The sequence below is a fragment of the Bradyrhizobium sp. HKCCYLRH2060 genome (genome assembly GCF_051168135.1).
Taxonomy (GTDB): Bacteria; Pseudomonadota; Alphaproteobacteria; order Rhizobiales; family Xanthobacteraceae; genus Bradyrhizobium.
This window is the reverse complement of sequence record NZ_JBNPUK010000001.1, coordinates 55,838-171,180: the sequence shown is the minus strand read 5'-3', so window position 1 is coordinate 171,180 and position 115,343 is coordinate 55,838. Positions and strand designations below refer to the sequence as shown.

The following is a 115,343-nucleotide window of genomic DNA, read 5'->3' as shown; positions in this document are numbered from 1 at the left end:
CCGGCGATTCCGGGCAGATCGAGGAGTATCTGAAGATCTATCGCGGCGAAGGCATCCAGCACATCGCCTGCGGCGCCCGCGATATCTACTCGACCGTCGAGGGCCTGCGCGCCGCCGGCCTGCCGTTCATGCCGTCGCCGCCCGACACCTATTTCGAGCGCATCGACGCGCGTTTGCCCAAGCATGGCGAGGACCTCGCCCGGCTGCAGAGAAACGGCATCCTGATCGACGGCGAGGGCGTCGTTGCCGGCGGTCACACCAAGGTGCTGCTGCAGATCTTCTCGGCCAATGCCATCGGTCCGATCTTCTTCGAGTTCATCCAGCGCAAGGGCGACGACGGTTTTGGCGAAGGCAACTTCAAGGCGCTGTTCGAGTCGATCGAGGAGGACCAGATCCGCCGCGGCGTGCTCAAGGTCGAGGCGGCGGAGTAGGGCCGTTCATCGGTGTGTGTTGTTCTCGCTGATGCAGCCCAGACTTCCGCTGTAGCCCTGGATTGCTTCCGCCTTCTCTTCGAGCTTCGGCGGACAAGTCGTTGCGCACGCAATGACGGTGTGTGTGGGACGCACGCCTTCGCTCCACAGACAGTGTCGTCCCGGCGAACGCCGGGACCCATACCGCGTGATGTATCGGTCGGGCACAGTCATCGATAATTTTCGCCACACGACGGCCGGTGGCTATGGGTCCCGGCGTTCGCCGGGACGACACCGAGTTTGAGGCAGGGGCGTGGCCAACTCACTCAGATCGGAATAGTCGCGTAGCGCACCGTCGGCGCGACCGCAGCCGTCCGCTTAACGCCCAGCCTTCCAAGCATTCACCAGCGTCCCGATCTCCGTCACCTCCGGCTCACGGATGGTCGACGGCGTCCGTGAGAACCTTGGCGCTGGCGCGGGCTGCGTCACGCCGTGCCGCTGGACGAACACGCCGCGCGCGGCCATGTGGGCGTGCTTGGGCGCCTCCGACATCGTCAGCACCGGCGCGAAGCAGATGTCGGTGCCTTCCATGATCGCGCACCATTCCTCCCGCGTCTTGCTCTTGAACACGCTGACCAGCTTCTCCTTCAGCGCCGGCCATGCGCGCGGATCCATCTGTGCATCGAAGGCGGGATCGGAGAGATCGGCGTGCTGCCGCAGCAGCGCGTAGAACTGCGGCTCGATCGAGCCGATCGAGATGAAGTTGCCGCAGGCGCATTCGTAGACGCCGTAGAAGTGCGCGCCGCCATCGAGGAAGTTGCGCTCGCGCCCCTCGGTCCAGCGGCCCATCGCGGTGAGGTCGAAGAACATCGCGAGCAGCGAGGCCGCGCCGTCGCACATCGCGGTGTCCACCACTTGTCCCTTGCCGGACTTTGACGCTTCCAGCAGCGCGGCAAGCACACCGACGACGAGGTAGAGCGCGCCGCCGCCGAAGTCGCCGACCAAGTTGAGCGGCGGCACCGGGCGCTCCCGGGGTCCGATCGCGGCCAGCGCGCCGGTGATCGAGATATAGTTGATGTCGTGACCGGCCGCATGCGCCAGCGGTCCCTCCTGGCCCCAGCCGGTCATGCGGCCGTAGACCAGCTTCGGATTGCGCGCGAGCACCACGTCGGGGCCGAGGCCGAGCCGCTCCATCACGCCGGGCCGGAAGCCTTCGATCAGCGCGTCGGCACCGGCGAGCAGATCGAGCACCTCGGCGATGACCGACTTGTCCTTGAGATCGAGCTCGATCACCTTGCGACCGCGGCCGGCGACCGACTTCATCGTCTTGCGCGCGCCGACACGATCCAGCGTCACCACCTCCGCGCCCATGTCCGCCAGCAGCATGCAGGCGAACGGACCCGGTCCGATGCCGGCGAACTCGACGATGCGGAAGCCTGCGAGCGGTCCGGTGGCGCGGGTCTGGTTGTGAGGAGCGGTCTTGTCGAGCACGTCGTTGTGTCCTTGATTCACGCGTCTTTTCGGATCGCGTTCTGATCCGCAATTGTCCCGCGTGCATCAGGCCAACGCAAGCGCGCCGTATGCCGCAAAGCAAAACGGCGCGCATTGCTGCGCGCCGCATGGAATTTGTCGTGCCGTTGCGCGGAATGATCCGCGTTGCGAGGTCAGCCCGCGGCCTGAACCGCGCGCTGCGCCATCACCTTTACGAGATTGGCGCGGTAATCCGCCGAGCCGTGGATGTCGCTGAGCAGGCCACTCGCCGGGATGCTGACCCCGTCGATCGCCGACGCCGACCAGTTCGACTTCAAAGCCGCCTCGATCGCGGGCACGCGCATCACGCCGCTCTGCGACGCGCCGGTGGCCGCGACGCGGACGTCGCCGCCCTTGGTCTTGGTGACGAACACACCCGTGAGCGCAAAGCGCGACGCCGGGTGGCGCATCTTGGCGTAGCCGGCCTTCTCCGGCACCGGGAACGACACCTCGGTGATGATCTCGCCGTCCTCGAGCGCGGTGGTGAACAGGCCCTTGAAGAAATCATCCGCCGCGATCGACCGCTTGTTGGTCTTCACGGTGGCACCGAGCGAGACCAACGCCGCAGGGAAGTCGGCAGCCGGATCGTTGTTGGCGATCGAGCCGCCGATCGTGCCGCGGGAGCGCACCGCGGGATCGCCGAGCACCGAGGTGAGATGGGCGATGGCAGGGATCGCCTTCTTCACATCGGCATTGGTCATGATGTCGTAATAGGTGGTCGCGGCCTTGATGGTGAGCGTGTCGCCGGCCAACTGGATGCCGATCAGGTCCTTGATCTTGCCGATGTCGATGACATCGGACGGAGCAGCAAGGCGCTGCTTCATGACCGGGATCAAGGTGTGGCCGCCGGCAAGGAACTTGGCTTCGCTGCCCTTGCTGAACAGCGCCGCCGCCTCGTCGACCGAGGAGGCACGGTGATAAGTCGTCTGATACATGGTTGCTCCTCCGTTCGATCAGGCGTTGCCGTGGATCGCGTGCCAGACGCGGTCCGGCGTCGCCGGCATTTCCAGCTTGTTGTTCCCGATCGCATCCGTGATCGCGTTGATCACGGCGGCGGATGCGCCGATCGCGCCGGCCTCGCCGCAGCCCTTCACGCCGAGCGGATTGCCCGGGCACAGGGTCGTGGTGTGGCTGAGCTTGAAGGACGGCACGTCGTCGGCGCGCGGCATCGCGTAGTCCATGAAGGACGCCGTGACCGGCTGGCCGTTGCTATCGTAGATCGCGTGCTCGAGCAGCGCCTGGCCGATGCCCTGGACGAGACCGCCGTGGACCTGACCTTCGACGATCATCGGGTTGATGAGCCGGCCGAAATCGTCCGCCGCCACGAAGTTGACGAACGACGTCTTGCCGGTGGCCTCGTCGACCTCGAGCTCGCAGATATAGGTGCCGGCCGGGAAGGTGAAGTTGGTCGGATCGTAGAAGGCACTCTCCTTCAATCCGGGCTCCATGCCGTCCGGCAGGTTGTGCGCGGTGTAGGCGGCGAGGGCGACCATCGGCAGCGCGATCGACTTGTCGGTGCCGGTCACCTTGAACTCGCCGTTCTCGATGACGATGTCGCCTTCCGAAGCCTCCAGCGCATGCGCTGCGATCTTCTTGGCCTTGGCCTCGACCTTCTCCATCGCCTTGAGGATCGCGGTGAGGCCGACTGCGGCCGAGCGCGAGCCGTAGGTGCCCATGCCGAACTGCACCTTGTCGGTGTCGCCATGAACGATCGAGACCTGGCTGATCGGCACGCCCAGGCGCTCGGCGATGAGCTGGCAGAAGGTGGTCTCGTGGCCCTGGCCGTGGCTGTGCGAGCCTGTGAGCACCTCGATGGTGCCGACCGGGTTGACGCGGATCTCAGCCGATTCCCACAGACCGACGCCGGCGCCAAGGCTGCCGACTGCCTTCGACGGCGCGATGCCGCAGGCCTCGATGTAGCAGGAGAAGCCGATGCCACGCAGCTTGCCTTGCGCCTTGGCGGCCGCCTTGCGGCCTGCGAAGCCGGCATAGTCGATGGCCTTCAGCGCCGCGTCGAGCGAGGCGTTGAAGTCGCCGGTGTCGTAGGCCATGATCACCGGGGTCTGGTGCGGGAACTGGGTGATGAAGTTCTTGCGCCGCAGCTCGGCCGGATCGACCTTGAGCTGACGCGCCGCGGTCTCCATCAGCCGCTCCAGCAGATAGCTCGCCTCAGGGCGTCCGGCGCCGCGATAGGCGTCGACCGGCGTGGTGTTGGTGTAGACGCCCATCACCTCGGCATAGATCGCCGGGATGTTGTACTGGCCCGACAGCAGGGTCGCGTACAGATAGGTCGGCACCGAGGACGAGAACAGCGACATGTAGGCGCCGAAATTGGCGTGGGTCTTGACCCGCAGCCCCAGGATCTTGTTGTCGGCATCGAGCGCCATCTCCGCCTTGGAGATGTGGTCGCGGCCGTGCGCGTCGGTCAGGAACGCCTCGGTGCGGTCGCCGGTCCACTTCACCGGGCGGCCGACCTTCTTGGAGGCCCACAGCGCCACCATCTCCTCGGGATAGATGAAGATCTTGGAGCCGAAGCCGCCGCCGACGTCGGGCGCGATGACGCGCAGCTTGTGCTCCGGCGCGATGTTGTAGAACGCCGACAGCACCAGGCGGGCGACGTGCGGATTCTGCGACGTCGTGTAGAGCGTGAAGTGCTCCTCGGCGGCGTCGTAGTCGGCGATCGCCGCGCGCGGCTCCATCGCGTTGGGTGCGAGCCGGTTGTTGGTCAATTCCAGCGTGACGACGTTGGCGGCCTTGGCGAAGGCGGCGTTGACCGCTCCCTCGTCGCCAATATGCCAGTCATAGACGACGTTGCCGGGGGCCTCCGGGTGAAGCTGCGGCGCGCCGGGCTTCAGCGCGGAGGGCATGTCGGCCACTGCCGGCAGCTCTTCATATTCCACCACGACGGCTTCGGCCGCGTCACGGGCGAGGTTCTTGCTCTCGGCGATCACCACAGCGACGGCCTGGCCGACGAACCGCACGGTCTCCGGCGCCATCGCCGGCCATGCTCCCATCTTCATCGGCGAGCCGTCTTTCGAGGTGATGGCCCAGCCGCAGATCAGGTTGCCGACCTTGTCGTCGACGATCTGCCTGCCGGTCAGCACCGCGACCACGCCCGGCATCGCCTCGGCGGCCGAGGAGTCGATGCTCTTGACCTTGGCATGCGCGTGCGGGCTGCGGATGAAATGGGCAAAGGTCATGCCCACCAGTTTGACGTCGTCGACGTAGCGGCCCTTGCCGGTGATGAAACGCTTGTCCTCCTTGCGGACGACGCTGGCGCCAATGCCTTCCATACCCATGCGAATCTCTCCCCTACCGGAGTTCTATTGTCCCGCCGCGGCCATCGCGCGCTGCGGTCGTGGTCTCGGTATTGCGGTAAACGGCGGCTCTCGCCGGCCTCATTCGGCAGCTTGCGCGACCTTCATCCGTCCGGCAGCATCGAGCACGGCCCTGACGATGTTGTGATAGCCGGTGCAGCGGCAGATGTTGCCTTCCAGCTCCTCACGCACCGTGCTCTCGTCGAGCTCGCCTCCGTGGCGGTGCACAATATCGATGGCCGACATGATCATGCCCGGCGTGCAATAGCCGCATTGCAGGCCGTGATTGTCGCGGAAGGCGGCCTGCATCGGATGCAGCTCGTCGCCCTTGGCGATGCCTTCGATGGTGGTGACGTTGGCGCCGGCGGCCTGGCCGGCCAGCACGGTGCAGGATTTCACGGCACGGCCGTCGATATGGACGACGCAGGCGCCGCATTGGCTGGTGTCACAGCCGACATGGGTGCCGGTGAGATTGAGATGATCCCGCAGGAGGTGAACGAGCAGGGTGCGATCCTCGGCCTCGACCGAGACCGCCTTGCCGTTCACCGTCAGTTTGACTGTCGACACGAGTAACCTCCCGATGAATTTTTCTTATTCTGATTAGAAACAGCGCCCTCAGGACTTTGCAACTCGAATTTTCGTCTCTGATGTCATTGCGACGTCTTGCGCGCGGCCTCGGCGATTCGGTCGCATGTGGCCCGCCATGCGAGGCGGCACCGGCACAGGTGAGAGCGCAGGCCGTAGGCCGATGCTGCCCATTTACCGCCCCTTAGCCATTGTGACGTAGTTTTGATCACGCTCTGGTGCGTTGCCGCCGGGCGGGTTGGTTTGTGGCCAATATTAAAGAATGGCGTGTCGGGGGTGGGAATGTCTGCGCAGCTTGCGCCGCAGTCGCGGCGTGCCAATTTTCTGACCCTGCGATTTCGCGGCAAGATCGTCCTCGGCTTTGCCGTGGTGCTGGCCATCTCCGCCGTCAGCATCGGCTTCTCCTATCTGGGGTTCGAGCGGGTCGCCGCGGCGGTGGCGGCCTATCGCGGCAGCGTTGCGGAAGCCGACACTGCCCGCACCGTCGATCGCGAGCTGGTCTCGTACCAGGCGCTCGCCCGTTATTATGCCCTGACCGGCAAAGCCGAGGACGAGGCGGCGGCCACCGCTGCCCAGCAGGCGCTCCAGGCCGCGATCGACAAATCGATGGCCGCGACCGGCGCCGAGCGGCGTGCGCAGGTCGGCAAGCTGCAGGCGCAGTTTCAGGCCTTCGCCAAGACGTTCTCGAGCATCGTTGCCCTGACCCGCGAGAACGCCAAGCTGGCGACCGACCAGATCGGCATCATCGGCAACAAGATCCGCTTCAAGTTCGATGATCTGGCGGACACCGCCGCGCTCGCCGGCCTGCCGTCGGTGCAGACGACGGCCAAGGACCTCACCGGCCAGTACCTGACCGTGTCCGCGCTGGTCGGGACCTATATCGCCAAGCCGGATGCCAAGACCGCCGACGGCGCCATCGCGCGGACGCGCTTCCTGGAAACCTCGCTGGTGACGATCTATGCCAATGACGAGAAGATCACCCAGCGCGTCGCCGAGCTCGGCGACCTGATCAAGCAGTATCGCGCCGCCTTCATCAAGCTATCGGAGAACATGAAGGCGCTCGGCAAGCTCGAACAGGAAATGGGCCTCGTCGGGACCGAGATCATCGCGCTGTCGAACGGGCTGAAATCCGAAGTCGCCTCCGACCAGCAGCGCATCGAGGCCGCCGCCAACACCACCATCGCGGACATCGAGCGGCTGATCGCGATGCTGGCGATCGGCGGGCTGACGCTCGGCGCCGTGCTGGCGCTGATGCTCGGCAACGGCATTTCCAAGCCGATGATCACGATGTGCAAGGCGATGCGCGAGCTCGCCTCGGGCAATTTCGACGTCCGGCTGCCCGGCCTCGGGCGCAGCGACGAGATCGGCGAGATGGCGGCGGCGGTCGAGGAGTTCAAAGTGCAGGCGGTGGCCAAGGCCGAGCGCGACGCCGCGACGCAGGACGCCCAGAACAAGGCGGCGGGCGCCGCGCGGCGGGCCGAGCTCATCCGCTTCGCCGACGAGTTCGAGACCGCGGTCGGCTCGATCGTGTCCAACGTCTCGACCTCGGCCGAGCACCTCGAGCAGGCGGCCTCGACCCTGACGCGCACCGCCGAGACCACGCAGTCGCTGGCGAGCCGCGTCAGCGGCACCTCCGACCAGGCCACCGGCCGCATCCACTCGGTGGCGAGCGCGACCGACGAGCTGTCGGCCTCGGTCGACGAGATCGGCCGCCAGGTCCGCGAGTCCAGCCGCATCGCGGAATCCGCCGTGGCCCAGGCCGAGGAGACCGACGGGCGCATCGGCAAGCTGTCGCGCGCGGCGCAGGAGATCGGCGACGTCGTCAAGCTGATCACCGCGATCGCCGAGCAGACCAACCTGCTGGCGCTGAACGCCACCATCGAGGCGGCGCGCGCCGGCGATGCCGGCCGCGGCTTCGCCGTGGTGGCTTCCGAGGTCAAGTCGCTGGCGGAGCAGACCGCCAAGGCGACCGACGACATCTCCAACCACATCTCCGGCATGCAGGCGGCGACCCAGGAGTCGGTGACGGCGATCAAGCAGATCGGCGGCACCATCCGCCAGATCTCGACCATCGCCTCGTCGATCGCGACCGCGGTCGAGCAGCAGGGCGGCGCGACCCAGGAGATCGCGAGGAACGTGCAGAGCGTCGCTGCGGGCACGCAGGCCGCCGCCACCGACATCACCCAGGTCAATCGCGGCGCGACCCAGACCGGCGAAGCCTCGGAGGAGGTGCTGCGCTCGGCCCAGTCGCTGTCCTCGGAGAGCGCCCGCCTGCGCGCGGAGCTCAACCGCTTCATGACCAACATCCGCGCGGCGTAAATCGTCAGGACTTTTGCCGGTCGCACTCGATCGGCCGATGGTATGCCGAGGCCGCCGCCGCACATTCCGCTGTCGTCCCCGCGAACGCGGGGACCCATACGCCGCGGCAGTCGTGTCGCAGGTGGTATTGATCGCCTGCCCAATCGTGCATCCCGCGGTATGGGTCCCAGGTCTGCGCCCGCTGACGCTTCGCGTCAGCGGACTTGCCCGGGACGACAGCCAAGTGTGAGGCGGCATTTGGGGCTCGCCACGCGACCGTCTGACCCGGCCTGATTGGTGCCGAGAGTAGGTTCCCCACCCCGCTTGGGGGAACCCAGCGCTGGCCGAGACGTTGGGTCGCAGCGGCAGGGTTTCGCTGCCGCATTTGCTTCATCCTCTCGGTCGAGCATGCGGTGCGACCCGCGCCGTCGCATTGGGATTCCATGGCACCCCGACAGGCATCTTTTCCGCACCTCCGCGTCATCACGTCAGCGCCGCCATCCAGCGCGCCGCCGGACGACACGGCAGGCCAGGATCGCGTCATCGAAACCAACATCCCCGCCCGGCTCGACGACCTCCGCTGGAGCGCCTTCCACACCCGCGTCGTGCTCGCGCTCGGCATCACCTGGGTGCTCGACGGGCTCGAGGTGACGCTCGCCGGCGCCTTGTCGGGTGCGCTGAAGCAGAGCCCGGCGCTGCACTTCTCCAATCTCGACATCGGGCTTGCCAACAGCGCCTATCTCGCCGGCGCCGTGCTCGGCGCGCTCGGCTTCGGCTGGCTGACCGACCGCATCGGCCGCCGCAAGCTGTTCTTCATCACGCTCGCGCTCTATCTGTCCGCGACCGCCGCCACCGCCTTGTCGTGGAATGTCGCGACCTACGCGCTGTTTCGCTTCCTGACCGGCGCCGGCATCGGCGGCGAGTATACCGCGATCAACTCGACGATCCAGGAGCTGGTGCCGGCGCGCTATCGCGGCTGGACCGATCTCATGATCAACGGCAGCTTCTGGCTGGGCGCCGCGCTCGGCGCCGTCGGCGCCATCGTGCTGCTCGATCCTGATGTCACCGGCCCGGATGTCGGCTGGCGGCTGGCCTACGGCATCGGCGCCTGTCTCGGCCTGGTCGTGCTGATCATGCGGATGTGGATTCCGGAAAGTCCGCGCTGGCTGATGATCCATGGCCATCCGGACCAGGCGCACGACATCGTCGCCGCCATCGAGCGCGACGTCACCGGCCATGACCGCGAGGAGCGCGCCAAATCCCTGCCCAAGATTCGCCTTCGCATGCGCGATCACACGCCGCTCGCCGAGGTCGCGCATACGCTGTTCTCGGTCTATCGCCAGCGCTCGCTGGTCGGCTTGACGCTGATGATCGCGCAGGCGTTCTTCTACAACGCGATCTTCTTCACCTTCGCGCTGGTGCTGACCGATTTCTACGGCATCAAGTCCGATCACGTCGGCTGGTACATCCTGCCCTTCGCGGCCGGCAACGTGCTCGGGCCGCTGCTGCTCGGCCGCCTGTTCGACACGCTCGGCCGCCGCGCCATGATCACCTTCACCTACGGCGTCTCCGGCGTGCTGCTTGCGCTCACCGGCTATCTGTTCTCGATCGGCGTGCTGAGCGCCGCGACCCAGACCGCGGCCTGGATGGTGATCTTCTTCTTCGCGTCACCGGCGGCGAGCGCCGCCTATCTCACCGTTTCGGAGAATTTTCCGCTGGAAGTGCGCGCGCTCGCGATCGCGCTGTTCTACGCCATCGGTACCGGGATCGGCGGCGTCGCGGGACCCGCGCTGTTCGGCGCGCTGCTCGACAGCGGCGCGCGCGGCGCGGTGTTCGGCGGCTATCTGTTCGGTGCCGCGCTGATGCTGGTGGCGGCGCTCGTCGCCTGGCGCTATGCCATCGCGGCCGAGCGCAAATCGCTCGAGCAGGTGGCGCGCCCGCTCGCCGTCATGGAGTAGATGATGATGTCCGACAACTCCGATCTGATCAGGTCTCCGGCGTCCGAACCCGCCGAGATCGTTCCGGCGCCGGTGAGTCTCGTGCCGCATCTGCGCGAGGTGGCGATCCTGCTCGACATCGACGGCACCCTGCTCGATCTCGCGCCGACGCCGCGCGAGGTGTGGGTGCCGCCAGGTCTCGCCGAGGCACTGAACGCGTTGCTGCAACGAACCTCCGGCGCGCTGGCGCTGGTCTCGGGCCGCTCGCTCAACGACATCGATCTCATCTTCGCGCCGGAGGTCTACCCCGCCGTCGGCGGCCATGGCGCGGAGATGCGGCTCGGCGGCGGCGGCGAGGCGGATGCGATCAAGGCGCCGCCGCTGGACAAGGAGCTGAAGCGCAGGCTCGCCGCGATCGCCAAGCTCAGCCCCGGCATTCTGCTCGAGGACAAGGGGTACTCGCTGGCGCTGCATTATCGCCTCGCGCCGCAGGCGGAGAAAGCGATCTACGAGGAGGTGTCGCGCATCCGCGCCGAGTTGCCGGGGGCGCCGATCGAGGTGCTGCCCGGCAAGTGTGTGTGCGAGATCAAGCACGCCGGCTTCACCAAGGCGAGCGGCGTGCGCGAGCTGATGCGGCACGCGCCGTTCAAGGGACGCAAGCCGTTCTTCATCGGCGACGACGTCACCGACGAGACGGTGTTCGCGATCATGCCGGATTTCGCTGGCCTGTCGTTCTCGGTCGGCCGCCGCGCGCTCGGTGTCGACGGACATTTCGACGCACCGGACGACGTGCGCGCGTTCCTGGCGCGCCTCGCCGACGGCGGAACTAATTCGTCGACCTAGCAGTCCGCGCAGGGGTTCCGCATCGCCGCGTTATTAGTTCCATTCGCCATGCATTCGCATGTTGCATGCGTCGTTCTTGATTAGAAACGTTCTGACTTGATTGACGCTGTGATTACACCGCGCGAATGCCCGAATTTGGTTTCATTTGGTTGAAAGGGTGGCCTGGAACCATATTGATGAACAGCTGTTAACCGACATGACCAACAGGAGGGAGCTGTGAACCTCGTCGTGGTTTCGAATCGGGTGGCCCGTGGCAAAGCCAACGAGCCAATGACCGGCGGACTTGCGGCAGCATTGCTGCCCGTTGTGGAGAAATCGGGGGCAGTATGGGTGGGGTCTTCGGGACGTGTGCGTGACGGCGCGCAGACGGAACCGATTGCGGAGATCGAGCAGATCGGTGAAGGCGCGCTGGCGCTGCTCGATCTGCCAGCCGCGCATTACGCCGGCTACTACGAAGGCTTCGCCAATTCGGCGCTGTGGCCGGCGCTGCATTCGCGCAGCGATCTGATCAGCGTCTCGCATGATGATTATCGGTCCTATCGCGAGGTCAACGCCTTCGTGGCGCGCGCGCTGCTCCGATTCCAGAAGCCGGACACCTTGTTCTGGATCCAGGACTATCACTTCCTGTCGCTCGGCGCGGAGTTGCGCACGCTCGGTGTGAAGAGCCCGATCGGCTTCTTCCTGCACACGCCGTGGCCCGCGCGCTGCGTCATCGACAGCGTGCCGAATCACCGCGATCTCGTCACCGCGATGCTCGCCTATGATCTGATCGGCTTCCAGACCGAGGATGATCGGGAGAATTTCACCGCCTGCATCCGCACCGATCTCGGCCTTCAGGTGCGCGACGGCGTGGTCAGGTCGCTGCACGGCCGCACGCGTCTGGCCGTGTTCCCGATCGGCATCGACGCCGACAAGTTCGCGCAGCAGGCGGCGAAGGCGGTGGCGCATCCGGACGTGTCGCGGCTGCGCCGCAGCCTGAATGGCGAGAAGCTCGCCATCGGCGTCGACCGGCTCGACTACTCCAAGGGCCTCGTCAACCGCGTCAATGCCTTCGATCGCATGTGGACGATGCACCCGAGCCTGCTGCGTGCCGCGTCGCTGCTGCAGATCGCGACGCCTTCGCGCGAATCGATCGAGGCCTATGGCAATCTGCAGAGCGAAGTCGCGCGCCTCGTCAGCGAGGTCAACGGCCGCCACGGTGAGGTCGACTGGACGCCGATCCGCTACCTCAACAAGGGCTATGGCCAGGGTGTGCTGGCCGGACTCTATCGCAGCGCCCAGGTCGGCGTCGTCACGCCGCTGCACGACGGCATGAACCTGGTGGCGAAGGAGTATGTCGCCGCGCAGAGCCCGGTCGATCCGGGCGTGCTGGTGCTGTCGAAATTCGCCGGCGCCGCCAACGAGCTCGACGCGGCACTCCTGGTCAATCCGCATGACATCGATGGCATGGCCCGGACGATCGCGACGGCGTTGTCGATGCCGCTCAACGAGCGCCGCATGCGCTACGAGATCATGATGACGAAGCTGCGCCGCCATTCGATCCAGCAATGGTTTGCCGACTTCGTCGAAACCCTGCAGGACGGCGACGCCGCCGAGGTCGAGATCGAACCCCTGCCTGCTGCGCCGGCGGGGTTCCTGGCCGGCCGCATGCTGTCGCCCGGCGCGCGCTATCACTGACCGAGCGTTGCCTCTCGCCGCCCCAGGGCGGCGAGACTCAATGACAGTAGGACACGCCGTCGAGCACCGCGCAGCGCAGCTTGTTCGGCGAGCTCGGATTGTCCATCGGCACCATGCCCTTGCCCTGTCCGACGAACACGCCCGGCCCGACGACCACCGAGGCCTTGTTGCCGATGATGACGGACGGGTGTGGATTCAGGCTGGACCTGGTCCCGTCCGGCCACAGGATCGCGTCGCCCTGCCAGATCCCCTTGCGGCCGTCGTCGCAGGTCACGTCGACCCCCTGTTTGGTGCATTGATCGGCACGCGCCGCCCCGGCGGCGGCGAGGCTGAACGCCGCGGCCAGCAGGATGGCGAGACAGGCAGGGGAGGATGGCGGCATGGCGAGGTCCCTCATGGGCAGCCGGATCGAGGCCGCAAATCAGTGGTCGTGCCGTCCGCCCGGCCGGTTCACGGTGGGGCCGGCCGGGCGGGGGCGATGCCAGATCGAGCCCGCAACCAGGGCGGATTGATGATTTTTATCAGCGATTTGGGGGAAATTTGCCGCCGAGGCCCCCGCCCGGCTTGCAAAACGCCGCCGACCCCGCCAAGAGAGGGCCGCCGGAGAGATGGCCGAGTGGCTTAAGGCGCACGCTTGGAAAGCGTGTGTGCGGGAAACCGTACCGTGGGTTCGAATCCCACTCTCTCCGCCAGTAGATTGTTCTCCTCTATATCCGATTGTACGAATCGACAGCAAAAACAACGCTTTGCGTGATGAGGGCTGTGGCGGTCAGTGCCGCGATGTTACCCCTTGTCACCATGCAAACCGTAGCTTTGGCCGTAGGTTCGGAGGACGGATTTTCGCGAGGGAGAACGCATGGTCGGCAAGCTCAAGCCTCTCGACATCGAACGCGAAACTCGGCCTGGCAAGTACACTGACGGCGGCGGTCTCTACCTGATCGTCGGGAGCCCCACGTCGAAGAGCTGGAGCTACCGGTACTGGAAGGACGGCAAGCAGCGCTGGCTCGGCCTGGGCTCGCTCAAAGATGTCCCGCTCAAAGAGGCCCGGCTCGCTCGTGATGCGGCGCGCCTTCGCGTAAGGGGCGATCGCAGCATGCCGGGTGTCGACATCGTTCAGGAGAAGCGAGCGGCCCGCGAGGAAGCGAAATCCGTAGACGTCAAGGTCACCCGTCCCATCTTCTAGGAGTGTGCCGAAGCCTACATTCGCGAGAATTGGTCGGCCTGGAGCAAAAAGCACCGCAATCAATGGCCGTCGTCGCTCGAACGCTACGCTTATCCAACCATCGGAAAACTCACGATCCCGGAGATCAAGCCGAGCCACGTCTACGAATTGCTGCGGCCGATCTGGGTTGAGAAGCGAGAAACCGCCAATCGCGTCCGCGGGCGGATCGAAACCATCATCGCAAGAAACGTCGACGTTGACGACACGGATTTCCGGAATCCTGCAGGGCTCACCAAACAACTGCGCGAGAAACTACCGCGGCGGCCGAAGCGCGTTGTCCGTCATCACCCTGCATTGCCTTACGCCGAAGCTTCGCAGTTCGTGGCAGACTTGTCCGCGGCAGCCGGTATCGCGGCTTCAATGCTGAGCTTTCTGATATTCACCGCGTGCCGTACTAATGAGGTGGTAGACGCACGTTGGTGCGAGGTCGATGGGCCGTCATCGACCTGGAGAATCCCGGGCCAACGTATGAAGATGAACCAGGACCATGTCGTGCCGCTCTCGAAGCCAGCGCTCGCGATTCTCGATCGCATGCGTGATGGGGGCCGCAGTGAACTGATCTTTCCAAATCCGGGCGGCGGATCGTTTTCGGAGAACGCAATGCTCGCCGTACTCGATCGCCTCGGCTACAGTCACGTCACGGTACACGGCTTCCGCTCGACTTTCGCGACCTGGGCCGAAGAATGCACGGACTATCCAGACGGCGTGCGCGAGGCAGCACTTGCGCACAAGTACAAGTCCGAGACCGCGGCAGCCTACCAGCGCGGACAGAAGCTAGAGAAGCGTCGTGCCCTCATGAAAGATTGGGCGCAGTTTTTGACGCCGGCGAGCGTAATCGGCTTTCGTGAAGCTGGCTGATCGTTGAGTTACTTTTGAAGCCTGCGCAAAGCTTGCGTTTGGGACATTGAACCAGCGGGCCTACGCATTGGCGTCTGATTGTTCGCTGTAGCCGCCGAAAATGCACGCCATAGCTCGAACACTTTGCGGAAACTCCTTTCTTCGGCATGCTCAGGAATGTCCGGAAACGACAGGATGTTTCGCTCATGTCTACTGACTCGGTAGCGTTGGAAGGGCCGCTTGTTGCATCGCCAAACCAGACGATGAGAGCCATCCAGGTCTCGCGCAAGAAGCTGTATGAGCTCATCAACAACGGTGAGCTTGAGAGCTACACGGAAGGCAAGTCTCGCCGGATCACGATCAGATCAATCAACGAATATATTGACCGCCGGCTGGCCGCGGAAGCAGTTCGTCGCGGCCGCGCCGCCCCCAATAGCATCTAAGCATTTAGGTCTCTGAGTGCGGTGGGCGGCCATCTCTTGGCCGACTTGCTCCGGACTTTTCGGATGAAGCAAGATGCACGCATCGCAACGCCGGTCAGAGACGCGCAAAAGGCCCTCTCGCTCGCCGCTCGCATCGTTGCGAATGCGCCAGCCTCACCGTCTGCGCGACTTCAGGCGCTACAGGACATGGCCGATCATCTGCGTGAGTATGTGCAGAACGGCTGCCTCAGCCCCGCTACTGTTGTCGACAAGATCTTCGAAGTTGCGGAGTCAAATGGTCTTACTGGCGAAGCTGGCGGCGACAAGGAAGCCGCTGTCATGCAAATCGCGATGTCGGCGAATATGCCGCTCGAATTGCAACCGGAAGTGCGATCCGACCGCCGCTCCAGCGCTCAGCCTTCGCAGATCCCTCCGTTTCTTGAAACTAAGACCCCGGTCGACTGGAAGGATACGGAGCCGCTTGAGCAGCGCTGGCTGGCGGCCGCGCGGATCCCGCTCGGCGACCTCACGCTCTATTCGGGCAATGGTGGCGCTGGCAAGACCGAAACCGCGGTGCAGCTGCTGGTTTCGGTCGCCGCAGGACTCGGCGACTGGCTGGGTTGCGTGGTCGAGACTGGACCGGCACTGTTCCTCAGCTGTGAAGAGCCTGAGACCAATGTTCGCGACCGGATCGAGCGCATCTGCGACCACCGTCATATCGATCCGCATGCAATCGAGCATCTGCACCTGCATTTTCCTGACCTCGATGCGACCTGGCTTGCGACCACGGACCGGCTCGGCAAGGTCACGAAAACTGCACTTCTTTTGCAGATCGAAAGCTGGCTTTCTGGGCATCGGCCAATGCTCGTCGTCATCGATTCGATCGCCGCAGTGTTCGACGGCGAAGCCATCGCCCGACGACAAGTCCGCAGTTTTCTTGCGATACTTCGGAAGATCGCTCGCGACAATGCGACGGCGATTGTGCTACTCGACCACCCCTCGGTACGCGGTATGGCCGACGGTTCAGGAACGGCAAATTCTGTCGATTGGCGCAACTCGGTCCGCTCCATGTTGCACCTTTCGGACGCCGACAAAAACGATCCGGATATCCGAGAACTCGAGGTTAAGAAATCGAATTACGGCCGCGCTGGAGAGAAAGTCAGATTGCGATGGAACGGCCTGACTTTCGTTCCGGCGACGTCGGCCGAGAGTTCACCCTATCGCGCTGCTGCCGAACGCGAGGTCGATGAACTGTTCCTCAAATTGCTCGACAAGCGCATCGCCCAGGGCCGGCCCGTCCGGCCAAGCAGCGGCCGCGGCAGCGCGCCGTTCGAGCTGGCGGGCGATCCCGAGGCGAACGGAATATCGGCCGGCGCCCTTCGCGCTGCGATGGAGCGTTTGTTCACGTCGGGCAGGATCGTGAGCGTGGAAACGGGTCCGGCATCGAAGCGCCGCAAGCACATTGAAAGAGCGCCCCGATGACCTTCCATCGCCCCTTCGATCGGTCTTCCATTGCTTCCAACGCTCATCCGAACGCCCCTGCCAACGGTTATTCCATCGCCTGCCATCGGCCCTTCCATCACAGGTGTTCTATCCCCCCACACCCCTGCAGCGATGGAACGCGTTGCTCTGGTCAGGCTGCGCTCGCGTACACAGAGCTTCGATGCGAGTTGGAAATGAGCGACGAGATTCGCGGGCTCGTAGGCGAGGGGGCGAGAGTGACGGCGACGCCCGATGTAAGCGTCCGGCCGCTGCACATGCATCAGGTCTTGACATGAATAGCCAGCTGCTGGCTCCACGGCAGCAATTCGTCCAGGCGGTTGACGGGGTGTCCGTCGATCATCCGCTGCAGAATGTCTCGCAGATAGGCGTAGGGCTCGACGTCGTTCAGCTTGCATGTCGTGATGAGCGAGCTCACGACCGCCCAGCGATGTCCGCCACCATCGCCGCCGGCGAACAGGTGGTTCTTGCGGCCGAGCGTGACGGGACGGATGGCGCGCTCGACCGGATTGGTGTCGAGCTCGACGCGGCCGTCGTTCAGGAAGCGCGTCAGGCCATGCCAGCGCGAGAGCGCATAGCGGATCGCCTCGGCAAGCGTGCTGCGGCCGGAGACCAGGCGGAGCTGGGTATCGAGCCAGACGTTCAGAGCATCGACGATTGACTTGGCGAACGTCCTGCGTTCGGCCAGGCGATAAGCAGGCGATTGGCCGCGGATACGCGCCTCGATCGCATAGAGTTCGCCGATCCGGCGCAGGGCTTCTGTGGCCACGGGAGACGCCGTGGCTTCGGCCACATCGTAGAACTTGCATCGCGAATGGCTCCAACACGCTGCGAGCGTGGTGCCCTCCTTGTCGGCCAATTGCTCGAAGCCGGCATATCCGTCGACATGCAGGATGCCCTTGAAGGCGGCAAGATGTGCGACTGGTCGCTCGGCCTTGCGGTCGGGTGCGAACAGGTAGATGGCGGCAGGAGGTTCGGGTCCGCCCCACGGCCGTTGCTCGCGGGCGTACACCCAAAGCCGTCCCGTCTTGGTTCGTCCGCGGCCAGGATCAAGCACCGGGATCGGCGTGTCATCGGCAAAGAGACGGTTGGAGGCGAACACGTTCTTGCACAGCCGTTCGTGCAAGGCCTCGAGCCATCAGCATGCGCCGCCAACCCAGCCGGCGAGCGTCGAGCGGCAGAGATCGGCGCCATGACGGTCGAAGATCTGCGATTGCCGATAGAGCGGAAGATGATCGCAGTGTTTGCTGATCAACACGTGCGCGAGCAGCGTCGGCGTCGCCAGACCGCCAGCGATCACCGCCCGGGCGCACCGGCTTGCACGACCTTGTTGCAGGCTCGGCAGGCGTATTTGGGTCTGGTTGTGCGCACGACGAGAAGCTGAGCTGGTACCCAATCCAGCATCTCGCTGACGCTCTCGCCGATCAGATGGAGAGCGCCGGCACAGCAGCCACAGATCCGGTCTTGCAAGTCGAGCAGAACGTCCTCGCGTGGCAGATGATCGGGCAGCGGACGGCGTCGCGGCGGAGACTTGGCTTCCGGTGTACCTTCGGTTGCGCTTCCTCAACGCGGCCGATGTCGCTGTCGAGATCCTCCAGACCGAGCGCAAGCTGATCGGGATCGATGCGCTCGGAGCTGCGGCCCAACTGCATCCGCTGCAGCTGTCTGATGATGGACTTGAGACGCTCGATCTCGGTGTCGCGATGGTCGATTGCAGCAGCAATGTCGCGTACAAGGCGCTGCAGAAGCGCAGGATCGGGAGGGAGATTGGTGAGATCGAGCTGCATGTCCGATGGTACTCGAACCGGCTTCCTCGTAGAAGAATCGCAACTCAGTTCAGCACCGGTTTCTGCAGATCATCCTGCAATCGCCGGCTTCCATACGGGTTCCGGCGCGCGCCAGTCGATGCCTTCAATCAGCATCGCGAGCTGCGCCGGTGTCAGTGTGATCGATCCATCATAGCCCGCCGTCACTGGCCACACGAAGCAGCCCTGGTCGACGCGTTTCGTGAACAGACAAAGCCCGTTTCCGTCCCAGAACAGGACCTTCAGGATCGATGCCTTCTTGCCGCGGAAGGCAAACAGGTGACCGGAGAACGGATCCCTCTTCAGCGTGTCTTGCACCAGCATTGCAAGGCCGTCCATGCCCTTGCGCATGTCGTTGTAGCCAAGCGCCAGGTGCACCTTCACGCCTGCAGGGACGAACATCATCGCGCTTCATCTCCGCTTTCGATCTGCGGCCGCACCGCATCCGGATCGTTACCGGCGGGAGCGAAGACACGCCGTCCGTCAGCGAGGTCGACAGCCATCATGCCCTCTGGTGGACGCACGAGATCGCGCAAGGCGCGCGCGGCGGGCATGTCGTCGGGCAGCACAACACGGGCGAGCTTGGAGCGCTTCTTTTGCGCGATGCCGAACTGCGCGCGCCAGCGGAACAGCAACCCGGTGACGATCCCATGCTTGCGGGCGACAGCAGAGACTTTGGCGCCTGGTAGCTTGGTTTCCCTGGCGATCGCGAGCTTCTCCTCGTCGCTGAAGAAGCGGCGGGCCGGCATTTTGGGCGCCGCCGGATCGCCGACTTCGGCAGCTGTCAAGCGGCGTTCGGGCTGTGAGTTCCTAGCACTAGTGCTAACGGCCGGACGGGCGGAGGGATGAAGATGGGCGCGCCAGTCGATTGTGACCTCGCCGGCCGCCAATCGGTCGCGCCATTTGCGCAGCGAATGCGGCGACAGCTGCATCGCCGCGGCATAGGGAGCTCTATCCCGCTCCAGTTCAGCGCCTCGACATGCATCGACCAGAACGCCTGAGAAGCTCGATTGCGCACGTCCGCGGTGACTATGAACCTGCGCTGCTTCTGCTTTCGGAGCATCTTTTCTCGCTCGTCCCGGGCGCGCTCGCGGCGCAATTCCGTCTGATATTTCTTGAGCTTAAGCGCGGTCTCCTCGCCGGCAAGCCGCTTCAGCCAACGCCGCAACGTGTTCTCGGTCAGACGTTGTTGTTGGCAGTATTTGCGGATTCCGAGGCCGCTTCGACGCCATGCCTCGATGTGCAGCGACCACCATTCGCGTCGGGCTTTGTTCTCGAAATGTTTGGGTCCCACCGGAGAATCTCCACAGCAGCAGAGAGCCCGAAATGGAACGACAACACACGAGGGGGAAGGTGTGCAGGAACCGGACGGTTACATCCGGCCGATTAAAGCGGCAAGATAAAAGCGGCTCGCCGGTTGAACTCCAAGTCATTGACATGACTTGAGTTCAACCGTGCCGGTCGGCCGAGTCGCGTGCCGCGCTCAGTGCTTTCCTTACTGAAATCAATGTTGTTTTCGGCACCATTGCGAAATTCGCTGCTGTGAGGCGCCGCGCACGAGGCTCGTGCGAGCTGGAGTTTCGTATTTGCCCGGGCGCATTGGTCAGGGCGTAGCACGAGTGGCCTTGTCACCGCGTGTGCTGCGTGCCGCGAATGCGGCCGGCCCGGCGCTCCCTTGTCAGCCATCATGGGCTAGGCGCGGACACGTCCGATCTTCCCGAGGGGCCGGTCAGCAGTACGTGAGCTGCCGTTCGTCCAAGTGCGTGCCGTGACTGCGCAGGAGCATCGCAAGGCGCTACGTGCTTTCTTCGGCGCCCTTCTTCGTGCTCGCCGGCGTCACCTGCAATGGTGAGCCAATACGACCTTCGGAGTGGTGGTGACTACAGTGCGCTGCGTGGGAGGCTGGGGCAAAGTGAGCAGCATCATTTCCGGTCCAAGTCTCACCCGAGGTTTCGGCCGACACGATCGACTTCCCGGCATTTGTCCACAGTCTGATGCGCCAGAAGAGGGCGGCTCTCTCGACTTGCGTGCGACGTTATCGACGCGCTGGAATGCGGACGACCCGCAGATGCTTGTGGTGGCCCGCAGGTCGACGAAAGGGGAAGCGCCGCCTCCGCCTCCGCCTGTGCTCTCGCTCCGAGGAGTTCGTTGTGCAGGACGTCAAACCCGTATTCCGCGATGTCCACCTCACGAGCGTCCGCCGGCACCAGGGATGCCTTCCACAGCGAGGCGTGCTGCGCGGAATGCAGCTGACCCAAGAACCAGGCGCGATTGTAGACTTGGGTCATTCCCACGATGGTCGCCGAATCAGCCGACTGTGGCGTCGTTGCTGAGCTGACGGTCGGCACAATGAAGCTTTCTGTGAAAGAACTGCGACACTCCTTTCGGGATAGGCGCAAAACACGAGCACTACCCCTGGTAGTTAATTTGTTGCGCTTCAGATACAGTTCCGATTTCTGAATGCCAACGTGCGACAAAGCTTGTCGATTCTTGTCTGCTGCGCGCTATTGTCGCACCACTTGGGGTGGTGCTGGCAATGGACGCGGGGCAGAGGGATACGGGGCTTGACTGCCTGACATTGCTGCTGCGTTTTCATCAGATCGCTATCGATCCGGCGCAGATTGCACATCAGTTGGCGGGAGAGCCGGTCGGCGTGACCGAGATGCTTCGCTGCGCCAAGCAGCTGAAGCTGAAGGCGCGTGCGGTCAGGCGGACCTGGGACAGTCTCGTCAAGCTGCCGCTACCGGCCATCGCCGCGCGGTCGGATGGCTCATTCGTCATCCTCGGGCAGGTCACGGCCGAGGCGGCGCTGATCCAGGATCCTCTCGTGAACCGGCCGCAGAGCATCAAGCGCGCCGAGTTCGAGGCCAACTGGACGGGGACGGTGGTGCTGATGGCGCGCCGTGCCTCGCTGTCCGATCTGGCGCGGCGCTTCGACATCACCTGGTTTCTTCAGGCGATGCAGAAATATCGCCGGCTGCTCGGCGAGGTGCTGCTGGCGTCGTTCTTTCTGCAGCTGTTCGGCCTGGTCACCCCGCTGTTCTTCCAGGTCGTCACCGACAAGGTGTTGACGCATCGCGGCTACACCACGCTCGACGTGCTAGTGTTCGGCCTTGTGACCGTCACGATCTTCGAGACCGTGCTCGGCGGACTTCGCACTTACGTCTTCTCTCACACCACCAACCGCATCGACGTCGAACTCGGCGCGCGGCTGTTTCGGCATCTGGTGGCGCTGCCGATCGCCTATTTCGAGGCGCGACGCGCCGGCGATTCGGTGGCGCGGGTACGCGAGCTCGAGAACATCAGGAACTTCATCACCAGCTCGGCGCTGACCCTGGTGATCGATCTCGCCTTCACCTTCGTGTTCCTCGGCGTGATGTTCTACTACTCGCCGTTCCTCTCCTGGATCGTTGTCGGCTCGTTCCCGTTCTACATCGCGCTGTCGGCTGGCGTGACGCCGATCTTCAAGAAGCGGCTCGACCTCAAGTTCGATCGCGGCGCCGAGAACCAGGCCTTCCTGGTCGAGACCGTCACCGCGATCCAGACCCTGAAGGCGATGGCGATCGAGCCGCAGATGCAGCGGCGCTGGGAGGAGCAGCTCGCAGGTTACGTCGGCGCCAGCTTCGACGTGCTGTCGCTCGGCAATTGGGCGAGCCAGTCTGTGCAGTTCATCAGCAAGATCGTCACCGCGCTGACGCTGTATTTCGGCGCCCATCTGGTGATCGCAGGAGACTTGAGCGTCGGCGAGCTCATCGCCTTCAACATGCTGGCCGGACGGGTGGCGCAGCCGGTGCTGCGGCTGGCGCAGCTGTGGCAGGACTTTCACCAGGCGCGGCTGTCGGTCGCCCGCCTCGGCGACATCCTCAACACCACGCCGGAGCCCGCCTTCAATCCCAGCCGCGCCGCGCTGCCGCCGGTGCGCGGCGAGGTGGTGTTCGATCACGTCTCTTTCCGCTACCGCGTCGATGGCCCGCTGGCGCTGCACGATGTCAGCCTGAAGGTGCCGGTAGGCCAAGTGGTCGGCATCGTCGGCCCCTCCGGCTCCGGCAAGTCGACGCTGACCAAGCTGATCCAGCGGCTCTACGTGCCGGAGGCCGGCCGCATCCTGATCGACGGCGTCGATCTCACCGTCGCCGACGTCACCTGGCTGCGGCGGCAGATCGGCGCGGTGCTGCAGGAGAACGTGCTGTTCAACCGCTCGATCCGCGACAACATCGCGCTCGCCGATCCCGGCATGGCGGTGGAGCGGGTGATTCAGGCGGCCGAGCTCGCCGGCGCGCATGAGTTCATCCTCGGCCTGCCCGACGGCTACGACACCGTGGTCGGCGAGCGCGGCGCGAGCCTGTCCGGCGGCCAGCGCCAACGCATCGCGATCGCGCGTGCGCTGGTCACAAATCCGCGCATCCTCATCTTCGACGAGGCGACCTCGGCGCTCGATTATGAAAGTGAGAACATCATCCAGCGCAACATGCGCAAGATCTGCGCCGGCCGCACCGTCTTCATCATCGCACACCGGCTGTCGGCGGTGCGCAACGCCGACCGCATCATCACCATCGAGGGCGGCCGCCTGGTCGAGGACGGCACCCATGACGAGCTGATCAAGCGCGCCGGCCGCTACGCGACCCTGCACCAGATCCAGGCGGGGCTCCATGTCGTCGGCTGAGGCGCACAAGCAGGACAACGCGCCGATCTCGCTGGATGCGCACCGCAAGCGCCGCAATGATGCTCGCGAATTTCTCCCCGCCGCGTTGGAGATCGTCGAGACGCCGGCCTCGCCGGCGGGCCGCGCGATCGCCGGCAGCATCATGCTGTTCTTTGCCATCGCGATCGCCTGGTCGATCATGGGCCGTGTCGACATCATCGCCTCGGCGCAGGGCAAGATCGTGCCGACCGGCCGCACCAAGACGATCCAGCCGCTCGAAGCCGGCGTCGTCGCGGCGATCCATGTCCAGGACGGCGACAAGGTCCGTGCCGGCGATGTGCTGGTCGAGCTCGACCGCACCGTCACCGAGGCCGAACGTCGCCGCGTCGCACAGGGCCTGATGCAGGCGAGGCTCGATGTCACCCGACTCAGCGTGCTGCGCGATAGCTTTGCTGATCTCGCCGCGCTGCGGCCGCTCAACGTGCCCGAAGGCGCGGCGCCCACTGACGTCGCGCGCACCCGCGCCGCACTGCAGGCGCAGGCCGCCGAGCAACTGTCGAAGCTTGCCTCGAACCAGCAGCAGATCGCGCAGAAGCGCGCCGAGGCGCAGTCGGTCGAGGCCGCCATCGCCAAGATCGACGCCACCCTGCCTTTCCTGCAGGAGACCGCCGAGATCCGCCGCAACGCCAAGGAGATCCAGTACGGCAACCAGATCGCCTATATCGACGCGCAGTCGCGCCTGATCGACCAGCAAAACGAGCGCATCGTGCAGACGCGCCGTCTGGTCGAGATCGAGGCCGCGCGGCTGGCGCTGGAGCAACAGCTGGCGCAGACCCGCTCCGGGTTCGAGCGCCAAGTGCTGTCGGATCTTGCCGACGCCGAGAAGAAGGCCGAGGAGCTGACGCAGGACCTGGTTAAGGCAGAACGCAAGACGACCGAGCAGGTGCTGCGCGCCCCGATCGACGGCACGGTGCAGCAGCTCGCGCTGCACACCGTCGGCGGCGTCGTCACACCGGCGCAACAACTGATGCTCATCGTGCCCGCCGAAAGCCAGCTCGAGGCCGAAGCCATGATCTCCAACCGCGACATCGGCTTCGTCAATGTCGGCCAGGCGGCCGAAATCAAGATCGACACCTTCAACTTCACCCGCTACGGCCTTGTCCATGGCAAGGTGCTGAGCGTCTCGCAGGACTCCATCGTCCGCGAGAAACCGGCCGACAAGCAGAATGGCGGCAATACCGCCGGCGCGCTCACCGAGACCAGTGAGCCGGCTGGACAGGAGTTCATCTACTCGGCGCGGGTGTCGCTCGACGAGAAGCAGATGCAGGTCGAGGACAAGATGGTCGCGCTGGCGCCGGGCATGGCGGTGACGGTGGAGATCAAAACAGGGACGCGACGGATCATCGAATATGTGATGTCGCCACTGCTGCGCTACCGGCAAGAAAGCCTGCGGGAGCGATGACAATGCCACTCGCCCGCGCATGTAAATCGGATCGATTGTCGATCTTCCATCGGGATCTAACGCTTTTGCCAGCGCCCGAACGATTGTCACGACGTGCCGGACGTCGGTCGCCGGATCGCGATGTTGCCCCCACAGTCGCCTTGCAGGTATCCGAAGCGCTGCATCATAGGCGCATGCGCCCGAACTACCTCTTGAATCTGGGGAGGCGACAGGACCTTGGCCCATTGCCCGCTGGTGCCTTCGCGAAAAAAGCGCTCGGCCGCCGGAGGCTTCTCCCGGAAGCCCGACTCGTTCTCCTGGCGCTGCAGCTCGGCAAACGAGGATTTCTGGATCGCCGCATTCAGCTGCGCCTCCGTCGGCTTCAAACGCAGAAACCTCGCAAGCGCGCCGAAGGTCCGGACCGGCTGGGCCAACATGTCTTCGTAGCGCATGATGTGCACCGGCCGGCTGTAGATGCCGATCCAGCTCGCGACGTGCTGGCTCCACGATCCCATCGTCTCGTAGATGTGCTGAACCCGGTTCGGGCTCGTGAAATTCGGCGTGGCCATCTTGGCGATCGTCTCATCGATCGACTCGTTGGAGTGGTGAGCGAAGGAGATGGCGACGTCGAGAGGGTTGCGCACGACATAGACGGCTGCCAGCGTTGCATCGAGATTAATCGTGGGAACGCCGTAATCTTCGCCGACGCAGAGATGCGTCTTGGCAAGGAATGGGCCGGCGCAGTTCTGCGCCATCCAAGCCTGAGCTTTCGGGCGAGCTTCAGCAAGTTCGCGGTGACTCGCTTCTGTGAATGGTTTGTCGAGCACTGCTTCGAATTGCTTGGCGCCGAATTCCCACCAGGTCTGCTGGTGCAGCATATTGATATGATGGGGTGGTTGTTGCGGCGCAACTATTTCGCCGAGAAGATTATGCAGGAATGCTCTTATCCATGTGTTGCCAGACTTCGGGAACGAGGCGATCCATATGATATTTTGCGAGAACGCCACTCCGCTGTCCGAGCTGCAGTTATGTTCTGTCGTGGTTCGCCTCATGTATCGGAATTCCGCTCAAATGCCTCTGGGCACCTAATATCCGTTTCGCGCGCAATTTCACATACAGAATCTGCAAATGCTCGATAAGCTTAGGCGAGTGTCCGGCGGACACCAGAACGACTCCAAAGACCGCCAGTGCGCTCGCTTCAAGGCGGTGCAACTCGAATTAATCCCATCGCGGTCGAGGTACATCCCGACGATCTCTGAGTTCTGATCGGTCAGAGTGATCCGGGGGGGGCAATGTCTAATCAGAACGCGAGAATGGAAAGCGGAGTCGTGAGCTGGCGTTGGTACGAGAGACTGGTTCTGTTTTGTATGGGAGCTGCCGTGGGCGGATATCTATTTTGCTTCGTCTTGGCGGTAAAGCTAAACTCGTCTAGTCGGCCAGCTATTCCTCAACCAGAGCTAGGGTTCACGTACCTAATTAAGGTCAAGCATAGCAGAGATACCGTATACGTCACTTACTTCGAGTACGTGGCCAGCACCGATGGATATTTTGCGACTTTGGGCTTCGGATTCATCAGCGCTCTATGTGGTTACTTTCTGGGAATCAGCGACAAGTCTCGCAGTTATTCAGGGATGATTCAGGCATCCTGCGCCTGTGCGGTCTCACTAATACTCATCTACTTGGCTTGGCACGAGAAGTTTCTGCAGTGATCTAGCATTTGCGATTGTATTTGAGGTAGGGGCAAGGAGGAGCGAAATGGCTACCGAGAATGGTGATCTTGTATTGTCCGCTGACGGCCAGACGCTGTATAATCCAAACGGGACGCCTCAAGCCCCCATTACCGGCTTCCTGATAACCGCTTCGGGATCGATACCGTGGTTGCCGTGGCCATTTAATCAAATTGGCGGTTCAGTCACTATTACCTCTGACGGCGGCCTTTTTGTTGGCGGTGGTGGGGGTTGGAGCGCGACGCCCTTCTCGTTCGCTGCAGGATTCACTCATACTATTCCGCCCAGCGAGTTTGCCAACGAAGGCGGCTGGATGGCCGGCGCAGTTGTTGTCGTTGGCGGTAACATTCCGGAAAGTGGAGGTGGCTTTATCGGCATTGGCTCACCTCAGGCCGGAGGCGGCTACTCAGTTCCGCTTCATGGTGAGCCATTTCCAGTTGGATTTACGGAAGACGGAAATCCGATCCGTCTTATGACCGCGCCAACAGGTGAATATCAGATCAGAGTCGTAGACGATTTTGGAAAAGACATCCCACCCGGACCCGTCACTGACTTCAATGGAAATGTTTTCAGCATAGGTGCTGCAGGATTGCCTATCAAGACGGCGCCCGATGGCTCCGTTGAGACAGGGTTGATGCTAGATCGACAGCTGCTGTTTCATCCCGAGGTCGTCTGGTTTCCGAGCGATAGCTGGCAGGTTGGTGCTGTTGTTTCGTCCGGCCTTGTGCCCACTTACAACATTGGCGCGGCGATTCAGCAAGAAGCCGACAGAATTGACTCTATCAACCAATTAGCCGCTGCCACATGGCTGCGTCCGTCTTCCTTCGAGACAGACACGGGTCTATCGCTGTCGTCATCTGGTGAAGTTGGGAGTCCGGGAGGAGGTGGCGCATTTGGCGGAGCCGGTGCCAGTGGAAGCTGGGGATTTGACCGAAGCGCTTTCGGCGTTGCTGAGCAGTACATGTACGGCTCAAACGATGGTCTCGGTGCGATTGGTTACAATGGTGCCCTTGGTATCGCCAATCAGTATCTCATGGATCCAACTACTGCGGCCAGCCTGTTCAACTACGTTCAGCCGTATGGCGAAACCAATAGGACCGCAGACAGTGTTAACCGGTATGCAAATAATGTGGTCAGCGATGCCGACTTGGCTGATATTCCAAAGTTGCAAGGCAACGAGAAACTATCAGAATTCGCCGACAGCCAGCTCGAACAGGAGTTGCAAGGCGCAATAAACGATATCCAAAGCGTCAACGACGTAATCGCCCAGTATTACGACGGCATTTCGAATTCATCCCAGATCGATCCTTGGGAGACCTCGACTCGGTTGACGTTCGACAATGGCCTTGATGGCAGGGCTCCAGACATCGTCGACTGGCAAGAGGCGGCTCCTATCGATTTAGGTGGTGCGGGTGGCTGGGGTGGCTTCGATTGGCCTGGTGGCGGTGCATCGGGATGGCCGGGAGGCGGCGGGTCCGGATGGCCCGGCACCGGAGGCGGTTCGGGTTGGCCCGGTACGGGCGGTGGCTCTGGATGGCCGGGCACCGGCGGTTCTGGGTGGCCAAGCGGCGGTTATCCCGTCGTTCTCGATCTGACCGGGCAGGGCATCCATGTCACGCCGCGCGGGGCGTCGAATCAGTATTTCAACATGGCCGGCGACGGTTATCAGCATGCGACGGCCTGGGCCGGTGCAGGCAATGGCGTCCTGGTGCTCGACCTCAACGGCAATGGCGTGATCGACCAGGCCAACCAGGTCAACTTCACGCTGTGGGATCCAACGGCGACCTCCGACATGGAGGCGCTGCTCGACGTGTTCGACACGAACCACGATGGCAAGCTCAATGCCGGAGATGCCGACTGGACCAAGTTCAAGGTCCTGGTCACGAACGCCGACGGCACGACGCAGCTCGAGACCTTGCAGCAACTCGGGATCGCCTCGATCGATCTCACTGCCAACAATCAAAAGCGGCAGCTGTCTGACGGCTCGTCGATCAACGGCACGACCACCTACACGAGGGCGGACGGTACCACGGGTACAGCCGCCGATGTGACCTTTGCGTACGATGCGACCGGCTACCGGGTCGTCAAGACGGTGACTGCAGGTGCCGATGGCTCGACGACGATTGACAACAAAGCCTACAGTACTGCCGGCGCGTTGGCGCAGGAGACCATCAGCACGACCAGCGCCGATGGAACGTCGGTCACGATCCGTCATGACCACAACGGTGACGGTGTCGTTGATGGAACCGAGACCGATGCGACGGCTCGCAATGCAGACGGCAGCACGACACTGACGGTTACCAATTTCCAGGGAGCCAGTCCTCATGTCCTGAGCAGAACGATCACGACAACGAGCGCTGATCTCAAAACGATCACGATCGACCGGGACACGACTGGGAGCGGGACGTTCGATCAGATCGAAAGTGACGTCTGGAATGCCGCCGGTGATCTCACCGTCACGGTCTCGAACCTCAACGCGGACGGATCCGTCCGAGCGAAGACCGTTTCGACAACGAGTGCCGACGGCCTTTCGAAAACGGTGCGGGTCGATTCCGCGGGAAGCGGCGTCTTTGATCTGATCGAGACTGATGTTACGGTGATAGGTTCCGACCGGAGCAGAACTGAGACGGTTACGGACAGCAATACCGATGGATCGCTGCGCCAGCAGACCGTCACGCTCACGAGCTCTGACCACCGAACCAAGACGAAACAGATCGATGCTGACGGCGATGGAACGTTTGACCTTGTAAGGCTCGATGCCATCGTCGTGAACGCGGATGGGAGCACCGTTTCGACCCAGCGTGAATCGAACGGAAATGGCTCGCTGCGAGACCAGGTTCTGACGACGCAGAGCGCGGACGGTCTGTCCAAGGTCACTCAGACCGATGCCGATGGCAATGGGGTGTTCGAAAAGACGACGATGGATGTCACCGTCGTCAATAACGACGGCAGCCGCACGGAGACTGTGACCAGCCGAAGTGCGGACAGCTCCCTGCGCGCCAAGACTGTGACGACCCGTAGCCAGGATAGCAAGACGTTCACCGCCCAGGCCGACACCAATGGCGACGGTGCTTGGGACGCGGTTGAGGCTGTTGTCCTGAACGCGAGTGGGGCGAGCGTCGATACAGCGTCATCGTACAATCATGACGGCTCTCTGCGGTCTCGGACGGTGACGACGACGAGCGCAGATGGCCGATCTGTCACCACGCTGGCCGATGTGGACGGAGATGGAACCACAGACCGCACTCGGACCGACGTGGCGGTGCTCAACCCCGGAGGGGGCAGCACCGAGACGATTGCCGACTTCAGCGCCAATGGCACTTTGCTCGATCGCACCGTCATCACGATCAGTGCCGACGGCCTGTCGAAGACTACGCAGTCCGATCCGACGGGGGCGGGCTCTTTCCTTCGCACCGTTGCTGATGTCACGGTGGTGGGGGCAGACGGCAGCAGCACGGAGACCGTGACGACGACGAATGGCAACGGCTCGTTGCGCGCCAAGACGGTGACGGCCACGAGCTCGGATCGGCGCACAATCTCCCAGCAGATCGATGCGGACGGTGACGGCCATGTCGACCAGACGGTCACCAAGGTTTTGAATGCCGACGGCAGCTCGACAGCGACCGTTGCCGACTACGCTGCGACGGGTGCGCTGCTCGATCGAACAGTGGTGACAACGAGTGCGAACGGCCTGTCGGTGACCACGCAGAAGGACTCGACCGGTACGGGCGCATTCAACCAGAGCCGCACCGACGTCACGGTCTTGAACAGCGACGGCAGCAGGACGGAGACGGTCAGCGACTTCAGTGCGAACGGCACACTCATTGACAAGACCGTCGTCACAAAGAGCGCGAACGGTCTGTCGACGACCACCCAGCAGGACAGCACGGGAAGCGGGACCTTCGACCGGCGGCGTACTGATGTCGTCACGTTGAACGCCGATGGCAGCACCACGGAGACGATCGCCGATTTCACGGCAAACGGAACGCTGCTGGACAAGGCGGTGGTGACCAAGAGCGCGAGCGGATTGTCCGTCACGACCAAGACGGATAGGGCGGGATCCGGAATCTTCGACCAAAGCCGCATGGATGTCACGGTGCTGAACGCCGACGGCAGCAGGACCGAGACCGTGAGCGACTTCAGCGCGAGCGGCGCGCTGCTCGACAAGCGGGTGGTGACCACGTCCGCCGACGGCAGTTCGGTCACGACATCGTTTGATGCCAACAACGACGGACGATGGGATTCGGTTGAGACAGTTGCCCTGAACGCGAGCGGGGCGAGCGTCGATACGGCGTCATTGTACAATCATGACGGCTCTCTGCGGTCTCGGACGGTGACGACGACGAGCGCGGTTGGCCGGTCGGTCACCACGCTGGCCGATGTGGACGGCGATGGACCCACGGATCGTACCCGCACCGACGTGACGGTGCTCAACGCCGGAGGGGGCAGCACCGAGACGATTGCCGACTTCAGCGCCAGCGGCACCTTGCTCGATCGCGCCGTCATCACGATCAGTGCCGACGGCTTGTCCAAGACTACGCAGTCCGATCCGACGGGGGCGGGCTCTTTCCTTCGCACCGAGGCTGATGTCACGGTGGTGGGAGCGGACGGCAGCAGCACGGAGACCGTGACGACAGCGAATGGCAACAGCTCGTTGCGTGCCAAAATGGTGACGACCACGAGCTCGGATCGGCGCACGATCTCCCAGCAGATCGATGCGGACGGTGACGGCCATGTCGACCAGACGGTCACGAAGGTTCTGAATGCCGACGGCAGCTCGACAGCGACCGTTGCCGACTACGCTGCGACGGGTGCGCTGCTCGATCGAACAGTGGTGACAACGAGTGCGAACGGCCTGTCGGTGACCACGCAGCAGGACTCGACCGGTACGGGCACATTCAACCAGAGCCGCACCGATGTCACGGTCTTGAACGACGACGGCAGCAGGACGGAGACGGTCAGCGATTTCAGTGCGAACGGCACACTCATTGACAAGACCGTCGTCACGAAGAGCGCGAACGGCCTGTCGACGACCACCCAGCAGGACAGCACGGGAAGCGGGGCCTTCGACCGGCGGCGTACTGATGTCGTCACGTTGAACGCCGATGGCAGCACCACGGAGACGATAGCCGATTTCGCGGCAAACGGAACGCTGCTGGACAAGGCGATGGTGACCAAGAGCGCGAGCGGATTGTCCGTCACGACCAAGACGGATGGGGCGGGATCCGGAATCTTCGACCAAACCCGCACGGATGTCACGGTGCTGAACGCCGACGGCAGCAGGACCGAGACCGTGAGCGACTTCAGCGCGAGCGGCGCGCTGCTCGACAAGAGGGTGGTGACCACGTCCGCAGACGGGAGTTCGGTCACGACATCGTTCGATACCGACGGTGATGGCAGGGCGGACCAGACCGAGGTCGATCTCCGCGCGGCGAACGGCGCCGTGGTCAAGACCTTGTCGGATTACGCGGCCAATGGCGTGCTAAAGGACCGCTTGACCGTGACGACCAGCGCCAGTGGTCTGTCTGTAGCATCGCAGTACGACAGCAACGGCGATGGGATCGTCGACAAGACTAGGACCGATGTCACGGTGCTGAATGCCGACGGCAGCCGGACCGAGACCATCACCAATCTGAACGCCAGCGGCGGCCTGATTGACAGGGCGGTCATCACGACGAGTGCCAACGGCCTGTCCAAGACGACACAGGAGGACGTGACAGGGTCAGGAAGCGTCAGCCTGATCGAGACCGATGTAACGGTGTTGGGTGCCGACGGCAGCAGCACGGAAACGGTGACCGATACGACCGGGACCGGCGTGCCTCGCCACAAGATTATCACGACGGTCAGTTCGGACGGACGAACAAAGTCGGTCAGCCGAGATGTCGACGGCGACGGAGTGACCGATCAATCCGTGACGACGGTCGTCAATGCCGATGGGAGCACCGTCTCGACGGTCGCCGACTTCAAATCCAACAATCTGTTGAAAGATCGCGCGGTTATCACGACCAGCGCAAACGGACTTTCGGTTACCACTCAGCGAGACTCGTCCGGGACCAATTCATTCGACCAAACCACGACTTATGTTACGGTCCTGAACGCAGACGGCAGCAAAACGGAAACCACGAGCAACTTCTCGGGCGCGACCTTGAAGGATCGCGTCATCACGTCATCGAGCGCCAACGGGCTGAGCAAGCTGACCCAATGGGACCTCAATGGCGACGGAACAGTGGATGAGACGCAAAGCAATGTCGCCGCTCTGAATGCAGATGGCAGCCGGGTCCAGACAACCTCCACTTTTGATGTTCATGGCGCGCTTGTGGGAAGCTTCGTCGAAACGACGAGCGCCAACGGCCTGTCAAAAACCACGCAGTGGATATCCGCCGGGGCAACTGGGAGCCAGACGCTGTCTGATGTCACTGTCCTCAACACCGATGGCAGCACTACGGAAACGGTGACCGCATCGGGCGAATCCGTCGTCGTTACGACGACGAGCGCGAACGGGCACCAGCAGACGATTTCCTACGATACCGATGCCGATGGCGTCGTCGATAAGACGCGGTCGATCATCGCCGTCAGCAACGCCGACGGTAGCAGCATTGAAACCGTCACGGAGAAGGACGGTCATGGCAATCTGATCGACCGCTCGATCAAGACCACGAGCGCAGATCACCGCGCCGTCACGACGCTGCGAGACGTCGACGGCGACGGGGTCGTCGATCAGGCGGAGACTGACACGACGGCGGTCGACGGGAGCGTGAACAAATTGATCACGGATCTCAGCTCGTCCGGTGCGATCCTTGACCGCACCATCATCGATGTCAGCGCCGATGGTCTGACGACAACCACCCGCTGGCAGTTCACCGGCTCGGGCGTCGTGGACCGGACCCGGACTGATGTGATTGTCAAGAACGCGGACGGAAGCGCGACCGAAATCGTGACGGATCGCAACAGCGACAATACCCTGTATCAACAGGGCGTCACGACGACGAGCGCGGATGGCAGATCGAAGACTCTGCAGGAGCAGACGCCCGGCCACTCCTATATGGATCGAACGGAGCAGACCACAATCAATGTGGACGGGAGTTCGGTCACGCTCGTCCAGAACCGAGATTCGGCCAACAATCTCGTGAGTCAGACCAGGACTTCGGTGAGCGCCGACGGCTTGACCAAGACCGTCGACGAAGACACGACCGGAACCAACAACTTCAACGGACATGCGACCACCGTTCGGAGAATCGACGGAAGCTCGGTGACAGATGCGACATCCGTAGATCCGACTACGCATGTCACGAAGCATGTCGTGACATCGATCAGTGCGGACGGACTGACCAAGACCATCAAGACGGACAGCACGAATTCGGGTTGGTTCGACTCGGTGGCAACTGAGGTGACGCGTATCGACGGTAGTGTCGTTACGACGACCGCCGAATTCGATTCGACTGGCGCAGTCAAATCAAAGGCTGTGGCGGAGACGAGCGCGAACGGAGCCGAGAAAGTCGCGCGCGTCAAGAATTACCAGGACGGGACAGAAACCTTAACGGTATGGGACGAGAGCGGTACACAGAATTGGAGCTCCGTCTCGACTACATACGCAGCCAATGGAAGCCTAAAGGCTCAGGCCGTCAAATATAGGGATGGAAGGTCGACGGCAACCATCTATGATACGGTGGGAGATCAGGCGTGGTCGATGCGTTCGGCAACGTATGATGCAGCCGGGGAAGTATTAAGCGCCTACACGCTGAATGATAATGGAACGGGTACGCGCGTCTTCTATGATCCGCAGAATGTTGCTGACTTCTCAACCGTAACCAACACATATAACGCTCAAGGAGCGCTAACGTACCAGCAGGGGACCTACGACAACGGATCGGGGTGGACTAATAACTATGGGAGCCCTGCCAGCGATGGCGGCACTCAGATAAATAGCGTGACGCCGGTCGGTGCGCCGATATATTCGATGTATGGTCAAATTACGGCGACTTCTGGTTCAACCTGGAAAGCCGGATCATCTTGGGTCGGTTATTCGGACAACTACGGAAACTGGACCTACATTTGGCAGGGCACGCTCGATCCCACAGGCTTTCTTCAAGAGTTGGGAAGCGTATGGGACTACGCGCGGGGAATCATCTACAGCGCGTCATCCTGGACTCTTCCGGCTAACCTGATCTGGCAGTCAGGCTCCCCGTCGTTGAGTGATGTTGCAGGTGAAACGTCGCAGTTGCTTGCGCAGGCGATCCCGGTATCGGCGGTCAGCGTGAAGTTGCCGGCGCAGTCTGGAAGCATGGGGTCCGAGTGGCGTCTCCTGCAGGCCGCCGACTATACCGGTGACGGCACCGCTGATCTTCTCTGGGTCCAGAACGGAGTTGGAAACGCCTCCCTCTGGACCATGGGCAACGGATCTCTTGTCAGTTCAGGCGCGACTCAGGGGCACATGGGCGCGGAGTGGACACCTCTTGCTGCCAATGGCGACTTCAATCACGACGGCAAGGCAGACATTGTTTGGACGAGCGCAGGTAGCGTCGCCATCTGGGAGATGAACGGGACGTCGTTGGCGACGTTCGCCACGCCGAGCGGCAAGATGGGGGCTGAATGGACGCTCAAGGGCCTTGGTGATTTCAATCGAGACGGCAATGCCGACCTTCTGTGGGTCAATACCTCGAACCAGGTCGAGCTTTGGTTCATGAACGGCGCGACGCTCGGAAATGCCGTCGTGTCGAGTGGCCAAATGGGGGCCGAGTGGAGTTTCGCCGGCGTCGGTAATTTTGAAGGAAGCGGGAAGAACGACATTCTCTGGGTTGGTACATCGGGAGCCGTTTCGACTTGGTCGATGAACGGGGCCGCTGTCACATCGGTGAAATCGATCGGCCAGATGCTTCCGACCTGGCGTGTTGCTGGAATTGGCGACATCAACAAGGACGGCAGTGACGATATTGTGTGGGTCGATCCGTCTAATAACGTCAAGATCTGGGAGATGAAGGGGGGGCAGATTGTCCAAGAGCTCCAGGTCACCGGGCAGATGGGGGCGGAATGGACGCTTGCCAGCGTGGGGGATGTTACGGGCGATGGCCGCGCGGATCTTGTTTGGGTCACTAATGGTACAACCTCCGTTTGGGATCTGAGTGGCTCGGGGACAGGCGTCGCATCCGGCATCGGTACCGCTAATGTTGTTGCGAACGCACTTACCGTTATTCAGACGGATGGGGCCACCAGTCTGACGCAGGTGGGAACCCACTACTTCTTGTATGATCGCGGCAATGGACCGGAGCTTAAGTATCAGGGTGCCGCGGTCTCGGTCGGCCAATTTGGCGCGACCGTAAATCCGATCGGGGCGACCGCTGTCAGCGGCGGTTATGACGTCGTCTGGAAGGATCTCAGCACCGGGCAGTATAACGGGTGGCTGGTGGACGGCTCTGGAAACTATGTGTCCCAGCTCACGCCTGGCTGGGTCGCAGGGACCAGTCGTGAGCTGCAACAGCTAGAGCTGGTCCTTCGTCAGGATCTCAATGGCGACGGGCAGATCTCACAGCCGTCTCAGACCATCCGCGCGAATGGGTCCACGCTTCTGGCGCAAGTTGGAAATCTATTCTTCCTCGACGATGCGAACTTCAACGGACTTCTGCTGCGCTATCAAGGCAACGCGGTCACGTCCGATCAGTTCGGTGCCGTCGCGCCGACAAATGTCGCAAAGGTCGCTGGCGGCTACGACGTCCTTTGGAAGCATACGGACACCGGAGCCTATGAGGTCTGGTCCGTGGATGGTGGCGGCAACTATGTATCGACGTTGACCGGGAGCGCAGCCTTGGCTCCCACCAATCCTCTGGTTCAGGAATACGAAAAGCTTTTCAACCAGGATATCGATGGCGACGGCCGTGTCGGGCCAGTCGCAACCACCGTCGAGGCGCTGGGATCAACGGCGCTGTTGAAGGTCGGTGACAACTTCATCCTCGAGTCGAACTCCGGAGCATCGCCAAATATTCTAAAATTCTCAGGCTCTCCGGCGAGCGCAAGCTACTTCGCTGGCCAGGGCTGGACTATCGTCGGCGCCGAGGCGATCGCAGGGGGGTACGAGGTCGCCTGGCGAAATGTGGGCGCCGGGCTGATCAACATCTGGAGCGTCGATAGCAGTGGCAACTACGTCGCTGGTCTGGCATCGGCGGCTCCCAGCAATGCCGCGGTCGAGCCGTACGAGTCTGTGTTTAATCAGGATCTCAATGGCGATGGTACGATCGGTCCGGTGGGGACGACAGTCGAGGCCCTCGGCTCGACCAAGTTGGTACAGGTTGGCGACAATTACGTCCTGACGTCGCTGTCGGGTGATGTGGCACGCGAGCTCATCTTCTCGGGTTCCGCGGCCAGTGCGAGCTACTTCACCAGTCAAGGCTGGGCGATCGTCGGTGCCGAGGCGATCACGGGCGGATATGAGGTGGCCTGGCGAAACGCTGGCGCCGGGCTCGTCAACATCTGGAAAGTCGACGGCGCCGGCAACTACGTCAGCGGTCTGGCATCAGCAGCTCCCAGCAATGCCGCCATCGAGCAGTACGAGCCGGTTTTTCACCAGGACTTTAACGGAGATGGTGCGATCGGTGCGGTGGGGACGACGATCGAGTCCGTCGGGTCAACCAAGCTGGTGCAGGTCGGCGATAATTATGTCCTCACCTCCCCGTCCGGCGACGTGGCACGCGAGCTGGTTTACTCGGGCTCCGCGGTGAGTGCGAGCAATATGACCGGCCAGGGCTGGAGCGTTATCGGAGCCGAGGCGGTAACCGGCGGGTATCTCGTCGCGTGGCGAAACGCCGTCGCGGGGGTGATGACCATCTGGAGTGTTGACGGTAGCGGCAACTATGTCAGCAATCCCATTCCGGCGGTGGCTCCCAGTAATGTCGCCCTGGAGCAATATGAACCGGTCTTCCATCAGGATCTTAACGGAGATGGTACAGTTGGTCCGATAGGGACGACGATCGAGGCGATCGGGTCAACAAGGTTGGTGCAGGTTGGCGATAATTATGTCCTGACCTCCCCATCCGGCGACGTGGCACGCGAGCTGTTTTACTCAGGCTCCGCAGTGAGTGCGAGCAACATGACCGGTCAGGGGTGGAGCGTGACCGGAGCGGAAGCGGTGAACGGCGGGTATCTCGTCGCCTGGCGAAACGCCGGCGCGGGGGTGATGACGATCTGGGCCGTCGACGGTAGCGGCAACTATGTCAGCAATCCCATTCCGGCGGTGGCTCCCAGTAATGCCGCCCTGGAGCAATATGAACCGGTCTTCCATCAGGACCTCAACGGGGACGGTACAATTGGTCCGGTCGGCACAACAATAGAGGCTCTCGGCTCAACAAAGGTGGTACAGGTTGGCGACAATTACGTCATCCAGTCCAACGCTATCGACGCCGCTCGCGAATTGCAGTTCTCCGGAGCGCCAGCCAGCGCCAGCTACTTTGCTGGTCAAGGCTGGGCGCTGATCGGTGCCGAGGCGGTCGCCGGCGGGTACAAGGTTGCTTGGAAGAATGCCGGAGCAGGTCTCATCAATATCTGGGATGTCGACAGCAATGGCAGTTACGCCGGATCGCTGGTCTCGGCAGCTCCGAGCAGTATTGCGATCAAGTCGGCTGAAACAACCTTCCAGCAAGATCTCAACGGCGATGGTGCGATTGGCGCAACAGGGTCTGTGATCGAAGCACAAGGTGCAACGAGCCTCGTCCAGGTCGGCGACAACGTGCTGCTCAAATCCAACGCCACGAGCGCAACCCAGGTGCTTCAATTCTCGGGAACGGCCGCCAGCCTGAGCTACTTCGCAGGGCAGGGCTGGACATTGGTCGGAGCCGAGGCGGTCGCCGGCGGCTATGACGTGGTTTGGAAGAACGCGAACGCGGGGATCTATGACATCTGGAGCGTGGACTCGAACGGCAACTATGTCGGCGGCCTGTTGCCGATTGCTCAACCCAAGGATCCGCTGCTCGAAAGCTTCGAGGTGACCCTCCAGCAGGACATCAATGGCGACGGCATTGTCGGGCTCGACCCTGCCAAGTCGCTGTGGACTGGCGATGTCGTCTTGGCCCAGCTTGGGAACGGATACGGGCTCTACAACCTGACGGCTGCAGGGACGAACCCGAGCGGCATCACTCTTCGCTACCAGGGCGCGGCCGTTTCACTTGGCCAATTCGGAGCCAACGTCTCTGCGATAGGTGCCGTCGCCGTCGTAGGAGGCTATGAGGTTCTGTGGAAGGACAGCAGTGCCGGCACTTACGGAGCTTGGTATGTGGACAGCGGCGGCAACTATGTGTCGATGCTCAATGGCAATAGTTTCCTCTCTGGATCGAACCCGGAGATCGAGTCGTTCGAGCTGGTGTTCAGGCAAGATATCAACCAGGACGGAGTGCTGGGAACGGCGAACTCGGTGATTGAGGCCAGCACTTATCAGTATATTTCGCTGCCCCAGGTGATTCAGGCGGCCGTGATCGATCCTGGAGCATCCCTGGAGCTCTCTGGTGGCGACTCCAGCACCGTTGCGTTCAAAGCAGCGTCTGGCAGGTTGATCCTTGATCATTCGGACCAGTTCACCGGGCAAATTCTAGGCTTTAGCGGCGACGGAACGTTGGCGCATTCCAACGCTATCGATCTGCGCGACATGGCGTTCAGTTCGGCCACCGAGACGTACAACGGAAACTCAGCCGGCGGAATCCTGACCGTCAGTGACGGAATCGGGCATGTGGCACAGCTATCGCTGATCGGCGACTATACGAGCTCCGCGTTCAACTTGATAAGCGACGGAGCCGGCGGGACGTTGGTCGTCGACCCTCCGATTGGTGCCGTGGCTGGCCCCTCTGCCTCGATCGGAGCGCAGATGACTGGAACAGTGTCTCAAGACTTTGGAGTTGAGGGAACGCTTGCTCGGCTGATCCAAGCTATGGCGACGATGTCAGGCCCATCCGCCGCGTTCGATAATCCATCGGGGGCTCAGATTGCCGATGCTGCCACGGTCCAGTCGAGCTTGGCGGCTGCTTGGCGCGGTCAGGTCTAGGCCCGGGAGGAGTTCAAGCCTGCGGAGGTCAATCGGCGTCATCGCAGTCAATCCAGCCACGAAAAATCGCAAGATCCCGGTCTTCCAACAATCGGGATCTTGCCTGGGTTCTTGGGCTCGCGCAGTGGTGGCCCGAGAGCGGGCTCGTCGGTCAGGCTTAGATCAGCAAGGGATCGGTAACCATCAGCCGGCGTAGCCGCGCAACTGCGTCGGCCTCCAATCCACGGTTCCAGAGGAACTCGTAGGACGCACCGTAGCTAACCTGATACGGACCGGCGAAGATCCTTATTCCTCAAAGGGGATTGACGGACACTCTCTCCGCCAGCTGCACGATTTTCTACGCCAAACTGCGCTGTGGCGGGCCTTCGATAGGCGGCGTCCACTCGTTGCATGGCGGAACTCGAACGTTCGGCTTGGGGCGAGCCAATTCCCGTCCTCAACGGAAGGCTCAACTTCCCTGTTTGCTTCCTCGATCCAGACGGTCTTCCCCCAAGGTTGCCAATGGGTCGGATCGACCGGCGCAACCTTGTTGGAGTGACCGTGCGGCCAGCCGTTTGGCAGTCGTCGGCGGGGGAAATCGAGGAGTGAACTTCGCCATGCTCGATCAGGCTAAGAGAGGTCTTGGCCGAAGGGCGCGGTGTTGATGGCGACAGCCGGCAGGGAGTCAATTTGTAGGTGCCATTCCGGGGCCTACGCAGGCTTGCGGTGGTGCGCTCTCTATTTCCAAGCCGGGGATGGCAGCCTTCATGGTATTTCGCTCACCACGGCGCATCTTCAGCCGTCCAGCACTTCCTGGACTGCCTCAAATATGTCGTCTGCCGTCCCTTCGATCTTGCAATCAGCCCAGGCTTGGTAAGCCTTGGCATAAACCAACTTTTCGGCGCCTGGATCGATCATCGAGACCATCTCATCTCTGGATTCGCTCAGAGTAAGGGCTTTCACCTCCATGGCAATCGCAGTGATGAACCTCACGCGGCCTTCGTGCTCGTCGAAAACATTCGCGGTCATGAGCGCTTCTCCGTATGACGGTCGGCTTGGCGACTCCTGCTCATGCCGCACGCCGAAATGATCGGTGCTGGCCTATTTGTGCAGTTGCGAGCTACGACCGCGGCTGTTGCGGTTGTTCCTTTGGCCGCTCGCTCTTGCATGCGAAACAGACCGAACGTGCAACTTGAGTTCCGTTGATGGCTAACCGTTCGTGGACGTGAGGGGTCCTCATCGTACATGACTCGCAATATGCCTGCGGCAATCGCAACGCAATTTCTCTTGAAGTGTCCACGAATCATCCCCCGTTCCCACAACATTCACTTCCCTCCTCCTTGGGGCGACTTTGAAGACAACCAGCGCGAGGAGTCGTACGCTATCGTACGGACTTTGGACGTGGCGGGCCTGCGGCAGCACGACGTCGAGCGAAACGGCGCGGCGGCCGCCGTGCTTCAGATCCCCGCGCGGATCAGTCCTCGTAGCTGTCGATGACCGCGTCAGCAATCGTACGCTTGGTGACGATGCCGACGATGTCATTCACCCGCGGGCGGGAGCCGCCCTGGAAGACGATGGCGGCACCGGCGCCGTGGCGCTTGAGTCTCGCAAACACCAGGCTCAGGAGGTCCTGATCGCGACAAATGACCATCCGCCGTTCGGCAAAGGTTTCGACAAACAGGTCAGGGTTGGTTTGAGATTCCATCCACAGACCCGAACGCGGCGGAATTAGCCCCACGATCCGGCCATCCCGCTCGACGACGATGGCTCGAGCGTCATCGGTATCTTCCGCGGGCAAGGCTTGCTTCAGCGTTGTGCCGGCCCTGGCTACGATAAAGCGACGCTCCATGATGTCTTGCGCCTGCTTAACCAGGTAAAGATTGATATGCCGCTCCTTGGGGATACGGTGGCCGCGATGACGCAGCTTGACCGTGTAGATCGTCTCATTGACGAGCGCGCGCCTTACGCCGGCAGCCAGCGCCACCGCGACGATCACCGGCACAATGATCGCGTAGTCACGCGTCATCTCGAACACCATGACGATGGCCGTCATCACACCGCCGGTTCCCGCGCCGACCATGGCCGCCATTCCAACGATAGCGGCCGAGGACGGCGTCAGCCCGGAATGAGGCAAGATCGAACTGGTCCCGGTCGCAAATGCCGCGCCAAGAGTGGCGCCAAGATAGAGCGAGGGAGAGAAGATCCCGCCTGAGGCCCCGCAGCCAAGGCTGACGGTGGTGGCGAGCAGCTTCAGCGCGAATAGCAGCGCAAGAAGACCCGTCGCGGTCATCTGGTGGTCTAGGATGTCCTGAATGACCGAATAGCCAACCCCATCGACGTAGGAATGGCCGAACGCGTGACTGAGTCCCACCATCATCAGGCCGATCACAGCCATGCCCACGATGTTTTGGACGTACTCGTTTCCGGACAGTTTCGAAAATCCATCCTCCATGAAAACGAGCAGCCGAATGAACGACCAGGCTGCTGCGCCGCACAGCACTCCAAGCAGGACGAACGCAACCGCCTCCTGCGGATTGAACGACGCAACCATGGGAAATTGAACGTCCGGCACCGCAAAGGCCGGGTCCGGGCCGATGAGAATTCGCCCGATCGTCGTCGCAGCGCCCGTCGCCACGACGACGGGAAGGAAGGTGCGGTTCGACACTTCCGGCAGGAGAATTTCGAGGGCGAACAGCACACCGCCAAGCGGCGTGTTGAACGTTGCGGCGATGCCCGCGCCGGCGCCCGCGGACAACAGCGTTATCTTCTGCCGCGTGGAGAGTCCGATGAATTGAGAGAAGGCCGAACCAAGCGCCGAGCCGATCTGGATGATCGGCCCCTCGCGCCCGACGGCGGCGCCGCTACCGATCGATATTGCGGAGGCCAGCGCCTTGATCACGGCGACCGTGCCGCGGATATTGCCGCGCTTGTAGAAGATCGCATCCATCACTTCGGGGACGCCGTGTCCCTTTGCTTCGGGAGCAAAGCGCCTCACGAGAAAAACGACAATCAGGCCCCCGACCATCGGGGACAACAGAACGAAGTCGCCAAAGCGGCTGGGACCCTCGCTGATATTGGCGTCGTAAACGAAACTGAGTCTGCCATTGTAAGAGACGTTGTGCACGAAGCCGATCAGGGCGCGGAACACAACCGCGCCTAGTCCAGTCATCACCCCGATAACCAAGGCGAGGCCACAAAGAACTAGCAGGCTCACCCGCCGTTCCTCCAGCAGCGATTTGCGGCCGCCGGCTGCGATCGCTTTGATATTGTCGGAAGTCAGTCCTGTGGGCATCCGGGTCACACGAAATGGCTCAAGGTGGGGATCGCAAGATACGGACTGGTCGGCCAGAAAAGCGTTCCGGACGCCGTCCGCACTGGGCAACAGGGACTTGGACGGCTTTGACGCAGAGTGCAGCGTCAGGGCAAGTGCTAATCGATCGCCCTTCTGCTGAACAATGGCCAACTATACTGCGGAAGTTCCAAGGAATCTGTGATGTCGCGCCCGATAGCGAGCCTGGCCAGGCCGGGAAGAGCAAACGCTTTGACCACCAAGTTGCGGAATCGCAGCCCGAACTCTGTCTTCGGTGCAAAAGCACCGGCAAAGCGCTCGGCCCCGCGCTGCTTGGCATTGATGTAGCTTCGCAACAATGTTTCGTATCTCCGAAATGCGAGTTGATACTGCCCGTCTGCAGCTGCGAGTTCACCGGCAAGGACGTAAGCCGAGATCATTGCCAGCGCCGAGCCCTGCCCGGCCAGCAGCGAGACGCAGAATGCCGCGTCTCCCACCAGCGCGATGCGGCCGTGGGACCAGTTTTGCATCCGGATCTGACTGACGCTGTCGAAATAGAGCGACTCAGTTTGCTCGAGTTCGGCCAGAATCTTGCAGCATTCCCAGCCATCGTGCCGATAGAGGTCGTCGAGGAGCGCCTTCTGGGCATCCATCGTGGTGGGCAACTCCTCTCTCGTCGAAAGGAAAACAAACAGAAACAGCGTGCGATCGTCGCGCAACGTGAAACGACCGAGCATCCGGCCCGGTCGTCCGTACATCAGATAAATATCCTCGTCGCGAGGGCGATAGCCGCGCGCCTCGAACGCCGCGACGGCATGGCCCAGGTGCTTTTCGAACCTGGATTGCGGTCCGAAGGCGAGTGCGCGCGTACGCGAATGCAATCCGTCCGCGCCAATCACGAGATCGAATCGTCGTTCACGCTCGCGCTCGAACCGGACCCGGACGCAATCCGCCTGCTCTTCCAAGGCGACGATCGTATCGCCGAAGATGCTTTCGACCTGTCCCTGTGATCTCTCAAACAGCAGCCGGGAAAGGTCGCTTCGTTGGAGCGTCACATAGCGCCCGGCAGTCAATTCCGAGAATATCGCTGCGCCGAATCCGGCAACGGACCGGCCCCCGCCGTCTACAATGCGCATCTCCCGCATATGATAACCGACGCGATTGATGTCGCCGAGCAGACCCATGCGCTCCGCGAGATCATAGCCAAGCCCCCAAAAGTCGATGACATAGCCACCTTGGCGCAAGGCCGGGGCCCGCTCAACGAGCGTCGGCTCGAAATCGGCCGCCTTCAACCAATATGCGAGCGCAGGCCCCGCGATCCCGGCGCCGGAAATCAAGGCGGTTCTCATGAGGTGGACCAACTTCGCTGATCGAGCGTCCTGTTGCACGTTGGTAACGCATGGACAAATTTTACAGGCTATCAGCAACAGCGCTTATAGGATGCAAAGTGGAATAGTCGGTACGCTATCGTACGCAGTACAGCGGAGCTTGGTGTGGTTGGCCGCTCCTGGCTCTGTTCTTCGATGGATCATCGAGATGGAGCAGCAGCGGCGCGCTGGCGGTGGCACGGGCGACCATGCCGCTCGTGTTCTACGACAAGGCGGCGTCTGCCAAAGCGTCGGCGCAGATCGCGTTGCCGCTCAATCTGCTGTCGGCCGTCTGGGCGCCTGTCCTGGCTGCGCTGCTCACCAGCTATGGCGGCAACGCGTCGCCGGGGTGACCTTCGCTTGCTCCTCCGTCGCCCCGCTCATGCTGTTGCTGCTTCGCCGGCGGCGACCGGCGCACGTCATGGCCGGCACGTGGTCCGAGCCCCCTCATCGGTGACGGGACGCAATTCCGAAACAGCGGGGCTCGTGCGGCTCGAATGCTCTAAAACCAGCACTGTGGCGCGTGTCGCGCGCCCTCTCCTGTAGTGCCCTCGCCCAGAAATGCCCCCCGTCATCGCCGATCCCTCCCTCCTGCGCGTCCTGATCGTCCTCGCCGTCACGCAGCTCATCGCCTGGGGCACGCTCAGCCTGCCAGCGGTGATCGGCCGGGCCATGGCGGCGGATCTGGAGATGGACCTCACGGCGATCTTCGCCAGCACGACCGTGCTGTACATGTCGATGGGGCTGTGCTCGCCGCTGCTGGCGCGGCCGTTCGTGAAGCAGGGCGGCCGACGCGTCATGATCGCTGGCACGGTGCTGGCCGCACCCGGCTATGCGCTGCTGTCGGCCGCGCAGGGGCCGCTGACCTATTATGCGGCGTGGCTGCTGCTCGGCATCGCCGGCAGCGCCACGCTCTCGACCGCCTCCTACATCGTGCTCAACGAGATCGCCGGCCTGCGTGCGCGCAGCGCCATCGGGGCGCTGATGCTGGTCACGGGCCTGTCGAGCAGCATCTTCTGGCCGGTCACCTCGGCGCTCTCGGCACATATCGGCTGGCGCAGCACCTGTCTCGTCTATGCCGGCCTGCTGCTCTTGATCTCGCTGCCGCTGTTCGTGTTCCTGCTGCCGCGGCGCGTCCGCGATCATCTGCCGCCGGCATCGGATGCGGCGACGCCGGCTCCCGCATCGCCACCGTCGCGCGGCACGTTCTATCTGCTGGTCGGCGCCTCCGGCCTCAACGCCTTCGTCGCGTTCGGGATGGGAGCGGTTCTGATCGAACTGCTGAAGGCCGAAGGCCTCTCGGCGGCCGAGGCGGTCGGGTTCGGCTCGATGCTGGGCGTGATCCAGATCAGCGCCCGCGCCATCGATTTTCTCGGCGGCGGCCGCTGGGACGGCATCACCACCGCGATCGTCGCCGGCCTGGCGCTGCCGGTGGCGATGCTGCTGCTGATGCTGAGCGACGGGTCGCACGGCGCGATCGGCGGCTTCATCCTGATCTACGGCCTCGGCAGCGGCGCGCTCGCCGTGGCGCGGGCCACCATGCCGCTGGTGTTCTACGACAAGGCGGCGTTCGCCAAGGCGTCCGCCCAGATCGGACTGCCGCTCAACCTATTGTCCGCGGTGTCGGCGCCCATCCTTGTCGAACTCCTGACCCGCTACGGCAGCAACGCGCCGCTGGCGCTGAGCCTGGCCTGCTCATGCGCGGCCGTGGTCATCCTGCTGCTGCTGCGGCGGCGCCGTCCGATGCGCGCGGTGGTCTCGTCCTGAGGCGTTCGACCGAGTCCCCCGTCGGGCCGGCCACGGGCTCGGCCGGGAGCGCCGGGCCGCGGGACAGGCCGCATCCGTCCTGCGCCAAAACACGAAGTTCGTTCGTTGCGTCAACGACATCGCCGCGGCCGCGCCCGTCTGCGCAAATTTTGCTCTTTCGTTTTATCGGAATTTGTGGTTCTCTATCGCCGTCCCGCCTCATCGACGAGGGGCGCTGCGCATCGTCAGCAGCGTTGGGGTCGGATGTGATGGACGGGCAGGCGCCGACTGACGAGCGGCGCCGGCGCGGACGGTCAAGTCGCATGGTCCTGGCATCCCGACGCTGATGCCTGCGTGGCGTGCCTTCGGCGCGTCGTCGCAAACGGGGGCAAGAACGCCGGTCCCCGGGGAGAGTGCGAAGCAGCCGTAACACCATTGCGCAGGGAAGGCCGGGCAAATCCGGCTGAACCTGTGGTTCCTGCCCCGTGCATTCTTTCCGCACGGGGGCCGCAGGAATCAGCCGATGCCTGGTCTTCCCTGCGCCCTCGATGACGTGAGGGCTTCGCTGCACAAAGCTCGGGCGCCCGACGCGTCGCGACGACGAAACTCCGTGGGAACTCGACACCTGACCCATCGGAACTGGCAGGGAACCGGCCGTCCCCTTGGACGATACCTCTGATATCGCATGTTAATTCGAGCGATCGCCACCCCAGGTCGCGTTGGTTGTTCTCTGGCATGGGTTCGCGTGAGTGGACATGACTCGTCCAAAAACTAATTAGTTCGCCGGTGTTCGGGCGGCACGGATAGCAAACCATTAATGTACGGTTGGTATCGTGCATACAGTCCACGCAACGAGAACCAGAAAATGCGACACCTGACTGTCTATCAGCGTCTCGCGGCGATCATCGCCGTGATGTCGATCGCACTGTTCGCCGTCTCCGCCATGCAGATCATGATGCTGCGCGGAACCGTTCTCGAGGAGCGGCAGACCATGGTCCGCAACCTCGTCGAGTCCGCCGTCAAGGTGCTGAGCTATTATGACGCCGCGGCGACAGCCGGCAAGATGGCGCCGGAGCAGGCGCGGCAGCAGGCCTACGCCGCGATCGGCGCCATGCGCTGGGGACAATACAACGACTATCTCGGCGTCTACGGAACCGGATCGTCGGATGCGGGCGTGACCTATGTCCACGCCAACCCGAAATACATCAACGTCAACCGCTGGGACTTCAAGGATTCCACCGGCAAGCTCCTGATCCAGGACATCGTCCGCATGGCGCGCGCCGGCGGTGGATTCGTCGAGTACAAGGTGCCGCGTGCCGGGGGCACGACCGAGCTGCCGAAGATGTCCTATGTCGGCGCCTATGGCAGCGGCGAAAAGATGCTGGCGATCCAGGCCGGCGTGTATGTCGACGACGTCGATGCGGTCGTCTATCAGCGCGCGATGTGGGCCGGCTTCGGCGCGCTTGCCGGTCTGCTGGTCGCCGCGATCGTCGCCTTCTGGCTCGGACGCAGCGTCGTCGTTCCGCTCGACCGCACCTGCGCCGTGATGGACGAGCTGAGCAAGGGCAATCTGAGCTTCGAGGTGCCGTTCACCGATCGCCGGAACGAGATCGGCCGCATGGCGCGCAGCCTGCAGATCTTCAAGGAGCATCTCGCTGAGAGCGAGCGGCTCCGGGCCGAGCAGGAGCAGTCCAAGCAGCAGGCCGCCGAGGAGCGCCGTACGGTGCTGGTGCGGATCGCCGACGAGTTCGAACGCTCGATCGGGGGCGTGATCCAGACCACCGCGACCGCCGCCGGCGAGCTGCAGACCTCGGCACAGTCGATGTCGAGCATCGTCTCCGGCACCACCGACCAGAGCGCGAAGGTGGCCGCGGCCGCCGAGCAGACCGCCAAGAACGTGCAGACGGTGTCGGCCTCCGCCGAGCAACTGTCGTCATCGATCCAGGAGATCGCCAAGCAGGTCACGCAGTCGTCGTCGATCGCCCAGAACGCGGTCGGGCAGGCGACGCGGACGGAGGCGATGGTCGACCGGCTGGTCCACGCGTCGCAGAAGATCGGCGAGGTCATGGCGCTGATCCAGACCATCGCCGGCCAGACCAACCTGCTGGCGCTGAACGCCACCATCGAATCGGCCCGTGCCGGCGAGGCCGGCAAGGGCTTCGCGGTGGTCGCCAACGAGGTCAAGGCGCTGTCGGCGCAGACCGCCAAGGCGACCGAGGAGATCACCAGCCAGATCGAAGCCATCCGCGACGCCACCGGCTCCACCGTCAACGCCATCCGCGAGATCGGCGCGACCATCGGCCAGATGAACGAGATCACCGACGCGATCGCGGCCGCGGTCGAGGAGCAGGGCGCGGCGACCAAGGAAATCGCCCGCAGCGTGCAGCAGGCGGCGCAGGGCACCCAGGGCGTCATGCAGCACATCGTCGGCGTGCGCGAGGCATCCGGCCAGGTCGGCGCCGCGGCGGCGCAGGTGCTGAGCGCAGCCTCCCAGCTCGGCAGTCAGTCGGATCAGCTCAAGACCCAGACCGGACGATTCCTCGGCAACGTCCGCGCGGCGTGACGCCGGCGGCGGATGGTGACAGCTCACCCTCCGCCGATCGCCACGAGACGGTCGAGCAGTGCGGCCTGGGCCGGATTGATCCGGACCCTCGCCTCGGCGAGGTCGAACCAGGCGGCGCGGTCGACCTCGGGAAAACGCTGGAGACGGCCGCTGCGCGGCGGCCATTCGAGCTCGAATGCGTTGCTGGTGATGCCGCCGGCATCGAGATCGGTCTCGGCGGCGAATGCCTCGACCACCTTGCCGCCGCGCTGCTTGATCTCGCCGAGCGGGACGAGCGGCACCGTCAGCGCGGTGCCAAGCTCCTCGGCGAATTCGCGCCGCGCCACCGCCTCGGCCGCCTCGTCGGCGCCGAACTCGCCCTTCGGGATCGACCAGGCGCCCGCATCCTTGTTGCGCCAGAACGGTCCGCCGGGATGCACCAGCAGTACTTCCAATCGGTCGGCGGTCCTGCGAAACGCGAGCACGCCCGCGCTGCGCGCCGGCATGCCGCTACGCCTCGCCGGTGCGCTGGATGAGGTCGCGCTCCCAGCCGAACACCGAGCGGCCGTCGAGCTCGGGCGAGGCGGCGCGCTCGGTGGCGATGAAGGCGTCGAGCGAGGGGCCGGTCGCGCTGCGCTCAAGCCGGCGCGCCTGGTCGTCGAGCCGCTTCAGCGCCGACAGCGCCTCGTCGCGGCCGAGCCTGGCGTTGCCGACGGCGGATTTGAGCACGCGGATGGTCTCGTCATAGACCTTGATCGGCACCGGATAGGGATGACGATCCTTACCGCCATGCGCCAGCGAGAACCGCGCCGGATCGCTGAATCGATAGGGCGCGCCGTGCACGACCTCGGCGACCATGGCGAGCGAGCGCACGGTGCGGGCGCCGACGCCCGGCGTCAGCAGCAGGTCGGGAAAGTCGACCGGACCGCGCTCGGCTGCGGCCGCGAGCGTGCCGTGCAGTCGGCGGGCGAACACGTCCTTCGGCCTGACGTCGTGATGCGCAGGCATGACCAGATGCGGCAGGACGCCCTGCGCCGGCTCCGGCGTGCTCAGCCGTTCGAACTCGGTGACGACGCGGTCGGGGCCAAGCTCGGTGAGCAGTTCGAGCTGGGCGTTGCGCGACGGCGCGGCGCGCTTGTCGGTGAGGTTGACGATCTCGCCCTGGACGGGACCATCGATGGCGCTGTGTGGCGCGTCGACGAAGCTCGCAAGCTCGCGCGAGTGCCAATGGTAGCGCCGGGCCTGGCGGGTGCCGCCATTCATGCCCTGCTGCACCACGGTCCATTTGCCGTCCGCAGTGACGAAGAAGCCGTGCAGATAGAGGTCGAAGCCGTCCTGCACCGCGGCGCTGTCGACCTTGGCGACCAGCTTGCTGGTCCGCACCAGCTCCTCGCCGTCGAGGCCGAGCCGGTCGCTGAGCAGGCGCAGCTCGTCGGGCGTCTTGCGCGAGTGTTCGCCGCGGCCGCCGCAGACGTAGATGCCGAGCTCGCCGGACAGCGGCTTCAGTCCGCGCTTCAGCGCGCCGATCACGCTGGTGGTGATGCCGGAGGAATGCCAGTCCATGCCCATCACGGCGCCGAACGACTGGAACCAGAACGGATGCGACATCCGCGCCAGGAATTCGTCGCGGCCGTAATGATGCACGATCGCCTGGGTGATGATGGCGCCAAGCGAGGCCATGCGCATGCCGAGCCAGGCCGGCACGCGTCCGGAATGGAGCGGAAGATCGGCGCTGCCGGTACGTCGGGCCATCGGAACCTTGCAGAGGAGGCGTGTCGCACCAATCTAACAGAAGGCGCGCCGATGCGCGATCGATCCGATGTCGGGCGGACTTTGGCGTTAGCCGGTCTGCCCGAGATGGGCGATCCAGTTCCTGAACAGCGTCTGTGCAGCGCTTTCGGCGGCGAGGTCAGGCCGCAGCGTCAACCCCGGAAGCTCGGCCGCCAGCGTCGGGTCGCGCCTTTCCTTGGCCCGCCACTCGAACGCGTTGAGCACCGCCTCGCTCTCGGCGCTGAAGTAGGATTTCGGCAGCCGCGGATAGTCGTCGCGCTGACCGGCGAGAAACCGCGCGATGTCGCGCATGTATTCGCGCTGTAGGGAGAGCGCGTCATATTCGGGATGGCCCTGGAAGAACACGAACCGGCTTGGCATCGAGCGCGCGAAGATGTCGACGCCGACCTCGTCAGACCGGGTCAGGATGTCGTAGCCGCGCTCCGCCAGCAGCGGCTCGTTGACGGCGTTGAGGCGGGAGTGCGGCACTTGGAGCGGCAAATGGATGCCGTGCGTGAGCCAGTCGTCCTGGACCTTCTCGCAGTCGAAGATGCCGGAGCATTTGCTCGCCAGCCGCTGCCGCTCGATGTCGTCGAGATGCAGCACGGCCGCGTGGGCCGCGAGACAGGACCAGATCGTCGAGCGGGTGTTGGTTCTGGCCCAGTCGATGACCGAGGTGAGGTCCGACCAATAAGGCTCGTCGCGCAAGGTCGCGGCGACGGGCTCGGCGCCGGTCACGATCAGGCCGTCGATGCCGAGTCGGTCGATCGATCCGATGTCGGCGTAGGACTGGTCGACGTGGTGTCTTGCCGTCTGCGAGCGCAAGATCGATGGCAGCGAGAAGCAGTGCAGGCGGATGCGGACATGCCGCGGCGCGCATTCTTGCAGCAGGCGCGCGATCTGGAGATCGGTCGCCTTCAGGGCGCTGTCCGGCATGTTGTTGACGAGGCCGATCGACAGCTCGACCGGGCGCCGTCCGCTGTCATCGAATTCGGCGGGCGCGAGGGCAGGGCTCGCGATCCTGCGATGTCGGTCGAACAGCAGGGTCATCGGCTGATCGCTCTACTCCGCCGCATCCAATTGACGCGGGCGAGGGCAGGCCTGGGCGAGCGCCTGGTCGAGATCCTCGATGATGTCGCTGACATGCTCGATGCCGATCGACAGCCGGATCGTCTCGGGCAGGACGCCCGCCTTGCGCTGGTCGTCCGGCGACATCTGCCGATGCGTGGTCGATGCCGGATGGCAGGCCAGCGACTTCGCATCGCCGATATTGACCAGCCGCGTGACCAGCTTCAGGGCGTCGTAGAACGCTTTGCCCGCCTCCATGCCGCCCTTGATCCCGAACGTGAACAGCGACGACGCGCGGCCGTCGAGATATTTCTGGACGAGGGGATAGTAGCGGCTGTCGGCGAAGCCGGCGTAGTTGACCCATGCCACGCGCGGATCGTTGCGGAGGAATTCGGCGACCTTGCGCGCATTCTCGACGTGGCGCTCCATGCGCAGAGCGACCGTCTCGATACCCTGCAGCAGCAGGAAGGCATTGAACGGCGACAGCACCGCGCCCATGGTGCGCTGATAGACGCTGCGCGCGCGCTGGATGTAGGCGCTGCGGCCGAAATGATCAGCGTAGACCATCCCGTGATAGGACGCATCGGGCTGGGTAAAGGCGGGAAAGCGGTCGGCGTGATCCTTCCAGGGGAAGTTGCCGCTGTCGACCAGCATGCCACCCAGCGTCGTGCCATGGCCGCCGAGAAATTTGGTCAGCGAATGCACCGCGATGTCGGCGCCGTAGTCGAACGGCCGCAGCAGGATCGGTGTCGCGACGGTGTTGTCGACGATCAGTGGCACGCCGTTGCGGTGCGCGACCTTCGCCAGCGCCTCGATATCGCAGACATTGCCGGCGGGGTTGCCGATCGTCTCCGCGAACACCGCCTTGGTGTTGTCGTCGATGAGACGCTCGATGGCGTCGGGCGCATCGCTGTCGGCAAAGCGTCCAGTGATGCCCTGACGCGGCAGGATGTGACCGAGCAGCGTGTGCGTGGTGCCGTAGAGCTGCGGCACCGAGACGATGTTGCCGCCGCCATCGGCGAGGTTGACGAATGCAAAGTGGAGCGCCGCCTGTCCGGTGCCGACGGCGAGCGCGCCGACGCCGCCCTCGAGCTCGCTGACGCGCTTCTCGAGCACCGCCGTGGTCGGATTGGAGATCCGGCTGTAGCGATAGCCCTCGGCTTCGAGATTGAACAGCGCGGCGCCGTGGTCGGCGCTGTCGAAGGCGTAGGCGGCGGTCTGATAGATCGGAACCGCGACGGCCTTGGTGGTCGCCTCCGGCTCATAGCCGGCGTGGATTGCAATCGTCTCGTTGCGCATCGGCGATCTCCCCGCTCGCTTCGATCAATGCGGCGAGCTGCTCGTATTCCGCGAGTGGTGCCGTTGTAGGAGCGCAGGCGTAAAGCGGGCAATAATTCGCGACAACAACGACGAAATAACCCTAACGAGATGTGGCCGAAGAACTTCGAATTAGCGCATAGAAGAAACCCGCAGCAGCGACCGGATCTGCTGCCCGACCAGCTCCAGCGCGACCTTGGCCTGCGGCAGGATCGCACCGAGCGCGTGGAAATTGTGGACCATGCCGTCGTGACAGACATGCGCGACCGTGACGCCGGCTTCCGCGAGCCGTGCCGCGTAGGCGTTGCCCTCGTCACGCATCGGATCGAACTCTGCGGTGTGGATCACGGCGGGCGGAAGCCCGGCCAGCGTCTCGCGGCACAGCGGCGATATCAGTGGATGCGCGACATCGGTCTTGCCGTCCAGATAGTCGCCGAGGTCGGCCTGCCAGGTCGCCCTGTTGATCAGGTAGCCGGTGCCGAACAGCTCGCGCGACGGCCAGGGGCTGGAAAAATCGAGCACCGGGCAGATCAGGCACTGCAGCGCGATTCTGAGAGGGCTGTCGCCGGCGGCCTGCTGACAAACGGCGGCCGCGAGCGTGGCGCCCGCGGAATCGCCGCCGAGCACAATGCGATTGCCGTCGATGCCGAGTGCGGCCGCGTGATCGATCGCGAAGTGAACGGCAGCGATCGCATCCTCGATCGCTGCCGGGAACGGGTGCTCGGGCGCGAGGCGGTAGTCGATCGAGAGCAGCCGGCAGCGCGAGGCGGCGGCAAGCGCAGCGGCGACCTTGTCGTGTGTGTCGATGCTGCCCGCCACGAGACCGCCGCCATGAAAGTATACGAAGCCAGGCGGCATCCCGAGATCGTCCGGGCCCGCTGCCGGCGTGTACAGGCGGTAGCGAAGCTGCCCGGAGGGACCGGAGAAATCGCCATCCCGCGTGATGACGGCGCCGCAGTCGTTCCGCGCGAACTGCATCAGCTTGGCCAGCGACTGCCGGCGTTGCCCGACACTCGGATGCTGCCGGCTTTCCGGCATAGCGGCAGCTACCATCGAAAGCAGGCGCTGGGCGCGAGGGTCGAGCGGCATGACAGCTCCAGTTAACCAAGGCAGCGACCATTGTGCCCATCAGCAGTGAATCGATCATGAGCGGCAGGCCGCGGCGGGGAAATCCTTAAAATCTTCAAGCCAGAAGTGCAGATACGATCGATGCCGAACGGGAGCGCCGCCATGACCCACATCGTCAAGCCTGTCAGCTACTCGCAGACCTGGACCTTCTTCGACGGCGAATGGCGCGAGGGCAATGCGCCGATCATGGGCGTGCGGACCCACGCGACCTGGCTCGCATCGACCGTGTTCGACGGGGCGCGCGCGTTCGAAGGCGTGACGCCCGATCTCGATCGGCACTGCGCGCGTGTGAATCAGTCCGCGATCAATTTCCGGCTCAAACCCGTGGTGGACGTCGAGACCTGGATGGGGCTGGCGCGGGAAGGGATCGCGCGGTTCGGAGCGGGAGCCGAGCTCTACATCCGCCCGATGTACTGGGCGCAGCATGGCGCCGGCGGCGGTGTCCTGTTCGATCCCGACACCACCAATTGGTGCCTGTGCATCTATGAGGCGCCGATGCCGCAGCCGACGGGCAACGCCATCACGCTGTCGCCGTTCCGAAGGCCGACGGCCGAATGCGCGCCGGTCGACGCCAAGGCGGCCTGCCTCTATCCGAACAATTCGCGCGCGCTGATCGAAGCGGCCTCGCGCGGCTTCAACAACTGCCTGATGCTGGATCTGCTCGGCAACGTCGCGGAGTTCGGCAATGCCAACGTGTTCATGGTCAAGGACGGCGTTGTCTTCACGCCGGTGCCGAACGGAACCTTCCTCAACGGGATCACGCGACAGCGCGTGATCGAATTGCTGCGAGGCGATGGTGTGAGTGTGGTCGAGACGACGCTCCGATATGACGATTTCCTGAACGCCGACGAGATCTTCTCGTCGGGCAACTTCGCCAAGGTCGCGCCGGTGATCCGCATCGACGACCGGACGCTGCCAATCGGTCCCGTCTTCAGCCGCGCACGCAGGCTGTACTGGGACTATGCCCACCGGGTCAGGGCCGCGGCATAGGTCAGGACCCATAGACGGGAAGTTCGGTATCGCTGAGATCGCCGAGCCGCCCCGGCTCCGGTCCCTTGATGTATTTGCGGCCGCGGCGTTCGGTGTAGACGCCGTAGAGCCCGGCAATCGGCCCGTCGGCGTCGACGACGACGGACACGCGTCCGCGCGGCAGCAGGAAACGGCCCACGGCGCCGGCGCAGGCAACATAGTCGGAGGTGCCGCGGCAGTAGATCAGCTGCATTGCCGGCAATGCGAACCGTCCTTGCCGGACCCGGAGCTGCTGCAACACCAACGGAATCGGGCCATGCTTCGACCGGACCACGATGCTGAGGCAGCCATAGCGTGCGTGGCGGATCAGCAGGTCGGCCTCGCTGGGCGGAAGTCCATCGAGCGCCTGGGCGTCAGCGGCGACCTGCTCCACTTGCGCGCCGCGGCCGGCAAATGACATGGCGGGCACTGAAAAGAACAAGCCGTGACAATAGGGACGAAAGCCCTGCGCCTCGATGATCGGCCATGTCTGGCGCGCGGCGCTGATGTTGATGTAGGTCACCTCAGGCAAACGCTGTGCGATCCGGGTCAGCATCGTCGCATAGTTGCGAAACGACGGCTCGACATACCAGCTCGACAGGTTGCACCAGATCTGCGGCTGCGCGGGTGTGCCCCGGTTGCTGTAGATCAGCAACAACACGCCGACGGCCGCGCCGTCGTTCTCCAGCAGATAGCCATAGCGGGGATAGTCTCCGGGCGCCGGACGCGCGGTCTGTCGGTGCAGGCCCGTGGCCCAATACGCGCGGGACCGCCGCGGAAATCCGCGCGTGAGCAGATCGGCGACCGCGTCGAGATCGGGCTCCCCGATCTCCCGGCAGCGGATCAGCGGCTTGCGCGCGGTCATGAGATTGCCTGCCGATCTCCCGACGATGGCGGTAGGACGTCAGCCGACGACGTCGGGCTGACGCTCCACCAGCAGCGCGTCGCGCACGCGCGACGGCCAGCGCGTCGGATCGATGCCGTGCGTGTGGAACAGCGCGACCGCGAGGCGGTCCATGCCGAAGGCCACGCAACCGGTGTGCGCCGGCGCGCCGTCGGCGTCGTCGATGCCCCAGGTCGTGCCGAAATGCTCGCGGTGATAGTTGAAGCTCATGCAGGCGGTCGGCTGCTCTTCCGATCGCAACGGCACCAGGAGCTCGAATTTCAGCGCCTGCTGCTTCTGGCTGACCGCCTTCATCTGGCCGACGCGACCGAAGAACGGGTCGCTGGCGTGATCGACGCGGAACGACAGCCCGAGATCGTGGGCGATCGTTTGCGCCTTCACCATCCAACGGTCGCGGAAGGCCGAGACGTCGTCGGGTGTGCCGATGCAGACATATTCGCGCATACGGAACGACTGCAGGCGGTCGAGATGCCGCGACGGCTCGCGGCGGAAGCAATCGGCCGCGACGTCGAAGCGCAGGCCGCCGACCGGCAGTGCACCACGGCTCGCCGCGATCGGATACACCGGATAGCAGGCTGCGGGCGACAGCACGAGGTCGGCCGGCGACAACGAGGTGGTCCAGTCGCCGCCCTTGTCGAAACGTGCCACGGCTTCATGGATGTCCCGCTCGGTGCCGTGCAGGCCACAGACGCAGCCGAGCAGATTTGGAAAGCTCTTGAGATAGCCGGACTTCTCAAGCTGCGTCCGGCTCATGACCGGCGGGAAGCGCATGACCTCCGTGCCGGGCTCACGATGCCGCGTGATGAGCGTCGTGAGCCGCTCCACAACACCTTCATACAGCGCGGTCCGTGCATAGACGCCATCCGCGCCCATGCGATGGAACAGGGCGTCGGTCAGATGATCGAGCGCGTCGGCCGGCTGGGGCGCAATCTCGGGCGACTGCGGGAGAACGGGGATCGTCATTGTGCAAATCCTGGGTGGAGGCAATGGCTGCGATCGGCGCGGTCATTCATGGAGCGAGGCCGGTACCGTGCTCATCAAATTGGCCGTGGCAATGTTCGTGAGAATACGGTCGTTGTTGATCATGATCGGCGCCGACAGAACATCGCGCAGGTGGCGGCCGATCGAGAACTCGCCGTCGTTGCGATAACCCGAGAGCCCGCAGGCGCGCATCGCATGCATCACGGTCTCAACGGCAAGCTCCGAGGCCTGCACCTTCAACAGCGTGATCGAGGAATGGAAGTCGAGCGAGCTCAGCGCCCGCTCGTCATATTCATGGGCGACGAAGGCATCCATGTTGGTGACGATCATTGCGCGCAGCCGGGCCAGCGCCATCTTAGCCGCGGTGTAATGTGCAGCTGCCGGCGGCATCTGTCCGCCGGCGCCGCGAGCGGCCTTGCGCAGGAAGCGCTGGGCGCGCTCCACCGCGGCCGCAGCAATGCCGGCCCAGGCCGATGACCAGCAGAGATGCGCGAACGGCGTCATCGTCTGGCCGTGGATGCGGTCATAGGATTCGGTGAACATGCGGTCGGACGGACAGCTCACCTCCAGCGCGAATCCTGTCGAGCAGGTGCCGCGCATGCCCAGCGTTTCCCAGCCAAGGGTACGCGAGATCGTATAATCGTCCGTCGTCAGCGCCAGCAACACCTGATCAGAGGCGGCTGCGCTGTCGGCGCGACGGGCAATGGTGACGAGGCCGTCGGCTTCGGCACCATAGGAGATCACCGTGGCGTCGCGCTTCAGCGAGATGCGGTTACCGTCGTGGCCGACGGCCGCGGCGCTGGCGCGGATGTTGCCGCCGTTCTGTCCCTCGGTGGTGGAAGAGGCCATCAGCAGCTGCTCGGATGCGATACGGCGCATCAGGGATTCCATGTAGCCGCTGCCGCGGCCGTGACGCACAAGGCAGGCGACCTTGGTCTGGTGCATGGCGAAGATCATGGCGCTGGAGGCGCAGGCGCGGCCGAGCGCATAGCAGACGTCGGCGATGTCGTGGATCGACGCCCCGAAGCCGCCGAACTCGACCGGGATCTGCATCCCGAGCAGCTTGTGCTCGCGTGCCGCATCGATTGCGGCCTTGGGGAAGCGGCCGTCACGGTCGACCTCGTCGGCTTCCGCGGCGGCCTGCGCGGCCACAGCCGCGGTCCGCTGCAGGAACAAGGAGCTGCGATCGAGCAGAAGGCTCTCGCCATCATCGGGGATCGGGTTGCGAAGCGCGGTTCCCTGGAGAGTCATGACCGATCGATACTCCGGATTTTGTCTCGTTGAGAGATCGGCACGTGCGTCCTCGCAAGATCAGGACAGATGCACTGCGCCTTCTTTTTTGGGCTGCACGCAGGGTATGGATTTGATTCAAATACGTCGACGAAATTCAGGGTAAACGCTGTGCAATCGACGGGTGGGGGTTAATTCCTGGTTGTTTCGGTCCGAGAATTTCGGGCCAAGCCGTTAGCGTTAAGACGAGTTCAGACCTGGAACGGGGATGCGGCGTAACTCTTTCGCCGCCGGATTGCGTTATCTCCTGCGCGAGCGTCGATCAGATTCGACGTGCCGGAACAAGCCGCGAGTGAAGAGGTCCCCATGCCGAGTTTCGATGTCGATGTCAGTCACAGGATCGTGGCGCTCGTGCGCGATATCCTCGCGCAGAACGCCAGTTCTACCGACGTGACGGCGGATGCAAAGCTCGTCGACATCGGGCTGACGTCCATGGACATGGTCAACCTGATGCTGGCGCTCGAATCGGAGTTCGATTTCACCATTCCGCAGGAGCTGATCACGCCGGAGAACTTCCAGTCTGTCGCCACGCTGGAGCGTCTGGTGAGCGGTCAGCTGGCGGCAGCGAAGGCCGCCTGACCCGCTGCCACGCCCCGCGGTTCACCGCGTCGCTGTTTTCAATCCGTCGCAAAGCTGGCATTCTCGTCTCCGTTGGAGATGGGGACGTCATGACGAAGGCTGTGCTTGGCATTATCGGCGGCTCGGGCATTTATGATCTGCCGGGACTGGAAGATGCCCGCGAAGAGGTGATCGCGAGCCCCTGGGGCGAGCCGTCGGCGCCATTGCGCCGGGGAACGATCGCGGGGCTGCCGATCGTGTTCCTGCCGCGCCATGACAAGGGACACCGGTTGTCCCCGTCCGACATCAATTACCGCGCCAATATCGACGTGCTGAAGCGCGCTGGCGTCACCGACCTGGTGTCGCTGTCGGCCTGCGGCTCGTTCAAGAAAGAGCTGCCGCCGGGCACCTTCGTGCTGGTCGATCAGTTCGTCGATCGCACCTACAAGCGCGAAAGCTCGTTTTTCGGCAGGGGATGCGTCGCCCACGTCTCGATGGCGCATCCGGTTTCGCCGCGGTTGCGCATTCATCTGGCGGCGGCGGCCGAGGCCGAAGGCATCGCGATCGCGCGCGGCGGCACCTATGTCTGCATGGAGGGACCGCAATTCTCGACCTATGCCGAGAGCATGACCTACAAGGCGTCGGGCTATTCGGTGATCGGCATGACCAACATGCCGGAGGCGAAGCTCGCTCGCGAGGCCGAGATCTGCTACGCGACGGTCGCGATGGTGACCGACTTCGACTGCTGGCATCCGGATCACGACGCCGTTACCGTGCAGGACATCATTCGCGTGCTCACCACCAACGCCGACAAGGCGAAATCACTGGTGGCGCGGCTCGCCCGCGAGTTTCCGCGCGAGCACGAACCGTGCCCGATCGGCTCCGACCGTGCGCTCGACACCGCCTTGATCACTGCGCCGGAGGCGCGCGATCCCGAGCTTCTGAACAAGCTCGATGCGGTCGCAGGCCGTATCTTGCGCGGTTGAAGGGGGATCGAACATGAAGGTGGACGGCCGCCACTATCGCAGCATCTGGCTCGACTCCGACGGCTGGTCGGTCTGCGCGATCGATCAGCGCCGGTTGCCGCACGAGTTCGTGGTGGCGAAGATCACGACATGCGAGGAGGCGGCGGATGCGATCCGCGGCATGCTGGTTCGCGGCGCGCCGCTAATCGGCGCCACCGCCGCCTTCGGCATGGCGCTGGCGATGCGCGACGACCGCTCCGATCCCGGCATCGACCGCGCCTACGAGATGTTGATCGCGACGCGGCCGACGGCGATCAACCTGAAATGGGCGCTCGACACGATGGGCACGATGCTGCGCCGGCTGGCGCCGTCGGAGCGGCGAGATGCGGCGTATTCCCGTGCCGTCGACATTGCCGGCGAGGACGTCACGATCAACCAGGGCATCGCCGCGCATGGTCTCGCGCTGATCGAGGCGGCCGCGGCGCGCAAGAAGCCGGGCGAAATCGTGAACGTGCTGACCCACTGCAATGCCGGCTGGCTTGCGACCGTCGATTGGGGCACGGCGACCGCGCCGATCTATCTCGCGCATGATCGCGGCATTCCGATCCATGTGTGGGTCGACGAGACCAGGCCGCGCAATCAGGGCGCGTCGCTGACCGCCTGGGAACTCGGGCATCATGGCGTGGCGCACACCGTCATCCCGGACAATACCGGCGGCCATCTCATGCAGCATGGGATGGTCGATCTCGCCATCGTCGGCACCGACCGCGTCGCCGCCAATGGCGACGTCTGCAACAAGATCGGCACCTATCTCAAGGCGCTCGCGGCGCACGACAATGGCGTGCCGTTCTATGTCGCGCTGCCGTCGCCGACGATCGATTTCGCGGTCGCCGAGGGACGACAGATCCCGATCGAGCAGCGCAGTGCGCAGGAAGTGACCGAGATGACCGGCCGCACCGCCGACGGCCGTATCGAGACCGTGCGCATCGTGCCGCCGGGATCGCCGGTCGCAAACTACGGCTTCGACGTCACGCCGGCGCGGCTGGTGAGCGGGCTGATCACCGAGCGCGGCGTGCTGCGGGCCGAAGGCGCGGCACTGGCGGCGGCATTTCCGGATCGGGCCAAACAGACGAACGATTAGGATCAGCGCCGTTTCGAGGGCAGCGACGCAATCCAGAATCCCACGAAGCCTTCGGATTGCTTCGGCGCAAGGATGCCTCGCAATGACGATCAGCGCAGGCTCAGACCCGTCGCGGCTTCCAACTCGGCGATCGCCTGCGCTGCGCTGACCACCTTGATCGTCGTCATGCCCATCTCGCGCGCCGGCTTCAGGTTGATGCCGAGATCGTCGAGGTAGACGCAGTCCGCGGGGCTGACGCCGAGCGTCTCGGTCATCATCTGGTAGATCCGGGGATCGGGCTTGCGCAGGCCGATCTTGGCCGACTCGATCACGTGATCGAACAGCGCCATCACCTCCGCGACGTACAACGAGCGGCCGCCCTGGCTGCCGATTGCGTTCGCCGGCAGATTGTTGGTGATGCAGCCGGTCTTGCACTCCGCCTTGATGCGGCGGAGCGCCTCGACCATGTCGGGACGGAGGTCGCCGGTGAGCAGTGGCAGCACCTCCCGCCCGCTGACCGCAGCGCCGCCCAGCGCCAGCGACTCCTCCGCGAACAGCCGGTCGAAAGTGTCGAGGTCGATCTCGGCCCGCTCGAATTTCGCCCAGGCGTTCTCGAGATGGTTGGCGGCATTGGTGTTGCGGATGATGTCGACAGGATAGCCGCGCTCCTTCTCGAACCGTGCGAATGCCTCGAACGGCGATGTCGTCAGCACGCCACCGAAATCGAAGATCACCGCCTCGACCATGTCAGTCCTGTCCTTCCTTGATCCCTGGATGATCGCTAGCATGGGATGCCGCACTTGGCGACCTCGGTCGCACTTGGCGACCTCGGCGTCAGCCGCTATTGCTGCCGCGATGAAGCCGTATCACGCAATCATTGCAGCCGCCGCTCTGCTGGCGCCGTCGCAGGCCCTGGCCATCGTCGGCAATGCGCCGGCGCTGAATGATGGCATCGGCCGCGCCGTGGTCACGATCGTCGGCTCGCGCGGCAATTTCTGCAGCGGCGCGCTGATTGCCCCGAAGCTGGTGCTGACCGCCGGGCATTGCGTGCAGCCGGGTCTCGATTACCGCATCGTGGAATACGATCGCGACCGCAGGCCGGTTCTCAAGACGGTCCGGCGGGTGGCGGTGCATCCCAGCTTCAGCGTGCAGGCCATCCTGGCGCATCGCGCCACCGCCGATGTCGCGCTGCTGGAATTGGAGGCGCCAGCGAAGGAGCGCGTGCCGGTGGCGCTCGGCGTGCCGCAGCCGCCGCTTGCCGCCGGCAACGCATTCACGGTCGCAGGCATCGGTGTCGCCGTCCCCGGCGACGGCAAGAGCGGGGGCGTGGTGCGCGGCGCGGCGCTGGTGGCCACAGGCAGGCCGGGCACGTTGCAGATCCGGCTCGTCGATCCGGCGACGCAAGGCGTGCGGTCCGGGCTCGGTGGCTGCACCGGGGATTCCGGCGGGCCTGCATTCGAGACGCAGGCGCAAGGACAGGTGCTGATCGGCGTCATCTCATGGTCGACCGGGCCAAATCTCGGCGATGGCTGCGGCGGCATGACCGGCGTCACGCCGCTCACGTTGTATCGCGATTGGGTCGTGCAGACCGCGCGGCAGTGGGGCATGCCGCTCGGCGGAAATTGAGGCGCAGCGTTCACGACGCCGCGCGTCGCGATGGGTTGACCGTCGCTGTGATCGGGTTCAGCCTGTCACGCGAGGAAACAACATCAAGACCAAAGCCCAGGGACTCCCATGAACGTCATCGCGCCCATCCGGGAGGCCGCGTCCTCTCACGCGACCGAACATTTCGACGTGCTCATCGTCGGCGCCGGCATCTCCGGTGTCGGCAGCGCCTATCAGTTGACCAGGCAGATGCCCGACAAGCGCTTCGTGATCCTGGAGAGCCAGGACGGCTTCGGCGGCACCTGGCGGACGCACCGCTATCCCGGCATCCGCTCCGACAGCGACCTGCACACGTTTGGATACAGCTTCAAGCCGTGGGTCGGGCCGCCGATCGCGACCGCGGAAGAAATCCTCAGCTACATGGGCGAGGTGATTGAAGAGAACGATCTCGGCCGCCACATCCGCTACGGCCATCGCATCGTGTCGGCCAGCTGGTCGAGCGCGACCAATCTCTGGACGGTCCAAGCCGTGAAGGGCAGGGATCAGCAGCCCGTCACCTTCACCACGAATTTCCTCTGGATGTGCCAGGGCTACTACCGCCACTCCAAGGGCTACACGCCGGAGTGGCCGGACATGGCGAAATTCAAGGGCCGCATCGTGCATCCGCAACTCTGGCCCGAGGATCTCGATCTCACCGGCAAGCAGGTCGTGGTCATCGGCTCCGGTGCGACGGCCGCGACCATCCTGCCGTCGATCGCCGGAAAATGCGCGCATGTGACGATGCTGCAGCGCTCGCCGACCTACTTCCGCATCGGCCGCAACGCGATCGAGCTGGCCGAGGAGTTGCGTCGGCTTGATGTCAAGGAGGAGTGGATCCACGAGATCGTCAGGCGCAAGATCCTGTTCGAGCAGGATTGGTTCACCAAGCGCTGCTTGACGGAGCCCGAGCAGGTCAAGAAGGAGCTGATTGGCCAGATCAGCGCCATCATCGGCCCCGAACAGGCGGCCAAGCATTTCACCCCGAGCTATCGCCCGTGGCGACAGCGCATCGCGTTCGTGCCGGATGCCGATCTGTTCGAGGGCATCAAGAGTGGCAAAGCCTCCGTCGTCACCGACGAGATCGAACGCTTCACCGAAGGCGGCATCAAGCTGAAGTCCGGCGACGAGCTCAAGGCCGACATCATCATCACTGCCACCGGCTTTGATCTTTGCGTGCTCGGCGACATTGCATTCTCGATCGACGGCAAGCCGCTCGACTTTGCCGACACCGTGACCTATCGCGGCATGATGTTCACCGGCGTGCCGAACCTCGCCTGGGTGTTCGGCTATTTCCGCGCCAGCTGGACGTTGCGCACCGATCTGGTCGCGGATTTCGTGTGCCGCCTGCTCGCGCACATGAAGGAGAAGGGCGTGAGCAAGGTCGTGCCGGCGCTGCGCCCGGAGGATCACAACATGCCGCTGCTGCCATGGATCGACCCGGAGAACTTCAATCCCGGCTATATGATGCGCAACATGCATCTGCTGCCCAAGCGCGGCGACAAGCCGGAGTGGCAGCACAGCCAGGACTATTGGAGCGAGAAGGACCAGATTCCGGCGATCGATCTGGATGATCCGGCGTTCGTATATGGGTGAGCGCCGAGGGGTGGAGTACTCGCTGTCGCTCTAACCTCGGTGTCATCCCCGCGAACGCGGGGATCCATAACCACAGCCGGGTATGTGAGGCACGACGCCAGCTTACATCCTGCCCCAAGCGAGATCACGCGGTATGGGTCCCGGGTCGGCGCCCGTTGACGCTGTGCGTCAGCGGGCTTGCCCGGGACGACAGCGAGTTTCAGAGCGCGCTTCTGAGTGCGCCGCCCGTCTCATCCCTCCCGCCGCGTCACCCCCGTCGCGATCGCCGCGGCGGCGGTTCGGTTCTCGACGCCGAGCTTGGCGTAGATCTGCTCGAGGTGCTTGTCGACGGTCCGCGGGCTCAGTCCCAGGATCTGTGCGATGTCGCGGTTGGTCTTGCCCTTGGAGAGCCATGACAGCACTTCGCCCTCGCGCGTCGTGAGACCGAACTCGCTGGAGAATTCCTTTGGCAACTCACCGGAGGACTCCTTGGCGAGCCGCAGCAGGAACTCGTTGGGCCCGGCTCCGCCCATGTAGTAGAGGCGCAATTCGGGATGATCGGGGATCGAAGCGGCGGCCTTCCCGCCGCCGTTCTGCGCCTGATCCAGCCAGAGCCGCAGCGCTTCGGGCAGAACGAGCTCGTCGGCGGTGCCGAAACTGTCCGACAGCAGCTTCTGGGCCTGCGGCGTTGCCCACATCAGCCGTCCCTCGCGGTTGACGGCCAGCAGGAAGCGGCCGGAGACGTCGAGCGCGGCGCGGGCGCTCTGCGTCATCCGGGCGTTGGCGAGATGCACGCGGATGCGCGCCAGCATCTCCGAGACGGCGATCGGCTTGGTGACGTAGTCGACGCCGCCGGCCTCCAGTCCCTTCACGATATGCTCGGTATCGGCGAGCCCGGTCATGAAGATGACGGGGACGTTGGAGAGACCCGTCTCGCGCTTGAGTTTGCGGCAGGTCTCGAAGCCGTCCATGCCGGGCATGACCGCGTCGAGCAGGATGATGTCCGGCGTGATCTGGTCGATGATGCGCATGGCCGCGGCGCCATCGAGCGCGACCATGACCGTCATGCCCGCGCCATCCAGCGCGTCGGTGAGCAGCCGAAGCGTCTCCGGCGAGTCGTCGACCACCAGCGCGACGTCGCGCTTCCTGCTGTCAGTGCTCATAGGCATGCAAGGTCTTCAGAGTGGCCATGTACTGATCGAGATCGAAGCGGTCGATAAGCGTGCGCATCTGGGCGACGAAGTCGGCATGCTCCGGATGCGCGTTGCTGATGTCGTCGAGCTTGAGCTGAATGGCCCTGATGTAGCCGATCTGGCCGAGGCTCATCAGCTCCTCGACATAGTTGAGCGGGGGCCGGGACCCGGTGTCCGGCCGCCAGCGTGGCGGCGCCGCTGGGATGTCGGTCTGGTAGCTCCATTCGAGCTTCAGCAATTGACGTATCGCCTCCAGCAGCCTTGGGATGTCGATCGGCTTCATCAGGTAGCTGTCGTGGAATGGTTGCGCCAGCGGCCGGCCATGCGCTTCGAGCGCGCTCGCAGATGTCATCAGGATCCGGGCCTGATGATGACCGCTGTTGCGCAAGGTCTCGGCCACCGTCCAGCCGTCCATGCCGGGCATCGAGATGTCCAGAATGAACAGGTCCGGCTGGCAGTGCTGTGCGAGCGCGAGGCAGGCGGGACCGTCGGGCGCGCTCAGCAGGATGAAGCCGAGCGGCGTCAACACCTCGCGCAGGAGGTCGCGATGAACGGGATCGTCGTCGGTGATCAGAATCGTCCTGCGCGGTCCGAGATAGCCGGCGACCGGCGCCTTCACCGGCGCATGCCGCGTCGGGTTGGTGACCTCGGACAGGAGGATCTTGACCTTGAAGGTGCTGCCGGTGCCGACCCTGCTCTCGACCTTGATGTCGCCGCCCATCACCCCGGCGAGCAGGCGGCTGATCGTCAGGCCCAGTCCCGTGCCGGTCTGCGGTTGAGCGGCCCCGAGCGCGCCGCGCTCGAACGGCGCAAAGATGCGCTCGAGGTCGTCGGGCTGGATGCCGGGCCCGGTATCAATCACCTCGAACTCCGCGACCGGACTGCGATAATGCACGACGAACTGGACGCTGCCTTCCGCGGTGAATTTGATCGCATTCGACAGCAGGTTGATCAGGATCTGGCGCAGCCGTTTCTCGTCGGCGTAGACGACCAGCGGCAGCACCGCCGGCCGCTTGAACACGAAGTCGACGCCCTTGGCGGCGGCTTGCAATCGGAACATGCCCACAAGCTGGTCGAGGAATTCGCTGAGACGGACCTCGTCGCGCGACAGATACAGCCGCCCGGCTTCGATCTTGGAGATATCGAGGATGCCGTCGATCAGGCCGGACAGATGATCGGCGCTGCGGCGGACGACGCGGACCTGGTCCCGCGGCTTTGGTGCGAGGCTCGTGTCCTGCTCGAGCAGTTGCGCATAGCCGGAGATCGCGTTCAGCGGCGAGCGCAGCTCGTGGCTGAGGCCGACGACATAGCGGCTCTTGGCGAGGTTGGCGGACTCCGCAACCTCCTTGGCGCGCTGCAGCTCGGCGTCGGTGCGCTTGTGCGCCTCGATCTCCTGAATCAACAGCTGCGTCTGCCGGCGTGTCTCGGCCTCGGCGGCGCGACGGCTCTGCTGCGCCAGCACGAACAGCCAGGTCACGACGCCGATGATGATGGAGAGAGCGAAGAACACCTTCCACAGCACGTCGGAGATGATGCCCTTGAATCCTGGCAGCGCCGCCGAGGTCTCCAGATAGATCATGCCGAGCGTCAGCGCGACGAGTCCGGCCGATGTCAGAAAGACACCGACATAGTGACCGAGCTGCGAGTTGATCTTGGCGAGCACCGACCCCGGCAGCATGCCGCCAAGCGCCGCGGCGACCTGGGCTTGCGCCCGCGCGTGCGGTTTGCACAGATCGTGACAGCGAGCGTCGAGCGAGCAGCACAGCGAGCAGATCGGGCCGGCATAGGCCGGGCAGGAGGCGGTGTCCTCCGGCTCGAAATGATGCTCACAGATGCAGCATTGGATCTGCTCGATGTTCTGCCAGCTCCGCTTCGGCTTGCGCGCCAGATAGTACTTTCCGTCGGTCAGATAGGCGATCGCGGGCGCCGTGACGAGCGCGACGCCGAGCGCGACGAAAGTCGACAGCGCCTTTCCGGTCGGACCGAACAGGCCATAGAAGGCGCAGATCGAGACGATCGTGGCGATCGTCATCGCGCCGACGCCGACCGGATTGATGTCGTAGAGATGGGCGCGCTTGAACTCCATCTGCGGTGGGCGCAGGCCCAGCGGCTTGTTGATCACGAGGTCCGCGACCAGCGCGCCGACCCAGGAGATGGCGATGTTGGAGTACAGCGCCAGCGTCTGCTCCAGCGCCTTGTAGACGCCGATCTCCATCAGCAGCAGCGCGACAACGACGTTGAAGACCAGCCACACGACGCGTCCCGGATGACTGTGGGTCAGGCGGGAGAAGAAGTTCGACCAGGCGATCGAGCCGGCATAGGCATTGGTGACGTTGATCTTGATCTGGGACACGATCACGAAGGTACCTGTCAGCGCAAGCGCCAGGTCCGGCCGGGCCAGCACGTAGCGGAACGCCTCGAGATACATGTGTGCCGGTTCGGCGGCGCGGTCGGCCGAGACTCCATGGCTGAGCGCGAAGTAGGCCAGGAACGAGCCCGCCAGCAGCTTCAGCGCACCGAGCACGATCCAGCCGGGGCCTGCGGATAACAGCGCAATCCACCATGACCGTTTCGACGTGCGGCGATCGCGCGGCAGAAAGCGCAGGAAGTCGACCTGCTCGCCGATCTGGGCGACCAGCGAGAACACGACCGCCGCCGCGGTCCCGAACAGCGCCAGATCGAGATGGCCCATGGGATCGCCATGCTCGCCGGGAAACTGCAGCCAATCGGCGAAGGAGTGCGGGCTCGCATAGGCGATTGCGGCAAAGGGCAGGACGTGCAGCACGACCCACAGCGGCTGCGTCCACAGTTGGAAGCGGCTGATCAGCGTGATGCCGTAGGTCACGAGCGGGATGATGACGACGGCGCTGATGAGATAGCCGACCGGGCGCGGAATGCCGAAGCACATCTCGAGGGCGGAGGCGAGGATCACCGCCTCGATGGCGAAGAAGATGAAGGTGAAGGAGGCGTAGATCAGCGAGGTGATGGTGGAGCCGATGTAGCCGAAGCCGGCGCCACGCGTCAGCAGGTCGATGTCGATGCCGCATTTCGCTGCATGATAGGCGATCGGCAGGCCGCAGCAGAAGATGATCACGCTGGCGACCAGGATGGCGGCGGTCGCATTGGTCACGCCGTAGTTCAAGGTGATTGTGCCGCCGATGGCCTCCAGCGCCAGGAACGAGATTGCGCCCAGCGCGGTGTTGGCGACGCGGGCGGCCGACCAGCGCCGCGCGCTCTTGGCCGTGAAGCGGAGCGCATAGTCCTCCAACGTCTGGTTGGCGACCCACTGGTTGTACTGGCGCCTGACGCGGTCGATCCGCTGCCGCCCTGCCACTTTCGAACTCCTCACCCGCGGGCGCTTGTCCGCAACTCGCCTGCCCCTCGCAAGACCTACGCAGAGCCTACGTCGCGCTTTTGCGGTGCAGTATACGCAATCTTGCGTATCCGTGCGTTGCACAAACCGCGCCATCCTTCGTCTGACCCAACGCGTGTCCTCGAACCAATGAATGGGGTGCTCATGTCAGACGAAACCAAAAAGGGCCTGAAGTCGCCGCTTCGGCGCCAATTGCTGATGGGAATGGCCGCAATCCCGGCGCTGGCCATGATGCCGCGGCCGTCCTTTGGCGCCGGTCCCGCAACCTCCGCTGTCAACACCACCGGACTTGCAGTCACCGATAGCGAAGTGACGGTCGGCATCCTGCATTCGGTCACCGGCACGATGGCGATCTCCGAGACCGGGTCGGTGCAGGCCGAGAAGCTCGCGATCGAGCAGATCAATGCCGCCGGCGGCGTGCTCGGCCGCAAGATCAAGTACATCCAGGAGGACGGCGCCTCGGATTGGCCGACCTTCGCGGAGAAGGCCAAGAAGCTCCTGGTCAACGACAAGTGCGCCGCCGTGATGGGCTGCTGGACCTCGGCCTCGCGCAAGGCGGTGCTGCCGGTGTTCGAGCAGTACAACGGCATGCTGTACTACCCGACCTTCTACGAAGGCCTCGAGCAGTCCAAGAACGTCATCTACACCGGCCAGGAAGCCACCCAGCAGATCATCGCCGGCCTCGACTGGGTCAACAAGACCAAGGGTGCGAAGACCTTCTATCTGCTCGGCTCCGACTACATCTGGCCGCGCACCTCGAACAAGATCGCCCGCAAGCACATCGAGGGCCATCTGCAGGGCTGCAAGGTCGTCGGCGAGGAATACTTCCCGCTCGGCCACACCCAGTTCAACTCGGTCATCAACAAGATCAAGCTGACCAAGCCGGACGTGATCTACGCGATCATCGTCGGCGGCTCCAACGTCGCGTTCTACAAGCAGCTCAAGGCGGCCGGCATCGACATGTCGAAGCAGACGCTGCTCACCATCTCCGTGACCGAGGACGAGATCGACGGCATCGGCGGCGAGAACATCGCGGGCGCCTATGCCTGCATGAAGTACTTCCAGTCGCTCGACAACCCCAACAACAAGGCCTTCGTCGCCGATTTCAAGAAGATGTGGGGTGAGAAGACCGTGATCGGCGACGTGACGCAAGCCGCCTATCTCGGTCCGTGGCTGTGGAAGCTGACCGTCGAGAAGGCCGGCAGCTTCGACATCGACAAGGTCGCCGCCGCCTCGCCCGGCATCGAGTTCAAGGGCGCGCCGGAAGGCTATGTCCGGATCCATGAGAACCACCATCTCTGGTCCAAGACCCGCGTCGGCCGCGCCAAGGCGGACGGTCAGTACGAGCTGATCTACGAGACCGCCGACCTGGTCGAGCCCGATCCGTTCCCGAAGGGCTATCAGTAAGTCGCGAGTCGCGCATTGCGACGGCCGATGAAGCGACGCCGTTGCCGCACAACCAGTGCGCTCCCTCCCCCCTTGTGGGGGAGGGTTGGGGAGGGGGGTACCCCACCCACAGTTCGTCGTGTGGACCCCCCTCCCTGGCCCTCCCCCACAAGGGGGGAGGGAACGACCTTACCGGCGGCAATGCTGCGGGCGCCAACGCGCATCGCAAGTCAGTGCGCACCGACACCACGCATCACGAGAGGACGGATCATGTTCGGTGACTATTCCATCGGCGACCTCGGGGCTATCTTCGCGATGCAGGGGTTCGCAGGCCTCATCCTGTTTTCGGTCTACGTGCTGATGGCGCTGGGGCTTGCCATCATCTTCGGCCAGATGGGCGTCATCAACATGGCGCATGGCGAGTTCATGATCCTCGGCGCCTACGTCACCTGGATGACCTCGAACGCCTTCCAGCATTTCCTGCCGTCGTTGTTTCCGGGCTACTTCTTCGTCGCGATGATGCTGGCCTTCATCGCCTCCGGAGCGCTCGGCATGCTGGTCGAGTGGGCGATGATTCGCCGGCTCTACAAGCGGCCGCTCGATACGCTGCTCGCGACCTGGGGCCTCAGCCTGATCCTGCAGCAGGCCTATCGCTCGGTGTTTGGCGCGCGCGAGGTCGGCGTCGAACTGCCTGAGTGGATGATGGGCTCCTGGCAGGCGACTGACGCGATCCAGATTCCGATCAACGGCATGTTCGTGATGTGCCTGACCATTCTGATCACGATCGTGGTCGCCTATGTCCTCTTCCTGTCGCGCTGGGGCAAGCAGGTCCGCGCCGTCGTGCAGAACCGCGTGATGGCCGGCGCCGTCGGCATCAACACCGAGAAGGTCGACCGCTACACCTTCGGTCTCGGCTGCGGCATCGCCGGTGTCGCCGGCTCCGCCTTCACGATGATCGGCTCGACCGGCCCGACCGCCGGCCAACTCTACATCGTCGACACCTTCCTGGTCGTCGTGTTCGGCGGCGCCGCCAGCCTGATCGGCACCATCGCCTCTGCCTTCACCATCTCCCAGGCGCAGTCGACGATGGAGTTCTTCATGTCCGGCTCGATGGCCAAGGTGCTCACTCTGCTGGCGATCGTCGCCATCCTGATGCTGCGGCCGCAGGGCCTGTTCGCCCTCAAGGTCCGCAAATAGCCGGAACGCGCAGGAATCGGGAATCAGAAAGCACCGTCATGATCATCAATACGCGCTTCTTCAATCGCTCCGAGCTCATCGGCTTCGTCTCTCTGCTGCTTCTGCTCGTGGTCATCCTGCCGCTGGCGGTCGACATCTTCCGCCTCAACCTGGTCGCGAAGTACCTGACGTACTCCTTCGTCGCCATCGGCCTGGTGCTGTGCTGGGGCTATGGCGGCATTCTGAGCCTGGGGCAGGGTGTGTTCTTCGGCCTCGGCGGCTACTGCATGGCAATGTTCCTCAAGCTTGAGGCCTCCAGCGTCGCCAACACCAAGATCCAGTCGACCCCTGGCATTCCCGACTTCATGGACTGGAATCAGCTGACGCAGCTGCCGTTCTTCTGGAAGCCGTTCCAGAGCTTCCCGTTCGCGCTCGCCGCGATCATCCTGGTGCCGGCGATCTTCGCCTTCATCATCGGCGCTGCGATGTTCAAGCGGCGTGTCGGCGGCGTCTACTTCGCCATCATCACCCAGGCGATCGCGGCCATCATGACCATCCTGATCGTGGGACAGCAGGGCTACACCGGCGGCATCAACGGCATCACCGACCTGCGCACCCTGCACGGCTGGGACATCCGCACCGATCACGCCAAATACATCCTCTACTTCGTCGAGGTGTTCTTCCTGTTCGCCGCCATCCTGGTCGCGCAGTTCATCCGTCTCACCAAGCTCGGCCGCATCCTGGTGGCGATGCGGGAGCAGGAGGACCGGGTCCGCTTCTCCGGCTACAGCGTCGCCAATTTCAAGATCTTCGCCTTCTGCGCCGCGGCGGTGTTCGCCGCGGTCGGCGGCGCGCTGTTCACGCTCGAGGTCGGCTTCATGTCGCCGTCCTTCGTCGGCATCGTGCCGTCGATCGAGATGGTGATCTACACGGCGGTCGGCGGCCGGCTCTCGATCTTCGGCGCGGTCTATGGCTCGCTCCTCGTCAACTTCGCCAAGACCAGCCTGTCGGAGACCTTCCCGCAGCTCTGGCTGTTCGGCTTGGGTGCCTTGTTCATCGCCGTGGTTCTCGCCTTCCCGAACGGATTGGCCGGAATCTGGGGTGACTACGTGCAGCCGCGCATCGACCGGCTGCTGGCGTCCCGCAGCAAGAAGCCCGGCAATGGCGGCCTGGTCGCCGACGGCGCCCCCGCAGAGTGAGGAGACAGCGATGCTCATCGGTCATCAGCCCAAGGAATTCCTGCTCGCGGTCGAAGCCCTCACCGTCTCGTTCGACGGCTTCAAGGCGGTCAACGATCTCTCCTTCTACGTCGAAGAGAACGAGATCCGCGTCATCATCGGCCCGAACGGCGCCGGCAAGACCACGGTGCTCGACCTGATCTGCGGCAAAACCAAAGCGACCTCGGGCTCGATCCAGTTCCGCGGCAAGGAGCTGACCAAGCTGCGCGAGAACGAGATCGTCAAGACCGGTGTTGGCCGCAAGTTCCAGACGCCATCGGTGTTCGAGGATCTCAGCGTGTTCGAGAATCTCGAGATATCCTTTCCGCGCGGCCGCACCGTGTTCGGCTCGCTGACCTTCCAGCGCGACGCGGTCGTCAAGGATCGCGTCGAGGAGGTCGCGGAGATGATCTTCCTGAAGGATCGTCTCAAGACCTCGGCGGCCGAGCTCAGCCATGGCCAGAAGCAGTGGCTCGAGATCGGCATGCTGCTGATCCAGAACCCGGACCTTCTGATGCTCGACGAGCCTGTGGCCGGCATGAGCGTCAGCGAGCGCGCCAAGACCGCCGAGCTGCTCAACCGCATCATCAAGGACCGTTCGGTGCTCGTCATCGAGCACGACATGAAGTTCGTCGAGGACATCGCCCACAAGGTCACCGTGCTGCACCAGGGACAGATCCTATCCGAAGGCACGATGGACAAGGTCAAGAACGACCCCAAGGTCGTCGAAGTCTATCTGGGGCACTGAGCGATGATCGCGATCTTGTTTGCTCCGAGTGACGCTGCGTTCCCCTCCCCCTTGTGGGGAGGGGCTAGGGGAGGGGGCCCACGGCGGCAGTATCGCTTGGGGCTACCCCCCTCCCCAACCCTCCCCCACAAGGGGGGAGGGAGCGCACTGCCGATGTTGCTGCAGCCTCGTCCCAATTCATCACTTTGCAGGAGCCATTGATGCTCGCAATCTCCGATCTCCATGTCGCCTATGGCCAGAGCGAGGTGCTGCATGGCCTGAATGTCAAGGTCGCGCCCAACGAGATCGTTGCGATCATGGGGCGCAACGGCATGGGCAAGACCACGCTGATGAAGTCGCTGATGGGCATCCTGCCGTCCAAGAGCGGCTCCATCGACATGAACGGCACCGAGCTGTCGGGCCTGAAGAGCTACGAGCGTGTCGCCAAGGGCCTCGCTTATGTGCCGCAGGGCCGCATGATTTTCTCGACCATGACAGTCAAGGAGAACATCGAGACCGGCCTCGTCGTCTCGGGCGAGTCCGAGGTGCCCGGCGACATCTACGAGCTGTTTCCGGTGTTGCTCGAGATGAAGGGCCGCCGCGGCGGTAATCTCTCCGGCGGCCAGCAGCAGCAGCTCGCGATCGCGCGCGCACTCGCCACCAAGCCGAAGGTGCTGCTGCTCGACGAGCCGACCGAGGGCATCCAGCCGTCGATCATCAAGGAGATGGCGCGCACCTTGAAGCGCATCCGTGACGAGAAGGGATTGTCGATCGTCGTCTCCGAGCAGGTGCTGAGCTTCGCGCTCGACATCGCCGACCGCGTGCTGGTGATCGAGAACGGTGAGATCGTCCGCGACGATCCGCGCGACTCCGTCGATGCCGCGCAGGTCTCGAAATATCTGTCCGTCTAACCACTCCGTCCAAGCAAAGGTAAAGGGGAGCTCTTGATGCCTGACACACTGATCAAGGTCGATCTGACCAAGTCGGCCTACGAGAACGACAAGGTGCACAATCGCTGGCACCCGGACATTCCGATGGTGGAGTGGGTCAACCCCGGTGACGACTTCATCATCGAGACCTATGACTGGACCGGCGGCTTCATCAAGAACAACGACTCGGCCGACGACGTGCGCGACATCGACCTGTCGATCGTGCACTTCCTCTCGGGCCCGATCGGCGTCAAGGGCGCCGAGCCGGGCGACCTGCTGGTCGTCGACCTGCTCGACGTCGGTCCGCTGAAGGAGAGCCTGTGGGGCTTCAACGGCTTCTTCTCCAAGCAGAATGGCGGCGGCTTCCTGACCGACCACTTCCCGCTGGCGCAGAAGTCGATCTGGGACATCAAGGGCCTCTACACCTCGTCGCGTCACGTGCCCGGCGTGAACTTCGCCGGCCTGATCCATCCCGGCCTGATTGGCTGTCTGCCCGATCCGAAGCTGCTGGCGACCTGGAACGAGCGTGAGACGGCGTTGATCGCGACCAACCCGACCCGCGTGCCGGGCCTCGCCAATCCGCCGTTCGCACCGACCGCGCATGCCGGCCAGGCCAAGGGCGACGTCAAGGCCAAGATCGGCGCCGAGGGCGCCCGCACCGTGCCGCCGCGCGAGCATGGCGGCAATTGCGACATCAAGGATTTGTCGCGCGGCTCGAAGATCTACTTCCCGGTCTACGTGCCCGGTGGCGGCCTCTCGATGGGCGATCTGCACTTCAGCCAGGGCGACGGCGAGATCACCTTCTGCGGCGCCATCGAGATGGCGGGCTGGCTGCACATCAAGGTCGACGTCATCAAGGACGGCGTCGCGAAGTACGGCATCAAGAACCCGATCTTCAAGCCGTCGCCGATCACGCCGAACTATCGTGACTACCTGATCTTCGAGGGCATCTCGGTCGACGAGGCCGGCAAGCAGCACTATCTCGACGTCCACATCGCCTATCGGCAGGCCTGTCTCAACGCGATCGAGTACCTGAAGAAGTTCGGCTACTCCGGCGCCCAGGCCTATTCGATCCTCGGCACCGCGCCGGTGCAGGGTCACATCTCCGGCGTGGTCGACGTGCCCAATGCCTGCGCGACCCTGTGGCTGCCGACCGAGATCTTCGACTTCGACGTGATGCCGTCGGCGGCGGGACCGATCAAGCACATCAAGGGCGACATCCAGATGCCGATCTCGCCGGATAAATAACCCTCTCCCTGTGCGACGGGATGCGGGACGGCCGCGTATTTGGCCGCCCCGCATCCGCCGCGCGGACGAGAGAGACGATGTTGCGCAGGAGACGAGACAATGCCGGTCTATGAATATCTCTGTGACGAATGCGGCCCCTTCACCGACATGCGCCCGATGTCGGAATGTGACGAGCCGCAGGTCTGTCCGCAATGCCAGGACATGGCGCCGCGGGTGATCCTCACCGCGCCCGCCTTCGCCTGCATGCCGGCGGAGCGGCGTACGGCGCACGCGACCAACGAGCGCAGCCGCCACGCGCCGCAGACGGTTGCCGAGTACAAGGCCAAGCATGGGCCGGCCTGCGGCTGCTGCTCGCCGAAGAAATCGCCGCGGCTGATGACCAAGACCAGGAGCGGCGCCAAGGGCTTTCCGACGGCGCGCCCCTGGATGATCAGCCACTGAACGAACGCGAGGGGCGGCGTGTCCGCCCCTCAGCGTGAGGCCGGCACCCGGCGTGGTCCCGGCGCGGGCTGGCCGCCGAACTTGACCGTCATCGCATTGGCGCCGTCGCTGATGTCGACCAGCGTCTTGCGGCTCTCGTCGATCACCTTGGCGGACTTGCGCTTGAAGCTGTCGACGAGCTCGCGCATGGACTTGATCTGATCGAACAGCTGGCCCGGGTTGCCGTCCGCGAACCCGGGAATGGCGCCGTCGATCTTGGTGACCAGCGTATCGAAGCCCTTGAAGACATCCTCGGCCTTGTCGATCGCAGAGTCGAAGGCGGCGGTCTTGGCCTGCAGCGAGGCGGTCTCCGTTTCGAACGTCTGCAGCGCTTGCTTGATCGCCGGTGCGTTGCTGACGACGTATTTGTCGATGTTGTGCACTGTCTCGACCATCGTCTCCTGGTCCTTGAGGTCGGCCGTCAGCACCGGCACGCCGTCGCGATCCAGCGGCACCGGCGGAGCGGTCGGCGCGCCGCCGACCAGCGAGATCGCAGCGATACCGGTCAGGCCCTGGAACTCGATGCCGGCGGTGGTGTCCTTGCGGATCGGCGCTGACTTGTCGAGCGTGATCATGGCAACGATCTTGCGCGGGCTCTCGAGATTGATCGAGAGGATCTGCCCGGCCTGCACGCCATCGAAATTCACCGGCCCGCCCTTGCGGAGGCCGGCCGCCGAACCGCCGTCGAACACCACGCGCATGGTGCTGCGCTGCTCGGCGATGCGGCGCTTCTGCTTGATCAGGACGCCGCTGATCCCGGCCGCGACGGCCGCGATCGTCAGGGTTCCCACGATAAGATTGATCGCGCGCATTCCGTGTCCACTGCTGCCTTGGCTCGATTTTAGCCGCTATGTCTCCCGGTTGAAAGCTCAGCGCGCGAGGCCCGGCCGGGAGGGCGCGGCGAGGCCGGCCAGCAGCACCGCCAGGATACCGGTGAGAAAAATGCCATCGAACGTCCCGGCGCCGCCGATCGAGGCCACGGGCGCGCCGAGGCTGCCGATCTTGTCGAGGTTCATCAGGTCGGCGCCGACCAGCGTGCCCATCGAGCCGCCGATATAGGCCAGCGGCGCGGCATATTCGCGCGACAGCAGGAACGCCAGGATCGCGGTCACGACCACCGGCGCGAACACCGGCACGGCGATGCCGACGCCCTGCACCGGCGTCGCCATCGCGTGGATGATCACGGCGATCACCAGCACCGCGATCGCGGCGCGCAGCCAGAGCTGGTAGCGCAGCATGAGATAGGTCGACATGATCGTCGGGATCACCGCGCCGCCGACATTCACGGCGAGCAGAGTACCCGGCCATTGATGCACCAACGGCACGACATATTGCATGCCGAAAAAGTCGATGATCTCGCCAGAGCGCGCGACCTCCCCAGGCAGCATGGTGATCGGGATGTTGAAATAGCTGCCGACCAGCGAGCCGAACAGCAGCAGCATCGCGGTGCCCGAGCTGACGCCGAGCTTCATGTAGGCGTAGCGCAGGATGCCGAACTGGATCAGGACGATCAGGACGCCGAAGGCGAGCACCAGGATCGCAAAGAATACGGGCGTGATCGGCAGATATTGGATCTGGGAATGCATGTCGAAAGCGCTTCGATGATGGACCGTGCTGCCCGCGCAGGATCATCTCACGCGGGCGACAGGGTGACAAATGGTCATTCGGCGCCTGGTTCCCAAGGGCAGCCATGGTCTCGTTCATTCTTCAGACGCGATCAGCGTGGCGTGCAGCACGTAGCGCTCCGGGCCCTGTGTCAGCGCGTCGAACGGCCAGCAGGTGGAGAGCACGAGCTCAGGGCGTTCGGTGTCCGGATCGATGCCGGACGCATCGAAACGCACGACGCTGGCCCCGTCGGCGCGATAGCGGAAGGTCTTGCCGTCGCGCCTGACGATGTCGATCTCGTCGCCGATGCTGACGTCCTTCAGGAAGCGGAAATGCGTGTCGCGATGGCCCGAGTAGACGGCGACACCCGGCTCGCCCGGCTCGGCGCTGCCCTCGACATGGCCGGCGCCGAAGGCCAATGCCTGGCCGCTCGAGCCGGCCAGCGCGATGGTGGAGACGCCGAGGCTCTTCACCTCGATGCGCGCCACCGGGACCATGTCGGCCCAGGACCACGGCTTGACCGGATGTCCCGTAGCGATGGTCTGGGAGAAGGCACGATCGAGCAGCACCTGCGCGACGATCGCCTTGGCATGGATGAGGGCGCCGTGGCCGAACAGGATGAGGCCGACAAGCGCGACTGCGAGCGGGATGACAAATCGTGGCATTCTCTCTCCTCCGTCATTGCGAGCGAAGCGAAGCAATCCAGAGTCGTTGTGCAGCCCCTGGATTGCTTCGTCGCTTCGCTCCTCGCAATGACGACATTGCTTAGTTGGCAGCCCGCCGCCTGATCGCGACGAGCCAGATCAGTTCGAGCATCAGCAGGCCCAACCCGAGCAGCATGCTGAGCTCCGCATCGGTCGCCGTCTTCGGCAGCGTGACCGTCGCAGGCGCTGCCGGCACCACCGGCCGCTTCAGCGCGGCGAGCTGGACGTCGCGGTCTGCTCCAGCGCGGCGCTCCTTCTGTGCCGCCGGCATCCGGCCACGGTCGCCGAACACCTTCTCGAAATCCCAGCCGGCCGGCAGGTTGATCGGCAGTTCGGCGAGCCTCAGCGGCTCGCCGTCGGGACGGCGCGGCGTCTTGTCGACGGCGACGAGGCTGGTCAGGCGGCTCACCAGCCGGTGCTCCAGCGCGAGCTTCAGAATGGCGCCGTCGGCTTCCTCCGGCGTCATCTGCCGCATCGTCTTCGCCACCTCGGCATCGCCGATCTTGCGCCGCGCCCACAGCTTTGAAAGGCCCTTGCCCTCGGCGGCGCCCGACAGCGGCAGCGTGATGGTCCAGGGCTGGTCGCCGATGCGGCCCTTGAGCTGCAGCGAGCCGGCGAGGCGATCGATTTTGGCGGCCAGCACCAGCGGCTCGTTGCGATAGACGTCCGGCAGCACCGCGGGCGTGAGGTCGGCAGAGGCTTCGGAGAACGTCGCGCTCAGCCCGGTCACCACCGGGTTCTCCAGCTTGGCGAACAAATCGCGCATGCGGTCCTCGACCTGCTCGACCGAACCGATATGGGTGAAGGCGCCGCGTCCGAGCTCGGCGGCGCGCGTCATCAGATAGGTGTTCGGCGCCGAGCCGATGCCGACCATGAAGATGCGCGAGCGGCCGCGCATCGCGGTGATGGTCTCGAACAGCTGCTGCTCGTTGCCGATGGCACCGTCGGTCAGAAACACCACCTGACGCACGCGGTCGGAGTCGCTGCCGTCGTCGGTCAGCGCCGCGCGCATCGCCGGCACCATCTCGGTGCCGCCGCGCGCGTCGAGCGCACTGACGAAGCTGGTCGCGCTGCCGACATGCTCGGCATCGGCCGGCACCGAGGCGGGAAACAGCACGGTCATGGTGTCGTCGAAGCGGATCACGTTGAAGCGGTCGCCCGGCTGCAGGCGGTTCAGCGCATAGAGCAGGCTGGCCTTGGCCTGGCGGATCGAGGTGCCGCCCATCGAGCCGGAGTTGTCGATCACGAAGATCACGTCGCGCGGCTGCGGACGCTGTGCCGACGCCGTCACTGCGGGAGGCGTGACGAAGGCGAGCAGATAGTCGGCATCGCCGACCTGCTCGTGGAACAGGCCGACCGACGGCGTCGCGGCGGCCGCCGGCTTCCAGGTCAGCTCGAAATCGCGATCGGCCGGCACCACGCCCTCGGCGAGTGTCACGACACGCGTCTTCGCATCGGGGCTGTCGATCGTCACCTGGTGATGGTGGCTCTTGACCTCGCCGATGACGAAGCCTGCCTGCAGCCGCACCGTGATCCTCGTCGGATTGACCGGATCGGTCTTGGCTGGGTCGAGCACCTCCGGCGAGATGCGGTCGCGATCAGGCACGGGATCGTTGCTCGCTGCGCCCCAGCCGTTGCCGCCCGGGCGCAGATCGACGCTCTGCACGATCGGCGCCGGATTGTAGCGCGGCGCCACGACCAGCGGCACCCGCAGCGAGAACTCGCCGCCGCTCGCGGCCACCGGCTGCTGATATTCGATCTGCACCAGCACGGTCTCGCCGGGGCCGATATTGGCGAGCGAGTTGGTGAAGATGTTCGGTCGCTCCTGCTCGGTGAGCGCCGCGGTCTTGCCGTCGCGCTTGGCCTGCTCATAGATCACCTTGGCCTGTTCGCGCGGCTTGATGTCGCCGACCACGACGCGGTCGCCGACGATCATCTTCAGTGTGTCGACCGCGCTGTCGGGTGGCAGCGGATAGACATAGACCGCCTCCATCCATTGCGAGCTGGTGTTCTTGAACAGCTGCGTCACGCGCGCCCGCGCGGTCGGGCCGGAGACGACGATGTCGACTCCGATGCCGAGCCGCGGCGCCTCGGCATAGCTGCCGTCGGACTTGAACAGCAGTGCGCCGGAGCGGGCATCGCCCGGCCTGGTCAGCGGCGGCAGCGGCCCTTCGGCGGACCAGCCAGGGGTGACGCTGAGAAACAACGCCGTGAACCCGACCAGCAGCACGGCGGCAGCCTGCAGCAGCAGGAATAGCAGCATGGTCACGATCCACGACCGGACCGGATGGGTGCTGCTTCTGATATCGTGGTCCATCGTCTCGCTCATCATTGCCTCCGCAACGATCAATTTCGGCATGCCGAGACTGGGCGCATCGCGCCAGCACCGCGAGCGGAATGGTCGGTCTTGTTCGGCCGCCGCCCGCCCGCGCCTGTCCGGTGGCGGTCGAGAGCGCGGCTGATCCGTCCGGGTTTGTGCTGATTTGTCCGTCTGCTAGAAGAGGTGTGCATCACGCGGCAGGGGACAGGATGTCGATACCGGACAACAGCGAGCTTTCCGACGAGCAGAGCCGGCAGGTCGCCGAGACGGTCCGCGAGGAGATCGCGCGGCGCCGGATGTCGCGGCAGGCGCTGGCGGAGCAGGCGAAGCTGAGCCTCTCGACCCTCGAGAAGGCGCTCGGTGGCCGTCGTCCGTTCACGCTCGCCACCATTGTCCGGCTCGAGCAGGCGCTCGGCATATCCCTGCGCAAGGCGCCGAGCGCACCTCTCGTCGCGCCTGCCGCAAGCGGCGGCATTGCACCCGACAGCCTCGGCTCCTATTCGCGGCGGGCTGTGGAGTGGATCGAGGGCACCTACGTCACCTTGCGGCCGTCATTCGGCGACAAGGACGCGATCTACGCCTACCGCACCGACATCGTCTGGGACGATGCCGCGTCGGCGCTGGTGTTTCGCGAAGGCGCGCGGCTCGATGCGGCGTTCACGCAGTTCGGCGAGGTTGCGGTGCCCAACCAGTCCGGCTTCGTCTACCTCGTCACCAACCGCCACGGCCAGCACCGCCTGATCACGGTCTCCAGGCCGACAATCACCGGTGAGATGTACGGCATCATCACGACGCTCCTGGCGGGCCGCGGCTCGCTGCTGACACCGATCGCCGCGCCGATCGCGCTGCTGCCGCTGCGCAATGTGGTGGAGCCGAGCTTCGGCAGACTAGGGACTGACGATCTACATTACGGGTTTTATCGCGAGCATCTGCGCAAGACCGTCGAGGAGCCGTTTGCGCTGTTCGTGCAGGGCGTGCCGTGAGATTTGGGCACACGACTAACCACCGTCATTGCGAGGAGCGAAGCGACGAAGCAATCCAGAGTCGTGAACTCGGCCCTGGATTGCTTCGCTTCGCTCGCAATGACGGAGTTTGTAGTTGCCGCCGTGCTTCTAGCCATGCAGCGTCGTCCCGGCGAACGCCGGGACCCATACCCCCAGGGAGCGGTTTGAGTCCGGCTGGTCATTGGCTTTTTCGCGCCACATCACCGCCGCGGAGTATGGGTCCCGGATCGGCACCGTGCCGCGCTTCGCGCGTCACGGCTTGTCCGGGACGACGGCGGTGGGGTGAGGCGGATTCACGGGATCAAACAGCGCGACGTTCAAGCAGCCGAACGTCTCAACGACAGATCGGATCGATCAGCAGACAATCGACTAAGGACGTGTCATCGCAGTCTCGCGGCGACACTCGCCCGAGGTTTCAATCAGTCCGTCCCTCTTCACGTGCAGAGGGCGCAGGGAATGCCGGGTGAAGGCCTCACCCATGGCCCGCCTGCGAAAAAAATGCAGGCGGCAGGTACCACAGGCAAAGCCGAGCACGCCGGCATTCCCTGCGCGATGGGTTGAACGCTTATACGCAGTCTCCCTGGTGCACCGGCTTGTTGGCCACCATGCCGCGACAATGCTTGCGCGTTGCGCGGGAGACACCAGCTTCGGGGTGTCAGGACGCTGCGACTTCACGTCCGCAAGCGATCGTTCGTCCGCGCCTTCGTAAGAAGACGCTGCGATCTCTCGCGGCCACCGCATCCCCGCCTCGCGTGTCGTGACGATCGCGCGTAACGCCCCTCCGCAGTGAGGCGGGATGGCGAGAGAGAAACATGGATTCGGAAAAATAGCAAGAAGATTTTGCTTGGCAGAATTTGACCCGATACCGGTCGACTCCCTCCCCGCAAGGGGGAGGGGAGTCGACCGGTATCGTGGATAGAACGTGGGCATCAATTGCGCGCGGGTCTACCACCCGGCGCGTGCGTGAACCTACCCCCCGACGTCAGCGCTGATGATGTCGCCGAACAGGTCCCATTTGCCGTTCTTGAACTGCATCATCTTGAGCTGCTCGATCGGGGCGAAGTCGGTGGGGCCGGTGTTGACCTTGATGCCCGGGATCAGCGTATCCGGTGCAAAATCCTTCAGGCTGGCGGCCTGCTTCATGACGTTCTCGCGGGTGAGAGTGTCGCCGCACTGCTTCAGGGTCTGCACCATGGTCTGCGCCGCGGCATAGCCATAGGCGAGGTTGGCGTCGGAGATGTTGGCGCCGGGCATGTACTTGTTGATGAAGGCCATGAACTTCTTCATGCCCTCGTCGTCCTTCCACTGCGGATCCGACGGGTCCTTGAGATAGCCGGCGGAGAGCACGCCCTCGGAGGCTTCGAGGCCGGCCGGCTTCATCACGGCGCCGATCGAGATCGAGACGTCGGTCATCAGGTGCATCGGCTTCCACTCGAGCTCGGCGATCTTCTTGATCGCCTGGGCTGCGAATTTCGGCGTCGCGATGTTGACGAACACGTCGGCGCCGGTGCCCTTCAGCTTGACGATATGAGCATCGATCGACGGCTCCGAGGTCTCGTAGCTCTCCTCGGCCACGATCATGGTCTTGGCCTTGTCGCCGAGCACCTCCTTGATGCCGAGGACATAGTCCTTGCCGAAATCGTCATTGGCATAGAAGATCGCGATCTTCGCGTTCGGCTTCTCCTTGAGGATGTACTTGGCGAAGATCCGCGCCTCGACGCGGTAGCTGGGCTGGAAACCCATCGTCCACGGAAATTCCTTGGGGTCGTTCCACTTGCTGGCGCCGGTGGCGAGGAACAGCTGCGGCACCTTCTTGGCGTTGTGATATTTCTGCACGGCGGTCTGGGTCGGCGTGCCCAGCGCGTTGAACACCAGGAACACCTCGTCGCTCTCGATCAGCTTGCGCACCTGCTCGACCGTCTTCGGCGGGCTGTAGCCGTCGTCATAGGAGATGAAGTTGATCCGGCGACCGTTGATGCCGCCCTGGTCGTTGATCATCTTGAAATAGGCTTCCTCGGTCTTGCCGATGATGCCGTAGGCCGAGGCCGGGCCGCTATAGGCCTCGACATTGCCGATCTTGATCTCGGTGTCGGTGGCGCCGGTGTCGTATTTCTTTTGCGCAAGGGCGCTCTGGCTCGCCAGTACGGAAAAGGCGGCCGCGGCCGCGAATGAGAGCAGTGTCCTGGTCGTCATCGGCAACATTCCCTGGGCTTCCTCTGGTTGAATTTTCGTGATTGTCGTTCTTGCTCTTGGCCTGCGGCGATGGCGACCGTGCAAGGCCGCTCACCACAACGAGTGGGCAGATGTGTGCAATGCACTGTCTTGCGTCCAGGCGCTGGCCCTGGGAAGCCGGCCGGGCCGACCGGGCGCGCCGCAGGTGATTTTGCCAGCCAGCCACTCCACGCAAGTTGATACGGGCGTTTCCGGCGCATCTTCTGAGGCGCACGAAGCAGGATCCTCCCGGCACCGCCATGACGAAAAGCCCGTTCTACACGGCCGAGCACGAGGCCTTCCGCGACGTCATCAAGCGCTTCGTCGACAAGGAGATCGCGCCGTTCGCGAGCGCGTGGGACGAGGCCGGCGAATTTCCGCGCGCGCTGTATCTGAAGGCGGCGGAGATCGGCCTGCTTGGGCTCGGCTTCCCGGAGGAATTCGGCGGCGTGCCGGCCGACCAGTTCATGAAGATCGTATCGTCGCAGGAATTGGCGCGTGCGGGGGCCGGCGGCATCAGTGCCAGCCTGATGAGCCATACGATCGGCGCGCCGCCGATCGCGCGCGCCGCGCAGCCGCAGGTGAGGGCGCGCGTGCTGCCGGAGATTCTTGCGGGGCGCAAGATCTCGGCGCTGGCGATCACCGAGCCGAGCGGTGGCTCTGACGTTGCCAATCTCAGGACCAGGGCCGTCCGCGACGGCGATCACTATGTCGTCAGCGGCGAGAAGACATTCATCACCTCCGGGATGCGGGCCGACTACGTCACCGTCGCGGTGCGCACCGGCGGACCGGGGCCGGCGGGCGTCAGTCTGCTGCTCGTGCCCGGCGACACGCCGGGGCTGACGCGCACTAGGCTCGACAAGATGGGCTGGTGGGCGTCGGACACGGCGACCCTGCATTTCGACGGCTGCCGCGTGCCCGTCGAGAACCTGATCGGAGAGGAAGGGCAGGGCTTCAAGCTGATCATGCACAATTTCAACAGCGAGCGGATGGGCATGGCGGCGAGCTGCACGGCCTACGCCCGTGTCTGCCTCGACGATGCGATCTCCTACGCCCGGGAGCGCCACACCTTCGGCAAGCCGCTCGCGCAGCACCAGGTCATCCGCCACAAGCTGGTCGACATGGCGCAGCGCGTGGCGGCGTCGCAGGCGATGCTGGAAATGCTGGCGTGGCGGCTCGAACAGGGCGACAATCCGGTCGCCGAGATTTGCATGATGAAGAACCAGGCGACGCAGACGATGGCCTACTGCGCCTCGGACGCCGTGCAGATCTTCGGCGGCGCCGGTTTCATGCGGGGTGTCCGCGTGGAACGGATCTATCGCGAGGTCAAGGTCAACGCCATCGGCGGCGGCACGGAGGAGATCATGAAAGATCTGGCCAGCCGGCAGATGGGATTGTGAGTCGCGGCCTCTCCAAGCCCGTCATTCCAGGTTCAAGGCCTGCGGCCTTGCCCCGGACTGACGATCGTGAAGCAGTTAGATAAGACATAGCGAGATTCCGGGGGCGGCCGCTACGCGACCGCTCGGAATGACAGGGAATGAAACATGCTCTTCACCGCCGACCACGACGAACCGCGCCGCATCCTGCAGAAGTTCATCGCCGCCGAGATCAATCCTCACATCGACGCATGGGAGGAGGCCGGCATCTTCCCCGCGCATGAGCTGTTCAAGAAGCTCGGCGACCTCGGCTTTCTTGGCCTCAACAAGCCGGTCGAGTTCGGCGGCCAGGGGCTGGACTATTCCTACGCGCTGATGATGGCGGAAGAGCTCGGCGCCATCAATTGCGGCGCGATCCCGATGGCGATCGGCGTGCAGACCGACATGGCGACCCCGGCGCTGGCGCGGTTCGGCTCCGACGAGGTGCGCAAGGAGTTCCTGGCGCCCGCCATCTCAGGCGACTACGTCGCCTGCATCGGCGTGTCCGAGCCCGGTGCCGGCTCCGACGTCGCCTCGATCAAGACCCAGGCGCGCTCCGATGGCGACGACTACGTCATCAATGGCGGCAAGATGTGGATCACCAACGGTACCCAGGCCGATTTCATCTGCCTGCTCGCCAACACCAGCGACGGACCTGTCCATCGCAACAAGTCGCTGATCTGCGTGCCGATGAAGAGCAAGGGCGTGCAGGTCGCGCGCAAGCTCGACAAGATGGGCATGCGCTCGTCCGACACCGCGCAGATCTTCTTCGACAATGTCCGGGTGCCCAAGCGCAACCGCGTCGGCGAGGAGGGGCAGGGTTTTACCTATCAGATGATGCAGTTCCAGGAGGAGCGACTGTGGGCCGGCGCCGCCTGCCTGAAGGCGCATGAGTCCATCATCAACGCGACCATCGAGTACACGCGCAACCGCAAGGCCTTCGGCCGCTCGATCCTCGACAACCAAGTCGTCCACTTCAAGCTCGCGGAGATGCAGACCGAGGTCGAGCTGCTGCGCGCGCTGACCTATCAGGCCGCGGAGGCGATGATCGCCGGCGAGGACGTGACGCGGCTCGCAACCATGGTGAAGCTCAAGACCGGCCGGCTCGGCCGCGAGCTCACCGACGCCTGCCTGCAATATTGGGGCGGCATGGGCTTCATGAACGAGACCCCGGTCAGCCGCGCCTATCGCGATTCGCGCCTGAGCTCGATCGGCGGCGGCGCCGACGAGGTCATGTTGACCATCCTGTGCAAGATGATGGGGACTTTGCCCGGCACCGGCAAAGCGGGGAACGCCTGATGATCACGCTGTATCATTGCGACGGCGCCCGGTCGTTTCGCCCGTTGTGGATGCTGGAAGAGCTTCGACTTAACTACGAGTTGAAGATGCTGCCGTTCCCGCCACGGGTGCTGGCGAAGGAATATCTGGCGATCAATCCGCTGGGCACGATCCCGCTTCTGATCGACGGCGAGACGAAGATGACGGAGTCCTCCGGCATCTGTCACTATCTCGGCATCAAGCACGGCCCGACGCCGCTGATGGTGGGACCTGAGGAGGCGGCCTACGGCGCGTTCCTGAACTGGATGTATTTCTCCGACGCGACGCTGACGTTCCCGCAGACGCTGGTATTGCGCTACACTCAGCTGGAGCCTGAGGAGCGGCGCTCATCGCAGGTCGCGACCGACTACGCCAAATGGTTCCTGGGCCGGCTGCGCGCGGTGGAGGCGGCGACCGCGGGTGCCGAGTTCTTGTGCGCCGGCCGCTTTACGGCGGCGGATATCGTGATCGGCTATGCGTTGCGGCTCGCCGACACGCTCGGCCTTTCCAAGGAATTCGGGCCGAATGTGGCGGCCTATTGGGCGCGCCTGCAGCAGCGCGATGGCTACCAGAGGGCGCGCGCCGCCGAGCAGCGTGCAGGCGTGGAGCAGGGCATCAAGCCGCGCGTCAGGCCGTGAGTTGCGCACGTCATTCGCGGAATGACGGATGATCCTTGAGCACCGGGTTAACCGCGACAAAAATCGGCAATCGTCGCCGATGACAGCGGCGCGAATTGCGCTATGGTTCTTCCCCAAAGAAGCGGCCGACAGAGCCGCGCCTCAGGAGGAAGACCATGGATGTGAAGACCATGGACGTGACGCGCCGGGACTCCGGCCATCTCATGCTGATCACGCCGGAGCGCGTCTTCTACGCCGGGCTGCTCGGCCGTCCGCGCCAGCGCTGCTCGGGCGCGTGCCATATCTATGTCGCGCTCACCGGCAGCCTGCGGTTGATTCCCGACGGCGGGGAGGAGCGTTGCGGCGAGCTGCTGGTCGTGCCGCCCAACAGGCAGCACACGATCGAGAGTGATTATCGCACCGTCATCGTCGTGACGATCGAGCCGGAGAGCGTGCCGATCGGCGCCTTGGACCGCTTCGCGAGCAAGGTCACCCGCGAGGCGGAGGCCTATGCCTGCCGCATCCGCGCCGCCTATGAGGAGCTGGTGCAGCGGCCGCTGAGCGGCGACGTCACCAGTGCCGTGTTCGACCGGCTGTGCTTCGGCGAGGTGCTGCCGCAGCGGACGCTCGATCCCCGCGTGGTCAAGGCGATCGGCCTGATCAGCCGCTTCTCCGGCGAGCCGGCGACCGCCGAGAGCTGCGCCGCCGCCGTCGGGCTCTCGACGTCGCGCTTCCTGCATCTGTTCAAGGAGGAGACCGACATCTCCTTCCGCTCGTTCCGCGCCTGGAAGCGCGCGCGGCATCTGCTCAACTACGCCAACCAGGACCTCAACCTGGCGCATCTCGCGCAGGACATCGGCTATCCCGATTCCACGCATTTCAGCCACTCGATCCGCCGCTTCTACGGGCTGAAGCCGCGCGCGATCTTCTCCGGCTCGCGCGATCTCGCGATCTACCGCGCCGGCGAGGCGGCCTTGACCACCTGATCCGGCTTGTCCGCGCGCCGCGACAGGGCGGCGCGCAGCGGAAACTTCGACAGTTCGAGCATGATCAGCGTCGTGATCGCGGCGGCTGCAGTCAGCGCGAGATCGTCGGCGTGCAGCGGTCCGAACCGGAACAGCGCCGCAGCGGCAGGCAGCGTCAGACTTGTCGCGAGCACGGCGACGACGAAGCCGATCACCAGCAGCAGCATGCGGTTCGGCCGCAGCAGCGCCTCGCGCAGCGAGCTCGAGAACGAGCGGTTGACGAAGATCAGGCTGACGATCACCGACACCAGGCTGAAGAACACCAGCGCGCGGAGCTCGTCGTCCGGCATGCCATTGCGGTGTGCAAGCAGCAGTACGCCACCCGTGGCGAGCATCGCCAGGATGCCCTGCAACGCCCCCCACAGCACCAGCGGCCGCGGCAGCAAAGGCTCCTGCGGATCGCGCGGCGGCCGCCGCATGATGTCGCTCTCCTCGGTCTCGGCCTCGAACACCAGCGAGCAGACGGGATCGATGATCATCTCGAGAAACGCGATGTGCACGGGTCCGAGCAGGAGCGGCAGGCCGGTGACGAGCGGCAGCAGCGCCAGCCCGGCGATGGGAAAGTGCACGGCGAGGATGAAGCTCATCGCCTTGCGCAGATTATCGTAGATGCGCCGGCCGAGCCGGATCGCCTTGACGATCGAGCCGAAATCATCGTCGAGCAGCACGATCGCCGAGGCCTCGCGCGCGACGTCGGTGCCGCGGCCGCCCATGGCGATGCCGATATGCGCGGCCTTGAGCGACGGCGCGTCGTTGACGCCGTCGCCGGTCATCGCGACGATCTCGCCACAGGCCTTGAGCGCGGTGACGATGCGCAGCTTCTGCTCCGGCATGATGCGCGCGAACGCCGTCGGCGCGCGCGCCGCAAGCGCCAGGGCGTCGTCGTCGAGATCGGCAAGCTCGGGGCCCGCGATGACGTGCTCGGGATCGATCCCGGCCTGCCGCGCAATGGCGGTGGCCGTCGCGGGATAGTCGCCGGTGATCATGATGACGCGGACGCCGGCGGCGCGGCACTCGGCGACGGCATCCTTCACCTCCGGGCGCAGCGGGTCGGCGAAGCCGACGAGACCGCGGAACGAGAACGCGAAGTCCTGCTGCGCGTCGGGGAGCGCCTCGCCGCTCCAGCTCGCCTCGGCGACGCCGAGCACGCGCAGGCCCTCGGCGGCGAGCGTCTCGACGCGCGCCTGCAGCGCCGCCAGCGCGCCGCCGTCGACGCCGCACAGCTTCGCGATCGCTTCCGGAGCACCCTTGGCCGCCGCGACACCGGCGCCGTCGCGCGACCAGACGTTGGTCATCGCCAGCAGGTCGGGGCGCAAACCGTAGCGCCGCTGCAACGTGGCGCCCGCGGTGGCGTCGGCGCCGAGCGCGTGCAGCGCCTTCTCCATCGGATCATGCGACTGCGGGTCGCAGGCGAGCACGGCGGTGGCGACGAGATCGCGGAACGGCGGTGCGATGGCTTCCGGCGTCGCCGTCGCTGGCTGCAGCACGCCGCCGTCCGGCAGCACCAGCCGGGCCACCATCATGCGGTTTTGTGTCAGGGTGCCGGTCTTGTCGGAGCACAGCACGGTGGCGGCGCCGAGCGATTCGATTGCCGAGGCGCGCCGCGTCAGCACCCGCGCCTGCGAGATGCGCCAGGCGCCCATCGCCAGAAACACCGTCAGCACCACCGGGAATTCCTCAGGGAGCATCGACATGCCCAGCGCGATGCCGGCGAGGATTCCCTCCAGCCAGCCGCCGCGGTACATCGCATAGAGCACGACCGTGATCGCAACCACGATGGCGCCGCCGATCGCGAACGCCACCACCAGGCGCCGGGTCTGCTGCCGCAGCCGCGGCGTCTCGGTCTCGAGCGCGGTCACCGACTGGCCGATCCTGCCGATCGCCGTGTGCGGCCCTGTCGCCATCACCTCGGCGAGGCCGCCGCCGCGCACCACCAGGCTGCCGGAGAAGACGAAGGGCTGGTCGTCGCCGCCGGCCACGGTTGCCGCGTCCATCGCTTCGCCGGCGGCCGGCCGCTTGCGCACCGGCACGGATTCGCCCGTCAACAGCGATTCATCCGTGAGCAGATCGTCGCAGTCGCGCAGCACCGCATCGGCTGCGACGCGATCGCCCTCCGAGAGCACGATGAGATCGCCGCGCACCACCTCGCGGCCGGCGATGCGGATGCGCTCGCCGTCGCGGATCACCAGGGCGCGCGGACTGGACAGGTCGCGCAGCGATTCCAGCACGCGCTCGGTCCGCGCCTCCTGCACGATGGTGATGAAGACGGAAGCCGAGGCGAATACGCCGAGCAGGATCGCCTCCGCCGTGTCGCCCAGCGCGAGATAGATGCCGGCGCCGCCCAGCAGCAGGAGCAGCATCGGTTCCTTCAGAACGTCGGCGACGAGGCGGAGGATCGAGCGCGAGCCTGCTTGCGGCAGCTCGTTGAAGCCCTCCGTCTGCAGCCGGCGCACGGCTTCCGCCGCGCTCAAGCCATTGGGAAACATCGGCGCAGGTTGTGGGTCGGTCGACATTGCACGCCCGTGAGGAGGAGAGCAGGAACCGCTTAGCGCCGTTTCCGGCCGCGGACTTGACGCAAAGCAATATCCGGTTGCGCTGCATGTCACCAGCGAGTCAACGCAAGCAGATCCCGGCGTGCGACCGTCATATACGGACCCTATCAGCACAGCGCCGCCTGCGCGCAGCCCATCGAACGAGTGCCATGAGCGACAAAGCCGTCATCACCTGCGCGCTGAACGGCGTGCTCACCGATCCCAGGCAGCATCACGTGCCGGTCACGCCCAAGGAGATGGCGCGCGAGGCGCGGCGCGCCTATGACGCGGGTGCGGCGATTATGCACATCCATCTGCGCCAGCAGGCCGCTGGCAAGGGGCATCTGCCGTCCTGGGACGTCGACGTCTCCCGCGAGATCCAGCAGGCGATCCGCGAGGCCTGCCCCGGCGTGATCATCAATCACACCTCGGGCGTGTCGGGACCGGACTATCAAGGCGCGCTCGACTGCATCCGGCAGACCCGGCCGGAGATCGCGGCCTGCAATGCCGGCTCGCTGAACTACCTCAAGGTCAAGGCCGACAACACCTGGGCCTGGCCGCCGATGATGTTCGACAATTCGGTCGAGAAGATCCAGGACTATCTCGCCGCGATGAAGGACGCGCACACGATCCCGGAATTCGAGTGCTTCGATGTCGGCATCGTGCGCTGTGTCGGGATGTATCGCCAGACCGGCATGTATGACGGCCCGCTCGAATACAACTTCGTGATGGGCGTCGCGTCGGGCATGCCGGCTGATCCCGAGTTGCTGCCGATCCTGCTCAAGCTGAAGCTCGCCGAGGCGCATTGGCAGGTCACCGCGATCGGCCGCGCCGAGATCTGGCCGCTGCACCAACGTTGCGCCGAGCTCGGCGGCCATCTCCGCACCGGACTGGAGGACACGTTCTATCTCGCCGACGGCACCAAGGTGACCTCGAACGGCCAATTGATCGAGGCGATCGCCGCCTGCGCAAGGCGGGCGGGCCGCGAGATCGCAAGCCCCGCCGAGGCGCGGCGGATGTTCGGCACCGTCAACTGATGCGACATGCTCCGTCATTGCGAGCGCAGCGAAGCAATCCAGAGTCGTGGGCGGGGCTCTGGATTGCTTCGTCGCTGCGCTCCTCGCAATGACGCCGATGGGGAGGAGTAAATCAATGACCAATCTTGAGACCACCGGCGGCGTGTCCGGTCCCGGCCGCATCGGCCGGGTTGCGATCGGCGATCTCCTGAAGCGTGCAGCGCGCCGCTTTCCCGAGCGGGTTGCGATCACCGATGGCGGCCGCCAGGTGACGTTCACCGAGCTCGAGCGCGATGCCAACCGGTTCGCGAACCATCTCCTCGCCAAGGGGCTGAAGCCGGGCGAGACAATCTCGACCGTCTGCAACAACTCGATCGAGTTCGTCAAAGCGCTGTTCGGCATCCATCGCGCCGGTCTCGTCTGGGTGCCGATCAATACGATGCTCGGGCCCGCCGACATGGACTACATCCTCGGCCACGCCGAGGTCCGCTTCGCGCTCATCGACGACAATCTGTTTGCGCAGCCGGAGCGGCGGGCGGCGCTGGAACAGCGCGGCGTCGAGCTGATCGCCGTCGATCTCACCGGGACGGCGAGGACCGCGGGGCTTGCCAGCTTCAACGACCTCATCCAGGGGCATTCGGACGTCGAGCCCGAGATCGAGATCAACGACCGCGATCTCGCGATGATCATCTACACGTCGGGCACGACGTCGCGGCCGAAGGGCGCGATGCATTGTCACCTCGCCGTGGTCATGGCCGTGATGAGCAACTGCATCGAGATGCAGCTCTCGCGTGACGACGGCATCACCGGGCAGTTCCCGCTGTTCCACTGTGCCGGCCACGTGCTGCTGCTCAGCTATCTCTCGGTCGGCGGCCGCATGGCGCTGATGCGCGGCTTCGACCCGGTCGCCTGCATGGAGGCGATCGTGCGCGATCGGCTGACCGTGTTCGTCGGTCTGCCGTTGATGTACCAGGCCATCCTCGATCATCCGCGGCGCAAGGAGTTCGACCTCTCGCATCTGCGCACCTGCCTCTACACCATGGCGCCGATGGGCCGGCCGCTGCTCGAGCGCGCGATCAAGGAGCTGTGTCCGAACTTCGCGCTGACCAGCGGTCAGACCGAGATGTATCCCGCGACGACGATGTCGCGGCCCGAGGTCCAGCTCAACCGCTTCGGCAACTACTGGGGCGAGTCGCTGTTCGTCAACGAGACCGCGATCATGGACGATGCCGGCAATCTGCTGCCGCCGGGCGAGATCGGCGAGCTCGTGCATCGCGGCCCCAACGTGATGTTGGGCTATTACAAGGATCCGAAGTCGACCGAGGACGCCCGCAAGTTCGGCTGGCACCACACCGGCGATCTCGCGGTCATCGACAACGGCGAGGTGCTGTTCCTCGACCGCAAGAAGGACATGATCAAGTCCGGCGGCGAGAACGTCGCCTCGGTCAAGATCGAGGAGACCCTGCTGGCGCATCCGGCGGTGCAGAATGCCGCCGTCGTCGGCCTGCCGCATCCGCAATGGGGCGAGGCGGTGTCGGCCTTCGTCAAGCTCAAGCCCGGCGCGCAGGCCAGTGAGACCGAGCTGCTCGAGCACTGCCGCAAGTCGCTCGGCGGCTTCCAGGTGCCGAAGCTGGTGCGGGTGCTCCAGGAGATGCCGATGACGGCTACCGGCAAGCTGCGCAAGGTCGAGCTGCGCCAGGCTTATGGCGAGCATTTCGCGGCGAAGAGCGCGTGAGCCGTCTACTCGACTTCCTCCGTCATTGCGGGATGACCCGAAGGGCCAGGCCCGGAATCCATACTCCCCATCGTGGCGATGGATTCCGGGCTCGCGCTCCGCGCGCCCCGGAATGACGCCAAATGAGAGAACCCGTCCGTGGCCGTGATCGACAACACCATCTCTCCCTCCGGCGCCGCCTTCCAGGCCAACCGTGACGGCATGCTCGGCCTGATCGCGCGGATGCGCGATCTCGAGGCGCGCGCGCGCAATGCCTCCGCGGCGGCCAAGGAGCGCTTCCATCAGCGCGGCCAGTTGCTGCCGCGCGAGCGCGTCGCCCTGGTGCTCGACCCTGGCGCGCCGTTCCTCGAGCTGTCGACGCTTGCCGGCTACATGTTCGATACGCCGGACCCGGCCAAGAGCGTGCCGGGTGGCGGCGTCATTGCGGGTATCGGCTTCGTCGCCGGCGTGCGCTGCATGGTCTCGGCCAACGACGCCGGCATCGATGCCGGCGCGCTGCAGCCTTACGGCCTCGACAAGACCTTGCGCGTGCAGGAGCTGGCGCTGGAGAACAAGCTGCCCTACGTGCAGCTCGTCGAGAGCGCCGGCGCCAACCTGCTGCGCTACCGCGTCGAGGATTTCGTCCGCGGCGGCAACATCTTTCGCAACCTGGCGCGACTCTCGGCGGCCGGCCTGCCGGTGGTCACCGTGACGCATGGTTCGTCGACCGCGGGCGGTGCCTATCAGACCGGATTGTCCGACTACATCGTCATGGTGCGCGGCCGCACCCGCGCCTTCCTCGCCGGACCGCCGCTGCTGAAGGCCGCGACCGGGGAGATCGCCACCGAGGAGGAGCTCGGCGGCGCCGAGATGCACACCTCGATCTCCGGGCTCGGCGACTATCTCGCCGAGGACGATCGCGACGCGCTGCGCATCGCGCGCGAGATCATGGGCAAGCTCAACTGGGACCGGCCATCGCAGGAGCCATCGCCGGTCAAGCCGCCGCGCTACGATCAGGAGGAGCTGCTCGGCATCATGCCGCTCGACCACAAGCGTCCGGTCGACATGCGCCAGGTCATTGCGCGCATCGTCGACGACAGTGACTTCGTCGAGATGGCTCCGAACTACGGACCAGCCACGGTGTGCGGCCATGCCCGCATCGAGGGCCGGGCGATCGGCATCGTCACCAACAACGGCCCGCTCGATCCTGCCGGCGCCAACAAGGCGACGCACTTCATCCAGTCCTGTTGCCAGACCCGAACGCCGATCCTCTATCTCAACAACACCACAGGCTACATGGTCGGCCGCGCCTATGAGGAGGCCGGCATGATCAAGCACGGCTCCAAGATGATCCAGGCGGTGACCTCGGCGACCGTGCCGCAGATCACGCTCTATTGCGGCGCCTCGTTCGGCGCCGGCAATTACGGCATGTGTGGCCGTGGGTTCCACCCGCGCTTCTGCTTCTCCTGGCCCAACGCCAAGACCGCCGTGATGGGCGGAGAGCAGGCGGCGGAGACGATGGCGATCGTGACCGAAGCGGCCGCGGCCCGCCGCGGCAAGCCGGTGGAGCGCGAGAAGCTCGACGCCATGAAGGCGCAGATCATCGGCGTGTTCGACAGCCAGATGGACGTGTTTGCGACTTCGGCGCGCGTGCTCGACGACGGCGTGATCGATCCGCGCGACACCCGCGCGGTGCTGTCGGAGGTGCTGGCGATCTGCCGCGAGGCGGAGGCGCGACAGCCGCAGCGCATGCAATTCTCTGTGTCCAGGCCATGAGCGGAGAGATGACGGGAATGCAACGCAGGTCGTTCCACAAGGTGCTGATCGCCAACCGCGGCGAGATCGGCTTGCGGATCATGCGCACCGCGCGCCGGCTCGGCTACGGCGTGGTCGCAGTCTATTCCGATGCTGATCATGATGCGCCGCATGTCCGGCTCGCCGATCAGGCGGTCCGCATCGGCGCGCCGCCGCCGGCTCAATCCTATCTGAACATTGCCGCGATCATTGCTGCGGCCAAGGCGAGCGGGGCCGATGCCGTGCATCCCGGCTACGGCTTTCTCGCCGAGAACGAAGGATTCGCGCAGGCCTGCGAGGAGGCGGGGCTGGTCTTCATCGGACCCTCGCCGGAGGCGATCGCGGCGATGGGCAACAAGGCCGGCGCCAAGGACATCATGCACCGCGCCGGGGTCCCCTGCGTGCCCGGCTATCAGGGCGAGGACCAGGGCGACGAGGCGATGCTGCGCGAAGCGCGCCGCATCGGCTTTCCCGTGATGATCAAGGCTGTGGCCGGTGGTGGTGGCCGCGGCATGCGGCTGGTGACGGATGCGGACGCCTTTCCCGACCTGCTGCGCAGCGCACGCTCGGAAGCCGCGACGGCGTTCGGCGACGGCACCGTCATCCTCGAGAAGGCGATCGCCAATCCGCGCCACATCGAGATCCAGGTGTTCGGCGATTCGTTCGGCAATGCCGTCCATCTCGGCGAGCGCGACTGCTCGGTACAGCGGCGGCATCAGAAGCTGATCGAGGAGGCGCCGTCGCCGGCGGTCGGGCCGGAGCTGCGCGCGCGCATGGGCGCGGTGGCGGTGCAGGCGGTGAAGGCGCTGGGCTATGAGGGAGCGGGGACGCTGGAATTCCTGCTCGACGGCGACGGGCAGTTCTACTTCATGGAGATGAACACGCGGCTGCAGGTCGAGCATCCCGTGACAGAGGCCTTGACGGGACTCGATCTCGTCGAATGGCAATTGCGCGTCGCCGCCGGCGAGCCGCTGCCGTTACGCCAGGAGCAGATCAGCTTCTCGGGTCATGCGATCGAGGTGCGACTATGCTCCGAGGATGCGGCGCACGACTTCATGCCGCAGTCCGGGCGGATGGCGCTGTGGCAGATGCCCGAGACGATCCGGGTCGAGCATGCGCTGGAGTCCGGCGCGGAGATCCCGCCCCATTACGATTCGATGATCGCCAAGCTGATCAGCCATGCTGCGACTCGTGAGGAGGCGCGCGCAAGGCTGATCGCCGGATTGGAGCAGGCCGTTGCCTTGGGCGTCCCGACCAACCGGGCCTTCCTCATGTCCTGCCTGCGGCATCCGGCCTTCGCCGCGGGCAAGGCGACCACCGCATTCATCGCGGCGCATCGCGACGAGCTGCGTGCGCCGGCCGCCGAAGCGGCAGACCTCGCGCTGGGCGCGCTGCTGCTCTCCGTCAGCCATCCGCTCGCGCATCCCGTCCGCCGCGGCCGCTCGCTCGCGGCCGCCTTCGCGACGCCGCTCCGGTTCGAGATCGCCGGCGAGGTGGCCGAGTGCGAGCTGCTGCGCGAGCGTGATGGAATCTATCGCGTGACGCGTGGCGATGCAGAGCATCGCTTCGAGATCGTATCGCTCACGGATGATGCGATCCGCGTTCGTCACGCCGAGACCGTCGAGAGCGTGCGCTTCGTCCGCGACAACGATCGGCTGTTCGTCCAGCATCGCGGCCAGACGCTGGCGCTGCGCGACGTGACGTTGGCCAGGCCGCAATCCTCAGCGGCTGGCGGCGGTGATGGCAGGGTTCGCGCGGCGTTGAATGGTCGTGTGGTCGCGGTGCTGGTGAAGCCGGGCGACAGCGTGGCTGTGGGACAGCCGGTGGTGACGCTCGAGGCGATGAAGATGGAGCACGTCCACACCGCCGGCATCGCCGGAACGGTGACCGCGATCGAGGTTGCCGAGGGCGACCAGGTGACGACGGGCCGGATCGTGGCGGAGATTGCGGCCTGATCGTCGGGCAGGGGAGTGAGCTACGGGAAGATCTGCGACGAAGGCAATCATTGCTTGTCGCAGCGCGTGTGTGCCGACATCTTGCGGCTTGCTCGGTGCACCTCTCCCCGCTCGCGGCAGGGGAATCGCATATGGTGAAAGAGGCTGGGCGCGCAGTTTTTTCGCGACCATCCTTCGAGACGCCCGCCTTCGGCGGGCTCCTCAGGATGAGGGCCTTTCTCCGCCGCAAAGCTGTTGATCCTCATGGTGAGGAGCGTCGCTCTTGCGACGCGTCTCGAACCATGAGGCCATGAAAGGTCCGCCCGGGAAAACCATATGCGATTGCCCTGCCGCTCGCGGGGAGAGGTCGGATTGCATCGTCAGATGCAATCCGGGTGAGGGGGGTACAGGTCTATCCACGTATACTTCTCGTGCGGCTGCCCTCACCCCACCCCTCTCCCCGTAAGAACGGGGCGAGGGAGCCTACCGTCCGTGCCGAAATGGCTCGTTTCTCGTCTCTGCGCGTGTCTCGTCTCCAGCTGTGTGCAAACGAATTCGTCGCGAAGAAGAAAGTACGCGAACCAGCGGGGATTTAAGCTCGGTCGCTTGCGACTCTCACTCGTGCAACTGACGGCGTAGCGCCGCGACCAGCCGTGACGTCTGGAACGGCTTCGACAGCAGCGGTGCCGTGGCGAATTCCTCCGGGCATTGATCGACGGAATAGCCGGTGACGGCGACGAAGGGCACGCCGGCCGCCGCCAAGGCGCGCGCGATCGGCGCCGATGTTTCCTGCCCGAGATTGACGTCGAGCACGGCAAGATCGCAATGATTCAGCTCCAGCAGATGGAGGGCTTTGTGCACGGTCGGCGCCACGCCGACCACCGTGAATCCGGCGGCTTCGAGCTCGACCGCGAGGTCGAAGCCGATCATGGGATCGTCCTCGACGATCAGGAGATGAGTCTTCTCACTGGCGCGCATGATGACGGTCGCGGCAGAGGCGTTGCAGGGGGCACCTCAGGTGCCAGCGCAGTCCGGCCGGCAGGAACTCGACCTCGACCGTTCCATCCAGGCCGGCGCGCACCAGGTCGGAAATCACCCGGCTGCCGAAACCGGTGTGCTCCGGCGGCGCGACCTCAGGCCCGCCGCTCTCGACCCAGGTCATGTCGAAGCTGTCATCGATGCGCAGCCAGCGGATCGCGATCCGTCCGTCGTCGTTCGACAGCGCACCATATTTGGCGGCGTTGGTGGCGAGCTCGTGAACCGCCATGCCGATCGACTGCGCGGCCTCCGGCGTCAGCTCGATCGATGGTCCGTCGATCGCGATGCGGTTGCCGATCAGGTCGTTGAACGCGCCGAGTTGCGAGCGGACGAGCCCGTCGAGCGGAATGAAACGCCAATCGTTCTGAATCAGGAGATCCTGATTGCTCGCGATCGCCTGCAGGCGCTCCAGAAAGCGGTTGAGGTCGAGCTGGCGGCCGTGACGGGTCATCTGCCGGGCGATCGCCTGCACCAGCGACAGCAGGTTCTTGCTGCGGTGGTTCACCTCGGCCAGCAAGGTGCGCAACTGCTCCCTTGTCTGGCGCTTGTCGGTGATGTCACGCACGATCTTGGAGGCGCCGATGATGCGGCCGCTGGAATCCCGGACCGGCGAGACCGTCACTGATACGTCGATGAGTGCCCCATCCTTGCGCAGGCGGATGGTCTCGAAATTGTCGATGATCTCGCCGGACAGCACGGTGGCAAGGATCCGGTCCTCCTCGGCCTGGCGCTCCTGCGGGATGATCGTGCGGATCGAGTGGTTGATTATCTCGCCTTCCGAGAAGCCGAAGATGCGTTCGGCGCTCTTGTTCCAGCTGGTGATCGTGCCGTCCAGCGTCTTGCTGACGACGCCGTCCGAGGACGAGGCGACGATGGCCGCGAGCATGGCCGACGCACGCTCGGCCTTCTTCGACAGCGTGACGTCGCGGATGATTTTGGAGATGCCGACGATCACGCCGGTGCTGCTGCGGATCGGTGAAAACGTGATGGAAACCTCGATCGGGCGTCCCGGCTTGGTCAGCCGGACGGTCTCGAAGCTCTCGATCGCTTCGCCCGCGTTGACCCTGGCGCGCAAGGCGCTCGCTTCTTCCGCCAGCTCGGGGGGTATGATCTCGGAGACGGGTCTGCCGATCATTTCAGCCGCGGTGAACCCCAGCATCCGTTCGCTAGCCGCATTCCAGCTGCGGATGATACCGTCTGCGGTGGTGCCGACAATGGCGTCGGCCGAGCACTCCACGATCGCCGCCAGATAGGCCGTATCGTCGTCGGTTACGCGTGGGGCGGGGGAGGCGCCGGGCATTCCGTGCACGTCGCAGGCTCCTTGCTAACAGGTCGACAGAGAAGACGCCGCGCACGGGATTACCAGCTTGTTTGTGTACAAATGCAAGGGCTATCTCGATCGCTGCTTGTTGTTGGTTTTTCCGGCAACGAGGACAGGACGGCTTGCCGCCAGCAGACCCCCCAGGGGCCGTGCGACGTGCTCCAGCTCACGACGGCGAACACCAAGAACGCAGGCTTGGGCGGTTTGTTCCAAGGGATCCTGTTAAATTGCCGCCGAACCGGCGCCAGGGTGCGCTTGCAGCCGCACGCCGCCGGCCGGGGGCTGCGGCTCAACCCATTGGCGAATGTGGCCTTAACTACTTCCTCAGGCTGAGAATGTAGCCTGCCAGGTCGGCCGCATCATTCGCACTGAGCGGATTGTTGGCCATCGTTGCGTGGGGAAGCAGGAGGAACTTGGTCAGCATCTCCTTCGTCACGTCGTCCCTGGCCGCGATGGCGACGAACGGCCGGGCGCGCCGGAACTTGGTCGGCTTGGTGGCCACCGCGTGGCAGGCGGCGCACCAGCGCTCGGCGAGCTGGCGGCCGTGGTCGAGATCCTCGGCGGCCGCCGGAGCGGAGAGCAGGACCAGCAGCAGCAGCGATGGTACGGAGGCACGTCGCACGCCCGGTTCTCCTCACAGCGGCTGGTCGTCGTCGGTCGACGGCTGGTCCTGCAGCGAGACGATGTCACCGCCGCCGAACTCGTCCTCTGGGGGCGGATAGACCCACATGTGGTCGCGCACGCTCCTGACGCCCTGGACGCTCTTGGCCGCCACGATCGCCGTGGCCCGCTCCTTCTCGTTGCGCACCGCCCCCGTGAGATGCGCGATGCCGTTGCGGACGACGACGTTGAAGCGGCAATGCTTGCAGGCGGCCTGGTCGAGTGAATCGAGGATGGCGCTGCGGATGCCGTCATCGTCGGGGGTGGGGCCCGGAACGGCAGTGGCGAGGTCGGCCACGGTTTGCAGGAAATCCGTATGTGTCACCACGCCGGCCAGCCGGTCGCCACTCATCACCGGGAGACGCTTGATGTTGCGCTTTTCCATGATCTCGGCGATCTCCGCCAGGCTGGCATCGGCGCTGACGGTGACCGGAGGCTGGCTCATGATGTCGCCGACCGTCCGGCCGTGGGAATGGACGAAGTCGGCGCCGATGCGACCGCGGCCGACCAGGAGGTCGAGCCAGCGGCCTTGCCTGCGCTCGGTGCCGAGCTCGGCGCGGCGCAGGAAATCACCGTCCGTCACCATGCCGACGAGCGTACCGGACGCGTCGACCACCGGCAGCCCGCCGATGTGGTTGTGCAGCATGATCCGCGCTGCCTCGGCCACCGGGGTTCCGGGCGTCACCGCGATCACGGATCTGGTCATGATTTGATGAGCGCGCATGTCGTCGTCTCGTGCAATCGCTGCGGTCGTAATCGATAAAGAATAGCTCCGCCCGGCGCCATCGGCTTGACCAGGATCAACACCTCGACCCGCATCTACACGATGCGCGAGGTCTTGTTGCCCCAATAGCGGTCGCGCAGCAGGCGCTTGTAGAGCTTGCCGGTCGGCAGCCGCGGCAGCTCCTTCTCGAAATCGATCGAGCGCGGCACCTTCTGCCGCGACAGCGACTGCCGGCAGAACGCGATCAGCTCCTCTTCCAGCTCAGGCCCAGGCGTGATGCCCGACATCGGCTGGATCACCGCCTTCACCTCCTCGCCGAGGTCGGGGTTGGGCACGCCGAACACGGCGGCATCGGCGACCTTCGGATGCGTGATCAGCAGGTTCTCGCATTCCTGCGGGTAGATGTTCACGCCGCCGGAGATGATCATGAAGGTGGCGCGGTCGGTGAGATAGAGATAGCCGTCGGCATCGACATAGCCGACGTCGCCCACGGTGCTCATGCTGCCGTCGGCCGAACGGGCCTCCTTGGTGCGCTCGGGGTCGTTGAAGTATTCGAACGGCGAGCCCGTCTTGAACCACACCGTGCCGGCGGTCCCGACCGGGCAAGGCTGCATGTTTTCGTCGAGGATGTGCAGGTCGCCGAACAGCACCTTGCCGACCGTGCCGCGATGCGCGAGCCATTCCGCGCTGTCGCAGGCGGTGAAGCCGAGGCCTTCGGTGGCGCCGTAATATTCGTGGATGATCGGCCCCCACCATCTGATCATGTCCTCCTTGACCTGTGCCGGGCAGGGCGCTGCGGCGTGGATTGCGACCTCGAGCGAGGAGAGGTCGTAGCGGGTACGAACGTCCTCCGGCAGCTTGAGCATGCGCGAGAACATCGTCGGCACCAATTGGGTGTGCGTGATGCCCCATTGCTCGACGAGCTGGAGATAACGCTCGGGATCGAACGTCTCCATGATGATGGCGGTGCCGCCGACGCGGATGGTGAGGTTGACCGCGGCCTGCGGCGCGGAGTGATAGAGCGGCGCCGGCGACAGGTAGATCATGCCCTTGCGGTAGCGCCACAGCCTTTCCAGGAAGTCGAAGATCGGAAGCTGCTGCACCGGCGGCTGCTCGGGCAGCGGCCGCAGGATGCCCTTCGGCCGGCCCGTGGTGCCGGAGGAGTACAGCATTGCGGTGCCGACGCATTCGTCGGCGATCGGCGTCGCCGGCAGGCCGGCTGTGGCCTCGGCGAGGCCGACGATCCCCTCGCTCTCGCCTGCGCCATCGGCGACGATGCACAGCTCGATGCCGGGCGCCTCCTTCAGCGCCTCGCGCGCGACGTCGAGCTTGGCGAGGGAAGTGATCAGGAGCCGCGACCGGCTGTTATTGAGGATGTAGGCCAGCTCGCCGGGCGTGAGGTAGGAGTTCACGCAGGTGAAATACAGCCCGGAGCGCTCGCCGGCGCCGCACGCCTCCAGATAGCGGCTGTTGTTCTCCATGAAGATCGAATAGTGGTCGAGCCGCTTCAGGCCGCGTTGGCGGAACAGATGCGCCAGCCGGTTGCTGCGCGCCTCCAGCTCGCGATAGGTCACCGCCTCGCCGGTCGAGGCCATGATGAAGGCAGGCTGCAGTGGGCGCAGCCGGGCGTGCTTGCCGGTGTACATGTGTCCTCCTGCCGATGCGCGCAGCTCGCCGCGGCGCGCGGGCGGGAGGCGCCTGCCGCGGCACCTCGGCATGGCGACGCGATGCAGACGATGCTGCCTCACGCGTCCAGGCGGTTTCCGTCCCTGCGCACCATCCCGGCGGGACGGCTTGTTGTTTGGCGCGAATGTAGCGGAGGAGCCCGCCTCTCTCAACATGGCTGTCAGCCGATTGACCGAGGCGGGAAGGGGATGGGCGCGGCCGGGGTTCTGGCCTAACATGAGCGCGCATTCCAACGAATGACATCTCAAGACCAAGACATGCGGGGAGAGACCATATGAAATCGGGTTTGCTGGCTATTGCGGCCGTCGGTGCGCTGCTGGCGGCGGCGCCGGCGTCGGCACAGGTCAAGATCGGCATCCTCAATGACCAGTCCGGCGTCTATGCCGACTACGGCGGCAAATATTCCGTCGAAGCGGCCAAGATGGCGATCGAGGATTTCGGCGGCGAGGTGCTGGGGCAGAAGGTCGAGCTGGTCACCGCCGACCACCAGAACAAGCCCGATCTCGCCTCCACGATCGCGCGGCGCTGGTACGACACCGAGGGTGTCGACATGATCACCGAGCTGACGACCTCCTCGGTCGCGCTGGCGATCCAGGAGCTGTCGAAGGAGAAGAAGAAGATCGACATCGTCGTCGGCGCCGCGACCTCGCGCATCACGGGCGATGCCTGCACGCCCTACGGCTTCCACTGGGCCTATGACACCCGCGCGCTCGCGGTCGGCACCGGCGGCGCGCTGGTCGAATCCGGCGGCGACACCTGGTTCTTCATGACCGCCGACTACGCCTTCGGCTATGCGCTCGAGAAGGACACCAGCGACATCGTGACGTCGAAGGGCGGCAAGGTGCTGGGCTCGGTGCGCATCCCGCTCAACTCGTCGGACTTCTCCTCCTTCCTGCTGCAGGCGCAGAGCTCGAAGGCCAAGATCATCGGGCTTGCCAATGCCGGCCTCGACACCACCAACTCGATCAAGCAGGCGGCCGAGTTCGGCATCGTCAAGGGCGGGCAGAAGCTCGCCGGCCTGCTGATGACCCTGTCCGAGGTGCATGGCCTCGGGCTGGAGGCGGCGCAGGGCCTGATCCTCACCGAAGGCTTCTACTGGGATCGTGACGACAAGTCCCGCGCCTTCAGCGAGCGCTTCATGAAGCGCACCGGCCGGATGCCGAGCATGATCCACGCCGGCACCTATTCCGCGACCTTGTCCTATCTGAAGGCGGTGAAGGCCGCCGGAACCAAGGACTCCGACGCGGTGGCTGCGAAGCTGAAGGAGCTGCCGGTCGACGACGCCTTCGCGCAGGGCAAGGTGCTCGCCAACGGCCGCATGGTCCACGACATGTATCTGTTCGAGGTCAAGAAGCCGTCGGAATCGAAGAAGCCGTGGGACTACTACAAGCAGCTCGCCACGGTGCCCGGCGACAAGGCGTTCTTCTCCGCCAAGGAGAGCGGCTGTCCGCTGACGAAGTGATCGTGCCACGCTAAGGGCGTCGTCCCGGCAAAAGCCGGGACGACGGAAGAGGGGCGGAGCGGTCAGCCGTGCAGCATGCGCCAGAGAATGGCGATGAGCGCGCCGACCAGCAGCGCCGAGGCGGCGAGCGCCTGCACGCCGAAGCCGGGGCCCCGCTTCTCCGCGGCCTTGGCGTAGGACAACATGTACATCGCGCGGCCCGCGATCCAGACGAGGCCGATCAGGGCCGCGATCGTGTCGCTGACATAGATCGCGAACAGCCACAGCGCCGGCAGGAAGATCGGCAGCCATTCCAGCGTATTCACCTGCACGCGATAGGTGCGCTCGAAATCGAGATTGCCGGTGACGGCCGGCGCCTTCAGGCCGAACCGGGCGCGCGCCTGCGCGACGCGGACCGCCATGTAGAAATACAGCATGAGCGCGAGCACGGTGACGAGTGCGGTGAAATGATACATGCGCGGTTCCCCCCTTGATGACGGCCTGTTAATATCCCGTCAGCTCGAGATAGCCCACCCCGGTGTGGCTGCCCTTGAAGCTGATCGGTCCCTCCCAATACGGCACGCGGGTGCCCATCCAGGCCTTGGGGTTGAGCGGCGCGGTGTCGATGGCGATGCCGAGCGCGGCGATCTCGACGCGCCAGCCGACCGGCAGCTTGCGCTCACCGATCGTGACCGTCTCCTTTGGGCTCATGGCAATGTCTCCGGGCCCGAGCGGGCGCGAGGCGCCGTCCGCCGGGATCCAGGTGCCGGACGTGTAGTCGCCGTTGCCCTGCCGCATCCGATACAGCATCAGCTTCTCGCCGCCGAAAAAATGCAGCGCGAACCAGTCCCAGCCGCTCTGGTCGGAGGCCAGCGCCTGACTGCTCCATTCGCGGTCGAGCCAAGCCTGGCCTGAGACCTCGACCGGTTGATCCTCGAAGCTGATGCGGCCGCGGGCGCGGTAGAACGGCTGGCTGTAGTAGTAGGAGGCCTGACCGCGCTCGGATTTGCGGCTGTAGCCGCCGATGCCCTGCAGCACCACGGGACGGTCGGCCTCCAGATGCAGCGCGTAGGAGAAATCCGGCCCGGCGCCGCGCATGTCGAGCGGCGCCAGCGCTCGATCGTCGGTCGCGGCGGTACCGCGCAGTTGCCAATCATCGATCCAGGCCTGGAACGGCTTGGCCTCGACGCCGGCCTGGCCGACACCGCCGCGCGCGAACTTTTCCGTCGAGCGGTGGCTGTCGGCGCGCGTCACGGCGGCATGCGCCATCCACAGCTGCTGATTGTCGAAGCCTTCGCCTTGCGGCCCCGGCCGCGCCGCCGAGCGGAACAGCGTCCATTGCAGGCCGTAGGCCTTGCCGCTGGCGTCGCTGAGATTCGCGGTGACGTACCACCATTCGATGCGGAAATCGTCGTGCGGGCCGTGGTCAGCGGGGAATGAGAACGTCCTGCCCGGCGTCACCGCCGCAAAGCCGTCGGCGCTGTCGCTGAGGCCCGCAAAGCCCTGCGCATGTGCGAGGCGCGGCAGCGCCAGCAGGCCGAGCCCGCCGATCAGCCCACGGCGCGATATGGTCGCTCTAGCGCTCAATGGTGAAGGTCCTGACCAGATCGGCCGGCTGCATCCGCGCCAGCCGCAGCACCGGCAGCAGCGAGGCGATCACCGCCGCGACCAGCGTCACGATCAGCAGCCGGATGAGCTGCAGCGGAAACACGTCGAACGGCAGCCGCCAGCCGAACGCCTTGACGTTGACGATCGCGATCAGGCACCACGCCACGACGAGCCCGAGCGGCAGCGCCAGCAGCGCGGTCAACCCGGCGAGCGACAGCGTCTTCAGCAGCTCGACCTCGGCGAGCCGCCGCCGCGTCAGCCCGATCGCCCAGAGCGGTGCGAGCTGCGGCAGCCGCGAGTTCGCGAGGGTCAGCAGGCTGGTCAGCAGCGCGATCGCGGCGACGCCCAGCGTGAAGGTGTTGAGCGCGCCGGTGACCGCAAAGGTGCGGTTGAAGATCTGCTTCGACTCCTGCTTCACGGTGGCCTGGTCGATGACATTGCGGCCGTCGAGGCCGAACTTGTCGGTGAGAGCAGCGATCAGCCCCGGCACGTCGGCCGGCGCCGCGCGCGCGGCCATGCGCGTGATCGGCGTCGCCGGGAAACGGCGCGTCAGCGCGGCGACGTTGACCGTGACCTGGCCCTTCGGATTGCCATAGTCGGCATAGATACCCGCGACAGTGATGCGCCAATCGCCGGTCGGCGCGGCGAGGTCGATGCTGTCGCCGACGGACAGATTGAGCCGCCGCGCCAACTGCTCGCTGACGAAGCCTGCGTCGCCGCGCACCAGCTGCTTCCACGCGTTGGCGCCGGCCTGCAGCAGCGGCCAGTGCGCGCGATAGGTGTCGTGATCGGGCAGGCCGAGCACATCGATCGGCGCGCCCGCCAACTGCGTCTCGGCGCGGCCGCCGGGCAGCACGGCCTGCACCTCAGGCCGTGTACGCAGCCAGCTTTGAATCTCGCGCGCCTGCGCCTCATCCGCTGCGCTGATGTAGACGTCGGCGGCGAGCCGGCCGTCGAGCCAGACCAGGAAGGTGCGGCTGAAGGTCTCGACCATCGTCGCGACGCCGACATTGACGGCAAGCGCCAGCAGGAGCGCCATCAGCGCCAGCGACAGGCCCGAGATCTGCTGCCGGCTGTCGGCCCAGAACCACTGCGCCAGCGCCGCGCGCGCGCCGCGCTCGCCGAGCCGCAGCACGAGCTCCAGGATCGCCGGCAGCAGCAGCGCGGCACCGAGCATCATCGCCGCGAGCACGCCGAAGCCGGCCAGCAGCGATTGCCCGAGCCACAGCAGCAGGCCGGCTGTGACGAAGAAGGCGAGCGCGAAGGCGCTCTGCAGCCGCAGCCAGCGCCGCTGCGCCTCCTGCCACGCATAGGGCTGCGCGGTGGACAGGATCGGCAGCCGCATCGATTTGATCAGGCTCGTGGTCGCGGCGGCGAGCGCGCCGGCGATGCTGATGACGAGGCCCGCCAGCCACCATTCCGGCTGCAGGCTCAGCTCGCCCGGCACCTGCGCGCCATACAGCCCGCGCAGCGATGCCGCTACGTTCGGCAGCAGCGCGGCGGCGATGATGTAGCCGCACACCAGTCCGGCCAGGCCCGCCACCAAGGCAAAGCCGATGAGCTCGCCGATCAGCACGCCATTGAGCTGCCGCGCCGACACGCCGCAGGCGCGCAAGGTGCGCAGCACCGGCAGGCGCTGCTCGAAGGCGAGGCCGATGGCGGAATTGACGATGAACAGGCCGACGACGAACGACAGCAGGCCGAAGGCGGTGAGGTTGAGGTGGAAGCTGTCGGTCAGCCGCTCCAGGTCGGTCTCGGCCTCCGGCTGCAGGAGCTGTAGCCGGCCGCCGGCGAATGACCGCAACGGCGGCAATTGACCGGCCGCCTTGCCGACGAGCAGCCGCGACATCTGGCCGGGCTTGTCGAGCAGCCGCTGCGCGTCGCTGATATCGACCACGAGCACGCCGGGCGCGAGCTGCTGCTGCGCCATCACGGGCGGCAGCAGCGCGTCGTTGCTGAGCCGCGGCGTCGCGCCGTCCTTGAGACCGAGATCGGCCAGTGTCTCCGGCGAGATCAGCGTCCGATGCGGCGGTGTCAGAAATGCCTCGAGCTCGCTGCGGCCGACCATCGGCGCATCGCCGACCTCCCGGGGGATGCTGAACGGCTCGATGCCGAGCAGCCGCAGCGAATGGCCGTCGATCTGCACGCGGCCCTCCAGCACCGGCGACACCGGCCAGCCGGCGCGGCGCAATTCCGCGAACACGCTCTGCGGCAGCATCTTGCCGTCGGTCGCGACCAGCATCGGCGTGCGCGCGCCGCCGAAGATCGCGGCGGCGCGATCATACGAGCTGCGGGCCTGCTGATTCAGCGCCTGCACGCCGCTCCACAGCGCGGTCGCCGAGATCAGCCCGATCAGCAAGGTCGCGAGCTGCATCGGATGCCGGCGCCAGTGGCTGAGCAGCACCGCTAATATCCACAGCGCGCGTCTCATGCGATGCGTCCGGCATGCAGGTGGACGTGACGGTCGAGCATCGCCGCGAGCCGCGCGCTGTGCGTCACCATCAGGAAGCCGCAGCCGGTGCGCGCGACGAGGTCGCGCGTCAGCGCCATCACCTCGTCGGCGGTGTCCTCGTCGAGGTTGCCGGTCGGCTCGTCAGCAAGCAGCAGCGCCGGCTTGATCGCCAGCGCGCGGCCGATCGCGACGCGCTGCTGCTGCCCGCCCGACAATTGCTCGGGATAGCGCTTGAGCAGCGGCTTCAGCCCGAGCCGCTCGACCAGCTCGCTGTGCCACGCCGGATCATGCCGACCGGCCAGCCGCGCCTGGAAACTGAGATTGTCCTGCACCGACAGGCTCGGCACCAGGTTGAACTGCTGGAACACGAGGCCGAGCCGCTCGCGCCGGACCGCCGCGCGTGCCGAATCGTCGAGCGCGCCGACCGCAGCGCCGTCCAGCAGGATGTCGCCACTGTCGGCGGCATCGAGCCCGGCGATCAGATGCAGCAGCGTGCTCTTGCCGGAGCCGGATTCGCCGGTCAGTGCGACGCGCTCGCCGGAGGAGACGTCGAGGTCGACGCCACGCAGAACATGGATCGGTTCGCCGCCGGATCGATAGGATTTGGTGAGATGACGGACGCTGAGCACGGGCATGATCGGGGTTGTTGCGTCACAACATAACAAGGGCCAACGCGAACATCACGTGCTCGTTCTTCGCGACGCCGCTGATGTGATGCCGGCCGCGCGCAATCAGGTTGCGAGGGTATCGCGATGCAGCCCAAGAGGGCGGATTCCCGCGTTGCAGCAACAACTTAGCGCGCGAGCCGGTTGCCTGCGGAGCCGCTTCGTGGGTAGCATCGTCGAAACGCCCGGATGACAGGGGCGGATCATGACAGAACGGGGAACGACCATGGCCGCGCCGACGACGCTGAAGGGCACATCCCGCGCAAGCGCGACCCCGAAGGGGGCCTGGAAGATCACCTTCCTGCTGTTCCTGTTCATGCTGGTGAACTTCGCCGACAAGATCGTGGTCGGGCTCGCCGGCGTGCCGATCATGACCGAGCTCAATCTGAATGCCGAGCAGTTCGGCCTGCTCGGATCGTCCTTTTTCTTCCTGTTCTCGATCTCCGCCATCGTCGTCGGCTTCGTCGTCAACAAGGTGCCGACGCGCTGGGTGCTGCTGGTGCTGGCGCTGATCTGGGCGGTGGCGCAGTTTCCGATGGTCGGCACCGTCGGCTTCACCACGCTGCTGATCTGCCGCGTCATTCTCGGCGCCGGCGAGGGTCCCGCGGCGTCCGTGGCCGTTCATGCCGTCTACAAATGGTTTCCCGATGAGAAAAGGGCGATGCCGACCGCGATCCTGTCACAGGGGTCGGCGTTCGGTGTCATCCTCGCGGTGCCCGCGCTGAACTGGATCATCGTGAATCATGGCTGGCACTATGCTTTCGGCGCGCTCGGCGTGGTCGGGCTGATGTGGAGCGTGGCGTGGCTGTGGCTGGGCAAGGAAGGGCCGCTGGCCGAGGTCGAATTCGCCGGCCTGCGCGAGCAGCGCGTCCCGTATCTGCAATTGCTGACGTCGCGGACCTTCGTCGGTTGCGTTGCCGCGACCTTCGGCGCCTATTGGGCGCTGTCGCTCGGGCTCACCTGGTTCACGCCGTTCCTGGTGAAGGGCCTCGGCTTCTCGCAGCAGCAGGCGGGCTTCATCTCGATCCTGCCCTGGATCTTCGGCGCGTGCGTGGTGCTGACCACGGGCTTCGTGTCGCAGACGCTGATGGCGCGCGGCGTATCCACCCGCATGGCCCGCGGCGTGCTCGGCGCGACGCCGCTCGTGATCGGCGGCGGGCTGATGGCGATGATGCCGCATGTCGACGCCGCGTCGGCAAAGATCGCACTGCTCGTGGTCGGATCGGGATTGTGCGGCTCGATCTACGTCGTCTGCCCGCCGATGATCGGCGAGTTCACGCCGGTCACGCAGCGCGGCGCCGCCATGGCGATCTACGGCGCGCTCTATACGCTGGCGGGCATCGTGGCGCCGGTGGTGATGGGCAAGATGATCCAGGCCTCCGGCAGCCTGCTCGAAGGCTACATGTCCGGCTTCACCATCAACGCCGTGATCATGGTGATCTCCGGCCTGCTCGGCCTGGCGTTGCTCTGGCCGAACACCGAACGCGCCCGCCTGCAGGCGCAGCAGGCTGCCGCGCCGGAATTTGCGTGATACAACCCCTGTCAGGGGTCATCAGGAGGCGGCCTCGCATTCATCCTTGCTGAGGTCCTGCACGATGCGCCTGTTCTATCATATGCTGCACTACTGGCGCGGTGCGCGATGCTTGAAGATCGAGGACTTCCCAGGCGCCATCCTCCACTTCAGCAAGGTGATCCAGCTCAACCCGCGCAACTATTACGCCTACCATAATCGCGGCGTCGCCCTTCAGGGCATGGGAAGCTACGCCAGTTCGATCGCGGATTTCGGCGTGGCCCTCAAGCTGAAGCCGAACGCGCAGACATTCGGCGCCCGGGGCGTGTCGCGGAAACTCCTTGGCGACTTCGACGGCGCCTTTGATGACCAGGCGCGAGCTCTCGCTCTCGACCCCAGGGTCGCCGCGGCTCATGGCGAACTCGCGTTCCTTCATCACGTGAAGGGCGATTCGGATCGCGCGATCGTCGAGAGCACGACGGCGATCGGCCTCGCACCCAAGGACCCCATCATGCAGAGGGGGCGTGGCTATATCCAGTTTTGCCGCGGCAGGTTCGATGCCGCGGCAGCGGACATGGAAAGATCGCTCGCGCTCGAGTTCGATCCCTATGCGGTTCTGTTTCTTTACCTGTCGCTCGCCCGGTTGCCGGGGCGCGCCAGGCCCGACCTCGCCGCTGTCGCATCGCGCTGGACTGCGGCGCAGTGGCCTGGACCGGTGTTCGATCTGCTGATGGAGCGTTCGACGGCGCAGCAGGTGCTGAATGCGACCGCAACGGCTCCCGAACAGGCTGAAGCCTATTTCTACATCGGTGAGTGGCATCTCTTGAACGGTCGCCACGACGAGGCCGCACGGGCACTGGAGATCGCCCTGCGCTCGTTGCCGCCATGGTTCAACGAATACTCGGCCGCACGATCCGAGCTTGCGAGGCTCGCCGAGACGGTCGCCGCGGCCAGTTGATGTCTCAGCTCACACGGCGCGCTCCCCTGACCAGCCGCCCCGGCCGTGCGCCGGTGGCCTCGCCGTGGCGGCGCGTGACCACGCCGGACACGATCGTCGCGTCGTAGCCGTCGACCTCCTGCATCAGGCGGCGGCCGCCGACCGGCAGGTCGTAATGCACTTTCGGCGGATGCAGGTGCAGCCGGTCGTAGTCGATGACGTTGACGTCCGCCTTGTAGCCCGGCGCGATCAGGCCGCGATCGTCGAGGCCGACGGAGAGTGCGGTCTTGCGCGACTGCGCGGCGACGACGAAGGGAATCGACAGTCTGTCGCCGCGCTTGCGGTCGCGGGTCCAGTGCGTGAGCAGATAGGTCGGGAAGCTGGCATCGCAGATGATGCCGCAATGCGCGCCGCCATCGCTGAGGCCGGGCACGCTGCGCGGGTCACGCAGCATCTCGTAGGTGGCATCGAGATTGCCGTCGGAATAGTTGAGGAACGGCACGTAGAGCATGCCGCGCCCGCCGTCCGTCAGCATCGCGTCATAGGCCAGTTCCTCGGGGCGACAGCCGCGGGCGCGGGCCTGGGCGCCGAGCGACCGCTCGGGCGGCTGCTCATAGTCCGGCGGATCGCCGAGCAGGTACATCTTGTCGTAGTTCGGCTTGAAGAACAGCGGGTCGTCGGTCGCGCTGGCCTGCTCGCTCAGGATCGCCGCGCGAACCTGCGGATCGCGCATCCGGGTGACGCGCTCCGCCAGCGGCAGATGCGCGATCGCCTGATAGCTCGGATGCGTCTGCAGCGGGTTGCGCGACAGCTCCAGCCCGAGCAGCAGCCCGACCGGACGCGCCGCGATCTGCGCCGTCACCGACAGGCCGCGCGCAGCGGCGGCGTTGATCTCGGCCAGCGTCTGCCGCCAGCGCTGCGGCGCGCGGTCGTTCTGCGTCACCGAGAACGAGATCGGGCATTTCGTTGCCTCGGCAATGCGCAGCATCATCGGCAGGTCTTCATGGATGGTCGAGATGTCGAGCACGAATTGCAGCACGCTGCGGCCGGCGCCGTGCATGGCCTGCGCGATCGTCGTCAGCTCGTCCTCGCCGGCCTTCAAGGTCGGCGTGTAGTCGCCGGTCGAGGTCCGGTGGTTGAGCGTGCGCGAGGTCGAGAAGCCGAGCGCGCCGGCCTTGACCGCATCGCGCGCCAGCGCCGCCATCGCGCGGTTGTCGTCGGCGGTGGCGGGATCACGCCGCGCGCCGCGCTCGCCCATCACATAGACGCGCAGCGCCGCATGCGGCAGTTGCGCGCCGATGTCGAGATCGAATTCACGCTTGCCCAGCCACTCCATGTAGTCCGGAAAGCTCTCCCATTCCCAGGGAATGCCGGCCTCGAGCACCGGCTCGGGAATGTCTTCGACGCCCTCCATCAACTGGATCAGCCGCTGATGATCGGCCGGCCGGCACGGCGCGAAGCCGACGCCGCAATTGCCCATGATCGCTGACGTGACGCCGTTCTGCGACGACGGCGAGATGTCGTGGCTCCAGGTGACCTGGCCGTCGTAATGGGTGTGGACGTCGACGAAGCCGGGCGTGACCAGCTTGCCATGCGCGTCGATCTCCTCGCGGCCTGAGGCTGTGACCTTGCCAACCTCGAGGATGCGGCCGTCCGCGATTGCAACATCCGCCTCACGCAGCTCGCCGCCCGAGCCATCGGCAACGGTTCCACCACGGATCACGAGATCTGGCTGGGTCATGGCGTGTCTTCCCCGATATTGTCATTATCGGGACATCATCGATGCATGGACGGTGATGTCAACACGCGGGAAGAGACAGCAGCGTTGCATGGAGAGGTGGAAGCGCGTCTCAAGCGTCGCGCAACTATCAGAGGTGCTCATCATTGCGCCCTCTCCCCTTGTGGGAGAGGGCATGTAGGACAGATCAGCAAGCTCGGTCGGGTGAGGGGTCTCTCTCCGCCGGCTTCCTTCGCCGAGAGAGACCCCCCTCACCCGACGGAGTGCGCCGATGCGCCAGCGATGCCCTCTCCCGCAAGGGGAGAGGGCGCTGCATCGGGCAGCGCGGACGAACTAATAGCTTACTGTCCCTAGGGTGGCAAAGCGACGCCATCAGGCGCTGCGTGCCCACCGTTGGTAGCTGTGGTGTCGGTGACAAATGGTGGGCACGCGTCGCTTTGCCCACCCTACGTCGAAAACTACGCCTTGGCCTTCTTCGGCTCGGTGAAGAACGCCAGCACGATGGTCAGCAGCATGAACACGACCGAGGCGCCGAACACCCAGCGGGGTGCGTTCATGTCCATGATCCAGCCGAACAGCAGCGGGCTGACGACGCCGGCGAAGTTGAAGCCGGTGGAGACGATGCCGAAGGCGCGGCCGGCGGCGCCCGGAGGGGCGGCGTTGCGCACCAGCATGTCGCGCGACGGCGCGATCACGCCGCTCATGAAGCCGGCGACCAGCATAATCGCCGTGAGCAGCACGGTTGGCAGGTTGATGAAAGTGATCATCAGCACCAGCACGGCGTTGATCGCATAGGCGACGGCCGCGACCAGGTTGTGATGCCTGATGCGGTCGGCGAGCTGGCCGCCGGCGAGCACGCCGACGGCGCTGGCGCCGAGGAATGCGGTCAGCGCGATATTGGCGGTCGAGAACGAGATGCCGTAGCCGTTCATGAATGCGACCACGCCGAAGCTGGCGATGCCGGCGTTGGACAGGCTGAGCAGCATGAAGAACACGGTCAGCAGCATCAGCATCGGCGTCAGCAGGCTGGGCTGCTTCGCCTTGCTGCCATCGGCAGCGGTGTGATGCGGATGCGGCGGCACCTCGGGCACGTTGCCGACGAGCAGCAGCAGCGCCGCGAGCGGTCCGACCAGGCCGGCCGCGATCAGCGCGCCGGAGCCGCCGACGGTGGTGACCAGGGCCGCCATCACCGCGGGCGCGACGGCGCCGCCGAGATAGCCGGCGAAGGTGTGCACGCCGAAGGCGCGGCCCATGCGCTTCTCGTCCATGTGGGCCGACAGCAGGGCATAGTCCGAGGGATGGTAGACCGCGTTGGCGAGGCCGAGCAGCACCGCCGAGACGACGAGGCTCGTGTAGGTCAGGTAGAACCCGAGCAGCGCCAGCGACAGGCCGCCGAGCGTGAGGCCGAGCAGCAGGATGCGGCGGGCGCCGGCGCGGTCGACGAGATAGCCGACCGGGGCCTGCGTTAGCGCCGACACCACGGCGAACACGGTGAGCGGAAAGCCGAGCTCGACATAGCCGACGCCGAGCTTCTCCTTGAGGTACGGAAACAGCATCGGCAGCACCAGCATGTGCAGGTGGCTGACCCAATGCGCCAGCGAGATCAGCGCCAGCGTGCGCAGCGGGGAGGCGGCCCGGACCGGAGCACGGACATGTTGCGGTGCGGCGAGAACGTCAGCCATGGTCGATCCGTGTGGCTCCGGTCGTCAGCGATGGAAAAGAGGACGCGTTGCCGGCAAACCGCCGATGCTGCCTAAACAGAGGCGCGCGACACAACGCCACAGTATCGGATTGCGGTTCATTGTCCATGAACGCCCGCGCATGGCACCTGCGCGGGATGGCCGGCGGCCGAGGGGCGGCAAGTCACCCGCCGCCGTTCCGGGGTTGTGGGCAGGAAGGCACGGTGTGTCCCCACCACAGGTGTCGTCCCCGCGAACGCGGGGACCCATAACCACCGGCGGATGTTTGTTGCGCGAGTCGTGCAACACGCAGCCTGCCTCAAGACGGATCACGCGGTATGGGTCCCGGGTCGGCGCCCGCTGACGCTTCGCGTCAACGGTCTTGCCCGGGACGACAGCGAGTGTGGGGTGCGGTCGAAGGCTGCCGAAAGGTGGGAGAGGAGAGCGAGAGCGTAACTCCCTACGGCACCACCGGTCCGCCGGCCTTCTTCCACGCGTCCAGTCCGCCCTCGATATGTGCCGTATTCGCAAGCCCCGCCGCTTGCGCGGTCTGCACGGCCATCGCCGAGCGCTCGCCATAGGCGCAGAAGAACACGATGCGGCGGCCGGTGGCGGCGGCAACCTCGCGCAGCATGCCGCCGGGCTTGAGATTGTCGGCGATCGCAGGATAGGGCGCGTGCAGCGCGCCGGACAGCGTGCCGTGCTTGGCGCGCTCGGCGGCCTCGCGCAGATCGACCAGCAGCACGTCGGGACGTCCCAGGCATTCGATCGCCTCACGTGCCGACAGCGACAGGCCCTGCTTCGCCAGTTCCTCCTGATGCAGCCCGACGCGCATGTTGGCGGGCACCGCGACATCCATCATCTTCGGATTCGGCAGCTTCAGATTCGCCATCAGCGCGACGTAGTCGTCGACCGACTTGACCTGCAGGCGCGGATTGTAGCGGCGCTCCTCGCCGATGGTGGAGACGGTGTCGCCCTTGTAGTCGTGCGCGGGATAGACCAGCGTGTCGTCGGGCAGCCGCAGCAGCCTGTTGAAGATGGAGTCGTACTGCTGCCGCGCATCGCCGTTTTGGAAATCGGTGCGGCCGGTGCCGCGGATCAGCAGCGTGTCGCCGGTGAAGACGCGGTCGCCCATCGAGAAACTATAGGAATCGTCGGTGTGCCCGGGCGTGTACATCACGTCCAGGCTGATGCCCTCGATGGCGATCCGGTCGCCCTCGCTGACGCGCATCGCCACGACATCGGCCTTGGTCTGCTCGCCCATGATGGTGACGCAATGGGTGCGGTCGCGCAAAGCGCCGAGGCCGGTGACGTGATCCGCATGCAGGTGGGTGTCGACGGCCTTCACCAGGCGCAAATCGAGCTCACGCAGCAGCTGGCAGTAGCGGTCGACCTTCTCCAGCACGGGATCGATGATGACAGCCTCGCCGCCGGTGCGGCTGGCAAGGATGTAGCTGTAGGTGCCGGAGACGCTGTCGAACAATTGGCG

The 115,343-nt window shown here is 64.8% G+C and carries 80 protein-coding genes, 1 tRNA gene and 3 pseudogenes (2 of these 84 running past the window's edge); 42 read left to right on the top strand and 42 right to left on the bottom strand.

Annotated features, from left to right (window positions below; all coding sequences use genetic code 11):
• Positions 1-431 carry the final stretch of a 4-hydroxyphenylpyruvate dioxygenase gene (hppD, locus tag ACQR10_RS00690; RefSeq protein ID WP_316215266.1) on the top strand. 688 nt of this gene lie to the left of the window's left edge, so the window shows 431 of its 1,119 coding nt (coding positions 689-1,119); its start codon lies off the left edge, out of view; it ends in the stop codon at positions 429-431.
• A gap of 357 nt (positions 432-788) precedes the next feature.
• Here the strand turns inward: hppD and ACQR10_RS00685 are convergent, their stop codons facing one another.
• The 4 genes from ACQR10_RS00685 to ACQR10_RS00670 form a co-directional block, all read right to left on the bottom strand.
• The gene (locus ACQR10_RS00685) at positions 789-1,901 is read right to left on the bottom strand and encodes a CaiB/BaiF CoA transferase family protein (protein ID WP_434838216.1); all 1,113 of its coding nucleotides are present in this window, start codon (positions 1,899-1,901) and stop codon (positions 789-791) included.
• A gap of 173 nt (positions 1,902-2,074) precedes the next feature.
• Positions 2,075-2,875 (bottom strand): FAD binding domain-containing protein, encoded by an 801-nt coding sequence (locus ACQR10_RS00680; RefSeq protein WP_316215264.1) that lies wholly within the window; start codon positions 2,873-2,875, stop codon positions 2,075-2,077.
• A gap of 18 nt (positions 2,876-2,893) precedes the next feature.
• Positions 2,894-5,239 carry a xanthine dehydrogenase family protein molybdopterin-binding subunit gene (locus ACQR10_RS00675; protein WP_316179263.1) on the bottom strand — a complete coding sequence of 782 codons (2,346 nt, stop codon included), beginning with the start codon at positions 5,237-5,239 and terminating at the stop codon, positions 2,894-2,896.
• A 99-nt stretch (positions 5,240-5,338) separates the two neighbouring features.
• Complete coding sequence (locus ACQR10_RS00670) at positions 5,339-5,824, bottom strand: (2Fe-2S)-binding protein (protein ID WP_316215263.1); 486 nt, start codon at positions 5,822-5,824, stop codon at positions 5,339-5,341.
• Positions 5,825-6,124: 300 nt separating this feature from the next.
• On the opposite strand from ACQR10_RS00670, the gene ACQR10_RS00665 reads away from it, so the two are divergent.
• The 4 genes from ACQR10_RS00665 (at position 6,125) to ACQR10_RS00650 (ending at position 12,597) form a co-directional block, all read left to right on the top strand.
• A complete protein-coding gene (locus tag ACQR10_RS00665) occupies positions 6,125-8,161 on the top strand; it encodes a methyl-accepting chemotaxis protein (RefSeq protein WP_316215262.1) in 2,037 nt (678 codons plus the stop codon).
• A 422-nt stretch (positions 8,162-8,583) separates the two neighbouring features.
• Positions 8,584-10,098: an MFS transporter gene (locus ACQR10_RS00660; RefSeq protein ID WP_316215261.1), complete on the top strand. Its 1,515-nt coding sequence runs from the start codon at positions 8,584-8,586 to the stop codon at positions 10,096-10,098.
• Entirely contained in the window at positions 10,099-10,920 is an 822-nt protein-coding gene (gene otsB, locus ACQR10_RS00655) for a trehalose-phosphatase (RefSeq protein ID WP_410051383.1), read from the top strand.
• Positions 10,921-11,136: 216 nt separating this feature from the next.
• Positions 11,137-12,597 carry a trehalose-6-phosphate synthase gene (locus tag ACQR10_RS00650; protein ID WP_316179270.1) on the top strand — a complete coding sequence of 487 codons (1,461 nt, stop codon included), beginning with the start codon at positions 11,137-11,139 and terminating at the stop codon, positions 12,595-12,597.
• 37 nt (positions 12,598-12,634) lie between these two features.
• Here ACQR10_RS00650 and ACQR10_RS00645 read toward each other — a convergent pair whose 3' ends face one another.
• Positions 12,635-12,979, bottom strand: coding sequence for a hypothetical protein (locus tag ACQR10_RS00645; RefSeq protein WP_316215259.1), 345 nt, complete (start codon positions 12,977-12,979; stop codon positions 12,635-12,637).
• 220 nt (positions 12,980-13,199) lie between these two features.
• Here ACQR10_RS00645 and ACQR10_RS00640 point away from each other — a divergent pair.
• The 6 genes and pseudogenes from ACQR10_RS00640 (at position 13,200) to ACQR10_RS00615 (ending at position 16,560) form a co-directional block, all read left to right on the top strand.
• Positions 13,200-13,289, top strand: a tRNA-Ser gene (locus tag ACQR10_RS00640).
• 164 nt (positions 13,290-13,453) lie between these two features.
• Positions 13,454-13,780, top strand: a complete 327-nt coding sequence (locus ACQR10_RS00635) for an Arm DNA-binding domain-containing protein (RefSeq protein WP_316215258.1) — start codon at positions 13,454-13,456, stop codon at positions 13,778-13,780.
• A gap of 12 nt (positions 13,781-13,792) precedes the next feature.
• A pseudogene (locus ACQR10_RS00630) lies at positions 13,793-13,993 on the top strand (phage integrase central domain-containing protein); the annotation flags it as partial.
• A gap of 186 nt (positions 13,994-14,179) precedes the next feature.
• Positions 14,180-14,677, top strand: a complete 498-nt coding sequence (locus ACQR10_RS00625; RefSeq protein ID WP_410051386.1) for a tyrosine-type recombinase/integrase — start codon at positions 14,180-14,182, stop codon at positions 14,675-14,677.
• A 185-nt stretch (positions 14,678-14,862) separates the two neighbouring features.
• Positions 14,863-15,099 (top strand): helix-turn-helix domain-containing protein, encoded by a 237-nt coding sequence (locus tag ACQR10_RS00620; RefSeq protein ID WP_316215256.1) that lies wholly within the window; start codon positions 14,863-14,865, stop codon positions 15,097-15,099.
• Between the two features lie 63 nt (positions 15,100-15,162).
• Positions 15,163-16,560 carry an AAA family ATPase gene (locus ACQR10_RS00615; protein ID WP_316215255.1) on the top strand — a complete coding sequence of 466 codons (1,398 nt, stop codon included), beginning with the start codon at positions 15,163-15,165 and terminating at the stop codon, positions 16,558-16,560.
• 280 nt (positions 16,561-16,840) lie between these two features.
• On the opposite strand, the pseudogene tnpC reads toward ACQR10_RS00615, so the two are convergent.
• The 4 genes and pseudogenes from tnpC to tnpA (ACQR10_RS00595) form a co-directional block, all read right to left on the bottom strand.
• A pseudogene (tnpC, locus tag ACQR10_RS00610) lies at positions 16,841-18,365 on the bottom strand (IS66 family transposase).
• Positions 18,366-18,434: 69 nt separating this feature from the next.
• Entirely contained in the window at positions 18,435-18,788 is a 354-nt protein-coding gene (tnpB, locus tag ACQR10_RS00605) for an IS66 family insertion sequence element accessory protein TnpB (protein WP_316215254.1), read from the bottom strand.
• Entirely contained in the window at positions 18,785-19,171 is a 387-nt protein-coding gene (gene tnpA / locus ACQR10_RS00600; RefSeq protein WP_316215253.1) for an IS66-like element accessory protein TnpA, read from the bottom strand. Before tnpA (ACQR10_RS00600) ends, tnpB begins: the two co-directional genes overlap by 4 nt.
• Positions 19,168-19,677 (bottom strand): IS66 family insertion sequence element accessory protein TnpA, encoded by a 510-nt coding sequence (tnpA, locus tag ACQR10_RS00595; protein ID WP_316215252.1) that lies wholly within the window; start codon positions 19,675-19,677, stop codon positions 19,168-19,170. The genes tnpA (ACQR10_RS00600) and tnpA (ACQR10_RS00595) overlap by 4 nt, the downstream gene beginning before the upstream one ends.
• Before the next feature lie 1,242 nt (positions 19,678-20,919).
• Between tnpA (ACQR10_RS00595) and ACQR10_RS00590 the strand changes: the two genes are divergently transcribed.
• Positions 20,920-23,046 carry a type I secretion system permease/ATPase gene (locus tag ACQR10_RS00590; RefSeq protein WP_316215251.1) on the top strand — a complete coding sequence of 709 codons (2,127 nt, stop codon included), beginning with the start codon at positions 20,920-20,922 and terminating at the stop codon, positions 23,044-23,046.
• Positions 23,033-24,487 (top strand): HlyD family type I secretion periplasmic adaptor subunit, encoded by a 1,455-nt coding sequence (locus tag ACQR10_RS00585; RefSeq protein ID WP_316215250.1) that lies wholly within the window; start codon positions 23,033-23,035, stop codon positions 24,485-24,487. The genes ACQR10_RS00590 and ACQR10_RS00585 overlap by 14 nt, the downstream gene beginning before the upstream one ends.
• A gap of 86 nt (positions 24,488-24,573) precedes the next feature.
• Here the strand turns inward: ACQR10_RS00585 and ACQR10_RS00580 are convergent, their stop codons facing one another.
• Positions 24,574-25,473, bottom strand: a complete 900-nt coding sequence (locus ACQR10_RS00580) for a sulfotransferase domain-containing protein (RefSeq protein ID WP_316215249.1) — start codon at positions 25,471-25,473, stop codon at positions 24,574-24,576.
• A gap of 748 nt (positions 25,474-26,221) precedes the next feature.
• On the opposite strand from ACQR10_RS00580, the gene ACQR10_RS00575 reads away from it, so the two are divergent.
• Positions 26,222-39,211, top strand: a complete 12,990-nt coding sequence (locus ACQR10_RS00575) for an FG-GAP-like repeat-containing protein (RefSeq protein ID WP_316215248.1) — start codon at positions 26,222-26,224, stop codon at positions 39,209-39,211.
• A gap of 774 nt (positions 39,212-39,985) precedes the next feature.
• On the opposite strand, the gene ACQR10_RS00570 is transcribed toward ACQR10_RS00575, so the two are convergent.
• From ACQR10_RS00570 to ACQR10_RS00560, 3 genes are all read right to left on the bottom strand, one after another.
• A complete protein-coding gene (locus ACQR10_RS00570) occupies positions 39,986-40,219 on the bottom strand; it encodes a hypothetical protein (RefSeq protein ID WP_316215247.1) in 234 nt (77 codons plus the stop codon).
• 445 nt (positions 40,220-40,664) lie between these two features.
• Positions 40,665-42,653: a chloride channel protein gene (locus ACQR10_RS00565; protein ID WP_316215246.1), complete on the bottom strand. Its 1,989-nt coding sequence runs from the start codon at positions 42,651-42,653 to the stop codon at positions 40,665-40,667.
• Positions 42,620-43,816 carry an FAD-binding domain gene (locus ACQR10_RS00560; protein WP_316215245.1) on the bottom strand — a complete coding sequence of 399 codons (1,197 nt, stop codon included), beginning with the start codon at positions 43,814-43,816 and terminating at the stop codon, positions 42,620-42,622. The genes ACQR10_RS00565 and ACQR10_RS00560 overlap by 34 nt, the downstream gene beginning before the upstream one ends.
• Before the next feature lie 209 nt (positions 43,817-44,025).
• On the opposite strand from ACQR10_RS00560, the pseudogene ACQR10_RS00555 reads away from it, so the two are divergent.
• The 3 genes and pseudogenes from ACQR10_RS00555 to ACQR10_RS00545 all read left to right on the top strand — a co-directional run.
• Positions 44,026-44,303, top strand: a pseudogene (locus ACQR10_RS00555) (MFS transporter); the annotation flags it as partial.
• A 104-nt stretch (positions 44,304-44,407) separates the two neighbouring features.
• A complete protein-coding gene (locus ACQR10_RS00550) occupies positions 44,408-45,613 on the top strand; it encodes an MFS transporter (RefSeq protein ID WP_316215244.1) in 1,206 nt (401 codons plus the stop codon).
• Positions 45,614-46,457: 844 nt separating this feature from the next.
• Positions 46,458-48,155, top strand: a complete 1,698-nt coding sequence (locus tag ACQR10_RS00545) for a methyl-accepting chemotaxis protein (RefSeq protein WP_316215243.1) — start codon at positions 46,458-46,460, stop codon at positions 48,153-48,155.
• 23 nt (positions 48,156-48,178) lie between these two features.
• Here ACQR10_RS00545 and ACQR10_RS00540 read toward each other — a convergent pair whose 3' ends face one another.
• The 5 genes from ACQR10_RS00540 to ACQR10_RS00520 form a co-directional block, all read right to left on the bottom strand.
• Positions 48,179-48,640 (bottom strand): NUDIX domain-containing protein, encoded by a 462-nt coding sequence (locus ACQR10_RS00540; RefSeq protein ID WP_316215242.1) that lies wholly within the window; start codon positions 48,638-48,640, stop codon positions 48,179-48,181.
• A 4-nt stretch (positions 48,641-48,644) separates the two neighbouring features.
• The gene (locus tag ACQR10_RS00535; RefSeq protein WP_316179328.1) at positions 48,645-49,886 is read right to left on the bottom strand and encodes a DUF763 domain-containing protein; all 1,242 of its coding nucleotides are present in this window, start codon (positions 49,884-49,886) and stop codon (positions 48,645-48,647) included.
• 87 nt (positions 49,887-49,973) lie between these two features.
• Positions 49,974-50,954 carry a homoserine O-succinyltransferase MetA gene (gene metA, locus ACQR10_RS00530; protein WP_316215241.1) on the bottom strand — a complete coding sequence of 327 codons (981 nt, stop codon included), beginning with the start codon at positions 50,952-50,954 and terminating at the stop codon, positions 49,974-49,976.
• A 12-nt stretch (positions 50,955-50,966) separates the two neighbouring features.
• Entirely contained in the window at positions 50,967-52,271 is a 1,305-nt protein-coding gene (locus ACQR10_RS00525) for an O-acetylhomoserine aminocarboxypropyltransferase/cysteine synthase family protein (RefSeq protein WP_316215240.1), read from the bottom strand.
• Between the two features lie 150 nt (positions 52,272-52,421).
• Positions 52,422-53,378 carry an alpha/beta hydrolase gene (locus ACQR10_RS00520; RefSeq protein WP_316179332.1) on the bottom strand — a complete coding sequence of 319 codons (957 nt, stop codon included), beginning with the start codon at positions 53,376-53,378 and terminating at the stop codon, positions 52,422-52,424.
• A gap of 141 nt (positions 53,379-53,519) precedes the next feature.
• Between ACQR10_RS00520 and ACQR10_RS00515 the strand changes: the two genes are divergently transcribed.
• Positions 53,520-54,407, top strand: coding sequence for a branched-chain amino acid aminotransferase (locus ACQR10_RS00515; protein ID WP_316179334.1), 888 nt, complete (start codon positions 53,520-53,522; stop codon positions 54,405-54,407).
• Position 54,408: 1 nt separating this feature from the next.
• On the opposite strand, the gene ACQR10_RS00510 is transcribed toward ACQR10_RS00515, so the two are convergent.
• The 3 genes from ACQR10_RS00510 to ACQR10_RS00500 are packed head-to-tail and all read right to left on the bottom strand — an operon-like array spanning position 54,409 to position 57,561.
• Positions 54,409-55,290: an acyl-CoA acyltransferase gene (locus tag ACQR10_RS00510; RefSeq protein WP_316215239.1), complete on the bottom strand. Its 882-nt coding sequence runs from the start codon at positions 55,288-55,290 to the stop codon at positions 54,409-54,411.
• A gap of 39 nt (positions 55,291-55,329) precedes the next feature.
• Entirely contained in the window at positions 55,330-56,292 is a 963-nt protein-coding gene (locus tag ACQR10_RS00505; protein WP_316179339.1) for an amino acid--[acyl-carrier-protein] ligase, read from the bottom strand.
• A 42-nt stretch (positions 56,293-56,334) separates the two neighbouring features.
• On the bottom strand, positions 56,335-57,561 hold the full coding sequence (locus tag ACQR10_RS00500; RefSeq protein ID WP_434848381.1) for an acyl-CoA dehydrogenase family protein: 1,227 nt from the start codon (positions 57,559-57,561) through the stop codon (positions 56,335-56,337).
• 345 nt (positions 57,562-57,906) lie between these two features.
• Between ACQR10_RS00500 and ACQR10_RS00495 the strand changes: the two genes are divergently transcribed.
• The 3 genes from ACQR10_RS00495 to mtnA all read left to right on the top strand — a co-directional run bounded on the left by ACQR10_RS00495 (position 57,907) and on the right by mtnA (position 60,264).
• Positions 57,907-58,179, top strand: a complete 273-nt coding sequence (locus ACQR10_RS00495; protein WP_315801779.1) for a phosphopantetheine-binding protein — start codon at positions 57,907-57,909, stop codon at positions 58,177-58,179.
• Positions 58,180-58,268: 89 nt separating this feature from the next.
• The gene (locus ACQR10_RS00490) at positions 58,269-59,144 is read left to right on the top strand and encodes an S-methyl-5'-thioadenosine phosphorylase (protein WP_434848380.1); all 876 of its coding nucleotides are present in this window, start codon (positions 58,269-58,271) and stop codon (positions 59,142-59,144) included.
• Between the two features lie 13 nt (positions 59,145-59,157).
• Positions 59,158-60,264 (top strand): S-methyl-5-thioribose-1-phosphate isomerase, encoded by a 1,107-nt coding sequence (gene mtnA, locus ACQR10_RS00485; RefSeq protein WP_434848379.1) that lies wholly within the window; start codon positions 59,158-59,160, stop codon positions 60,262-60,264.
• Positions 60,265-60,353: 89 nt separating this feature from the next.
• Here mtnA and ACQR10_RS00480 read toward each other — a convergent pair whose 3' ends face one another.
• Complete coding sequence (locus tag ACQR10_RS00480; protein ID WP_315801689.1) at positions 60,354-60,989, bottom strand: HAD-IA family hydrolase; 636 nt, start codon at positions 60,987-60,989, stop codon at positions 60,354-60,356.
• 109 nt (positions 60,990-61,098) lie between these two features.
• On the opposite strand from ACQR10_RS00480, the gene ACQR10_RS00475 reads away from it, so the two are divergent.
• Positions 61,099-61,869: a S1 family peptidase gene (locus tag ACQR10_RS00475; protein ID WP_434838168.1), complete on the top strand. Its 771-nt coding sequence runs from the start codon at positions 61,099-61,101 to the stop codon at positions 61,867-61,869.
• A 108-nt stretch (positions 61,870-61,977) separates the two neighbouring features.
• Complete coding sequence (locus ACQR10_RS00470; protein WP_315801688.1) at positions 61,978-63,480, top strand: flavin-containing monooxygenase; 1,503 nt, start codon at positions 61,978-61,980, stop codon at positions 63,478-63,480.
• A gap of 230 nt (positions 63,481-63,710) precedes the next feature.
• Here ACQR10_RS00470 and ACQR10_RS00465 read toward each other — a convergent pair whose 3' ends face one another.
• Both ACQR10_RS00465 and ACQR10_RS00460 read right to left on the bottom strand, forming a co-directional pair.
• The gene (locus ACQR10_RS00465) at positions 63,711-64,622 is read right to left on the bottom strand and encodes a response regulator transcription factor (RefSeq protein WP_315801777.1); all 912 of its coding nucleotides are present in this window, start codon (positions 64,620-64,622) and stop codon (positions 63,711-63,713) included.
• Complete coding sequence (locus ACQR10_RS00460; RefSeq protein ID WP_434848378.1) at positions 64,612-67,986, bottom strand: hybrid sensor histidine kinase/response regulator; 3,375 nt, start codon at positions 67,984-67,986, stop codon at positions 64,612-64,614. The genes ACQR10_RS00465 and ACQR10_RS00460 overlap by 11 nt, the downstream gene beginning before the upstream one ends.
• Before the next feature lie 183 nt (positions 67,987-68,169).
• Here ACQR10_RS00460 and urtA point away from each other — a divergent pair, with 183 nt between their 5' ends.
• The 7 genes from urtA to ACQR10_RS00425 all read left to right on the top strand — a co-directional run bounded on the left by urtA (position 68,170) and on the right by ACQR10_RS00425 (position 75,149).
• Positions 68,170-69,432 carry an urea ABC transporter substrate-binding protein gene (urtA, locus tag ACQR10_RS00455; RefSeq protein WP_315801686.1) on the top strand — a complete coding sequence of 421 codons (1,263 nt, stop codon included), beginning with the start codon at positions 68,170-68,172 and terminating at the stop codon, positions 69,430-69,432.
• 249 nt (positions 69,433-69,681) lie between these two features.
• Entirely contained in the window at positions 69,682-70,608 is a 927-nt protein-coding gene (urtB, locus tag ACQR10_RS00450; RefSeq protein WP_315801685.1) for an urea ABC transporter permease subunit UrtB, read from the top strand.
• A 38-nt stretch (positions 70,609-70,646) separates the two neighbouring features.
• Entirely contained in the window at positions 70,647-71,786 is a 1,140-nt protein-coding gene (urtC, locus tag ACQR10_RS00445; protein ID WP_316215233.1) for an urea ABC transporter permease subunit UrtC, read from the top strand.
• A 10-nt stretch (positions 71,787-71,796) separates the two neighbouring features.
• On the top strand, positions 71,797-72,552 hold the full coding sequence (urtD, locus tag ACQR10_RS00440; RefSeq protein ID WP_315801683.1) for an urea ABC transporter ATP-binding protein UrtD: 756 nt from the start codon (positions 71,797-71,799) through the stop codon (positions 72,550-72,552).
• A 200-nt stretch (positions 72,553-72,752) separates the two neighbouring features.
• Positions 72,753-73,442 (top strand): urea ABC transporter ATP-binding subunit UrtE, encoded by a 690-nt coding sequence (gene urtE, locus ACQR10_RS00435; protein ID WP_316179352.1) that lies wholly within the window; start codon positions 72,753-72,755, stop codon positions 73,440-73,442.
• A gap of 36 nt (positions 73,443-73,478) precedes the next feature.
• Positions 73,479-74,708: a formamidase gene (gene fmdA, locus ACQR10_RS00430; protein ID WP_009031409.1), complete on the top strand. Its 1,230-nt coding sequence runs from the start codon at positions 73,479-73,481 to the stop codon at positions 74,706-74,708.
• Between the two features lie 99 nt (positions 74,709-74,807).
• Positions 74,808-75,149, top strand: coding sequence for an FmdB family zinc ribbon protein (locus ACQR10_RS00425; RefSeq protein WP_315801681.1), 342 nt, complete (start codon positions 74,808-74,810; stop codon positions 75,147-75,149).
• 29 nt (positions 75,150-75,178) lie between these two features.
• Here ACQR10_RS00425 and ACQR10_RS00420 read toward each other — a convergent pair whose 3' ends face one another.
• The 4 genes from ACQR10_RS00420 to ACQR10_RS00405 form a co-directional block, all read right to left on the bottom strand.
• Positions 75,179-76,000, bottom strand: a complete 822-nt coding sequence (locus ACQR10_RS00420; RefSeq protein ID WP_316215232.1) for an MlaD family protein — start codon at positions 75,998-76,000, stop codon at positions 75,179-75,181.
• Positions 76,001-76,057: 57 nt separating this feature from the next.
• Positions 76,058-76,774 carry a DUF1614 domain-containing protein gene (locus tag ACQR10_RS00415; protein ID WP_316215231.1) on the bottom strand — a complete coding sequence of 239 codons (717 nt, stop codon included), beginning with the start codon at positions 76,772-76,774 and terminating at the stop codon, positions 76,058-76,060.
• Positions 76,775-76,888: 114 nt separating this feature from the next.
• Positions 76,889-77,458 (bottom strand): class GN sortase, encoded by a 570-nt coding sequence (locus ACQR10_RS00410; protein ID WP_316179360.1) that lies wholly within the window; start codon positions 77,456-77,458, stop codon positions 76,889-76,891.
• A gap of 100 nt (positions 77,459-77,558) precedes the next feature.
• Positions 77,559-79,826, bottom strand: a complete 2,268-nt coding sequence (locus ACQR10_RS00405) for a marine proteobacterial sortase target protein (protein WP_316215230.1) — start codon at positions 79,824-79,826, stop codon at positions 77,559-77,561.
• Between the two features lie 200 nt (positions 79,827-80,026).
• Between ACQR10_RS00405 and ACQR10_RS00400 the strand changes: the two genes are divergently transcribed.
• Positions 80,027-80,800, top strand: a complete 774-nt coding sequence (locus tag ACQR10_RS00400; RefSeq protein ID WP_316179362.1) for a helix-turn-helix domain-containing protein — start codon at positions 80,027-80,029, stop codon at positions 80,798-80,800.
• 990 nt (positions 80,801-81,790) lie between these two features.
• On the opposite strand, the gene ACQR10_RS00395 is transcribed toward ACQR10_RS00400, so the two are convergent.
• A complete protein-coding gene (locus ACQR10_RS00395) occupies positions 81,791-83,023 on the bottom strand; it encodes an ABC transporter substrate-binding protein (protein ID WP_316215229.1) in 1,233 nt (410 codons plus the stop codon).
• A 269-nt stretch (positions 83,024-83,292) separates the two neighbouring features.
• On the opposite strand from ACQR10_RS00395, the gene ACQR10_RS00390 reads away from it, so the two are divergent.
• The 4 genes from ACQR10_RS00390 to ACQR10_RS00375 all read left to right on the top strand — a co-directional run bounded on the left by ACQR10_RS00390 (position 83,293) and on the right by ACQR10_RS00375 (position 87,367).
• Complete coding sequence (locus ACQR10_RS00390) at positions 83,293-84,432, top strand: acyl-CoA dehydrogenase family protein (RefSeq protein WP_316215228.1); 1,140 nt, start codon at positions 83,293-83,295, stop codon at positions 84,430-84,432.
• Between the two features lie 144 nt (positions 84,433-84,576).
• Positions 84,577-85,746: an acyl-CoA dehydrogenase family protein gene (locus ACQR10_RS00385; RefSeq protein ID WP_316215227.1), complete on the top strand. Its 1,170-nt coding sequence runs from the start codon at positions 84,577-84,579 to the stop codon at positions 85,744-85,746.
• A complete protein-coding gene (locus tag ACQR10_RS00380) occupies positions 85,746-86,402 on the top strand; it encodes a glutathione S-transferase family protein (protein WP_316215226.1) in 657 nt (218 codons plus the stop codon). The genes ACQR10_RS00385 and ACQR10_RS00380 overlap by 1 nt, the downstream gene beginning before the upstream one ends.
• A gap of 170 nt (positions 86,403-86,572) precedes the next feature.
• Positions 86,573-87,367 carry a helix-turn-helix domain-containing protein gene (locus ACQR10_RS00375; RefSeq protein ID WP_315801776.1) on the top strand — a complete coding sequence of 265 codons (795 nt, stop codon included), beginning with the start codon at positions 86,573-86,575 and terminating at the stop codon, positions 87,365-87,367.
• Here ACQR10_RS00375 and ACQR10_RS00370 read toward each other — a convergent pair.
• Positions 87,334-89,919 carry a cation-translocating P-type ATPase gene (locus ACQR10_RS00370; RefSeq protein ID WP_316215225.1) on the bottom strand — a complete coding sequence of 862 codons (2,586 nt, stop codon included), beginning with the start codon at positions 89,917-89,919 and terminating at the stop codon, positions 87,334-87,336. The two genes, ACQR10_RS00375 and ACQR10_RS00370, sit on opposite strands and share 34 nt — an antisense overlap.
• A gap of 188 nt (positions 89,920-90,107) precedes the next feature.
• Between ACQR10_RS00370 and ACQR10_RS00365 the strand changes: the two genes are divergently transcribed.
• The 4 genes from ACQR10_RS00365 (at position 90,108) to ACQR10_RS00350 (ending at position 96,416) form a co-directional block, all read left to right on the top strand.
• Complete coding sequence (locus tag ACQR10_RS00365) at positions 90,108-90,974, top strand: 3-keto-5-aminohexanoate cleavage protein (protein ID WP_316215224.1); 867 nt, start codon at positions 90,108-90,110, stop codon at positions 90,972-90,974.
• A 115-nt stretch (positions 90,975-91,089) separates the two neighbouring features.
• Entirely contained in the window at positions 91,090-92,688 is a 1,599-nt protein-coding gene (locus ACQR10_RS00360; RefSeq protein ID WP_316215223.1) for an AMP-binding protein, read from the top strand.
• A gap of 138 nt (positions 92,689-92,826) precedes the next feature.
• The gene (locus ACQR10_RS00355; RefSeq protein ID WP_316215222.1) at positions 92,827-94,443 is read left to right on the top strand and encodes an acyl-CoA carboxylase subunit beta; all 1,617 of its coding nucleotides are present in this window, start codon (positions 92,827-92,829) and stop codon (positions 94,441-94,443) included.
• Between the two features lie 17 nt (positions 94,444-94,460).
• Positions 94,461-96,416, top strand: a complete 1,956-nt coding sequence (locus ACQR10_RS00350) for an acetyl/propionyl/methylcrotonyl-CoA carboxylase subunit alpha (RefSeq protein ID WP_316215561.1) — start codon at positions 94,461-94,463, stop codon at positions 96,414-96,416.
• A 594-nt stretch (positions 96,417-97,010) separates the two neighbouring features.
• Here the strand turns inward: ACQR10_RS00350 and ACQR10_RS00345 are convergent.
• The 5 genes from ACQR10_RS00345 to ACQR10_RS00325 all read right to left on the bottom strand — a co-directional run bounded on the left by ACQR10_RS00345 (position 97,011) and on the right by ACQR10_RS00325 (position 101,784).
• Positions 97,011-97,373, bottom strand: a complete 363-nt coding sequence (locus ACQR10_RS00345; protein WP_316218711.1) for a response regulator — start codon at positions 97,371-97,373, stop codon at positions 97,011-97,013.
• Positions 97,360-98,742, bottom strand: coding sequence for a sensor histidine kinase (locus tag ACQR10_RS00340; RefSeq protein ID WP_316218712.1), 1,383 nt, complete (start codon positions 98,740-98,742; stop codon positions 97,360-97,362). Before ACQR10_RS00340 ends, ACQR10_RS00345 begins: the two co-directional genes overlap by 14 nt.
• Before the next feature lie 328 nt (positions 98,743-99,070).
• Complete coding sequence (locus ACQR10_RS00335; RefSeq protein WP_316218713.1) at positions 99,071-99,376, bottom strand: c-type cytochrome; 306 nt, start codon at positions 99,374-99,376, stop codon at positions 99,071-99,073.
• Between the two features lie 12 nt (positions 99,377-99,388).
• On the bottom strand, positions 99,389-100,138 hold the full coding sequence (locus ACQR10_RS00330; RefSeq protein ID WP_315801664.1) for a CBS domain-containing protein: 750 nt from the start codon (positions 100,136-100,138) through the stop codon (positions 99,389-99,391).
• A 95-nt stretch (positions 100,139-100,233) separates the two neighbouring features.
• A complete protein-coding gene (locus tag ACQR10_RS00325) occupies positions 100,234-101,784 on the bottom strand; it encodes an AMP-binding protein (RefSeq protein WP_316218714.1) in 1,551 nt (516 codons plus the stop codon).
• Positions 101,785-102,098: 314 nt separating this feature from the next.
• Between ACQR10_RS00325 and ACQR10_RS00320 the strand changes: the two genes are divergently transcribed.
• Positions 102,099-103,286, top strand: a complete 1,188-nt coding sequence (locus ACQR10_RS00320; protein ID WP_316218715.1) for an ABC transporter substrate-binding protein — start codon at positions 102,099-102,101, stop codon at positions 103,284-103,286.
• 62 nt (positions 103,287-103,348) lie between these two features.
• Here ACQR10_RS00320 and ACQR10_RS00315 read toward each other — a convergent pair whose 3' ends face one another.
• The 4 genes from ACQR10_RS00315 to ACQR10_RS00300 are packed head-to-tail and all read right to left on the bottom strand — an operon-like array spanning position 103,349 to position 107,960.
• Positions 103,349-103,741, bottom strand: a complete 393-nt coding sequence (locus tag ACQR10_RS00315; RefSeq protein ID WP_316218716.1) for an MAPEG family protein — start codon at positions 103,739-103,741, stop codon at positions 103,349-103,351.
• Positions 103,742-103,769: 28 nt separating this feature from the next.
• Entirely contained in the window at positions 103,770-104,852 is a 1,083-nt protein-coding gene (locus ACQR10_RS00310) for a lipocalin-like domain-containing protein (protein ID WP_434911735.1), read from the bottom strand.
• Positions 104,842-107,304: an ABC transporter permease gene (locus ACQR10_RS00305; RefSeq protein ID WP_316218718.1), complete on the bottom strand. Its 2,463-nt coding sequence runs from the start codon at positions 107,302-107,304 to the stop codon at positions 104,842-104,844. The genes ACQR10_RS00310 and ACQR10_RS00305 overlap by 11 nt, the downstream gene beginning before the upstream one ends.
• Entirely contained in the window at positions 107,301-107,960 is a 660-nt protein-coding gene (locus ACQR10_RS00300) for an ABC transporter ATP-binding protein (RefSeq protein ID WP_316218720.1), read from the bottom strand. The genes ACQR10_RS00305 and ACQR10_RS00300 overlap by 4 nt, the downstream gene beginning before the upstream one ends.
• 256 nt (positions 107,961-108,216) lie before the next feature.
• On the opposite strand from ACQR10_RS00300, the gene ACQR10_RS00295 reads away from it, so the two are divergent.
• Positions 108,217-109,521: an MFS transporter gene (locus ACQR10_RS00295; RefSeq protein ID WP_315801774.1), complete on the top strand. Its 1,305-nt coding sequence runs from the start codon at positions 108,217-108,219 to the stop codon at positions 109,519-109,521.
• Between the two features lie 112 nt (positions 109,522-109,633).
• Positions 109,634-110,458 carry a tetratricopeptide repeat protein gene (locus ACQR10_RS00290; protein WP_316218721.1) on the top strand — a complete coding sequence of 275 codons (825 nt, stop codon included), beginning with the start codon at positions 109,634-109,636 and terminating at the stop codon, positions 110,456-110,458.
• A gap of 4 nt (positions 110,459-110,462) precedes the next feature.
• Here ACQR10_RS00290 and ACQR10_RS00285 read toward each other — a convergent pair whose 3' ends face one another.
• The 3 genes from ACQR10_RS00285 to ACQR10_RS00275 all read right to left on the bottom strand — a co-directional run.
• Positions 110,463-112,178, bottom strand: a complete 1,716-nt coding sequence (locus ACQR10_RS00285; protein WP_315801656.1) for an N-acyl-D-amino-acid deacylase family protein — start codon at positions 112,176-112,178, stop codon at positions 110,463-110,465.
• 455 nt (positions 112,179-112,633) lie between these two features.
• Entirely contained in the window at positions 112,634-113,857 is a 1,224-nt protein-coding gene (locus ACQR10_RS00280) for an MFS transporter (RefSeq protein WP_315801655.1), read from the bottom strand.
• A 457-nt stretch (positions 113,858-114,314) separates the two neighbouring features.
• Positions 114,315-115,343, bottom strand: partial view of an MBL fold metallo-hydrolase gene (locus tag ACQR10_RS00275; protein WP_316179393.1) — the 3' portion only. Its footprint extends 9 nt past the window's final position; the window shows 1,029 of its 1,038 coding nt (coding positions 10-1,038); the start codon falls outside the window, past its right edge; its stop codon occupies positions 114,315-114,317.

Excerpts from the sequence above, each read along its gene's own strand:
- ACQR10_RS00680 (WP_316215264.1), bottom strand. The coding sequence starts at position 2,875 with ATGTATCAGACGACTTATCACCGTGCCTCCTCGGTCGACGAGGCGGCG.
- ACQR10_RS00675 (WP_316179263.1), bottom strand. The coding sequence starts at position 5,239 with ATGGGTATGGAAGGCATTGGCGCCAGCGTCGTCCGCAAGGAGGACAAG.
- ACQR10_RS00665 (WP_316215262.1), top strand. The coding sequence starts at position 6,125 with ATGTCTGCGCAGCTTGCGCCGCAGTCGCGGCGTGCCAATTTTCTGACC.
- ACQR10_RS00660 (WP_316215261.1), top strand. The coding sequence starts at position 8,584 with ATGGCACCCCGACAGGCATCTTTTCCGCACCTCCGCGTCATCACGTCA.
- otsB (WP_410051383.1), top strand. The coding sequence starts at position 10,099 with ATGATGATGTCCGACAACTCCGATCTGATCAGGTCTCCGGCGTCCGAA.
- ACQR10_RS00645 (WP_316215259.1), bottom strand. The coding sequence starts at position 12,979 with ATGCCGCCATCCTCCCCTGCCTGTCTCGCCATCCTGCTGGCCGCGGCG.
- ACQR10_RS00635 (WP_316215258.1), top strand. The coding sequence starts at position 13,454 with ATGGTCGGCAAGCTCAAGCCTCTCGACATCGAACGCGAAACTCGGCCT.
- ACQR10_RS00625 (WP_410051386.1), top strand. The coding sequence starts at position 14,180 with ATGCTGAGCTTTCTGATATTCACCGCGTGCCGTACTAATGAGGTGGTA.
- ACQR10_RS00620 (WP_316215256.1), top strand. The coding sequence starts at position 14,863 with ATGTCTACTGACTCGGTAGCGTTGGAAGGGCCGCTTGTTGCATCGCCA.
- ACQR10_RS00615 (WP_316215255.1), top strand. The coding sequence starts at position 15,163 with ATGAAGCAAGATGCACGCATCGCAACGCCGGTCAGAGACGCGCAAAAG.
- tnpB (WP_316215254.1), bottom strand. The coding sequence starts at position 18,788 with ATGATGTTCGTCCCTGCAGGCGTGAAGGTGCACCTGGCGCTTGGCTAC.
- ACQR10_RS00590 (WP_316215251.1), top strand. The coding sequence starts at position 20,920 with ATGGACGCGGGGCAGAGGGATACGGGGCTTGACTGCCTGACATTGCTG.
- ACQR10_RS00585 (WP_316215250.1), top strand. The coding sequence starts at position 23,033 with ATGTCGTCGGCTGAGGCGCACAAGCAGGACAACGCGCCGATCTCGCTG.
- ACQR10_RS00575 (WP_316215248.1), top strand. The coding sequence starts at position 26,222 with ATGGCTACCGAGAATGGTGATCTTGTATTGTCCGCTGACGGCCAGACG.
- ACQR10_RS00570 (WP_316215247.1), bottom strand. The coding sequence starts at position 40,219 with ATGACCGCGAATGTTTTCGACGAGCACGAAGGCCGCGTGAGGTTCATC.
- ACQR10_RS00550 (WP_316215244.1), top strand. The coding sequence starts at position 44,408 with ATGCCCCCCGTCATCGCCGATCCCTCCCTCCTGCGCGTCCTGATCGTC.
- ACQR10_RS00545 (WP_316215243.1), top strand. The coding sequence starts at position 46,458 with ATGCGACACCTGACTGTCTATCAGCGTCTCGCGGCGATCATCGCCGTG.
- ACQR10_RS00540 (WP_316215242.1), bottom strand. The coding sequence starts at position 48,640 with ATGCCGGCGCGCAGCGCGGGCGTGCTCGCGTTTCGCAGGACCGCCGAC.
- ACQR10_RS00535 (WP_316179328.1), bottom strand. The coding sequence starts at position 49,886 with ATGGCCCGACGTACCGGCAGCGCCGATCTTCCGCTCCATTCCGGACGC.
- metA (WP_316215241.1), bottom strand. The coding sequence starts at position 50,954 with ATGACCCTGCTGTTCGACCGACATCGCAGGATCGCGAGCCCTGCCCTC.
- ACQR10_RS00525 (WP_316215240.1), bottom strand. The coding sequence starts at position 52,271 with ATGCGCAACGAGACGATTGCAATCCACGCCGGCTATGAGCCGGAGGCG.
- ACQR10_RS00520 (WP_316179332.1), bottom strand. The coding sequence starts at position 53,378 with ATGCCGCTCGACCCTCGCGCCCAGCGCCTGCTTTCGATGGTAGCTGCC.
- ACQR10_RS00515 (WP_316179334.1), top strand. The coding sequence starts at position 53,520 with ATGACCCACATCGTCAAGCCTGTCAGCTACTCGCAGACCTGGACCTTC.
- ACQR10_RS00510 (WP_316215239.1), bottom strand. The coding sequence starts at position 55,290 with ATGACCGCGCGCAAGCCGCTGATCCGCTGCCGGGAGATCGGGGAGCCC.
- ACQR10_RS00505 (WP_316179339.1), bottom strand. The coding sequence starts at position 56,292 with ATGACGATCCCCGTTCTCCCGCAGTCGCCCGAGATTGCGCCCCAGCCG.
- ACQR10_RS00500 (WP_434848381.1), bottom strand. The coding sequence starts at position 57,561 with ATGACTCTCCAGGGAACCGCGCTTCGCAACCCGATCCCCGATGATGGC.
- ACQR10_RS00495 (WP_315801779.1), top strand. The coding sequence starts at position 57,907 with ATGCCGAGTTTCGATGTCGATGTCAGTCACAGGATCGTGGCGCTCGTG.
- ACQR10_RS00490 (WP_434848380.1), top strand. The coding sequence starts at position 58,269 with ATGACGAAGGCTGTGCTTGGCATTATCGGCGGCTCGGGCATTTATGAT.
- mtnA (WP_434848379.1), top strand. The coding sequence starts at position 59,158 with ATGAAGGTGGACGGCCGCCACTATCGCAGCATCTGGCTCGACTCCGAC.
- ACQR10_RS00480 (WP_315801689.1), bottom strand. The coding sequence starts at position 60,989 with ATGGTCGAGGCGGTGATCTTCGATTTCGGTGGCGTGCTGACGACATCG.
- ACQR10_RS00475 (WP_434838168.1), top strand. The coding sequence starts at position 61,099 with ATGAAGCCGTATCACGCAATCATTGCAGCCGCCGCTCTGCTGGCGCCG.
- ACQR10_RS00470 (WP_315801688.1), top strand. The coding sequence starts at position 61,978 with ATGAACGTCATCGCGCCCATCCGGGAGGCCGCGTCCTCTCACGCGACC.
- ACQR10_RS00465 (WP_315801777.1), bottom strand. The coding sequence starts at position 64,622 with ATGAGCACTGACAGCAGGAAGCGCGACGTCGCGCTGGTGGTCGACGAC.
- urtA (WP_315801686.1), top strand. The coding sequence starts at position 68,170 with ATGTCAGACGAAACCAAAAAGGGCCTGAAGTCGCCGCTTCGGCGCCAA.
- urtB (WP_315801685.1), top strand. The coding sequence starts at position 69,682 with ATGTTCGGTGACTATTCCATCGGCGACCTCGGGGCTATCTTCGCGATG.
- urtC (WP_316215233.1), top strand. The coding sequence starts at position 70,647 with ATGATCATCAATACGCGCTTCTTCAATCGCTCCGAGCTCATCGGCTTC.
- urtD (WP_315801683.1), top strand. The coding sequence starts at position 71,797 with ATGCTCATCGGTCATCAGCCCAAGGAATTCCTGCTCGCGGTCGAAGCC.
- urtE (WP_316179352.1), top strand. The coding sequence starts at position 72,753 with ATGCTCGCAATCTCCGATCTCCATGTCGCCTATGGCCAGAGCGAGGTG.
- fmdA (WP_009031409.1), top strand. The coding sequence starts at position 73,479 with ATGCCTGACACACTGATCAAGGTCGATCTGACCAAGTCGGCCTACGAG.
- ACQR10_RS00425 (WP_315801681.1), top strand. The coding sequence starts at position 74,808 with ATGCCGGTCTATGAATATCTCTGTGACGAATGCGGCCCCTTCACCGAC.
- ACQR10_RS00420 (WP_316215232.1), bottom strand. The coding sequence starts at position 76,000 with ATGCGCGCGATCAATCTTATCGTGGGAACCCTGACGATCGCGGCCGTC.
- ACQR10_RS00415 (WP_316215231.1), bottom strand. The coding sequence starts at position 76,774 with ATGCATTCCCAGATCCAATATCTGCCGATCACGCCCGTATTCTTTGCG.
- ACQR10_RS00410 (WP_316179360.1), bottom strand. The coding sequence starts at position 77,458 with ATGCCACGATTTGTCATCCCGCTCGCAGTCGCGCTTGTCGGCCTCATC.
- ACQR10_RS00405 (WP_316215230.1), bottom strand. The coding sequence starts at position 79,826 with ATGAGCGAGACGATGGACCACGATATCAGAAGCAGCACCCATCCGGTC.
- ACQR10_RS00400 (WP_316179362.1), top strand. The coding sequence starts at position 80,027 with ATGTCGATACCGGACAACAGCGAGCTTTCCGACGAGCAGAGCCGGCAG.
- ACQR10_RS00395 (WP_316215229.1), bottom strand. The coding sequence starts at position 83,023 with ATGTTGCCGATGACGACCAGGACACTGCTCTCATTCGCGGCCGCGGCC.
- ACQR10_RS00390 (WP_316215228.1), top strand. The coding sequence starts at position 83,293 with ATGACGAAAAGCCCGTTCTACACGGCCGAGCACGAGGCCTTCCGCGAC.
- ACQR10_RS00385 (WP_316215227.1), top strand. The coding sequence starts at position 84,577 with ATGCTCTTCACCGCCGACCACGACGAACCGCGCCGCATCCTGCAGAAG.
- ACQR10_RS00380 (WP_316215226.1), top strand. The coding sequence starts at position 85,746 with ATGATCACGCTGTATCATTGCGACGGCGCCCGGTCGTTTCGCCCGTTG.
- ACQR10_RS00375 (WP_315801776.1), top strand. The coding sequence starts at position 86,573 with ATGGACGTGACGCGCCGGGACTCCGGCCATCTCATGCTGATCACGCCG.
- ACQR10_RS00370 (WP_316215225.1), bottom strand. The coding sequence starts at position 89,919 with ATGTCGACCGACCCACAACCTGCGCCGATGTTTCCCAATGGCTTGAGC.
- ACQR10_RS00365 (WP_316215224.1), top strand. The coding sequence starts at position 90,108 with ATGAGCGACAAAGCCGTCATCACCTGCGCGCTGAACGGCGTGCTCACC.
- ACQR10_RS00360 (WP_316215223.1), top strand. The coding sequence starts at position 91,090 with ATGACCAATCTTGAGACCACCGGCGGCGTGTCCGGTCCCGGCCGCATC.
- ACQR10_RS00350 (WP_316215561.1), top strand. The coding sequence starts at position 94,461 with ATGCAACGCAGGTCGTTCCACAAGGTGCTGATCGCCAACCGCGGCGAG.
- ACQR10_RS00345 (WP_316218711.1), bottom strand. The coding sequence starts at position 97,373 with ATGCGCGCCAGTGAGAAGACTCATCTCCTGATCGTCGAGGACGATCCC.
- ACQR10_RS00330 (WP_315801664.1), bottom strand. The coding sequence starts at position 100,138 with ATGCGCGCTCATCAAATCATGACCAGATCCGTGATCGCGGTGACGCCC.
- ACQR10_RS00325 (WP_316218714.1), bottom strand. The coding sequence starts at position 101,784 with ATGTACACCGGCAAGCACGCCCGGCTGCGCCCACTGCAGCCTGCCTTC.
- ACQR10_RS00320 (WP_316218715.1), top strand. The coding sequence starts at position 102,099 with ATGAAATCGGGTTTGCTGGCTATTGCGGCCGTCGGTGCGCTGCTGGCG.
- ACQR10_RS00315 (WP_316218716.1), bottom strand. The coding sequence starts at position 103,741 with ATGTATCATTTCACCGCACTCGTCACCGTGCTCGCGCTCATGCTGTAT.
- ACQR10_RS00305 (WP_316218718.1), bottom strand. The coding sequence starts at position 107,304 with ATGAGACGCGCGCTGTGGATATTAGCGGTGCTGCTCAGCCACTGGCGC.
- ACQR10_RS00300 (WP_316218720.1), bottom strand. The coding sequence starts at position 107,960 with ATGCCCGTGCTCAGCGTCCGTCATCTCACCAAATCCTATCGATCCGGC.
- ACQR10_RS00295 (WP_315801774.1), top strand. The coding sequence starts at position 108,217 with ATGGCCGCGCCGACGACGCTGAAGGGCACATCCCGCGCAAGCGCGACC.
- ACQR10_RS00285 (WP_315801656.1), bottom strand. The coding sequence starts at position 112,178 with ATGACCCAGCCAGATCTCGTGATCCGTGGTGGAACCGTTGCCGATGGC.
- ACQR10_RS00280 (WP_315801655.1), bottom strand. The coding sequence starts at position 113,857 with ATGGCTGACGTTCTCGCCGCACCGCAACATGTCCGTGCTCCGGTCCGG.